The 111,425-nt window shown below is 61.0% G+C and carries 109 protein-coding genes and 2 pseudogenes (2 of these 111 running past the window's edge); 55 read left to right on the top strand and 56 right to left on the bottom strand.

Annotation, left to right across the window (positions count from 1 at the left end):
* Positions 1 to 1,099 carry the 3' portion of a catalase gene (locus tag AC4PS7_RS25465; protein ID WP_010206879.1) on the top strand. 350 nt of this gene lie to the left of the window's left edge, so 1,099 of the gene's 1,449 nt are visible here — the last part of the coding sequence; its start codon lies off the left edge, out of view; it ends in the stop codon at positions 1,097 to 1,099.
* A gap of 155 nt (positions 1,100 to 1,254) precedes the next feature.
* Positions 1,255 to 1,719: a bacterioferritin gene (gene bfr / locus AC4PS7_RS25460; RefSeq protein WP_003176400.1), complete on the top strand. Its 465-nt coding sequence runs from the start codon at positions 1,255 to 1,257 to the stop codon at positions 1,717 to 1,719.
* 66 nt (positions 1,720 to 1,785) lie between these two features.
* Here the strand turns inward: bfr and uvrA are convergent, their stop codons facing one another.
* Positions 1,786 to 4,620: an excinuclease ABC subunit UvrA gene (uvrA, locus tag AC4PS7_RS25455; RefSeq protein WP_010206877.1), complete on the bottom strand. Its 2,835-nt coding sequence runs from the start codon at positions 4,618 to 4,620 to the stop codon at positions 1,786 to 1,788.
* Between the two features lie 178 nt (positions 4,621 to 4,798).
* Between uvrA and AC4PS7_RS25450 the strand changes: the two genes are divergently transcribed.
* The 5 genes and pseudogenes from AC4PS7_RS25450 (at position 4,799) to AC4PS7_RS25430 (ending at position 10,352) form a co-directional block, all read left to right on the top strand.
* Positions 4,799 to 6,193, top strand: a complete 1,395-nt coding sequence (locus AC4PS7_RS25450; protein WP_010206876.1) for an MFS transporter — start codon at positions 4,799 to 4,801, stop codon at positions 6,191 to 6,193.
* A gap of 9 nt (positions 6,194 to 6,202) precedes the next feature.
* The gene (locus AC4PS7_RS25445; protein ID WP_003232445.1) at positions 6,203 to 6,718 is read left to right on the top strand and encodes a single-stranded DNA-binding protein; all 516 of its coding nucleotides are present in this window, start codon (positions 6,203 to 6,205) and stop codon (positions 6,716 to 6,718) included.
* Between the two features lie 63 nt (positions 6,719 to 6,781).
* Positions 6,782 to 7,069: a hypothetical protein gene (locus AC4PS7_RS25440; protein WP_010206872.1), complete on the top strand. Its 288-nt coding sequence runs from the start codon at positions 6,782 to 6,784 to the stop codon at positions 7,067 to 7,069.
* Positions 7,070 to 7,702: 633 nt separating this feature from the next.
* Positions 7,703 to 10,071: pseudogene (locus AC4PS7_RS25435) on the top strand (DUF637 domain-containing protein); the annotation flags it as partial.
* The gene (locus AC4PS7_RS25430) at positions 10,068 to 10,352 is read left to right on the top strand and encodes a hypothetical protein (protein WP_305436619.1); all 285 of its coding nucleotides are present in this window, start codon (positions 10,068 to 10,070) and stop codon (positions 10,350 to 10,352) included. The pseudogene AC4PS7_RS25435 and the gene AC4PS7_RS25430, both read left to right, overlap by 4 nt.
* Positions 10,353 to 11,019: 667 nt before the next feature.
* On the opposite strand, the gene AC4PS7_RS25425 is transcribed toward AC4PS7_RS25430, so the two are convergent.
* Complete coding sequence (locus AC4PS7_RS25425) at positions 11,020 to 11,955, bottom strand: hypothetical protein (RefSeq protein ID WP_106120205.1); 936 nt, start codon at positions 11,953 to 11,955, stop codon at positions 11,020 to 11,022.
* A 182-nt stretch (positions 11,956 to 12,137) separates the two neighbouring features.
* Here AC4PS7_RS25425 and tam point away from each other — a divergent pair, with 182 nt between their 5' ends.
* Positions 12,138 to 12,899 (top strand): trans-aconitate 2-methyltransferase, encoded by a 762-nt coding sequence (tam, locus tag AC4PS7_RS25420; RefSeq protein ID WP_154974658.1) that lies wholly within the window; start codon positions 12,138 to 12,140, stop codon positions 12,897 to 12,899.
* Positions 12,900 to 12,920: 21 nt separating this feature from the next.
* Here the strand turns inward: tam and AC4PS7_RS25415 are convergent, their stop codons facing one another.
* Entirely contained in the window at positions 12,921 to 13,484 is a 564-nt protein-coding gene (locus tag AC4PS7_RS25415) for a cysteine hydrolase family protein (protein ID WP_010206868.1), read from the bottom strand.
* A 97-nt stretch (positions 13,485 to 13,581) separates the two neighbouring features.
* Here AC4PS7_RS25415 and AC4PS7_RS25410 point away from each other — a divergent pair, with 97 nt between their 5' ends.
* The 3 genes from AC4PS7_RS25410 to AC4PS7_RS25400 all read left to right on the top strand — a co-directional run bounded on the left by AC4PS7_RS25410 (position 13,582) and on the right by AC4PS7_RS25400 (position 16,567).
* Positions 13,582 to 14,541 carry a GlxA family transcriptional regulator gene (locus tag AC4PS7_RS25410; protein ID WP_198730166.1) on the top strand — a complete coding sequence of 320 codons (960 nt, stop codon included), beginning with the start codon at positions 13,582 to 13,584 and terminating at the stop codon, positions 14,539 to 14,541.
* Between the two features lie 171 nt (positions 14,542 to 14,712).
* Positions 14,713 to 15,822 (top strand): DUF3182 family protein, encoded by a 1,110-nt coding sequence (locus tag AC4PS7_RS25405; RefSeq protein ID WP_198730165.1) that lies wholly within the window; start codon positions 14,713 to 14,715, stop codon positions 15,820 to 15,822.
* Positions 15,812 to 16,567, top strand: a complete 756-nt coding sequence (locus AC4PS7_RS25400) for an alpha/beta hydrolase family protein (protein ID WP_010206862.1) — start codon at positions 15,812 to 15,814, stop codon at positions 16,565 to 16,567. Before AC4PS7_RS25405 ends, AC4PS7_RS25400 begins: the two co-directional genes overlap by 11 nt.
* Positions 16,568 to 16,571: 4 nt before the next feature.
* On the opposite strand, the gene AC4PS7_RS25395 is transcribed toward AC4PS7_RS25400, so the two are convergent.
* From AC4PS7_RS25395 to AC4PS7_RS25385, 3 genes are read right to left on the bottom strand one after another with little or no spacing between them, the layout of a single operon-like run.
* Positions 16,572 to 17,519, bottom strand: a complete 948-nt coding sequence (locus AC4PS7_RS25395; protein WP_010206861.1) for a lysylphosphatidylglycerol synthase domain-containing protein — start codon at positions 17,517 to 17,519, stop codon at positions 16,572 to 16,574.
* The gene (gene clsB, locus AC4PS7_RS25390; protein ID WP_010206860.1) at positions 17,509 to 18,771 is read right to left on the bottom strand and encodes a cardiolipin synthase ClsB; all 1,263 of its coding nucleotides are present in this window, start codon (positions 18,769 to 18,771) and stop codon (positions 17,509 to 17,511) included. The genes AC4PS7_RS25395 and clsB overlap by 11 nt, the downstream gene beginning before the upstream one ends.
* Positions 18,768 to 19,547 (bottom strand): endonuclease/exonuclease/phosphatase family protein, encoded by a 780-nt coding sequence (locus tag AC4PS7_RS25385; protein WP_010206859.1) that lies wholly within the window; start codon positions 19,545 to 19,547, stop codon positions 18,768 to 18,770. The genes clsB and AC4PS7_RS25385 overlap by 4 nt, the downstream gene beginning before the upstream one ends.
* A gap of 171 nt (positions 19,548 to 19,718) precedes the next feature.
* Between AC4PS7_RS25385 and AC4PS7_RS25380 the strand changes: the two genes are divergently transcribed.
* Both AC4PS7_RS25380 and AC4PS7_RS25375 read left to right on the top strand, forming a co-directional pair.
* On the top strand, positions 19,719 to 21,803 hold the full coding sequence (locus AC4PS7_RS25380; protein WP_492179817.1) for a mechanosensitive ion channel family protein: 2,085 nt from the start codon (positions 19,719 to 19,721) through the stop codon (positions 21,801 to 21,803).
* An 86-nt stretch (positions 21,804 to 21,889) separates the two neighbouring features.
* Positions 21,890 to 22,774 (top strand): sugar nucleotide-binding protein, encoded by an 885-nt coding sequence (locus AC4PS7_RS25375; protein WP_010206856.1) that lies wholly within the window; start codon positions 21,890 to 21,892, stop codon positions 22,772 to 22,774.
* Between the two features lie 64 nt (positions 22,775 to 22,838).
* Here the strand turns inward: AC4PS7_RS25375 and AC4PS7_RS25370 are convergent, their stop codons facing one another.
* The 5 genes from AC4PS7_RS25370 to AC4PS7_RS25350 all read right to left on the bottom strand — a co-directional run bounded on the left by AC4PS7_RS25370 (position 22,839) and on the right by AC4PS7_RS25350 (position 26,874).
* Positions 22,839 to 23,537 carry an OmpW/AlkL family protein gene (locus AC4PS7_RS25370; RefSeq protein WP_010206855.1) on the bottom strand — a complete coding sequence of 233 codons (699 nt, stop codon included), beginning with the start codon at positions 23,535 to 23,537 and terminating at the stop codon, positions 22,839 to 22,841.
* Positions 23,538 to 23,631: 94 nt separating this feature from the next.
* Entirely contained in the window at positions 23,632 to 24,144 is a 513-nt protein-coding gene (locus tag AC4PS7_RS25365) for a DUF3299 domain-containing protein (RefSeq protein WP_010206854.1), read from the bottom strand.
* Positions 24,145 to 24,155: 11 nt separating this feature from the next.
* On the bottom strand, positions 24,156 to 25,421 hold the full coding sequence (locus AC4PS7_RS25360; RefSeq protein WP_010206853.1) for an ABC transporter permease: 1,266 nt from the start codon (positions 25,419 to 25,421) through the stop codon (positions 24,156 to 24,158).
* A gap of 1 nt (position 25,422) precedes the next feature.
* Positions 25,423 to 26,133, bottom strand: coding sequence for an ABC transporter ATP-binding protein (locus tag AC4PS7_RS25355; RefSeq protein WP_021492985.1), 711 nt, complete (start codon positions 26,131 to 26,133; stop codon positions 25,423 to 25,425).
* Positions 26,134 to 26,271: 138 nt separating this feature from the next.
* Entirely contained in the window at positions 26,272 to 26,874 is a 603-nt protein-coding gene (locus AC4PS7_RS25350) for a DUF2796 domain-containing protein (RefSeq protein ID WP_010206849.1), read from the bottom strand.
* Positions 26,875 to 27,004: 130 nt separating this feature from the next.
* Between AC4PS7_RS25350 and AC4PS7_RS25345 the strand changes: the two genes are divergently transcribed.
* The gene (locus tag AC4PS7_RS25345; protein ID WP_010206848.1) at positions 27,005 to 27,352 is read left to right on the top strand and encodes a hypothetical protein; all 348 of its coding nucleotides are present in this window, start codon (positions 27,005 to 27,007) and stop codon (positions 27,350 to 27,352) included.
* Here AC4PS7_RS25345 and trxA read toward each other — a convergent pair.
* The 3 genes from trxA to AC4PS7_RS25330 form a co-directional block, all read right to left on the bottom strand.
* Positions 27,349 to 28,221, bottom strand: a complete 873-nt coding sequence (gene trxA, locus AC4PS7_RS25340) for a thioredoxin (protein ID WP_010206846.1) — start codon at positions 28,219 to 28,221, stop codon at positions 27,349 to 27,351. The two genes, AC4PS7_RS25345 and trxA, sit on opposite strands and share 4 nt — an antisense overlap.
* Before the next feature lie 151 nt (positions 28,222 to 28,372).
* Positions 28,373 to 29,029 (bottom strand): class I SAM-dependent methyltransferase, encoded by a 657-nt coding sequence (locus tag AC4PS7_RS25335; protein WP_069673120.1) that lies wholly within the window; start codon positions 29,027 to 29,029, stop codon positions 28,373 to 28,375.
* The gene (locus tag AC4PS7_RS25330) at positions 29,026 to 29,481 is read right to left on the bottom strand and encodes a YbaY family lipoprotein (protein WP_187517165.1); all 456 of its coding nucleotides are present in this window, start codon (positions 29,479 to 29,481) and stop codon (positions 29,026 to 29,028) included. Before AC4PS7_RS25330 ends, AC4PS7_RS25335 begins: the two co-directional genes overlap by 4 nt.
* 140 nt (positions 29,482 to 29,621) lie before the next feature.
* Here AC4PS7_RS25330 and nrdR point away from each other — a divergent pair, with 140 nt between their 5' ends.
* The 11 genes from nrdR (at position 29,622) to AC4PS7_RS25275 (ending at position 37,840) form a co-directional block, all read left to right on the top strand.
* A complete protein-coding gene (nrdR, locus tag AC4PS7_RS25325) occupies positions 29,622 to 30,086 on the top strand; it encodes a transcriptional regulator NrdR (protein ID WP_010206843.1) in 465 nt (154 codons plus the stop codon).
* Positions 30,083 to 31,219, top strand: a complete 1,137-nt coding sequence (ribD, locus tag AC4PS7_RS25320; protein ID WP_010206842.1) for a bifunctional diaminohydroxyphosphoribosylaminopyrimidine deaminase/5-amino-6-(5-phosphoribosylamino)uracil reductase RibD — start codon at positions 30,083 to 30,085, stop codon at positions 31,217 to 31,219. The genes nrdR and ribD overlap by 4 nt, the downstream gene beginning before the upstream one ends.
* Positions 31,220 to 31,267: 48 nt before the next feature.
* Positions 31,268 to 31,930 carry a riboflavin synthase gene (locus AC4PS7_RS25315; protein WP_010206841.1) on the top strand — a complete coding sequence of 221 codons (663 nt, stop codon included), beginning with the start codon at positions 31,268 to 31,270 and terminating at the stop codon, positions 31,928 to 31,930.
* Positions 31,931 to 31,945: 15 nt separating this feature from the next.
* A complete protein-coding gene (gene ribBA, locus AC4PS7_RS25310; protein ID WP_010206838.1) occupies positions 31,946 to 33,037 on the top strand; it encodes a bifunctional 3,4-dihydroxy-2-butanone-4-phosphate synthase/GTP cyclohydrolase II in 1,092 nt (363 codons plus the stop codon).
* Positions 33,038 to 33,127: 90 nt separating this feature from the next.
* Positions 33,128 to 33,604 (top strand): 6,7-dimethyl-8-ribityllumazine synthase, encoded by a 477-nt coding sequence (gene ribH, locus AC4PS7_RS25305; protein ID WP_003194576.1) that lies wholly within the window; start codon positions 33,128 to 33,130, stop codon positions 33,602 to 33,604.
* Positions 33,601 to 34,101, top strand: coding sequence for a transcription antitermination factor NusB (gene nusB / locus AC4PS7_RS25300; protein ID WP_010206836.1), 501 nt, complete (start codon positions 33,601 to 33,603; stop codon positions 34,099 to 34,101). The genes ribH and nusB overlap by 4 nt, the downstream gene beginning before the upstream one ends.
* 18 nt (positions 34,102 to 34,119) lie before the next feature.
* Positions 34,120 to 35,085, top strand: a complete 966-nt coding sequence (thiL, locus tag AC4PS7_RS25295; RefSeq protein ID WP_045791584.1) for a thiamine-phosphate kinase — start codon at positions 34,120 to 34,122, stop codon at positions 35,083 to 35,085.
* A 66-nt stretch (positions 35,086 to 35,151) separates the two neighbouring features.
* A complete protein-coding gene (locus AC4PS7_RS25290) occupies positions 35,152 to 35,871 on the top strand; it encodes a substrate-binding periplasmic protein (protein WP_492179816.1) in 720 nt (239 codons plus the stop codon).
* A 150-nt stretch (positions 35,872 to 36,021) separates the two neighbouring features.
* Entirely contained in the window at positions 36,022 to 36,639 is a 618-nt protein-coding gene (ribA, locus tag AC4PS7_RS25285; protein WP_010206831.1) for a GTP cyclohydrolase II, read from the top strand.
* Complete coding sequence (locus AC4PS7_RS25280; RefSeq protein ID WP_010206829.1) at positions 36,636 to 37,055, top strand: nuclear FMR1 interacting 1 family protein; 420 nt, start codon at positions 36,636 to 36,638, stop codon at positions 37,053 to 37,055. Before ribA ends, AC4PS7_RS25280 begins: the two co-directional genes overlap by 4 nt.
* The gene (locus AC4PS7_RS25275; protein WP_044287958.1) at positions 37,052 to 37,840 is read left to right on the top strand and encodes a cobalamin-binding protein; all 789 of its coding nucleotides are present in this window, start codon (positions 37,052 to 37,054) and stop codon (positions 37,838 to 37,840) included. Before AC4PS7_RS25280 ends, AC4PS7_RS25275 begins: the two co-directional genes overlap by 4 nt.
* A gap of 93 nt (positions 37,841 to 37,933) precedes the next feature.
* Here AC4PS7_RS25275 and AC4PS7_RS25270 read toward each other — a convergent pair whose 3' ends face one another.
* From AC4PS7_RS25270 to exaC, 16 genes are all read right to left on the bottom strand, one after another.
* Positions 37,934 to 39,829, bottom strand: coding sequence for a TonB-dependent receptor domain-containing protein (locus AC4PS7_RS25270; RefSeq protein WP_492179815.1), 1,896 nt, complete (start codon positions 39,827 to 39,829; stop codon positions 37,934 to 37,936).
* A 157-nt stretch (positions 39,830 to 39,986) separates the two neighbouring features.
* Positions 39,987 to 41,885, bottom strand: coding sequence for a 1-deoxy-D-xylulose-5-phosphate synthase (gene dxs, locus AC4PS7_RS25265; protein ID WP_010206825.1), 1,899 nt, complete (start codon positions 41,883 to 41,885; stop codon positions 39,987 to 39,989).
* A gap of 110 nt (positions 41,886 to 41,995) precedes the next feature.
* Entirely contained in the window at positions 41,996 to 42,883 is an 888-nt protein-coding gene (gene ispA / locus AC4PS7_RS25260; RefSeq protein WP_010206824.1) for a (2E,6E)-farnesyl diphosphate synthase, read from the bottom strand.
* Positions 42,880 to 43,122 carry an exodeoxyribonuclease VII small subunit gene (locus AC4PS7_RS25255; RefSeq protein ID WP_003194556.1) on the bottom strand — a complete coding sequence of 81 codons (243 nt, stop codon included), beginning with the start codon at positions 43,120 to 43,122 and terminating at the stop codon, positions 42,880 to 42,882. Before AC4PS7_RS25255 ends, ispA begins: the two co-directional genes overlap by 4 nt.
* Positions 43,123 to 43,412: 290 nt before the next feature.
* The gene (locus AC4PS7_RS25250) at positions 43,413 to 43,847 is read right to left on the bottom strand and encodes a hypothetical protein (RefSeq protein ID WP_028618099.1); all 435 of its coding nucleotides are present in this window, start codon (positions 43,845 to 43,847) and stop codon (positions 43,413 to 43,415) included.
* 29 nt (positions 43,848 to 43,876) lie between these two features.
* Positions 43,877 to 44,443, bottom strand: coding sequence for a hypothetical protein (locus tag AC4PS7_RS25245; protein WP_010206821.1), 567 nt, complete (start codon positions 44,441 to 44,443; stop codon positions 43,877 to 43,879).
* Between the two features lie 153 nt (positions 44,444 to 44,596).
* Positions 44,597 to 45,229, bottom strand: coding sequence for an isochorismate family cysteine hydrolase YcaC (ycaC, locus tag AC4PS7_RS25240; protein ID WP_010206820.1), 633 nt, complete (start codon positions 45,227 to 45,229; stop codon positions 44,597 to 44,599).
* Between the two features lie 564 nt (positions 45,230 to 45,793).
* Positions 45,794 to 46,570 carry a LexA family transcriptional regulator gene (locus AC4PS7_RS25235; RefSeq protein WP_029529012.1) on the bottom strand — a complete coding sequence of 259 codons (777 nt, stop codon included), beginning with the start codon at positions 46,568 to 46,570 and terminating at the stop codon, positions 45,794 to 45,796.
* A gap of 214 nt (positions 46,571 to 46,784) precedes the next feature.
* The gene (gene ppa, locus AC4PS7_RS25230) at positions 46,785 to 47,312 is read right to left on the bottom strand and encodes an inorganic diphosphatase (RefSeq protein ID WP_003219382.1); all 528 of its coding nucleotides are present in this window, start codon (positions 47,310 to 47,312) and stop codon (positions 46,785 to 46,787) included.
* A 109-nt stretch (positions 47,313 to 47,421) separates the two neighbouring features.
* On the bottom strand, positions 47,422 to 48,237 hold the full coding sequence (locus tag AC4PS7_RS25225; RefSeq protein ID WP_021492978.1) for a M90 family metallopeptidase: 816 nt from the start codon (positions 48,235 to 48,237) through the stop codon (positions 47,422 to 47,424).
* 6 nt (positions 48,238 to 48,243) lie between these two features.
* Entirely contained in the window at positions 48,244 to 48,900 is a 657-nt protein-coding gene (locus AC4PS7_RS25220) for a DedA family protein (RefSeq protein WP_010206817.1), read from the bottom strand.
* 305 nt (positions 48,901 to 49,205) lie between these two features.
* Positions 49,206 to 49,664, bottom strand: a complete 459-nt coding sequence (locus AC4PS7_RS25215) for a GNAT family N-acetyltransferase (RefSeq protein WP_021492977.1) — start codon at positions 49,662 to 49,664, stop codon at positions 49,206 to 49,208.
* A 92-nt stretch (positions 49,665 to 49,756) separates the two neighbouring features.
* On the bottom strand, positions 49,757 to 50,590 hold the full coding sequence (gene eutC / locus AC4PS7_RS25210; RefSeq protein WP_010206815.1) for an ethanolamine ammonia-lyase subunit EutC: 834 nt from the start codon (positions 50,588 to 50,590) through the stop codon (positions 49,757 to 49,759).
* Positions 50,587 to 51,981 (bottom strand): ethanolamine ammonia-lyase subunit EutB, encoded by a 1,395-nt coding sequence (locus tag AC4PS7_RS25205; protein WP_021492976.1) that lies wholly within the window; start codon positions 51,979 to 51,981, stop codon positions 50,587 to 50,589. The genes eutC and AC4PS7_RS25205 overlap by 4 nt, the downstream gene beginning before the upstream one ends.
* A gap of 52 nt (positions 51,982 to 52,033) precedes the next feature.
* Positions 52,034 to 53,467: an ethanolamine permease gene (eat, locus tag AC4PS7_RS25200; RefSeq protein WP_010206812.1), complete on the bottom strand. Its 1,434-nt coding sequence runs from the start codon at positions 53,465 to 53,467 to the stop codon at positions 52,034 to 52,036.
* A gap of 157 nt (positions 53,468 to 53,624) precedes the next feature.
* Entirely contained in the window at positions 53,625 to 55,145 is a 1,521-nt protein-coding gene (exaC, locus tag AC4PS7_RS25195; protein ID WP_010206811.1) for an acetaldehyde dehydrogenase ExaC, read from the bottom strand.
* 273 nt (positions 55,146 to 55,418) lie between these two features.
* Between exaC and AC4PS7_RS25190 the strand changes: the two genes are divergently transcribed.
* From AC4PS7_RS25190 to AC4PS7_RS25175, 4 genes are read left to right on the top strand one after another with little or no spacing between them, the layout of a single operon-like run.
* Positions 55,419 to 57,317: a sigma-54-dependent Fis family transcriptional regulator gene (locus tag AC4PS7_RS25190; RefSeq protein ID WP_010206810.1), complete on the top strand. Its 1,899-nt coding sequence runs from the start codon at positions 55,419 to 55,421 to the stop codon at positions 57,315 to 57,317.
* Positions 57,318 to 57,374: 57 nt separating this feature from the next.
* Positions 57,375 to 58,724: a UDP-N-acetylmuramate:L-alanyl-gamma-D-glutamyl-meso-diaminopimelate ligase gene (gene mpl, locus AC4PS7_RS25185; protein ID WP_010206809.1), complete on the top strand. Its 1,350-nt coding sequence runs from the start codon at positions 57,375 to 57,377 to the stop codon at positions 58,722 to 58,724.
* Complete coding sequence (gene ubiX, locus AC4PS7_RS25180) at positions 58,721 to 59,350, top strand: flavin prenyltransferase UbiX (protein WP_010206807.1); 630 nt, start codon at positions 58,721 to 58,723, stop codon at positions 59,348 to 59,350. Before mpl ends, ubiX begins: the two co-directional genes overlap by 4 nt.
* A complete protein-coding gene (locus tag AC4PS7_RS25175; protein WP_010206806.1) occupies positions 59,343 to 59,627 on the top strand; it encodes a YceK/YidQ family lipoprotein in 285 nt (94 codons plus the stop codon). Before ubiX ends, AC4PS7_RS25175 begins: the two co-directional genes overlap by 8 nt.
* 138 nt (positions 59,628 to 59,765) lie before the next feature.
* Here AC4PS7_RS25175 and AC4PS7_RS25170 read toward each other — a convergent pair whose 3' ends face one another.
* From AC4PS7_RS25170 to AC4PS7_RS25160, 3 genes are all read right to left on the bottom strand, one after another.
* The gene (locus tag AC4PS7_RS25170) at positions 59,766 to 60,407 is read right to left on the bottom strand and encodes an oxidoreductase (protein ID WP_010206805.1); all 642 of its coding nucleotides are present in this window, start codon (positions 60,405 to 60,407) and stop codon (positions 59,766 to 59,768) included.
* A 29-nt stretch (positions 60,408 to 60,436) separates the two neighbouring features.
* Positions 60,437 to 62,155, bottom strand: a complete 1,719-nt coding sequence (locus AC4PS7_RS25165; RefSeq protein WP_137206171.1) for a C13 family peptidase — start codon at positions 62,153 to 62,155, stop codon at positions 60,437 to 60,439.
* Positions 62,156 to 62,260: 105 nt separating this feature from the next.
* The gene (locus tag AC4PS7_RS25160; RefSeq protein ID WP_010206803.1) at positions 62,261 to 62,716 is read right to left on the bottom strand and encodes a MaoC family dehydratase; all 456 of its coding nucleotides are present in this window, start codon (positions 62,714 to 62,716) and stop codon (positions 62,261 to 62,263) included.
* A gap of 177 nt (positions 62,717 to 62,893) precedes the next feature.
* Between AC4PS7_RS25160 and AC4PS7_RS25155 the strand changes: the two genes are divergently transcribed.
* Genes AC4PS7_RS25155 through AC4PS7_RS25145 form a run of 3 tightly spaced genes read left to right on the top strand, consistent with a single transcriptional unit; the run spans position 62,894 to position 64,572 of the window.
* Positions 62,894 to 63,247, top strand: a complete 354-nt coding sequence (locus tag AC4PS7_RS25155) for a CidA/LrgA family protein (RefSeq protein WP_010206802.1) — start codon at positions 62,894 to 62,896, stop codon at positions 63,245 to 63,247.
* Positions 63,244 to 63,960, top strand: a complete 717-nt coding sequence (locus AC4PS7_RS25150) for an LrgB family protein (protein ID WP_044287940.1) — start codon at positions 63,244 to 63,246, stop codon at positions 63,958 to 63,960. Before AC4PS7_RS25155 ends, AC4PS7_RS25150 begins: the two co-directional genes overlap by 4 nt.
* A 21-nt stretch (positions 63,961 to 63,981) precedes the next feature.
* On the top strand, positions 63,982 to 64,572 hold the full coding sequence (locus AC4PS7_RS25145; RefSeq protein WP_010206798.1) for an LON peptidase substrate-binding domain-containing protein: 591 nt from the start codon (positions 63,982 to 63,984) through the stop codon (positions 64,570 to 64,572).
* On the opposite strand, the gene AC4PS7_RS25140 is transcribed toward AC4PS7_RS25145, so the two are convergent.
* Complete coding sequence (locus tag AC4PS7_RS25140) at positions 64,569 to 65,885, bottom strand: bifunctional DedA family/phosphatase PAP2 family protein (RefSeq protein WP_010206797.1); 1,317 nt, start codon at positions 65,883 to 65,885, stop codon at positions 64,569 to 64,571. The genes AC4PS7_RS25145 and AC4PS7_RS25140 overlap by 4 nt on opposite strands.
* A gap of 145 nt (positions 65,886 to 66,030) precedes the next feature.
* Complete coding sequence (locus tag AC4PS7_RS25135) at positions 66,031 to 66,714, bottom strand: DNA-3-methyladenine glycosylase (protein ID WP_069673139.1); 684 nt, start codon at positions 66,712 to 66,714, stop codon at positions 66,031 to 66,033.
* A gap of 174 nt (positions 66,715 to 66,888) precedes the next feature.
* Here AC4PS7_RS25135 and AC4PS7_RS25130 point away from each other — a divergent pair, with 174 nt between their 5' ends.
* From AC4PS7_RS25130 to AC4PS7_RS25070, 13 genes are all read left to right on the top strand, one after another.
* A complete protein-coding gene (locus AC4PS7_RS25130) occupies positions 66,889 to 68,154 on the top strand; it encodes a glutamate-5-semialdehyde dehydrogenase (protein WP_069673125.1) in 1,266 nt (421 codons plus the stop codon).
* Complete coding sequence (nadD, locus tag AC4PS7_RS25125) at positions 68,154 to 68,798, top strand: nicotinate-nucleotide adenylyltransferase (RefSeq protein ID WP_010206794.1); 645 nt, start codon at positions 68,154 to 68,156, stop codon at positions 68,796 to 68,798. The genes AC4PS7_RS25130 and nadD overlap by 1 nt, the downstream gene beginning before the upstream one ends.
* 69 nt (positions 68,799 to 68,867) lie before the next feature.
* Complete coding sequence (gene rsfS, locus AC4PS7_RS25120) at positions 68,868 to 69,362, top strand: ribosome silencing factor (protein WP_010206793.1); 495 nt, start codon at positions 68,868 to 68,870, stop codon at positions 69,360 to 69,362.
* Between the two features lie 9 nt (positions 69,363 to 69,371).
* A complete protein-coding gene (gene rlmH / locus AC4PS7_RS25115; protein WP_003176297.1) occupies positions 69,372 to 69,839 on the top strand; it encodes a 23S rRNA (pseudouridine(1915)-N(3))-methyltransferase RlmH in 468 nt (155 codons plus the stop codon).
* Between the two features lie 15 nt (positions 69,840 to 69,854).
* Positions 69,855 to 71,753: a penicillin-binding protein 2 gene (gene mrdA, locus AC4PS7_RS25110; RefSeq protein WP_021492969.1), complete on the top strand. Its 1,899-nt coding sequence runs from the start codon at positions 69,855 to 69,857 to the stop codon at positions 71,751 to 71,753.
* 31 nt (positions 71,754 to 71,784) lie between these two features.
* A complete protein-coding gene (gene rodA, locus AC4PS7_RS25105; protein ID WP_042570827.1) occupies positions 71,785 to 72,888 on the top strand; it encodes a rod shape-determining protein RodA in 1,104 nt (367 codons plus the stop codon).
* A 17-nt stretch (positions 72,889 to 72,905) separates the two neighbouring features.
* Entirely contained in the window at positions 72,906 to 73,916 is a 1,011-nt protein-coding gene (mltB, locus tag AC4PS7_RS25100; RefSeq protein WP_010206788.1) for a lytic murein transglycosylase B, read from the top strand.
* Positions 73,916 to 74,920: a septal ring lytic transglycosylase RlpA family protein gene (locus AC4PS7_RS25095; RefSeq protein WP_010206787.1), complete on the top strand. Its 1,005-nt coding sequence runs from the start codon at positions 73,916 to 73,918 to the stop codon at positions 74,918 to 74,920. Before mltB ends, AC4PS7_RS25095 begins: the two co-directional genes overlap by 1 nt.
* Positions 74,921 to 75,100: 180 nt before the next feature.
* Complete coding sequence (locus AC4PS7_RS25090) at positions 75,101 to 76,258, top strand: D-alanyl-D-alanine carboxypeptidase family protein (RefSeq protein ID WP_010206786.1); 1,158 nt, start codon at positions 75,101 to 75,103, stop codon at positions 76,256 to 76,258.
* 84 nt (positions 76,259 to 76,342) lie between these two features.
* Positions 76,343 to 76,618, top strand: a complete 276-nt coding sequence (locus AC4PS7_RS25085; RefSeq protein WP_010206784.1) for a DUF493 domain-containing protein — start codon at positions 76,343 to 76,345, stop codon at positions 76,616 to 76,618.
* Positions 76,618 to 77,265: a lipoyl(octanoyl) transferase LipB gene (lipB, locus tag AC4PS7_RS25080; protein ID WP_010206783.1), complete on the top strand. Its 648-nt coding sequence runs from the start codon at positions 76,618 to 76,620 to the stop codon at positions 77,263 to 77,265. Before AC4PS7_RS25085 ends, lipB begins: the two co-directional genes overlap by 1 nt.
* Before the next feature lie 26 nt (positions 77,266 to 77,291).
* Positions 77,292 to 78,293: a lipoyl synthase gene (gene lipA, locus AC4PS7_RS25075; protein WP_162098517.1), complete on the top strand. Its 1,002-nt coding sequence runs from the start codon at positions 77,292 to 77,294 to the stop codon at positions 78,291 to 78,293.
* 155 nt (positions 78,294 to 78,448) lie between these two features.
* On the top strand, positions 78,449 to 79,369 hold the full coding sequence (locus AC4PS7_RS25070; RefSeq protein ID WP_010206780.1) for a S66 peptidase family protein: 921 nt from the start codon (positions 78,449 to 78,451) through the stop codon (positions 79,367 to 79,369).
* 130 nt (positions 79,370 to 79,499) lie between these two features.
* Here AC4PS7_RS25070 and AC4PS7_RS25065 read toward each other — a convergent pair whose 3' ends face one another.
* The 5 genes from AC4PS7_RS25065 to leuS all read right to left on the bottom strand — a co-directional run bounded on the left by AC4PS7_RS25065 (position 79,500) and on the right by leuS (position 85,657).
* On the bottom strand, positions 79,500 to 80,825 hold the full coding sequence (locus tag AC4PS7_RS25065; protein WP_010206779.1) for a lytic murein transglycosylase: 1,326 nt from the start codon (positions 80,823 to 80,825) through the stop codon (positions 79,500 to 79,502).
* 61 nt (positions 80,826 to 80,886) lie between these two features.
* Entirely contained in the window at positions 80,887 to 81,051 is a 165-nt protein-coding gene (gene arfA / locus AC4PS7_RS25060; RefSeq protein WP_003176285.1) for an alternative ribosome rescue factor ArfA, read from the bottom strand.
* Between the two features lie 228 nt (positions 81,052 to 81,279).
* Positions 81,280 to 82,317: a DNA polymerase III subunit delta gene (gene holA, locus AC4PS7_RS25055; protein WP_010206778.1), complete on the bottom strand. Its 1,038-nt coding sequence runs from the start codon at positions 82,315 to 82,317 to the stop codon at positions 81,280 to 81,282.
* Between the two features lie 39 nt (positions 82,318 to 82,356).
* On the bottom strand, positions 82,357 to 82,962 hold the full coding sequence (locus tag AC4PS7_RS25050) for an LPS-assembly lipoprotein LptE (protein ID WP_010206777.1): 606 nt from the start codon (positions 82,960 to 82,962) through the stop codon (positions 82,357 to 82,359).
* Between the two features lie 88 nt (positions 82,963 to 83,050).
* Positions 83,051 to 85,657, bottom strand: a complete 2,607-nt coding sequence (leuS, locus tag AC4PS7_RS25045) for a leucine--tRNA ligase (RefSeq protein WP_010206776.1) — start codon at positions 85,655 to 85,657, stop codon at positions 83,051 to 83,053.
* A gap of 262 nt (positions 85,658 to 85,919) precedes the next feature.
* Between leuS and AC4PS7_RS25040 the strand changes: the two genes are divergently transcribed.
* Both AC4PS7_RS25040 and AC4PS7_RS25035 read left to right on the top strand, forming a co-directional pair.
* A complete protein-coding gene (locus AC4PS7_RS25040) occupies positions 85,920 to 86,237 on the top strand; it encodes a hypothetical protein (protein ID WP_021492967.1) in 318 nt (105 codons plus the stop codon).
* Between the two features lie 99 nt (positions 86,238 to 86,336).
* Positions 86,337 to 87,098: a YdcF family protein gene (locus tag AC4PS7_RS25035; RefSeq protein ID WP_044287937.1), complete on the top strand. Its 762-nt coding sequence runs from the start codon at positions 86,337 to 86,339 to the stop codon at positions 87,096 to 87,098.
* A gap of 126 nt (positions 87,099 to 87,224) precedes the next feature.
* Here AC4PS7_RS25035 and lnt read toward each other — a convergent pair whose 3' ends face one another.
* The 5 genes from lnt to miaB all read right to left on the bottom strand — a co-directional run bounded on the left by lnt (position 87,225) and on the right by miaB (position 92,652).
* Positions 87,225 to 88,748, bottom strand: coding sequence for an apolipoprotein N-acyltransferase (lnt, locus tag AC4PS7_RS25030; RefSeq protein WP_010206773.1), 1,524 nt, complete (start codon positions 88,746 to 88,748; stop codon positions 87,225 to 87,227).
* 8 nt (positions 88,749 to 88,756) lie between these two features.
* Positions 88,757 to 89,596 carry a CorC family transporter gene (locus tag AC4PS7_RS25025; protein WP_010206772.1) on the bottom strand — a complete coding sequence of 280 codons (840 nt, stop codon included), beginning with the start codon at positions 89,594 to 89,596 and terminating at the stop codon, positions 88,757 to 88,759.
* A gap of 41 nt (positions 89,597 to 89,637) precedes the next feature.
* Complete coding sequence (gene ybeY, locus AC4PS7_RS25020; RefSeq protein WP_010206771.1) at positions 89,638 to 90,096, bottom strand: rRNA maturation RNase YbeY; 459 nt, start codon at positions 90,094 to 90,096, stop codon at positions 89,638 to 89,640.
* Positions 90,089 to 91,093: a PhoH family protein gene (locus tag AC4PS7_RS25015; protein ID WP_010206770.1), complete on the bottom strand. Its 1,005-nt coding sequence runs from the start codon at positions 91,091 to 91,093 to the stop codon at positions 90,089 to 90,091. The genes ybeY and AC4PS7_RS25015 overlap by 8 nt, the downstream gene beginning before the upstream one ends.
* 230 nt (positions 91,094 to 91,323) lie before the next feature.
* Positions 91,324 to 92,652: a tRNA (N6-isopentenyl adenosine(37)-C2)-methylthiotransferase MiaB gene (miaB, locus tag AC4PS7_RS25010; protein ID WP_021492966.1), complete on the bottom strand. Its 1,329-nt coding sequence runs from the start codon at positions 92,650 to 92,652 to the stop codon at positions 91,324 to 91,326.
* Positions 92,653 to 92,783: 131 nt separating this feature from the next.
* Here miaB and AC4PS7_RS25005 point away from each other — a divergent pair, with 131 nt between their 5' ends.
* The gene (locus AC4PS7_RS25005; protein WP_003194436.1) at positions 92,784 to 93,110 is read left to right on the top strand and encodes a DUF1820 family protein; all 327 of its coding nucleotides are present in this window, start codon (positions 92,784 to 92,786) and stop codon (positions 93,108 to 93,110) included.
* Positions 93,111 to 93,238: 128 nt separating this feature from the next.
* Here the strand turns inward: AC4PS7_RS25005 and AC4PS7_RS25000 are convergent, their stop codons facing one another.
* From AC4PS7_RS25000 to AC4PS7_RS24985, 4 genes are all read right to left on the bottom strand, one after another.
* Complete coding sequence (locus tag AC4PS7_RS25000) at positions 93,239 to 93,793, bottom strand: tetratricopeptide repeat protein (RefSeq protein WP_010206766.1); 555 nt, start codon at positions 93,791 to 93,793, stop codon at positions 93,239 to 93,241.
* A 225-nt stretch (positions 93,794 to 94,018) separates the two neighbouring features.
* A complete protein-coding gene (gene hemL, locus AC4PS7_RS24995; RefSeq protein WP_010206765.1) occupies positions 94,019 to 95,302 on the bottom strand; it encodes a glutamate-1-semialdehyde 2,1-aminomutase in 1,284 nt (427 codons plus the stop codon).
* Positions 95,303 to 95,319: 17 nt separating this feature from the next.
* Entirely contained in the window at positions 95,320 to 95,943 is a 624-nt protein-coding gene (thiE, locus tag AC4PS7_RS24990) for a thiamine phosphate synthase (RefSeq protein ID WP_010206764.1), read from the bottom strand.
* A gap of 18 nt (positions 95,944 to 95,961) precedes the next feature.
* The gene (locus AC4PS7_RS24985; protein ID WP_021492965.1) at positions 95,962 to 96,759 is read right to left on the bottom strand and encodes a hydroxymethylpyrimidine/phosphomethylpyrimidine kinase; all 798 of its coding nucleotides are present in this window, start codon (positions 96,757 to 96,759) and stop codon (positions 95,962 to 95,964) included.
* Positions 96,760 to 97,036: 277 nt separating this feature from the next.
* Between AC4PS7_RS24985 and AC4PS7_RS24980 the strand changes: the two genes are divergently transcribed.
* From AC4PS7_RS24980 to AC4PS7_RS24965, 4 genes are all read left to right on the top strand, one after another.
* Positions 97,037 to 99,427: a hybrid sensor histidine kinase/response regulator gene (locus AC4PS7_RS24980; RefSeq protein ID WP_044287936.1), complete on the top strand. Its 2,391-nt coding sequence runs from the start codon at positions 97,037 to 97,039 to the stop codon at positions 99,425 to 99,427.
* Positions 99,428 to 99,527: 100 nt separating this feature from the next.
* Positions 99,528 to 101,180, top strand: coding sequence for an acyl-CoA dehydrogenase family protein (locus AC4PS7_RS24975; RefSeq protein WP_187517160.1), 1,653 nt, complete (start codon positions 99,528 to 99,530; stop codon positions 101,178 to 101,180).
* Positions 101,181 to 101,300: 120 nt separating this feature from the next.
* Positions 101,301 to 102,773: an AMP nucleosidase gene (gene amn, locus AC4PS7_RS24970; RefSeq protein ID WP_162098509.1), complete on the top strand. Its 1,473-nt coding sequence runs from the start codon at positions 101,301 to 101,303 to the stop codon at positions 102,771 to 102,773.
* A gap of 71 nt (positions 102,774 to 102,844) precedes the next feature.
* Entirely contained in the window at positions 102,845 to 103,480 is a 636-nt protein-coding gene (locus AC4PS7_RS24965) for a pseudouridine synthase (RefSeq protein ID WP_241912289.1), read from the top strand.
* Here AC4PS7_RS24965 and AC4PS7_RS24960 read toward each other — a convergent pair.
* Entirely contained in the window at positions 103,475 to 103,684 is a 210-nt protein-coding gene (locus tag AC4PS7_RS24960) for a DUF2788 domain-containing protein (protein ID WP_025858220.1), read from the bottom strand. The genes AC4PS7_RS24965 and AC4PS7_RS24960 overlap by 6 nt on opposite strands.
* A 202-nt stretch (positions 103,685 to 103,886) precedes the next feature.
* Positions 103,887 to 104,366: an Lrp/AsnC family transcriptional regulator gene (locus tag AC4PS7_RS24955; protein ID WP_003194418.1), complete on the bottom strand. Its 480-nt coding sequence runs from the start codon at positions 104,364 to 104,366 to the stop codon at positions 103,887 to 103,889.
* 398 nt (positions 104,367 to 104,764) lie between these two features.
* Here AC4PS7_RS24955 and AC4PS7_RS24950 point away from each other — a divergent pair, with 398 nt between their 5' ends.
* A complete protein-coding gene (locus AC4PS7_RS24950; protein WP_045791594.1) occupies positions 104,765 to 105,811 on the top strand; it encodes a DUF6515 family protein in 1,047 nt (348 codons plus the stop codon).
* Here the strand turns inward: AC4PS7_RS24950 and AC4PS7_RS24945 are convergent.
* Together AC4PS7_RS24945 and AC4PS7_RS24940 are read right to left on the bottom strand one after the other, a co-directional pair.
* The gene (locus AC4PS7_RS24945) at positions 105,808 to 106,701 is read right to left on the bottom strand and encodes a cation diffusion facilitator family transporter (RefSeq protein ID WP_010206752.1); all 894 of its coding nucleotides are present in this window, start codon (positions 106,699 to 106,701) and stop codon (positions 105,808 to 105,810) included. The genes AC4PS7_RS24950 and AC4PS7_RS24945 overlap by 4 nt on opposite strands.
* Before the next feature lie 15 nt (positions 106,702 to 106,716).
* Complete coding sequence (locus tag AC4PS7_RS24940) at positions 106,717 to 107,136, bottom strand: hypothetical protein (protein WP_010206751.1); 420 nt, start codon at positions 107,134 to 107,136, stop codon at positions 106,717 to 106,719.
* Positions 107,137 to 107,385: 249 nt separating this feature from the next.
* On the opposite strand from AC4PS7_RS24940, the gene hrpB reads away from it, so the two are divergent.
* Positions 107,386 to 109,896 (top strand): ATP-dependent helicase HrpB, encoded by a 2,511-nt coding sequence (gene hrpB, locus AC4PS7_RS24935; protein ID WP_492179814.1) that lies wholly within the window; start codon positions 107,386 to 107,388, stop codon positions 109,894 to 109,896.
* Between the two features lie 85 nt (positions 109,897 to 109,981).
* On the opposite strand, the gene AC4PS7_RS24930 is transcribed toward hrpB, so the two are convergent.
* Complete coding sequence (locus tag AC4PS7_RS24930) at positions 109,982 to 110,272, bottom strand: hypothetical protein (RefSeq protein WP_233094772.1); 291 nt, start codon at positions 110,270 to 110,272, stop codon at positions 109,982 to 109,984.
* Positions 110,269 to 110,553 carry a hypothetical protein gene (locus AC4PS7_RS24925; RefSeq protein ID WP_233094773.1) on the bottom strand — a complete coding sequence of 95 codons (285 nt, stop codon included), beginning with the start codon at positions 110,551 to 110,553 and terminating at the stop codon, positions 110,269 to 110,271. Before AC4PS7_RS24925 ends, AC4PS7_RS24930 begins: the two co-directional genes overlap by 4 nt.
* Between AC4PS7_RS24925 and AC4PS7_RS24920 the strand changes: the two are divergent.
* Positions 110,509 to 111,153: pseudogene (locus AC4PS7_RS24920) on the top strand (hydroxypyruvate isomerase family protein); the annotation flags it as partial. The gene AC4PS7_RS24925 and the pseudogene AC4PS7_RS24920 sit on opposite strands and share 45 nt — an antisense overlap.
* A gap of 18 nt (positions 111,154 to 111,171) precedes the next feature.
* On the opposite strand, the gene AC4PS7_RS24915 reads toward AC4PS7_RS24920, so the two are convergent.
* Positions 111,172 to 111,425, bottom strand: the final stretch of a protein-coding gene (locus AC4PS7_RS24915) for an endonuclease/exonuclease/phosphatase family protein (RefSeq protein ID WP_021492960.1). The gene runs 835 nt beyond the window's last position; 254 of the gene's 1,089 nt are visible here — the last part of the coding sequence; its start codon lies off the right edge, out of view — the gene reads right to left on this strand; it ends in the stop codon at positions 111,172 to 111,174.

The raw sequence follows: 111,425 nt of genomic DNA, 5'->3' as shown, positions 1-111,425 counted from the left end.
CACCGAAGAAGGCAACTGGGACATCGTGGGTAACAACACCCCTGTGTTTTTCATCCGCGATCCGTTGAAGTTCCCGGACTTCATCCACACCCAAAAACGCCTGCCGCAAAGCAACCTGAAAAGCGCACAAATGATGTGGGATTTCTGGTCGCACTCCCCAGAGGCACTGCACCAGGTCACCATCCTGTTTTCGGACCGTGGTATTCCTGACGGCTACCGCCACATGCACGGCTTCGGCAGCCACACTTATAGCCTGATCAACGCCAAGGGCGAGCGTCACTGGGTTAAGTGGCACTACAAAACCAAGCAGGGCATCAAGAACCTGGCGCCCGCCGAAGCGGCTCGTCTGGCCGGTACCGACCCTGATTACGCCCAGCGCGATCTGTTCGGTGCAATCGAACGGGGTGACTTCCCGAAATGGCGTGTCTGCATCCAGATCATGACCGAGGCTCAGGCCAACGCTCATTACGAAAATCCTTTTGATGTGACCAAAACCTGGTCGCAGAAGGAATTTCCGCTGATCGAAGTCGGAGAACTGGAGCTTAATCGCAACCCACAAAACTACTTCGCTGAAGTGGAACAGGCTGCGTTCGGCCCTAGCAACATGGTTCCAGGTGTAGGCCTGTCGCCAGACCGTATGTTGCAAGGCCGTGTGTTCGCGTATGCAGATGCCCACCGCTACCGTGTTGGCACCAACCACCAGCAACTGCCGGTGAACGCCCCACGTAGCCCGGTGAACAGCTATCAGCGTGATGGCTCGATGGCATTCGGCAGCAACGGTGGCGCAGCGCCCAACTACGAGCCGAACAGCTACGCCGATGCGCCGAAACAAGCCCCTCAATACGCTGAGCCTGCTTTGGCCTTGAGCGGTGCGGCAGATCGTTACGATCACCGGGAAGACACTGACTACTACAGCCACGCTGGTGCGCTGTTCCGCCTGATGAACGATGAGCAGAAAGCCTTGCTCACCAGCAATATCGCCGGAGCAATGGGCGGCGTTTCCAGTGATGTGGTCCAGCGTCAATTGCAGCACTTCTACAAGGCAGATCCTGCTTATGGAGAAGCAATCGCAAAGGCACTGGGTGTATCGCTTAACTAACTCTAAACGATAAGCAGAACCGCCCTCATTTGGGCGGTTTTTGCGTTATTTCAGCTACTTTTCTCCGGAAATCTTCACTTTTCTGCCGTTGGTCCCGTGACCTTCAGGTCATCATGGTTCAAACTACAGACTTTCAAGCAGGGAGATGTAGGGCGATGCAAGGTCACCCCGACGTAATCGATTACCTCAACACGTTGCTGACGGGCGAACTGGCTGCTCGTGACCAATATTTCATCCACTCGCGTATGTACGAAGACTGGGGCTTTACCGAGCTCTACGAGCGTATCAACCATGAGATGGAAGAAGAGGCACAGCACGCCGACGCACTGATGCGCCGTATCCTCATGCTCGAAGGCACGCCGCGTATGCGTCCGGATGATCTGGACGTGGGCACAACCGTACCTGACATGCTCGCTGCCGACCTGCGCCTCGAGTACAAGGTCCGTGCCGCGCTCTGCAAAGGCATCGAACTCTGCGAGCAGCACAACGACTATGTCACCCGGGAAATCCTGCGGGTGCAGTTGAATGACACCGAAGAAGATCACACCTACTGGCTTGAAAAGCAGTTGGGCCTGATCAAGCTGATCGGCCTGGAGAATTACCTGCAATCGCAGTTCTGATTTCCGGCTACAAAAAAGCCCCTGTCACCGCAAGGTGACAGGGGCTTTTCATTGGGCCTGAAAAGGTCAGGCCCGGTCGCGTTCCAGCAACGGCTTCAGGTAGTAACCGGTATGCGACTGCGGCATTTCGGAGACCTGCTCCGGCGTGCCTACGGCAATGATCTGGCCACCCTTGGAACCGCCTTCCGGCCCCAGGTCCACCAGCCAATCGGCCGTCTTGATCACATCAAGGTTGTGCTCGATTACCACCACGGTGTTGCCGTGGTCGCGCAGGCGGTGCAGCACGTCCAGCAATTGCTGTATATCCGCGAAGTGCAGGCCCGTGGTCGGCTCATCGAGGATATACAGGGTCTTGCCGGTATCGCGTTTGGACAGCTCGCGAGACAACTTCACCCGCTGCGCCTCACCACCTGACAGCGTGGTCGCCGACTGACCCAGCTTGATATACGACAAACCCACGTCCATCAGCGTCTGCAGTTTGCGCGCCAACGCCGGAACTGCGTCGAAGAACACCCGCGCTTCCTCGATGGTCATCTCCAGGGTTTCGTGGATGCTCTTGCCCTTGTACTTGATCTCCAGGGTCTCGCGGTTGTAGCGCTTGCTTTTGCACACATCGCACGGCACGTAGATGTCCGGCAGGAAGTGCATTTCCACCTTGATCAAGCCGTCGCCCTGGCACGCTTCGCAGCGTCCGCCCTTGACGTTGAACGAGAACCGACCCGGCCCGTAACCCCGTGAGCGGGATTCCGGAACACCGGCAAACAGTTCACGAATGGGCGTGAACAAACCGGTGTAGGTCGCCGGGTTGGAACGTGGCGTCCGGCCAATCGGGCTTTGGTCGATGTCGACCACCTTATCCAGGTGTTCCAGGCCTTTGATGCTGTCGTGCGCCGCCGCTTCCAAGGTGGTCGCGCCGTTCAGGGCAGTGGCACTCAAGGGAAACAACGTGTTGTTTATGAGCGTCGATTTACCTGAGCCGGAAACACCGGTCACGCATGTCAGCAAACCAATTGGAATTTCCAAGTCGACATTGCGCAAGTTGTTACCGCGTGCGCCCTTGAGGTGCAGCGCCAGCTTCTTGTTACGCGGTGTGCGTTTGGCCGGCACTTCGATCTTGACGCGGCCAGACAAGTATTTGCCGGTCAGCGAGTCCGGGTGAGCCATGACTTCGGCCGGGGTGCCTTCAGCGACAATATGTCCGCCATGCACACCGGCGCCCGGGCCGATATCAACCACGTAATCCGCCAGGCGAATCGCGTCTTCATCGTGTTCGACCACAATCACCGTGTTGCCGATATCCCGCAGGTGTTTCAACGTACCCAGCAGGCGATCGTTGTCGCGCTGGTGCAGGCCAATCGACGGTTCGTCGAGGATGTACAACACACCCACAAGGCCGGCGCCGATCTGGCTGGCCAGGCGGATGCGCTGTGCTTCACCGCCGGACAAGGTATCGGCGCTGCGGTCCAGAGAGAGGTAATCCAGGCCAACGTTGACCAGGAACTGCAACCGCTCGCGAATCTCCTTGAGGATCTTGTCGGCGATTTCTCCACGGCGGCCGGTCAGCTTGAGTACGCCAAAGTATTCGCAGGCATCACCGATCGGCAGGTTGGTCACCGCCGGCAATGTTTTCTCGCCCACCCACACATGCCGCGCCTCACGACGCAGGCGAGTGCCGCGGCAATCCGGGCAAGGTTGTGTGCTGAGGAATTTCGCCAGTTCTTCGCGCACGCTGGCCGATTCTGTCTCGCGGTAGCGACGCTCCAGGTTCGGCACGATGCCTTCGAACGGGTGCGAGCGCTTGACGATATCGCCACGGTCGTTCAGGTACTTGAAGTCGACGTTCTGCGAACCACTGCCGTGCAAGATGACCTTCTGCTGGTCCGCCGGCAGTTGGTTGAACGGTACCTCCAGGCTGAATTTGTAATGCGACGCCAACGACCCCAGCATCTGGAAGTAGTAAACGTTGCGCCGATCCCAGCCGCGTATCGCCCCCTCCGCCAGCGTCATGTCACCGTTGACCAGGCGCTTGATGTCGAAGAACTGCTTCACCCCCAGGCCATCACAGGTCGGGCAGGCGCCGGCCGGGTTGTTGAAGGAGAACAGCTTGGGTTCAAGCTCGCTGATGGCGTGGCCGCAGATCGGGCAGGCAAAGCGCGCGGAGAAGATGATCTCTTCGCCCGGCTCGTCGTCCATCGGCGCCACGAGTGCAATGCCGTCGGCCAGCTTCAACGCGGTTTCGAAGGATTCCGCCAGGCGCTGCTGCAGATCGGCGCGCACTTTGAAACGGTCAACGACCACATCGATCGAGTGCTTCTTCTGCTTGTCGAGCTTCGGCGCCTCGTCCAGCTCATAGAGCTTGCCGTTGATGCGTGCACGTACAAAACCTTGCGCCCGCAGCTCTTCGAAGACGGAAAGGTGTTCACCCTTGCGCTCACGGATCACCGGTGCCAGCAGCATCAGCTTGGCGCCTTCCGGCTGGGCCAGCACCAGGTCGACCATCTGGCTGACGGTCTGGGCTTCCAGGGGAATGTCGTGGTCCGGGCAACGCGGAATACCCACACGTGCATACAGCAGGCGCAGGTAGTCGTAGATTTCGGTGATGGTGCCCACGGTGGAGCGCGGGTTATGGGAGGTCGACTTCTGTTCGATGGAGATCGCCGGCGACAGGCCTTCAATGGTGTCGACGTCGGGCTTTTCCATCATCGACAGGAACTGGCGGGCATAGGCCGACAGCGATTCCACATAGCGACGCTGGCCTTCGGCATACAGCGTGTCGAACGCCAGGGAAGATTTGCCGGACCCGGACAAACCGGTGATGACGATCAGTTTGTCCCGGGGCAGGGTCAGGTCGATGTTCTTCAGGTTGTGGGTTCTAGCCCCACGAATCAGGATCTTGTCCAAGATGGCCTCGCACGGCGGGCGTAAATAATGCCGGAGTATACGGCTAAAGACTGGATGAATATACACTGTCAAAAGGCCGCTTGCAGCCTTAGATGAAAGCTGCGCGGCAAAGCGCCGCATATACCCTCTCAATCGATGGGACTGGTAGAATCGCCGCCGGTTCACATGAGGTTTTTCCATGCACGATCCCCACAGCGAGCGCATGAGTAGCGGCGAGACCCGAGCGGCAAGCGGTCTGGCCCTGGTGTTCGCCTTCCGTATGCTGGGCATGTTTATGGTGTTGCCGGTGCTGGCGACCTATGGAATGGATCTCGCCGGCGCGACCCCCGCATTGATTGGCCTGGCCATTGGCGCGTATGGCCTGACCCAGGCCATTTTCCAGATCCCGTTCGGGATCATTTCCGACCGTATTGGCCGTCGCCCGGTGATCTACCTCGGGCTGATCGTGTTTGCCCTCGGCAGTGTGCTGGCGGCCCAGTCCGACTCCATATGGGGCGTGATTGCCGGGCGTATCCTGCAAGGCGCCGGCGCGATTTCCGCGGCCGTGATGGCCTTGCTGTCGGACCTGACCCGCGAACAACACCGCACCAAGGCCATGGCCATGATCGGCATGACCATCGGTCTGTCGTTTGCCGTGGCCATGGTCGTCGGCCCTTTGCTGACCCGCGCGTTCGGCCTGCACGGACTGTTCCTCGCCACCGGCGGCATGGCGCTGTTCGGCATCGTGATCGTGGCCTTTATGGTGCCGCGCTCCACCGGCACGTTGCAGCATCGCGAATCGGGTGTCGCGCGCAAGGCACTCTTGCCGACACTCAAGCACCCCGACCTGCTGCGCCTGGATTTAGGTATCTTCGTATTACACGCCATGCTGATGTGCAGCTTCGTTGCCTTGCCCCTGGCACTGGTGGAAAAAGCCGGTCTGCCCAAGGAACAGCACTGGTGGGTCTACCTGACAGCGCTGCTGATCTCATTCTTCGCCATGATTCCGTTCATCATTTATGGCGAGAAAAAACGCAAAATGAAACGAATCCTGCTCGGTGCCGTCACGACGCTGATGCTCACTGAGCTATTCTTCTGGCAGTTCGGCGACAGCCTGCGGGCGCTGGTAATCGGCACGGTGGTGTTCTTCACTGCGTTCAACCTGCTGGAGGCGTCACTGCCTTCGCTGATCAGTAAAGTTTCACCGGCCGGTGGCAAGGGCACGGCGATGGGGGTGTATTCCACCAGCCAGTTCCTCGGTTCTGCACTGGGCGGCATCATGGGGGGCTGGATGTTCCAGCATGGCGGTTTGTCGGTTGTCTTCCTCGGATGCGCCGGGCTGGCTGCACTTTGGCTGGCCTTTGCTGTTACCATGCGCGAACCTCCCTACGTCACAAGTTTGCGTTTGCCGCTATCGCCTGAGGCGATCCGTGAAAGCGGCCTGGTAGAGCGCCTTAAGGCCGTCGTAGGGGTAACAGATGCAGTCGTGGTCGCGGAAGAGGCGGCCATTTACATCAAATTGGACACCGAATTATTGGATCGCGCGACGCTCGAGCAACTGGTCAACCCAGTGCCGACAGCGCGCCCAGCCTAGGAGAACGTTATGGCCCGTGGGGTTAACAAAGTCATATTGGTCGGTACATGCGGCCAGGATCCCGAAGTTCGCTACTTGCCTAACGGTAACGCCGTGACCAACCTGAGTCTGGCGACCAGCGAACAGTGGACCGACAAGCAGACTGGCCAGAAGGTCGAGAAAACCGAATGGCACCGCGTGTCGATGTTCGGCAAGGTTGCCGAGATCGCTGGTGAGTACCTGCGCAAAGGTTCGCAGGTCTACATCGAAGGCAAACTGCAGACCCGCGAGTGGGAAAAAGACGGCATCAAGCGTTACACCACTGAAATCGTGGTCGACATGCAAGGCACCATGCAACTGCTGGGCGGCCGTCCGCAGGGCGACCAACAAGGCCAGGGCGGCATGTCCAACTCGGCACCGCGTCCACAGCAGTCCCGTCCGCAGCCAAGCCAGCAGCCACAGCGTGAGTCGCGCCCAGCGCCACAACAGGCTGCCCCGCAACCGGCTCCGGATTTTGACAGCTTTGATGACGATATTCCGTTCTAGGACTTACCTGAGACTTTATTGTAAAGTTTTTGTCGGAAAGCCCCTATTTAAGGGGCTTTTTTGATGGTTCACGTTGTAAAGTTTTACGTCGCGATTTGCCGATTTTCAGGATTGTGTACTACCTTGAAAAATGTAAAATTTTCATGGGTTGTAATCCCGATGACTTTATTGGCGATAAAACACATCCAATTCCGCCATGGCGAGCGGCATAAATTGTTGGTTAGTGCCCAGACGGGCATCCCTCTGTATTACCCCTCACTCTTTATCACGACCCATGTCCGTGCTGGCGGCTTCTCCGTTTCTACAGTGCAGGGGGCGCTTGCGGCAATTAAAGTGCTGTATGCCTGGTAAGCAAACCAAGGCATTAATCTTGAAGCGTTGTTTTCGACAGGACGACTGCTCCTGCGCGAGGAAGTTACTTCGTTGGTCGCGTTTAGTGCCCGGCTGTTAAGTGGGGAGCGCCGACAACTAACCGCGAAGGTGCACACCTTGAAGCTTAACGCCGGCAGAACCGTCGCTTGTAATACGCGTAGCGTCGGTGCGCAGACGCAATTCACACGGATCAGCACAATGTCAAAATACCTTGGCTTTTTGGCTGAAACATTACGTGTCGGGCGTGATAGTAGTGCGACGGAGAGTCAGGTGAGTGCAATGGTTAAGCGTCTCAACGCATGCCGACCAAAGGTAAGGAACATCTCAGCAGTCGACCGGGATGAGAGGGGCTTGGACATCCATTTGGTGGATTAGGTACTCGAGTATCTTTGGCCAGATCACCCGCAGAATCCTTTTTCTAGTAAGGGTCTCCAGCAGCGCAATTATTTAATCATAACGCTGCTTCGCTATCTGGGCATTAGGCGGGGCGAACTGCTCAATTTGCGGGTAGAGGACGTAGATTTCAGTCAGGGTGTGATCAAAATCGTTAGACGTGCGGACAGCCCGCTGGACAGTCGCCGAAATCAACCGTTGGTTAAGACCGCGCAGCGTGTGAGCGCAGGGCGTGACGTAGTGATCGCCAGCCAGACCGAACAGGACGACTACGCCTATCAGCGGCGGCGCATCAGCGGCACCGAGCAAACCATCCTGCAACATGCGTCGACGGTGGAGGTTGGCGGCCACATGGCCATTGAGGCCCGGCGCGATATTGCGGTTATTGCCAGCACCGTTAGTGCTGCCAAGAACCTGAGCGTTGAAGCGGGTGAAAACGTGTCGCTTATTTCTGCGGCCAATGAGCAACACGAGTATTCGAAAGGCAAAAAAGGCAATACTAAAACCACGACCCAACTGGACAACGTGACCCAGCAAACCGCTCAGCTAAACGCTGGCGGTAACTTGGTTGCTATTGCAGGTACCGACCTGACCCTGGTTGCCAGCAAAATCAGCGCCGGCAACGAAGCCTATATTCAGGCGGGTGAGGAGTTGAAGCTGTTGGCCGCGCAAGACAGTCATTACTCGTTGTATGACATGAATAAAAAGGGGAGTTGGGGTAGCAAGAAAACTCAGCGTGATGAGGTGACCCAGGTCACCCATGTGGGCAGCGAGATCAAAGCCGGTTCGAGCATGATGCTCGAAAGTGGCAGTAATCAGCTGTTTCAAGCGGCAAAGCTCCAGAGTGGGGGGGACATTGCGATTGTCAGCGGTGGCTCGGTGACATTTGAGGCGGTTAAAGACTCGCGGCAGGAGAGTCACGAAAAGAGTAAGAGCGATATGGCGTGGAACAGTGCCAAAGGTGAAGGCAGTACTGACGAGACATTACGTCAGACCTTGATGGTGGGGCAGGGGCAACTCGCTATTCGCGCCGCCGGTAAGATCAATATAGACCTCAAGCAGATTGACCAAAAAACTGTCAGCCAGACGATTGATGCAATGGTTCAAGCCGAGCCTCAGCTTGCCTGGATCAAAGTAGCTGAAGCCAATGGGCAAGTTGATTGGCGAATGGTCAAGGAGATCCACGACAGCTGGGACTATAAGCAATCGGGATTAGGTGCCGCACCCGCGCTGATTATTTCGATTGTCGCCAGCATCTACCTGGGGCCCCTCGCGGGGGCTATGGCTAGCAACTTTGCGGTTGGGACAATCAATGGCGGCGGTGATATTGGTGCGGGACTGAAAGCGGCCACCAGTAAAGATGCGATCAAGGGTTACGCGACGCAAATGGTCACTAGCGGAGTCCTGGCCGGAATAGACACCGCTGTCGGTGGTTGGAATACCGACGGGGCGTTGATTCTTAACGCGACGGGGTCAATAACCCTGGTTATAGCAAGAGCATGCTGGACTGGAACACGGTCAGTGACAATGTGCTGCGCAGCACTACCCACGCTTTGGTAGCCGGCAGCATCAATACGGCGATTAACGGCGGTAGCTTGAAGGACAATCTTGGCGCAGCCGCAGTTTCCGAAGGGCTGGACCTGACGGCAGCCTTTGGCAACAAGCAGGTGGGCGATTTGGCTGAGTACCTGAAAATAACCCCAGGGTCGGCACAAAAAGTCTTGATGCATGCTGTATTGGGAGGAGCGTTATCAAGCGCTAAAGGTGGAGACTTCAAGACCGGGGCTTTAGCCGGCGCCGCCTCAGAAGGATTGACAGCTTTCGCAACGGAAAAACTGGGTAACTACCTGGACTCCCGGTTTGCCACGGATACCCAGTTCCGGGTAGGCACCGCTCAACTCGTCGGCGTTTTGGCGGGTGCTCTAGTCAACGGTGATCCTGCAACCGCTAGCTGGGTAGCCGGAAACGCAAAAAAATATAATGATGAGTTTCATATTGGTGGGCCCGCCATTGCGGGGGCTGTGAGTGCAGGTGAAAAAGTGCTTAAAGAGGGTGGAACGCCAGACCAGGCTACCGCTGCAATGAGTTCGCACCTGAGGGGCGATGGTTTTGATGGGCCAATGCCTGCCAATGGACTTGTACAAGCATGGTCAATCGGTGTTGGTCTGCCCCTGGCGGCAGTTGAAGCACCTGCTGTAGGGATAGGAGGGCTGGTAGCGGGTGCCTTGATTTCCGGCGGTGCAAATTTCGGCTATCAGCTATCGACGGGTAAGGACGTTAACTATACCGATGTATCCATCGCCGCGACGGTTGGAGGATTAACGCAAGGGAAGGGGTTCTGGCTGACTCAAGGATACGGATTGAGCGGCGCTTATTTGGGCAGTGTAATCAAGGGCGAGGATGCGAAGTATTCGTTGCTGGGCTCTGTGCTAGGCACTGCAATAGGTTATAAATCCGGAAATGTGATCACAGGGCAGTTGAAACCATTAATAGGAAATACTGCGAGCGAAACCTCAGGAGCGGCGACAGGTTCTGTATTGTCTGAAATTGTCAGCGGTGGTGTATCTAATATGGGAAGTAATAAATGAAGCCAAAAACGGTAGGTTGGTACCTATTGGGTACGCTAGTTGTGTATTTTTTTCTGGTTTTTTTTATGGTGGGTATTGTCGGTAATTTACTTGTGGCGACGATTGCATATTTCAAGCTGGGTCATTGGGCGCTTGAGACTGGCGTTATCAATGCCTCTCTGAAAGTCGCTGCTTACTGCGGAGTTCCAGTAGGTGCGGGTATTTGGGTGTTGTCATGGCTGAAAAGTCGTAAAGAAAAAAAAGGCACTAGTATTTGTGCTATCGGTGGGGAAAAGGGATGAAAGGAAAAGGGGACGGATTTATGTGCGCCAGACAAAGCGTGGTCGCCTGGAATTGACGGCGCAAGCCGTCATGAAATGGCGTAAGAAACCGAGCGGGTACTAACCCCGTCCGGCAAGGACCAGCCATCCACCGGAAGCGAGTCTTGTGTGGTGCTCGGGTAACCGGCACTGCGAAGCTTAGACAGCGAGTGTATAGGCCGTGTAATACAGCCTCGAAATGTCCGCAGCGTGGAAGCCGACGCCTTATAAATAGTGGAAGGCAACATTGAAATACCGCAATGGCTTGGTATTGAAATCCCACCGGGGTCAGAGAGCAGGGCATGTACGCATGAGGGTTTTTCAGGAGCCTGGCCCGTTGTTTTCCTCCATGAGATGACCGGTGAGGAAAGGAGCGGCCGCCAACCTTCCATGGAAAAGGGGACGGATTTTATTTAGTTCCTGTTTTTTAATCTGTTAGCTAAGAAATGGCTTGGCGTATTATTGCTCTTTAATAATTGAGTTTTTTTGCTTGGCAAGCTTGGCTTAGTCAAGCGGGGGTAGTCCATTTAATGCTTTTTGGTGTTCATAAAAATTGTAACGGACGACTTCGCGTCAGTATCCATCAAACCCCTGGGTCCCATGACTCAGGGGTTTTTTATTGGGTGTGACACAGGCCTTGGCCATGAGGCTATCGAATCCAATCATCCACGGAGCGTCGTTTGGCTTTCTTGCCTGTCAGCAAGATGGGTTTTCCCCAGTCGAACAATGATGTGGATATCCGATGTTTCTTGCCTTTGAACACGGTGCTGAGCATTGCCCGGATATTCTCCAGCAAGGGAGGTTCAAGATCCGCTTGAAGGGGGTAGCCCTGCGGATAATTTCGCCGTTCGACCCAATACACGATGCGAGAAGTGATGAACAGGAAGAGCATCATCGCGCCCATCGTGAACGGCAGCGTCAAGTACGGCGGGAGGCTCTCGGGCTTGTTCCAGATGACGTCCAGGCCGTAGTCCCGTAGCAGAAGCGCGCCCGCGATGAAGAACCCCGGCAACGTATTGAAGATGAGCAGCAAGCAGGTCAACATCGATAAGCGTTCGAGGAACGGTGCCCTGACTTCCTCCGCCGTATGATCAATCGGACTGTCCTGCCCGATGATTCGCCCTATAATCTTGACTTCGGTCATGGCGTTGCCCGTCACGAAGATGGGCACAATCAGGTACTCACCGGGGTTTATGCAGTCAAAGTCGATGCGTATTGTCGTCGGGCTTGTAATCGTTGCCGCACAGTCGGTCTGGTCTTCGAAAGGGACGGTCTTGGCGCTCACCAGGGTGCAGTCATCGCCGACCTGTATCTGGAGTGGCGCCGATGGCGTCAGGTCAGATTGCACGACTGGTTGATTGCCTTTGTTCCAGATCAACATGCCGATCACGTACACGCCTCTGTGCTGATTGCCTTCTTCATCACATATGCGAAACGGCAGTTCTTTCGGTATCTCAGCCACGATGCCCCTGAGCAACAGGCGCGCCTCCAGGCGTTTATGGGGGAGGTTGGGCTTTCGGCCGAACAGCGTGGTGATCAATCGAACAAGTGCAGTAACCGGGGAGAGAAATTCTCCGAGTGTCATATAGGCCTCCCATCCCTAGGCAAAAAACGAGGTATGTCATCTTCAACGTGTCGTGACTATAAACGCTTTGTACCGGGGAGGCTGTTTTCGGCAAAGCGGACCAGGCGTGCAGCACTCGGTATTTGTCCTCGAGGCTCACACGATTTAGGCTGGCGCCAACGTCAACAAGATGGAAAGCCGCGATGACCTGGTCTGCCAAGCAATACACACTGTTCGAACAGCAGCGCACCCGTCCCGTCCGTGACTTGGTCGCGGCCATTCCGAATGCCGAGGTGCGCAACGCCGTGGATCTGGGCTGCGGCCCCGGTAACTCCACCGAAGTGCTGGCCGAGCGTTTTCCGCAAGCCCATGTCACCGGCCTGGACAGCTCCGACGACATGCTGGTGGACGCCCGCAAACGGCTGCCGGCACTGAGCTTCGAACTGGCGGATATAGGTGACTGGAAACCTGTGCAAGCCTTCGATGTGATCCTGGCCAACGCGTCCCTGCAATGGTTACCGGACCACGCCATGCTTTACCCGCACCTGGCCCGCCAACTGACGCCCGGTGGCACGCTGGCGGTGCAAACCCCGGACAACCTCGATGAGCCTGCCCACCGGCTTGCCCGCGACGTCGCGGCCGATGGTCCTTGGTCGGCCAAGATCGGCGCGGTCAAACACAACCAGCGTCATACCGCGAGCTACTACTACGAACTGCTGAGCAAGCATTGCAGTACCGTCGATGTGTGGCGCACCACGTATCAGCACCCGTTGGCGGACCACGCGGCGGTGGTGGAGTGGTTCAAAGCATCGGCGCTCAGACCGTTCCTTGCGCCTTTGACCGACGGCGAGAAAGCCGCCTTCCTGCAGGAATACCAGGCGCGGATTACCCAGGCCTATCCAGCCCTGGCGGATGGCACCGTGTTGCTGCCGTTTCCGCGCCTGTTCATCATCGCGACCCGCTGACGCTAAGACGACAAGTGGCGGTCAAGCCGCCGCCGCTTGCGCTTTCAAGTACTCATCTGCCGACACCACACCCGCATAACCAAAGGCCAGCGACGCCATGTACGCCCCATGCACCTGCGCCGCCGGAATCACCTGGCCATTGAACTCCAGGTCCCGTGTCGCGCACGCGTCATGAATCACCGTGACCTTGTAGCCCAGGTCCGCCGCCGCCCGTACCACGCCGTCGATGCACATGTGGCTCATGCTGCCAACCACCACCAGGTCCGTGATGCTGCGTTGTTCCAGCAGTGCGCGCAGGTTGGTTTCGCGAAACGCATTCACAAAGTGTTTAAGCACCACCGGCTCACTGCCTTCGTTCAGCACCTTGGAATGCAGATGCGCCCCTTCGGAGCCTGGCGTGAAGAACGGCGCGTCATCGGACGTGAACTCATGGCGCACATGAATCACCGCATCGCCTGCCTGGCGAAACGCCTGCAGTACTTGCGCGGCCTTGTCTGCCGCGGCGTCCACGCCGTCGAGTGGCCACTTGCCTTGGGGGAAGTAGTCGTTCTGGATATCGATTAGGATGAGCGCTTGCTTGGCCATGTTGTGTTGCCTCGTGATGGGTTGATGGGCCCAGTATCTTAGCTGGCGCCCGCACCGGGGATTGGCTGCGCCGACAATAACAGGGGGAAAACTGACAATGGTGGTCGTCGAGCTGGGCGTGTTGATCTATCAAGGTGCGCAGTTGGCCGCCGTGCATGGCTTGACCGACCTGTTCGGCGTGGCCAACCGCATCGCCGCCGAACATCAATCCGCGCAATTGCCCTTGCTGCGGGTCAGCCATTGGCAGGTGGATGTTACCGGTAAACCGGCGCGCGTATTCAGCAGTCCCCCTGGCCCCGAGCAACCGATGATGGCCGTGCTGGTGCCGCCGTCGATTGGTGAATTCACCGAAGACCAGGCGCCCCTCGCGCTGTTGGAGTGGATTCGCCAGCAACACGCGGCGGGTACGGTGTTGGGCGGTGTGTGCATTGGCTCGATCATGCTGGCGCGCAGTGGGTTGCTTGACGGACGTAGTGCCACCACCCATTGGTCTTCTGCCAAATCTTTCGCCGCCCGTTACCCGGCGGTGCGCCTGGAGGCGGATAAGCCCATCGTCGATGACGGCGACCTGATCACCACTGCCGGCTTGATGGCCTGGTCCGAACTCGGCCTGCGCCTGGTCGACCGCCTGATGGGCCCAAGTATCGCGGCCGATACCGCGCGGTTCCTGGTGATCGAACACAGCGACAGTGCCAGCCAATGCGGCAGTAACTTTGCGCCGATTCTCGGCCACGGCGACGCGGCCATCCTCAAGGTTCAGCACTGGTTGCAGGCCAGCGGCGCGGTGGATGTTTCCCTGGCCGCGATGGCCCGGGAAGCCGGTTTGGAAGAGCGCACCTTCCTACGGCGCTTTCGCAACGCCACGGGTTTGAAACCCACCGAATACTGTCAGCACTTGCGCGTGGGCAAGGCGCGGCAGATGCTGGAATTCACTAACGGTACCATCGACCATATCGCCTGGACTGTGGGTTACCAGGACCCGAGTGCCTTTCGCGCCACCTTCAAGAAGATCACCGGCCTGGCGCCCAGCGATTACCGCAGCCGTTTCGGCGTGTGAATCGTGCAGAACGCCGCCGCATCAGAAGGGCGTCGTGCAGAAAAGAGCAGGCCAACTGCCATCGGTTTTTCAGCAACTGGTTGATTTGAAAGTATTCCTGCCCGAGAGCGCCTTGGCCTGATCTCTGCAACGTTCTGTATACACACATGGCGGGATGGCCAAGGGGGACGCATGACCCCGATTCAACGCAAGAAGCTGGTAGTCGCTCACTCCACACGTGAGGGCGCGCCCCTGCATGAAATCGAAACCAACCGCGCCCTGGCGCGCTGGCTGGCGCAGATCCTCGGGCTCAAGTTCGGTGGCAGTTATGACGCTGATCTGCACGCGGGGCTGGCGCTGTACCTGCTGCCCACACAAACTCTGGTCGGCCCGGCCCAGGCGCGAGCGCTCAATATCACGGGGCCGCAGGATTTGTGGGGCGGGTACGTTGACCAAGATTTCATCTGCACCAAAGCCATCAGCCATGGTTTGCTCGGCCCTGAAGCCAAAGCGCCCGAAGGTTGGTCGGCACTGTTCTGCGAGCGTGTCCGTAAAGTCGTGCTGGACGGCTTGAGCGTTTTCGCACTGGAAGACGCGCGCCCAGCCGCCACGCGCTTGCTCTACAGTGGACCCATCCGTTTGAAACCCGTGCACGCCTGCGCGGGCCGAGGGCAGGAAGTTATCCACAGCCTGGATGAATTCGAAGCGGTGCTGGCGCGACCTGATGCCGCGAAACGCTTTAGCGAAGGCGTGGTGCTGGAGCAAGACCTGCACGACGTGGTCACCCACAGCGTCGGCCAGAGCTTTATCGGTGATTACGTGTTCAGCTACTGCGGCGAGCAATACCTGACGCAAGACGGGCAGGGCGAAGACGTTTACGGTGGCTCCAACCTGCTGGTGGTGCCGGGTTACTACGAAGACCTGTTACAGCTCCAACTGCCCGACGACGTACGCGAAGCCATCAAACAAGCCCAGGTCTTCGATACGGCTGCCGATGAAGCCTACCCTGGCTTCTATGCATCGCGGCGCAACTATGACATTGCCCAAGGTCTCGACAGCGACGGCCAGCGCCGCAGTGGTGTGCTCGAACAATCCTGGCGGATGGGCGGGGCCAGCAGCGCGGAAGTCGCGGCGCTACAAAGTTTTATCAACAACCCTGGCCTGCGTGCGATCCATGTGTCCTCCGTGGAAGCCTATGTGGACCAACCGTTGCCGGCCGATGCCATCGAGGTGTATCGCGGCCCGGCGGAAAACAGCGAGTTTCTTCTCAAGTACGTGACGGTTAAATCTTATGACGGCTAGAAGCGAAAGCATTGCGATCGATATTGACGACGAACAGATGAGCGGCACCTTCCTGAGCCCCAAATCCAAAGTGCCCGGCGTGTTGTTTGTGCACGGTTGGGGCGGTAGCCAGGAGCGAGACCTTGAGCGCGCCAAAGGCATCGCCGGCTTGGGCTGTGTCTGCCTGACCTTCGACTTGCGCGGGCACGCTGGCACGGGCATTCCATTGTCGCGCGTCACCCGCGAAGACAACCTGCGCGACCTGCTGGCGGCCTATGACCGGCTGTTGGCGCACCCGGCCATCGACACCTCGGCGGTCGCGGTGGTGGGCACCAGTTACGGTGGCTACCTCGCGGCGATTCTCACCTCACTGCGCCCGGTGCGCTGGCTGGCGCTGCGCGTGCCGGCGCTGTACCGCGATCATGAGTGGCTCAAGCCCAAGCGTGATCTGGACAAGGCCGACCTGATGGATTACCGCAGCACCTTGGTCCACGCCGAAACCAATCGCGCCTTGCACGCGTGTTCGGCGTTTACCGGGGATGTCTTGATCGTTGAGTCGGAAACCGATGACCACGTGCCCCATGCCACCATCATGAGTTACCGCGCGGCGTGCCAGCAGACTCACTCCCTGACCCATCGCATCATCGACGGCGCCGACCATTCCCTCAGCGATCCGGTGTCCCAGCAAGCGTACACCTCAATCCTGGTGGACTGGATCACCGAGATGGTGGTGGGCGAGCGGTTGAGCATCATCCAATCCCAGTAAGCGTTCAGGCGGGTGTTTTTTTCACCCGCAACGCCTTTGCCTTCGCCTCCACGCCCAGATACATCACCAGTGCGATCAGCAGCGGCACAATAAAGTAGATGGCCCGATACGCAATCAACCCGGCCAGTAAGCTGCCCCGCGACGCTTCATGCTGCAACAGCGCAATAAAGACCGCTTCGAGCACACCCAGCCCGGCCGGAATATGGGTCAGCACCCCGGCAATCGCGCTGATCAACAACACGCCCAGCACCAGCGGATAGTCCAGCTTGGCCGGCAACAGGGTGAAGATCACCGCGGCCATCAGCGACCAATTCAACGCGCCCAGCATCAACTGCAGGCACGCCATGCGCACCGATGGCAGGTTGATTTCCATGCCGCGAATCGTCCACGCGCGTTTCTTCGAAAACTGGCAGGCCAGTAGATAGCCGAGGCTGGCCAGTACCAACAATGCGCCAATGCCTTGCAATGCGGTGGTGCTGACTTTCCATCCCGGCGGCATGGTCACCAGGCCGCTGCTGAACACCACCCCGGCAATCGCCATGTAGCCAAACCAATTGGTGGCCAGGCTCAGACCGAGGATCTTGGCGATATTGCTGGTGCTCACCCCTAGTCGCGAATACAGCCGATAACGCATGGCAATGCCGCCGACCCACGCGCTCAGATTGAGGTTGAAGGCGTAGCTGATGATGCCCACCGGCAGGATCTGCTTCCACACCAGGTTCTGACGGATGTAGGTGCGGCCGATCAAGTCGAAGCTGGCGTACACCAGAAAACTGCACAGTGTCAGTGCACCTGCAATCACCAGTGTGCGCACCTTGAAGTCGCCCAGGGTTTGCACCACTTCGCTCCAATCGATACGCCGCGCGAGCAGGGTGAACAACACGATCAGCACCAGGAAGAAGGCGATGGTCAGCGGTTTCTTCCAGCGTTTGAACCTGGATTCAGTGGTCATTGGCCTGGCTCTCAATCGGTTTCAAACGTGGCTTGTGCGCGGGCAGCCAACCCGTCAACGCAGGGAAATGGCGCATCACATGAAACACCAGAAAACCCACCGTCAATCGCCAGAGCCACAGGCGCGGCTTGCGGTTTTCCGGCATGGTCTGGCAGTGGTCGCGGGCGAGTATCTCCAGGCGTTTGTAGAGCTGTTGATTGAATCCGCGGTCGCGAATCAATACGTTGGCTTCCAGGTTCAGCGACAGGCTCAACGGGTCCAGATTGCTCGACCCCACGGTGCTCCATTCGTCATCCACCAACGCGACTTTGCCGTGCAGCGGGCGCTGACAATATTCGTGGATCACCACGCCATCCTTGAGCAGGTAGTCGTAGAGCATCCGCGCCGCCAGTTTGGCCAGCAGGACGTCTGGCTGGCCCTGCATGATCAGTTGCACGTGCACGCCCCGGCGCGCGGCGTTGCGGATTTCGCGCAGCAGGCGATAGCCTGGGAAGAAGTAGGCGTTGGCAATCACCGCGCGTTTTTGTGCCTTGCTCAGCGCGTGGATATACGCCTCTTCGATGTCATCGCGATGCTGTACGTTGTCCCGATAAATCAAGCGCACCAGGCCATCGCCCTTGTCGGTGGACCACAACGAAGGCCGCTGCTGGCGCCGCCGCCAGCCACGTCGCGTGCGGACCTGGCGACCGCTTTGCGCCAGGGCGAAGTGATGCAGGTCAGCCACGGCGGGGCCTATTACCTGCACCGCGTAATCCTGCTTGGCTTCGGGGCCGAAATCCCCCAGGTGATCGGCGGAGAAATTGATCCCGCCGATAAACGCCACTTCAGCGTCCACCACCACAATCTTGCGGTGCAGGCGGCGAAACCAATTGGTGCGAAAACCCAGGGTCTTGGATGCGGGGTCAAACATTTGCACCGTGACCCCGGCGGCCGCCAGTTCGCCGAGAAACGTTGGGCTCAGTTCGCCACAACCAAAACCGTCCAGGCTGACCACTACCTTGACCCCACGCTCTGCGGCCTCGATCAAGATGCCCTGCAGCTCATGGCCTACCTTGTCTTCGAAGAGGATGAAGGTCTCCAGCAGAATCTCCCGTCGGGCCGCGCGCAGGGCTTCGAACACCTTGGGAAAATAGGCCTCGCCGTTCTCCAGCAACTCAATCTGGTTGCCACTCTGCCAGCCGTAATCCAGGTCGCGAGCCTTGGCTTCGTCCGGCGGCTGGTCGGTGGAGATATGTTCCACGGCCACGTTCATAGCTCGATCTCCACCGAGAGCGGTACATGGTCGGACAGGTGGGACCAAGGCCGAGTCGTCAGCACCCTAGGGTTATGCACCTTCAGATTGCGCACATAAATCCGGTCCAGCGCCAGCAACGGCAGGCGCGCCGGGAAGGTGCGCGCAGGTTTGCCCATGGATTCAATAAACACCTCCTTCAAGCCGGCCTTGCTCAGGTCGGCCTTTTGTCGCCAATCGTTGAAATCACCGGCGACCACCAGCGGCGCGTCGGCCGGGATCTCGCTGATGCGCTGTTCGATCAGGCGTAATTGCTGCTGGCGGTGTACCTCGCGCAAGCCCAGGTGGATGCAAATCGCATGTATCTCCTGGCCGGTACCTGGCATACGCAGCACGCAATGCAGCAGGCCACGGTTTTCATGGCCGCTTTGGGAGATATCGAGGTTGTCATGGCGCACGATCTGGAATTTCGACAGCAGCGCATTGCCGTGGTCGCCATGGGGATAGACGGCATTGCGCCCGTAGGCGAACTGCGGCCAGATGCTGTCGGCGAGGAACTCGTACTGCGGCATGTTCGGCCAGTCACTGAAGCGCTGGGGGTGGCGTTCGTGGGTGCCGTGGATTTCCTGGAGGAACACCATGTCGGCGCCCACGCTGCGCACCGCTTCACGCAGCTCGGGCAGGATGAAACGTCGGTTCAGGGCAGTGAAGCCCTTGTGGATATTGACCGTCAGCACCGTGAAGCGAGTGATGGCGACGCTGGGGGTGATGGGCACCCAGTCGGGGATCGCAGCCATGATTGCTCCTGTGGAAGAAGTGGGGGCCTGGCCCCCTGTTTATGGCTGACTGTGATTTTTGGCTGAAAGTTTCCAGCGTCCTACAGACGGCATAAAGATGTCGCTGAAGGGGAACGATCAACGCCCAAACCCGTCAGTTCCTTACAGACCCTTCTGAAGGAGCCCGGTGTTTTGCTGAATCTAAAGACTGCATTACTGCTCGGCGCGCTGCTGTTCTGCGGCAGTGGCGCGCTACAGGCTGCGGCCACGGCGCCTGAACCTGAAGCGCCGGCGAAGCCGGAATTGCTGGTGGAGGGCGGTTTGCTGGGGGCGATCAGTTCCAGCATTGATGACGTACAGCAAAAGCTCGATCTCAATCAGAACCTGATCGATGAGTGGCGCCTGCGGGCGGACCGAGCGGCCGATGAGGTCGGGCGGTTGGTCAATCAGACGGCTGCGCGCTCACCCTGGAGCGTGGCGGGGGATTTCCTGTTGCTGTCCGGCGTGTGGTGCGGGGCTTTTGTGGTGCTGACGCTCCTGGGGCGGTTTATCGTGCAGCGCTTGGGCCGTCGCACTTTCTTCGAGCGGCGCGAGCGCCTGCTGGCGGTGCTCGGGTACGTGATTCCCTATACGATTCCTGCGCTGATTTGCCTGCCGCTGACCTTGTATGTCAGCCACTTTTTACCCACCTCCATAGGTCGCGCGCTGGCGCTGTGTTTTGCCTACGCCACCAGCAGCGGCATTTTTTCCACCTCGATGCTGTTGTGCGTCATTGTCATGTTCAATGTCGGACACAAGCGCCCGGCGGTTCGGATTATTCGCAGCTACTGCCCCAAACCGCTGTTCCTGATCGGCTTTCTCGCGGCCCTCAGCGATGCGTTGACCAGCCCCCAGATCGCTCGCCAGCTCGGTGGCAATATCACCAGCAGTATCGCGGTGTTTACCGGTTTGTTCGCGGCGGTGATCTTCGGCGTGCTGGTGGTACGACTGCGTCGGCCGGTGGCTCATCTGATTCGTAACCGGCCGTTGGCCCAACGCCTCAAACATCCGGCGTTGCAGCAATCACTGCGGGTGTTTTCCGGGTTGTGGTATTGGCCGATTCTGCTGATGGTGCTGGTCTCGGCAATCAACCTGATCGGCGCCGGCGACGATAATCAGAAGACCCTGCGTTGCGCGCTGTTCACCACGATCCTGCTGATCGGCACGGTGTTTCTCAGCACGGTGTTGCAACACCTGTTCAAGTCGCGCAGCCAGGTGGCGATCCAGCGCAGCAGTGGCTACAAGGAACGCTTCCTCAGCCTGTTGCACGCGATCCTGCGTATTGTCATGGCCATCGCGTTTATCGAGATCCTCGGGCGGATCTGGGGGGTGTCGCTGTTCGAGTTCGCCCAACGCAATTCGGTGGGTCGGGCGATCAGTGATTCTCTCAGCAGCATCGGCCTGATCCTGCTGATGACCTGGCTGTTCTGGGTGGTGCTCGACACGGCTATCCAGGAAGCGTTGAAACCGCCGGTCAACAAACGCTCCAGTCGCCAGCCCAGCACGCGGGTGAAAACCATCCTGCCGCTGCTGCGCAATGCGGTGAAGATCATTCTGGTGGTGATCTGCGCGATCACTACCATGGCCAATCTCGGGATCAACGTCGCGCCGCTGCTGGCCGGTGCCGGGGTGGTCGGCCTGGCCATTGGTTTCGGCTCGCAACAACTGGTGCAGGACGTGATCACCGGGCTGTTCATCATCATCGAAGACACCCTGTCCATTGGCGACTGGGTGGTGCTCGACTCGGGCCACGCCGGCACCGTCGAAGGCCTGACGATTCGCACCCTGCGCCTGCGCGATGGCAAGGGCTTTGTGCACTCGGTGCCGTTCGGGCAAATCAAGGCAGTCACCAACCAGTCGCGGCAATTTGCGTATGCGTTCTTCTCGGTGCAGTTCACTTACGACACGGACGTGGACAAGGCGGTGGAGCTGATCCGCGAGGCGGGGCAGTCGATCCGTGATGACGTGTTCCTCAAGTACAACCTGCAAGGGCCGCTGGAGGTGTTTGGCGTCGACAAGATGGACCTTAATGGCGTGGTGCTCACTGCGCAGTTTCGCACGGTGTCGGGCGGGCAATATGCGGTGAGTCGCGCGTTCAACCAGCGCTTGAAAAAGCTTGTGGATAACTGTGGCGAGGTGCATTTCGCGCAGACTTATCCACAGCAGGTTCTGGTGCCTGCGCGGACGGCCCTTGAGCATGAACCTACCGAGGCTGGCGCGAAGATAGTTAATCCGTGACGGTTGCGCTACAAACCCGCAAAATGCAACGATTCTGATAAATACCTAATAACCATCGTTCCATACTGACCGGGCCTGCTCAATCTATGCGAATGCGCCTTATGTTACTGGGCGGCGGGAATGCCCTCGGGCAGGCGCTGATTCGCCTCGGTGCAGAGGAAGACATCGGTTTCCTCGCACCCAAACCGCCCCAAGACGGCTGGGATGCCGCGAGCCTCACCCAATTGCTCGACGACACCCGTCCCGATGCGTTGATCAACCTCGCCTACTATTTCGACTGGTTCCAGGCCGAAGCGGTCAGCGAAACCCGCCTGGCTGGCCAAGAGTTCGCCATCGAGCGCCTGGCCGAGCTGTGCCAGCACCACAACATCACCCTGCTGCAACCGTCCAGCTACCGCGTGTTCGATGGCTCCCGCGCTACCGCCTACAGCGAAAAGGACGAGCCGGTGCCCCTGGGCCTGCGCGGCCAGGCGTTGTGGCGCATCGAGCAAAGTGTGCGCGCCACCTGCCCGCAACATGTGTTGCTACGGTTTGGCTGGCTGCTGGATGACAGCGCTGACGGCACCCTCGGACGCTTCCTGGCCCGGGCGGAGAAACCGGATGAATTGCTGATGGCGGACGACCGTCGCGGCAATCCGACGCCGGTGGACGATGCCGCGCGGGTGATCATCTCGGTGCTCAAGCAGCTCGATTGTGCGGCGCCGCTGTGGGGCACCTATCACTATGCCGGCCAAGAGGCGACCACGCCGTTGGCGCTGGGCCAGGCGATCCTCACCGAAGCGCGCAGCTACCATCTGCTGGCGATCGAATCCCCCACCGCCCAGGCCCACGCGGCCCGGCCGGATGCGAGCGAAGAACCGCAACACGCGGTACTCGCCTGCAAGAAAATCCTCCACACCTTCGGCATCAAGCCACGGGCATGGCGGGCCGGGCTGCCGGCGTTGCTGGATCGTTTCTACCGCCACAGCTGAATACACGCAAAACCAAATGTGGGAGCGGCGGTGCGCCGCTCCCACATTGGTTATGCAGTGTTGCTTAGAACTTGTAGCCGATACCCACCATGTAAACCATCGGATCCACGTCCACATTGACCTTGGCGCGGGTGCCTTGGCCTAGGGCATTGTTGTCCACGGTCGCCTTGGTGCTGATGTCGATATAGCGCGCCTGGGCGTTGATCATCCACTTGTCGTTGATCATGTAGTCCGCGCCAATCTGCGCGGCCCAGCCCCAGGAGTTTTCAGCCTTGAAGTTGCTGAAGCCGGCGCCTTGAGCACGGCTGCCGACGTGTTCGTCGTAGATCCAGGTGTAGTTGATACCGGCGCCCACGTACGGCTGGAAGGCCGACTTGTTGTCCAGTGGGTAGTACACGATGCTCAGGGTCGGCGGCAGGTGTTTCAGGGTGCCGAGCTTGCCGTTGGCGGCGCCAAGGGCGGTGTTCTTGATCTTCACATCATGCTCGAACGGCGTCGCGGCCAGCAGTTCGATACCGACGTGGTTGGTCAGCATGTAGGCGAAGTTCAGACCCAGTTGGGTATCGCTGCTCATGGTCGCCTTGCCGCCCAGGTTGGCGCCCGCCAATGGACCCTGGTCAACTTTGACGTGACCGCTGTCCGCCTTCGGGTTCACGGTGATTGCACCGGCACGCACCAGAATGTCACCCGCTTCATGAGCGTGTACGACGGGGGCGACGAGGGCGAGCGCGAAGAGGGACGCGCCGAGCAGAGACTTGTTCATGGGAGCTCCAAAGGACGTTTAAAAGTTGTACGTCCAATGGTAAAGATCGTTCCGCCCGGTCTTTTGACTCAGCTCAATGAAAGGGCGATCAGCGCTATTCCGGCAGTTCGTACATGTAAATCTTCTCGGCTTCCATCTGGTAACCGGCATCGGCCAGCTCGCTGGTGGATGGCTTGACCTGCATCGCGCCTTCGATCCAGTACGGCTGGTACAGCTCATCGAGTTTCACGCCGATTTCGCTTTTGACATGCACGATCTGGTTCGAGGGCGGCGGCGGGACATGGATGCACGCGCCGAAATACGGCACCAGCAAGAACTCGGTGGTGCGCCCGTTTTCGCTGACCTCCAGTGGCACGATGTAGCCGGGCAAGCGAATGTGCTGGCCATTGAGCCCTGGCACCACCGGCGCGTTGGGCATTTCCTGCTTGGCAGCCGGTGCCGACTCCAGGGCATCCGCCATGCCGGAGAGATTGTGCAGCGGTTGCATGTTCGGCACTTCCGGCTCGGCATCCGGTGGGATCAGTTCCGACCAGGTCAGCTCTTTGGGCTCGGCGGCCCAGGCGGGCAGCGCGATCAGCAGAAACAATGCAAACAGGACGCGACGCATCAAGGCCTTCCTCATAAACGTATGGACAGGCCATCGGCCAGGGATTGCCGATAGGCACGCCACGCGGGCACGCTGCCCATCAACAGTGCGGCGGCCAGGATACCGGCGAGCAGCGTCCATTCATATTCGCTCGGCCAGGACATCGGCAGGTCCAGGCCGTAATTGGCCTGCAGATACCCGCGTGAGGCGGCGATGCACACGTAAAGCAAACCAACGCCGGCTACCACGCCGGACAGCGCCAGGGCGAAGGCTTCGAAGATCAGCAACGTCGCGATATGCCAAGGGCGCGCACCTACAGAGCGCAAAATCGCCATTTCGCGGCGGCGTTCGTTGAGGCTGGTGAGGATCGCTGTGAGCATGCCGATCAAGCCGGTAAGCACCACGAACAGCGAGATCACGAACAGCGCTTTTTCGGCGGTGCCCATCATGCTCCATAACTCTTGCAGCGCCACGCCGGGCAGGATCGCCAGCATCGGCTCGCCACGGAACTCGTTGATTTCCCGTTGCAGGGCGAAGGTGGAAATCTTGTTGTTCAGGCCCAGCATGAACGCGGTGATGGCCTGCGGCGTGAGGTCCATGTTGCGCGCCTGGTCGGCACTGATGCGGCCTTTGCCCTGGGCCGGCACGCCGTTGTGCCAGTCGATGTGGATCGCCTCCATGCCGCCGAGGCTGATGTGCAACGTGCGATCCACCGGTGTGCCGGTGCGCTTGAGGATGCCGACTACGGTGAAGGGCTTGTCATCGTGCTTCACCAGGCTGACCACGGCTACGCCGTGGGCCAGCACCAGTTTGTCGCCGAGTTTGTAATGCAACGCGTCGGCGACTTCTGCACCGAGCACCACTTCAAACGGGTCGGTGGCGAAGGCGCGTCCGCTGGCCAGTTCGAGGTTTTGCTTGCGGCCGTATTGGTAATGTTCGAAGTAGGATTCATTGGTGCCCATCACACGGTAGCCGCGATGGGAGTCGCCGAGGGAAATCGGGATCGCCCATTTCACCTGAGGGCTGGCGGCGAAATGCTCGAAGCTGTCCCAGCGGATGTTGTTGGTGGCATTGCCAATGCGGAACACCGAGTACAGCAGCAGGTTCACCGAACCTGAGCGCGCACCGACGATCAGGTCGGTGCCGCTGATGGTGCTGGCGAAACTGTTGCGCGCCTCAACGCGCACGCGCTCCACCGCCAGCAACAGGCACACCGACAGGGCGATGGCGAATGCGGTGAGGATCGCGGTAAAGCGGCGGTTAGCCAGGCTGGCCATGGCTAGACGGAACAGATACATCTCAAACCTCTGCGGGCGTGGCGGCGCGATTGAGTTCGGCCAGCGACAGGTTGCGGTCGAACAGCGAAGCCAGGCTCTGGTCATGGCTGACAAACAACAGGCTGGCGCCGGCTTCACGGCATTCGGCAAACAACAGCTGTAGGAAGGCTTCGCGGGCGTCGTGGTCCAGGGCCGAGGTGGGTTCGTCAGCGATCACCAGTTCCGGTTGGCCGATCAACGCACGGGCGGCGGCCACCCGCTGCTGCTGGCCGATGGAAAGTGAGTCGGCGCGGCGCTCCAGCAGGGATTTGTCTTTCAATCCCAGGTGCGCGAGTAAAGCGGCGGCGGCCTGGTCGACACTGCCGTGGCGCTGTTTCGCCCGTTGCGCACGCAGTGTGGAAAAGTGGCAGGGCAACTCGACGTTCTCGCGTACCGACAAGAACGGCAGCAGGTTGAACTGCTGGAAAATGTAGCCGGTGTGGTCGACGCGAAAACGATCGCGCGCGCCAGCCGAAAGCTCGGTCAGTTCCTGGCCGAGCAGGCGGATACTGCCCCGGCTGGGTTTCTGCACCCCGCCAAGCAGGCCCAGCAATGTGGTTTTGCCACTGCCGCTCGGGCCCTTGAGAAACAGGGTTTCTCCTGCTTCCAGGCGGAACGCAGGGATGTCCAGCAACTGTGGGTGATTGGGCCAGTTGAAGCCCAGGTCAGACAGTTCGATCAATGCGTGGGTCATGGGAAATCAGTATTGCCTGGTGGTGGAAAATGACGCCGATCCATTGTGGGAGCTGGCTTGCCTGCGATGCGGGCGACTCGGTTTTTGCAGACAGACCGAGGCGATCCCTTCGCAGGCAAGCCAGCTCCCACAGCCAAATCAGAACTTCAGGGTGGCTGCTGTGGCCGTTGCGTCAACCCCTTGCTGGCCACTCGGGCCGATCAGTTGTACCTGAATTTTCTGGGTGGCGGGGAAGGTCTTGAACACCTGGGTCAGGTCGAGGTTGCTCAAGGCCGTCGGCGTGGCGCAGGTGAATTGGTAGTGGGCGTGGATTTCGCTGTGGTCGTGATGGTGTTCGTGGGCGGCCGCGCCTTTGCCGTCGGTGGCGTGGTCATCATCGTCATCATGGTCGGCCTCGGGCTTGTCGCCGAACAGCGGGCTGTTGAGTGCCTGGCTGCTGACCACACAACCGGCGGCTTTAGGCAGGTTGAACAGGGCGACAGGGTTTTCCAGCTGTTTGCGCACGGCGGCGACCTTGGCTTTGTCTGCCGGGGTGGTGGCCAGGTGTTCGAAACCCACCAGGTTCATTGCCGGGCTATCCAGCTCCAGCTCCAGGGCCTGGCCGTCGAGCACCGCGTTGAGACGGCCCACGCCGTGTTCATGGGCACCAAGGCTAGGGTGTTCATGGTCGTGATCATCATGAGCGTGGGCAACCGCCAATGGCAGCAGGGCAAACGGCAAAGCAAGCAACAGACGGCGCATGAGAAGGCTCCAGAACATGAAAGTTTTGTTATGTGATCTTATAACAATGCGCCCAGAGTTTGACCGCCCGCTTGGCGTTGCGCAAGCCGCATGGGAGCATGCCTGTCAGAAAACTGCAGGAGTAAGGACGATGTTGCGAATTCGTGGAACCGTCGGCGACCTGCCGGTGGATTTGACCCTGGAGCTGGACGACGGCGACTGGGCGCGGCTCGGCGCACAGTTGCAGGCGACGCCCGTGGCCAGCGCGACGGCTGCGCCGGTGGCTCCGGTCAAACACAATGATGATCTATGGCAGAGTGCCCAGGACCTGTTGCGCGAGGCAGGGCAACTCAGTGGCCTGGAGCTGCTTGACCAGTTGGAAGGCTTGGCCGGCGACGCTTCGGCGGGCAAGCGCCTGTTGGTGCGCCTGCGCCATAGCGCCCAGGTGAAGGTTGCCAGCGGCGGGGATACGCCGCTGTACAGCTGGGTCGGCGATTAGTACAGCGCGGCAAATAACTTGCGGCGGTACACGGTCACCAGTGGGTGATCGTTGCCCAGCAGTTCGAACACCTGCAGCAAGGCCTTGTGCGGCAGGCCTTCGCTGTAGCTGCGGTTGCGGATGAACAGCTTGAGCAAACCTTCCAGCGCCGCGTCGTACTGCTGACGCGCCAGTTGCTGGATCGCCAGTTGATAGGCGGCTTCGTCGTCCTGCGGGTTTTGCGCCAGGCGGCTTTTCAGGTCGGCGGCGTCCGGCAGGTCGGCAGCCTGACGCAGGAAGGTGATCTGTGCCTTCGCACCGGCGAGGGCGGCTTTGTGGTCGTCGCTTTTAACCGCGTCCAGCACGGTCTGGGCTTCGCCCAATTCACCGCGTTCGGCCAGGCAGCGTGCGTACAGGATCAGCGCCGCAGCGTTGGTATTGTCCTCGCCCAACAGCGCCACCAGCACCGCTTCGGCATCGCTGATGCGACCTTCGGCAAACAACGCCTGGGCCTGCTCCAACGGATTCGCCGCCGCCGGTGGTGGCATCTGTACATGGGGCTCCAACAGCGCCCGCACCGCCGACTCCGGCTGCGCCCCGGCAAACCCGTCCACCGGCTGGCCATCCTTGAACAGCACCACCGTCGGCAGGCTTTGAATGCCAAAACGCGCGACGATGTCCTGCTCGGCCTCGCAATCGACCTTGGCCAACAGCAACTCGCCCTGATAACTCTCGGCAATCTTCGCGAGCATCGGCATCAACGCCTTGCAGGGCGCGCACCACTCGGCCCAGAAATCCACCAGCACGGGTTTCTCGAAGGAGTTCTGGATTACCGCCTGGTCGAACGTGGCAGTGGTGACATCGAAGATGTACGGCGTGGGTTCACTCATCGGGCGTCTCGAATAAAGCGGGAATGGGGCAACTATAAGGGCTGGCGCGGTTGGCTGAAAGTGCGGTGGAGTTGGCACCGCTTTCGCGAGCAAGTCCGCTCCCACAAGGGGAACGGGCCCAAGTGTGGGAGCGGGCTTGCTCGCGAAGGTCTCATGCGCGCCGCGAATGGTACAGGCTTACCTTGCGAAATTCCCAAGGCTCCGCCAAGTCCGGCAACGTCAATGCATCAAGGATCTCCAGCCGCTGATAATCCGAGTGCTGAAAATCCCTCACCCGCGAATCCGCCACCAACGCTTCACGGCCACGGGTCAAGAATTGATCCAGCAACGGCAGGTTCGCCCGGTCGTAGAGCACATCGGCGACCAGGATCAGGTCGAAACGGTCGGCTTCGGCGAAGAAGTCCGCCGAATAACCCAGTGCTACGCCGTTGAGTTCGGCATTCGCTCGACAGGACGCCAACGCCAGTGGGTCGAGGTCGCAGGCCACCACTTCCCGTGCGCCGGCCTTGGCCGCCGCAATCCCTGCAACACCTGAACCCGCGCCAAAATCCAGCACGCGCTTGCCCGCAACCCACTCAGGGTTCGCCGCCAGGTACCGCGCCAGCGCCAGGCCGCTGGCCCAGCAAAAACTCCAGTAGGGCGGTTCATGCAGGATGCGCCGGGTTTCCTCGGGGCTGAAGGCACGGTCCATGTTGTCCGCATCCAGCAGCCATAACGACAACGCGGTGCCCGGCAGCGGGCAGGGCACCAGTTGCGCGTCGCCGATCAGTCCGCTCAGCGCGGCTTGCAGGTCCAGCGGTGGCGTCATGGTGCCTTGACGAGTTGCAGGGGGCCGGTGGACTGGTTGATCGCCTGGGTCACACGCACGGCGGGCAGGTGCAGGATCAACTGGCCGGATTGGCTGGCGCGGCCACGCAGTTCAACCCGCGCGCCGGCCGGGAAGGCTTCGGGGTTGAAGCGCAGGCGAAAGGCCAGGGGCTTGCCGTTGCCGCTCAATACGCTGCTGGCCAGCAATTGTTGCGGGCGCGAACGGTCGTCGATCACCAGCAGCGCCATCTCGACTTCGGCACCCGCCGGAATGTTGGTCAGGCTGCCGCTGATTTCCCGTTGATAGGCGGGCAGGGGACCCAGGTCTTCAATGCCAGGTACTTTTTTCTCTTGCGCGGGAGTGGGTTGAGGTGCGGCCGGCTTGGGGGCTTCGCTGCTGCAGGCGACCAGGAAACTGAACACGGTGAGCAAAACAAGTGGTCGTAACTGCATGTACGGCTCCAGAAAGGACAAAATCCGTGGCTAAAAAAATATGAAACATAATAGTCAGCCTATATACCGTAAAGGCTATGGCTTGTCTTGCCACGGGGATGCGCTACCATGGCCCTCCCTTTATTTGTTGCCTGCCCACCATGCACTGTCCCTTCTGCGGTGCCAACGACACCAAGGTCATTGACTCGCGTCTGGTCGCCGAGGGCGATCAAGTGCGTCGCCGGCGCGAATGCCTGGCCTGCGGTGAACGTTTCACCACCTTTGAAACCGCCGAACTGGTATTGCCACGTCTGATCAAATCCGACGGTAGCCGCCAGCCTTTCGACGAAGAAAAACTGCGCGCCGGTATGCAGCGCGCCCTGGAAAAACGCCCGGTGAGTGTCGAGCGGCTGGAGGCGGCGCTGGTGCATATCAAGCACAAGTTGCGTGCGACCGGTGAGCGCGAGGTCAAGAGCCTGGTGGTTGGAGAACTGGTGATGGGCGAGCTGCAAAAGCTCGACGAAGTTGCCTATATCCGTTTCGCCTCGGTGTATCGACGCTTCCAGGACCTCAACGAGTTCCGCGAAGAGATCGACCGCCTGGCCCGTGAGCCTGCCAAAGAATGAACCCACTGCCTGCCGAACAAGCTGTGCTCGACGCCCATTACATGGCCCGTGCCCTGGAACTGGCGCGCAAGGGCCTGTACACCACCCATCCCAACCCGCGTGTGGGGTGCGTGATTGTACGTGACGGGCAGATTGTCGGCGAAGGCTGGCATGAGCGAACCGGCGAACCCCATGCCGAGCCCAATGCCCTGCGCGCCGCTGGTGCCAGGGCCCGTGGCGCCACGGTGTATGTGACCCTCGAACCGTGCAGCCACCACGGGCATACGCCGCCCTGCGCTGATGCGTTGGTCACTGCGGGTGTCGCTCGCGTTGTGGCTGGCATGCAGGACCCGAATCCCGAAGTGGCGGGGCGCGGCATGCAGCGCTTGGCTCAGGCCGGTATTGAGGTCCGTAGCGGGGTGCTGGAAGCTGAAGCGCGCGCGCTGAATCCAGGTTTCCTCAAGCGCATGGAACACGGCCTGCCCTTCGTGCGGGTCAAGCTGGCGATGAGCCTGGACGGCCGCACCGCGATGGCCAACGGCGAAAGCCAATGGATCACCGGCCCCGCCGCTCGCGCCGCCGTGCAGCGCCTGCGCGCCGAGGCCAGCGTGGTGCTGACCGGCGCCGATACGGTGCTGGCCGACGGGGCACGCCTGACCGTGCGCGCCGCCGAACTCGGCCTGGACGAAGCCACCACCGCCCTGGCCATGTCACGTCCGCCGTTGCGGGTGTTGATCGACGGCCGCCTGCGCGTGCCGCTCAATGCGCCGTTCTTCAAGGCCGGGCCGGCGCTGGTCATCACCTGCGTAACCCCGGAAAACCAGTTTCCCCGTGGCCCCGAGTGCCTGGTGGTACCGGGCGTCGATGGTCAGGTCGACCTGCGCTCGGCGCTGGTCGCGCTGGCAGCCCGTGGCGTCAATGAAGTGTTGGTGGAGGCCGGCCCAAGCCTGGCCGGTGCGTTTGCCCAGCAAGGCCTGGTGGATGAATACGTGATTTTCATCGCCGGCAAGTTCCTCGGCTCCGCCGCCCGGCCTTTGTTGGACTGGCCGCTTGAGAAACTGGCCAACGCCCCCCAACTCAAGATCACTGAAATGCGCGCTGTAGGCGACGACTGGCGAGTCACTGCCATCCCTGTGCCAGCAGCGAGCGTATAATTCCCGGCCTGCGCTTGCGCGTCAGCCCCTCGTTTTCAGGAGAACGAAATGTTCACCGGCATTATCGAATCCATCGGCAGCATCCGTGCAATGACCCCAAAAGGCGGCGACGTACGCCTGCTGGTTGAAACCGGCAAGCTCGACCTGGGTGACGTCAAGCTGGGCGACAGTATTGCCGTCAGCGGCGTTTGCCTGACCGTCATCGAACTGCCGGGCAATGGTTTTGCCGCTGATGTCAGCCGGGAAACCCTGGATTGCACCGCGATGAACGACCTCAAGGCCGGCAGCCCGGTCAACCTGGAAAAAGCCCTGACCCCCACCACCCGTCTCGGTGGTCACCTGGTCAGCGGCCACGTCGACGGCGTCGGCGAAGTGGTTGCCCGCAGCGAAAACGCGCGTGCCGTGGAGTTTCGCATCCGCGCGCCGAAAGAATTGGCCAAGTACATCGCCCACAAAGGCTCGATCACCGTCGACGGCACCAGCCTGACCGTGAACGCCGTGAATGGCGCCGAGTTTGAACTGACCATCATTCCCCACACCCTCAGCGAAACCATCATGGCGTCTTACCAGCCGGGTCGCCGGGTGAACCTGGAAGTGGACTTGCTTGCCCGTTACCTGGAGCGCCTGTTGCTGGGCGATAAGGCCGCAGAGCCCGCCACCGGTAACATCACCGAAAGTTTTCTGGCCGCTAACGGCTACCTGAAATCCTGACCAAGGGGGTGCCGCGTGGCGCTCAATAGCATCGAAGAACTGGTTGAAGACATCCGCCAAGGCAAGATGGTCATCCTGATGGATGACGAAGACCGCGAGAACGAAGGCGACATCATCATGGCCGCCGAGGCCTGCTTGCCTGAGCACATCAACTTCATGGCCAAGCACGCGCGCGGGTTGATCTGCATGCCCATGAGCCGTGAGCGTTGTGAATTGCTCAAGCTGCCGTTGATGGCACCTCGCAATGGCTCGGGTTTTGGCACCAAGTTCACCGTATCGATTGAGGCCACCACCGGCGTCACCACCGGTATCTCTGCTGCTGACCGTGCACGCACCGTGCAGGCCGCCGCCGCGAAAGACGCCAAGGCCGAAGACATCGTCAGCCCCGGCCACATCTTCCCACTGATGGCCCAGCCCGGCGGAACCCTGGCCCGCGCCGGCCACACCGAAGCCGCCTGCGACCTGGCGCGCATGGCCGGTTTCGAGCCGAGCGGGGTGATCTGCGAAGTGATGAACGACGACGGCACCATGGCCCGTCGCACCGAACTCGAGGCGTTTGCCGCCGAGCACAACCTCAAGATCGGCACCATCGCCGACCTGATTCACTACCGCATGATCCACGAACGTACCGTTCAGCGGATTGCCGAGCAGCCACTGGACAGCGAATTGGGCCAATTCAATCTGGTGACCTACCGTGATTCAGTGGAAGGTGACGTGCACATGGCCCTGACTCTGGGCACCATTTGCGCCGAAGAGCCGACCTTGGTGCGCGTGCACAACATGGACCCATTGCGCGACCTGTTGATGGTCAAGCAGCCCGGCCGCTGGAGCCTGCGCGCCGCCATGACTGCGGTTTCCGAGGCCGGCAGTGGTGTGGTGCTGTTGCTCGGTCACCCGTTGGATGGCGATGTCTTGCTGGCGCATATCCGCGAAACGGCTGATCACGCGCCAGTGAAAAAACCGACCACCTACAGCATCGTCGGTGCCGGTTCGCAGATCCTGCGTGACCTGGGCGTGCGCAAAATGCGCCTGATGAGTGCGCCAATGAAATTTAATGCGATATCCGGTTTCGACCTGGAAGTAGTAGAATACGTGCCCTCCGAATAAAGGCTGGCGATTTTCGCCCCTTGTTCGTGGTTCAAATATCACTAAGGGACGCGTCATACACGCGTCCCGGCTCTTTAAGAGATTTGTCGAATGACCCTGAAGACCATCGAAGGTACCTTCATCGCCCCCAAAGGCCGCTACGCCCTGGTGGTTGGCCGCTTCAACAGCTTCGTGGTTGAAAGCCTGGTAAGCGGTGCCGTGGACGCCTTGGTTCGCCACGGTGTGAGCGAGAGCGATATCACCCTCATCCGCGCCCCTGGCGCCTTCGAAATTCCACTGGTTGCGCAAAAAGTTGCTCAGCAGGGTGAATACGCGGCGATCATCGCCCTGGGCGCGGTCATTCGTGGCGGTACTCCGCATTTCGAATACGTGGCAGGTGAATGCACCAAGGGCCTGGCCCAGGTGTCCATGGAGTTCGGCGTACCCGTCGCTTTCGGCGTGCTGACGGTGGATTCCATCGAGCAAGCCATCGAGCGTTCCGGCACCAAGGCCGGCAACAAAGGCGCTGAAGCTGCCCTGTCCGCCCTGGAAATGGTCAGCCTGCTGTCGCAGTTGGAGGCCAAGTGATTTCCGACGAGAGCGACAACTTCAACCCGCGCGAGCCACGTCCAGCCGATGCTGGCAAGCCATCCAAGAACGAGAAGCGTCGCGCTGCTCGTCAGTTGGCGACCCAGGCGCTGTATCAGCGTCACCTGGCGGGCGCTTCGTTGAACGAGATCGAAGCACAGTTTCGCGTCGACAACGATTTTACCTTCGCCGACCTGCCGTACTTCCACGACATTCTGCACGGTGTACATGCCCACCTGACCGAGATCGATACAGCCCTGGCACCTTGCCTGGACCTGACCATCGAAGAGCTGGACCCGGTTGAGCTGTGCGTGATGCGGCTGTCTGCCTGGGAACTGCTGTATCGCGTCGACGTGCCGTACCGCGTGGTAATCAACGAAGGTATCGAGTTGGCGAAAGTCTACGGTTCGACCGACGGCCACAAGTTCGTCAACGGCGTGCTCGACAAGCTGGCTCCGCGCCTGCGTGAAGCCGAAGTGAAGGCGTACAAGCGCTAAACCGCGCTTGGGACCTGAATGGGCGAGTTTGAGCTGATCCGCAACTACTTCGCCGCCGCGCCTTGTGCGCAGGGCGGCGAGGGCATTGCCTTGGGGATCGGTGACGACTGCGCCTTGCTGGCGCTCCCTGCCGGGGAGCAGCTGGCAGTCTCCACCGATACATTGGTGGCCGGGGTGCATTTTGCCGACCCCTGCGACCCGTTCCTGCTGGGCCAGCGCTCGTTGGCCGTGGCAGTCAGCGACCTGGCCGCCATGGGCGCCCATCCCCTCGCGTTTACCCTTGCCCTGACCACGCCGACCGTCAATGCCGATTGGCTGCAACGCTATGCCGAGGGTTTGAACCTCATGGCGCAGCGCTGCGGCGTGGGCCTGGTGGGCGGCGATACCACCCGTGGCCCCTTGAGCCTGACCCTGACCGTGTTTGGTCGCGTACCCGCCGGGCAAGCCTTGACCCGCAGCGGTGCGCGGCCGGGTGACCTGCTGTGTGTCGGCGGTGAATTGGGCAATGCCGCCGGCGCGTTGTCGTTGGTATTGGGCCAGCGCAATGCTGACGCGGCCATTGCCGATCCGCTACTGGCCCACTACTGGTCGCCGCAGCCGCAGTTGGCCCTGGGGCTGGCACTGCGCGGCAAGGCCACGGCTGCCATGGATATTTCCGACGGTCTCTTGGCCGATTGCGGGCATATCGCCACGGCCTCGGCTGTCAGCCTGTTGATCGAACGCCAGCGCTTGCCCTTGTCCCAGGCATTGTTGGCGTTTGTCGGCGAGGATGCGGCGCGCGTCGCGGCCCTGAGCGGGGGCGACGACTACGTGCTGGTGTTCACCTTGCCATCCGACGAGCTGGCATCGTTGCTGGCCGACGGCTGGCCGGTCCATGTGATCGGCCGGGTCGAGGCGGGGCAGGGCGTGACGCTGCTCGACGGCAAGGGGCACGACATCACGCCAGCCATCCATGGTTATCAACACTTTCAGCAGACCCCCTGAGTCGGTGCGCTGCGCTACCCTTTATCGCGTAATCACGGATGCAAGGCCCTGTAGGAGGTCGCCACCATGGATGTGCGCCGTTGGCTGCTGATAGTGCTGTGTGTCTTTACGGCGGTCGTCCAGGCGCAGGACGCGCCCGGCAAGGTCGTGTTGGCCAGTGAGGAGTGGAACGACTACACCAACAAAAATGGCAGCGGCCTGGCCTGGGACGTACTGCGCCAGGTGTTTGAACCCGCCGGAATAACGCTGCAGACGCGTTCAGTGCCCTACACCCGCTCGGTCGGCCTGGCCCAGCGCGGCGAAGTGGATGGCTGGGTCGGTTCCTATCGTGAGGAAGCCACCGGGGTGCTGTACCCCCATTGGAATTTCGATTCCGACCACATCTACGCCCTCGGCCTGGCCGGCACGCCGGCGCCGACGCTGGCTACGCTGGGTAATTACCGCCTGGCCTGGGTGCGTGGCTACAAGTACGAGGAGTACTTGCCCACTGTGCAGCGCTTCAACCAAATCGAGCGCCGCGACGGCATTTTGCCGATGCTGGAACACGCGCGAGCCGACTTCTACATCGATGCGCTGACCGAGGCCCAGTACGTGCTCAATCAGGCTGATGACACGTCCAGATTCAGACTGACCCACATCGCCGAAATCCCGCTTTATATCGGGTTTGCCGATAATGAACGAGGTCGCGCCTTGATGGCTGTATTCGACCAACGCATGGCTGTTCTGGTGAAAAGCGGCGCGTTGAAGGCGATTTTTGAACGCTGGAAACAGCCATATCCGTTCTAAGTAGGCGCGAGCAAGCGCACGTCTACATAGAATCAATAAGAAGGCCAATCGAACCGATTGATCTTTATCAGCGATAATTCAGCTTAAGCGTCCGTAGGAAGCTGCTGTTACAATGGCCGCCATCGTAAAAACTGAAATCAGGAGCACACGGTGCCCGTCGTTTTCGTCGCCGCTTCCAAGCTGCCTACCCCTTTTGCCACGTTCACCATTAACGGCTTCCTCGAAGACGCCACCGGGCGCGAGCACGTTGTGCTGAGCCTGGGCGATATCGCTGATGGCGCGCCGGTGCTGGGTCGTGTGCATTCCGAATGCCTGACCGGCGACGCGTTGTTCAGCCAGCGTTGCGACTGCGGTTCGCAACTGGAAGCCGCCATGCGGGCCATCGCCCGTGAAGGTCGCGGCGTGTTGCTGTACCTGCGTCAGGAAGGTCGTGGCATTGGCCTGATGAACAAGATCCGCGCCTACGAGCTGCAAGATGGCGGCGCCGACACCGTCGAGGCTAACGAGCGCCTGGGCTTTGCCGCCGACCAGCGTGACTACGCGATCTGCCTGCCGATGCTGGAGCATCTGGGCGTGAAATCCCTGCGCCTGATGACCAACAACCCGCGCAAGGTCAAAGCGTTGACCGAGATGGGCATCACCGTGGCCGAGCGTGTGCCGCTGCATACCGGGCACAACCCGCACAACAAGCTCTACCTGGCCACCAAGGCCAGCAAGCTCGACCACATGATGGGCAACGAGCATCAGGGCGAGGTCGACCGCGCGTGACCCGTGGCCAGGTGAAACGGCGACTGTCCTTCAACTGGTGGCAGTACCTGGCCCTGGCGTTGTTCCCCCTGTTCGTGATCAACCTGGTGTTTGGTCAGGCGGAGTCCTTGCTGCCAGTATTGGCCATGCCGTTCTTCATTGCCGGCGTGGCCTCGATGTTTCTTAGCCTGCGTTACTTCAACGGCTATAAACACGCGTTGATCGCCACCTCCAAAGCCCTCGATACCCCCGAAGAGCCGGCTGCCTGGATCACCCTGGCGGCCCGTCGGCGCACGGCGTTGCTGGTGGCGGCTGTGCCGGCCTGGATCGGCGCGCTGGCCGTGTTCGTTGGCTTGGAAGCCGTGCCGCTGTTCCTGCTGGCGCTGTCGACGCTGGTGCTGTTTTACCTTTACCGCATCCCCCGTCAATTAGGATGAGGCGTCACTGGCTGGCGGTCCTGCTGCTGGCGTTCTGTGCTCAGGCTTTGGCGGCCGAGCGGGTGGTCAGCCTGGCGCCGTCCCTGTCTGAAATCGTCGTCGAACTGGGCGCCGCCGACTTGCTGGTGGGTGTGCTCGACGGCGGCGATCGTCCGGTTGCCCTGGCGCAAGTGCCGTCGGTGGGGCATTACGGCCAATTGGACATGGAGCGCCTGCTAAGCCTCAAGCCCGACCTGATCCTGCTGTGGCCCGGCAGCGTCGGCCCGGCCCAGCGTGAGCAATTGCAGCGCCTGAACATCCCGATTTATGTCGCCGAACCCCATAGCCTTGAACAGCTCACCACCCAAGTCCAGGCGATCGCCGAGCAATTGGGGCGCCCTGAGTCCGGTCGTCAATTGGCCGCGCACTTGCGCCAACGCTTGGCCGACCTGCGTCAGCGCTATCAGCGTGTCGAACCATTGCGCGTGTTTTACCAGGTATGGAACCAGCCGCTGTATACCGTGGGCGGCGGGCAAATCATCAGCGATGCGTTGAGTGTGTGCGGGGCGCGCAATGTGTTCGACGATCTCAAGCTGCCGGCGCCGCAGGTGAGCATCGAGTCGGTGTTGCAGCGTGACCCCGAATTGATTTTGGTCGGGGATCAAGCGCAGAGGGAGGCCTGGAAGGTCTGGCCAGCGATGGCGGAGCGGGTGCGGTTGGTGCCAGACAAAGGCCTGGAGCGGCCCAGCGGGCAGATGCTGGAGGCGGTGGCGCGGCTGTGTCAGGTGATTGCACCTAACAAGTGATACCGCTTTCGCGAGCAAGCCCGCTCCCACATTTGGAATGCGTTTGCCCTGTGGGAGCGGGCTTGCTCGCGAAGAGGCCTGTACAGGCGACGATCAAATTTCCGGTGTCCAAGTCACCCCAACCATCCACACCCGGCCTTCCTCTCGGTAATCCTGATTATTGGCGTATGTCGGGTCGTTATAGCTATAGCGCGCCCGTGCATAAGTCTTATCCAGCAAGTTGTCGACCTTCAACGACAACGCCACTTCCCGATTCAGCGCCCAACTGCTGCGCAATCCCAGTAAGGCATATCCGCCCAGGCGGTGGGTGTTGTCTTCATCGTCATAACTGCTGCTGATGGCCTGCCAACTGGCGCCCACCCCCAGTTTGTCGAACTGCCGATCCAGATCCAGATTCAACGTACGCCGCGCCCGGCGGGCCAAGGTGTGTCCGCTGTCGCGGTCGCGTGGGTCGATGATCGACAGCCCCAGGTTGCCTTGCCAGCCGAACAGCTCCTGCTTGAGCGCGGCTTCAAAGCCGTTGATGCGCGCTGACGCCACGTTCTGCGGCTTGCCGGAGCGGTCGAGGATGATCGCATCGCTCAAGTCGGTGCGGTACAGCGAGGCTTCCAGGCGTGTGCTGTCGCTCAACTGGCTGCGCCATTGCAGTTCGTAGCTCTTTGAGGTTTCGGGCTGCAGGTTGGGGTTGCTGTACTTCGTATCCGGGTAATACAGGTCGTTGAAGGTCGGCGCACGGAAGCCTTCGCTGTAGCTCAGCAACACATCGTTGTCCGGGTTGACCGGCAAGGTCAGGGTGCCGCTCCAGCTATTCTGTCCACCGAACTGCTGGTTCTGGTCACGTCGCAGGCCCAGTTCCGTGGAAAACCAATCACCCTTGAACCGATGCTGCACAAAGGCCGCGCGGTTCCAGCGACTGTTTTCGGTAAAGAGGGTGGAGCCGTGGAAGCGGTCTTCATACCAGTCGCCGCCGAGAATCAGGCTGTTCCGGTCGTTCAGCGTCAGGTCGTTCTGCCAGTTGACCGAGTCGCGGTAGGTGTTGAACACGCTGAAATCGTCACTGAGGGTGTCGCGCTTGGTATCGCGGTTCTCGCTGTGGCCTAACTCCAGGCGTGATTGCCAGCGCTCGTTGAGCTTGGCATCGACATAGCCGCTGGCACTGCTGACGGTGTAGTTGGTGTAGGGCTTTTGCCCCAGCGTTCGCCCGGTAGTGGCGTCGTAGCGGCCGAAACTGTTGTCGTACTCTGACTTGCCGCGGTTATCCAACAGGTTGAAACCGGCCTCCAGCTCATCGCTGAAGGAATGGCTGAGGTTCAGGCTGAGGGACTGATTGCGGTAGGCGTCATGGTCGCCATCGCTGGGGAATGATGTATGCGTCGAGTTGATACCCGCGGTGTCATCCAGGCTCGCGCCGAGGTTGAAACGGGTGTGTTCATCGCCGCCGGACAGGCCAAGGCTGCGCTCCCAGGTCTGGTTGCTGCCAAAGCCCAACTTCAGGCGTGGTTGCAGGCCTTGCTCGGTATTCCGGCGGGTAAACACCTGGATCACCCCGCCAATCGCATCGCTGCCGTAGATCACCGAGCGTGAGCCGCGCAGCACTTCCACTCGTTCAATCTGGTCGACGTTCAGGTATTGCAAGCCGCTGTCGCCGGAGGTGGTATTGGCGATACGTTGGCCGTCCACCAATACCAGGCTTTGCGCGGATTTGGTGCCGCGAATGTAGATCCCCGGCAGGCTGCCACGGCCACCGGTAGGCGCGACCTGCACGCCAGGCACGCGACTGAGCAGGTCGGTGACGCTGGTGGGTTGCAGGCGGTCGATGTCGTCACGGGTGAACACCGTGTTGGCGGCGCTGCTGTCGTTGCGTGCCTGCACCTGGCGGTTCGCGCTGATGACCACGTTGGGAAGTTTCAGGGCGTCGTCGCGGGTGTCGGCGAGCAGGTCCGGGGAGGTTAGCAGCAGCAGGGGCAGGGCGACGCAGAGGCGATTCATGAACGGTCCACGGCTGTTAAAATTGACACAAAACCAATGTGGGAGCGGGCTTGCTCACGAAAGAGGTGAGGCAGCCACATAAGTAGTGACTGATACACCGCTTTCGCGAGCAAGCCCGCTCCCACATTTTAGTCCCCGTTTCAGCCGGGAGATTGGGTTACAGGCCCAGCAGCGCCATGCGCTCGCGCACCGATGCCTCAATGCCGGCTTCATCCAACCCGCATTCCGCCAGCATCTGCGCCGGCTTGGCGTGTTCGACGTACACATCCGGCAAGCCCAGGTGCAGCACCGACTTGAGGATGTTCTCCCGCGCCAGGAACTCGCTGACTGCCGCACCGGCGCCGCCCATGATGGCGTTTTCTTCGACGGTCACCAGCAATTCGTGGCTGCCGGCAATCTCACGTACCAAGGCTTCATCCAGGGGTTTGACGAAGCGCATGTCGACCACGGTGGCGTCGATCTTCTCGGCGACTTTCAAGGCTTCGGCCAGTTGCACGCCAAACACCAGGAATGCGGTCTTGCTGCCTTGGCGACGCACGATGCCCTTGCCGATCTCGATAGGCTCAAGATCCTTCTCGATCACCGCATTCGGGCCATTACCGCGCGGGTAACGCACGGCCGCCGGGCCGTTGTACAGGTGGCCGGTGCTGAGCATCTTGCGCAGTTCGTTCTCGTCGCTTGGCGTCATTACCAGCATGCCGGGGATGCAGCGAAGGTAGGACAGGTCGAAGCTGCCGGCGTGAGTCGGGCCGTCTTCGCCCACTAAGCCTGCGCGGTCGATGGCAAACAGCACGTCGAGGTTCTGCACCGCCACATCGTGAACAAGCTGGTCATAACCGCGTTGCAGGAAAGTGGAATAGATCGCTACCACCGGCTTGGCACCTTCACAGGCCATGCCGGCGGCGAACGTCACCGCGTGCTGCTCGGCAATCGCCACGTCGAAATAACGCAGTGGGAAGCGCTCGCTGAACGCGACCAGGTCGGAGCCTTCCTTCATCGCCGGGGTAATGCCCACCAAGCGCGGATCGGCGGCGGCCATGTCACACAGCCATTCGCCGAACACACCGGAATACTTCGGCCCGCTGGCCTTTTTCGGCGCAGCGGCAGGCGCGTCCACCGGCTCCAGCTTGGTGATGGCGTGGTAGCCGATCGGGTCGACTTCCGCCGGGGCGAAGCCTTTGCCTTTCTTGGTGACGATGTGCAGGAACTGCGGCCCCTTGAGGTCACGCATGTTACGCAGCGTGGCGATCAGGGTCGGCAGGTCGTGGCCGTCGATCGGGCCGATGTAGTTCCAGCCCAGCTCTTCGAACAGGGTGCCGGGCACCAGCATGCCCTTGGCGTATTCTTCGGTACGACGGGCAATTTCCCACGCGCCAGGCAGACGCGAGAGGACCTTCTTGCTGCCTTCGCGCATGCTGGCATAGGTGCGGCTGGAGAGGATCTTGGCCAGGTAGTTGGACAGGCCGCCGACATTGCGCGAGATCGACATGTCGTTGTCGTTGAGGATCACCAGCATGTTGGCGTCCACTTCCGGCGCATGGTTGAGCGCTTCGAAGGCCATGCCGGCGGTCAGCGCGCCATCACCAATCACCGCAATCGCCTTGCGATCACTGCCTTGCAGGCGGGCGGCAATCGCCATGCCCAGCGCGGCGCTGATCGAGGTACTGGAGTGGCCGACGCCAAAGGTGTCGTACTCGCTCTCGGCGCGGCGCGGGAAGGCGGCAATGCCGTCCTTCTGGCGCAGGCTGCCCATGCGCTCGCGGCGACCCGTGAGGATCTTGTGCGGATACGCCTGATGGCCCACGTCCCACACCAGCCGGTCATCCGGGGTGTCGAACACGTAATGCAGGGCGATGGTCAGCTCGATGACGCCCAGGCCGGCGCCAAAATGCCCACCGGTCTGGCCGACCGTGTAGAGCAATTCCAGGCGCAACTCATCGGCCAGGGTTTCCAGCTCGGCTTCACCCAATCGACGCAGGCCGGCCGGCGTGACAGCACGGTCAAGCAGGGGCGTGGACGGGCGCTTGCGGGGAATCTCTTGAAACGTCGTGGGCATCAGGCGAATCGTTATAGGTATAGAAGAGGCGGCAGTTTACCTCAAGCATCGCGAACTGCCCACGCAGAGCGCCCAACTTGGCCGATATGCGGCCGCAAAGGCCGCCGTTATCAGTGCCGGCGTTCGACGATATACCGCGCCAAGTCACGAAGTGGCTCGGCCGCCGCGTCGAAAGGTCGCAGGGCGTCCAGGGCCTGGTCACGCAGCTCCAGGGCATAGGCCTTGGCGGCTTCCAGCCCGAGCAGTGCAGGATATGTCGGTTTATCCCGTGCGATATCGGCACCTTGGCGTTTGCCCAGAGTGGCAGTGTCACTTTCTACGTCGAGAATATCGTCCTGCACCTGGAACGCCAGGCCGATGGCCAGCGCGTAGGTCTTCAGCGCCGCCAATTGAGCGGCTTGCGCACGCCCACTGGCCAGGGCGCCCAGGTGTACGGCGGCTTCGATCAAGGCACCGGTCTTGTGGCGGTGCATGTATTCCAGCGCCTGTTGATCAAGCTTCCGGCCCACCGACCCCAAGTCGATGGCCTGGCCGCCGACCATCCCGGCCGGGCCCGCTGCCACGGCCAGCGCCGTGACCATGCGTAAACGGATCTCGGCATTGACGCTGCTCAGCGCCGGGTCCAGCAGTGCGCTGAACGCCAGGCTTTGCAGGCCATCGCCGGCGAGGATCGCGCAGGCTTCATCAAAGGCTTTGTGAGTGGTCGGCTGGCCGCGACGCAAATCGTCGTCGTCCATCGCCGGCAAGTCGTCATGCACCAGGGAATAGGCGTGGATCAACTCCACCGCACAGGCCGCGCCATTGGCCTGCTCAGCGGCTGCGCCCAAGGCTTCACACGCCGCATACGCCAGCAACGGACGCACGCGCTTGCCGCCATTCATCACGCTGTAGCGCATGGCTTCGTAAAGACGCTTGAGTTCAGGGCTTGGCGCAACAAACAAGGGCTCCAGCGCCGCATTGACCCGGGCTTGGCTACTGGCCTGATACGCGTCGATCATTCCGGCTGTTCCGCATCGAAAGGTTCTTCGGCCAACTCCCCGTCACGCTCCAGCAGCACTTGCACCTTCTGCTCCGCCTGCGCGAGCGCGCTCTGGCAGTCGCGGGTCAGGCCGATGCCTTGCTCAAACGCCGTCAACGAGTCTTCCAGCGACAACTCGCCGTTCTCCAGACGCTCGACCAGGGCTTGCAGGTCGGCGAGGGATTGTTCGAAATCGAGTGCAACTTTTTTGCGGGCCATGGCGGCTATTCCGGTAGACGGTAAACCGGCGCGACACTAGCAGACATGGGGGATTGGGGCAAATGAGCGGGGGTGTCACTTGCCCGCTGTCTTGGCCTGATACCGGGTGCTGCGACCGCCACCGGGCAGCCGGACCAGGCAGTCAGCCCTGTCTGCATCTTTTCCAGCGCAGTGAGCTGCACGTCCAGTTCGCTGGGGTTTCAGGGGAGGGGATGCTGTAGCGGCGAGAGTCAAGCATCTAGCCTCGGTTCTCGTTCGTGCAACACGCTGTTGCACAAACGATCCCAGCCTCAAAACCCCGGCGGAATATACCCCGGCACAAATGGCACGTTCAGGCACTTGCCATGCAGGATCCGGCCATCCTCAATCCTGAACAGCACGATCTTCTTCGCCTTATCCACCGTGGCTTCCAGCTTGCAATCCGAACTGTGCCCGACTTGCTGGTAATACTCCGTATACACCATCCCGTTCCCGGTGTGGTTCATTGAAGTCCCAGCGGCTTCGGTGGTCGTCCAGGATGAGGACTTGTGCCAGGTCATCACCACCTGGGTGTCGCCATTGGGTGCATTCTGCTTCTTCATCGAGTCGGGCTTGCCGAATAAATCCAGCGCCTCTTGCACGTCACGGCCTTCCCAACGCGATTGTGCAATCAGGTGGCACCCGTTGATAAACAGCACGGCCGGCAACAAAAGTCCTGCCAGCAACAGCCTTGTCCATGTAGGCATCGTGAATCCTTCTTGTCGGTAAGGGTTGCTCAGCGCTTGTTGCCCAGCATGTCGTCGAGGTCATCAATCATCTGGCTCTTCTCCTGAGTCGGGCCCAACTGCTCGAACATGGCCTTGGTGGTCTGGATCATCTGCAGATGGGTCATCTTGCCCATGGCGATGGTGTCCTTGCTCTTGCCCGGTTCGCAGACATACGCGAGCGTGCGGTCGAGCCAGAACTCCTTTGGCGTCTGCCACGTGTTGGAGACCTTCAAGTGCGTGAGGGTGTAGGAAAATGGCGCGACCGACTGGCCGTTGAGAAAGCGCACCTTGCGCGTGGAGCACTGCACTTCGATGTTGTACACATCGATCATTGGTTTGCCCGGTTCTTCATACACCACCGTGACGGCCACCAATTTGGCGCCCTTGTTGTGGTTCGAGGGCACCACCGAGGTACGGTCGGCCACATACATCACATTTTGATGGGCCCGGCCGCTGCCGTAGATGATCGACCAGTCGCCAATCGGTGTTTGTTCATCGGCCAATACCGATGTTGCGCTGGTCAACAATAGGGGCAGAAGTGCCAGGCAGCGACCGACCTTGGTTAAAGTATTCAATAGCGTCCTTCCTTGAGGCTCGAAATAAGCGAAGGACTTTAGTGGTGAGGCGGTGCAGCCACAATTAGGGCGAGTGTACTAATGGCGAATGGCTAGGTAACGACGCAAAAAGCCTGCGTTTCAAGGCAGGCTTATGGTGTGTGGCGATTTGACTTAGTCTTTGCGAGCCGTCAGCGCCGCATAACCATTCATCAAGTTGCGATAGTTGGGAATACGCTGGGACAACAGATTCCCCAGGCCTTCGATATCGTTGCGCCAGTCGCGGTGCAGCTCACACGCCACCGAGAACCAGTTCATCAACTGCGCACCGGCTTGCGTCATCCGGCTCCACGCCGCCTGCTGCACCGTGGTATTGAACGTGCCCGACGCATCGGTCACCACAAACACCTCAAACCCTTCCGCCAGCGCCGACAAAGTCGGGAACGCTACGCACACATCCGTCACTACACCGGCAATGATGATCTGCTTACGGCCGGTCGCCTTGATCGCCTTGACGAAGTCTTCGTTGTCCCACGCGTTGATCTGGCCAGGGCGGGCGATGTACGGCGCGTCCGGGAACATCTCTTTCAACTCCGGCACCAGCGGGCCATTCGGGCCTTGCTCGAAACTGGTGGTAAGGATGGTCGGTAGGTTGAAGAACTTGGCCAGGTCGGCCAGGGCCAACACGTTGTTCTTGAACTCGTTGGGCGAGAAGTCCTGCACCAGAGAGATCAGGCCGGTCTGGTGATCGACCAACAGAACAATGGCGTCGTCTTTGTTGAGGCGGTTGTAGGTTGGAGCGCTCATGGTTGAATCCTTTTTTGTTTAGGTTGGTTGGGCGTTGCGTTCAACATGGGCACAGATTAATGGGTGGCTATTGGGGGATAAAGCAGGTGAAAACGGTAATACCGTCAACTCAGGCGTGACAATGCTTGTCTTTGCGTACGCCAAGCCTTTTGTCGTGAACGAAGAACTGAGCTTTTAGGATGCCTGGGGGGGTGTGGCTGGGTTGCAGCAGTGACTTGGTGGGGATGGCGAAGACAGTGGCGGAGCGGGCTATGGCGTGTATTCAGCTTTAGAGGCAGGGCGGGCTATAAGCTGCCCGCTTTTGCTCATTCAAATGTCCAACGGCTTGTCGGACAATTGACTTGGGTTTTATGCGGGCATTAAAAAGCCGGCTTGTGGCCGGCTTCTCGGGGACTGCTTCAGCTTGTTTTTGACAAGCCTCACCAGCCTTCAAATCGCTCAGCCCACGTTGCGTCGGGCTGAATAGTAGGGGCATCAGCGGGAACTCCTCCGCATCGCCAAGCAGGGTGAATAGCCTTAAGCCACCCCCTGCCAAATGTGCGGCGCATGATACCCACATTCCCCTCAGTTGCCCACCTCCGGATCCGATTTAGAGCCTTCCCATCCCAATAGGTGCTCATCCAGCGGCACCGGTGGACGGCGGTTGTTGAGGGTGGACCACCAGAACACCCACCCCACAATCTGGACGTTCTGCTCAAACCGTTGCTCGTACGTCAGGTATTCGTCCGGATGTTCACCGGCGTTGTGGCTGCGCATCCGCAACCCACCGCCAGGTCGGTTGTAGAGGTATTTGATGCGCAGCATCCCGTCGTGCTCTACCGCATAAATTTCGCCGTCGATGATTTGCGTGCGGCCTCGGTCGATGGCGAGGGTGGCGCCTTGCTGGATGATGTCGATCATGCTGTTGTCGACCATGTAGGCGCCCAGGGCACGGTCGGGGTGCACGTTAAGGGCTTGGAGGGTGTGCAGGGTGACGCGGATGCGTTCGATAGAGGTAAATGAGGGGTGGAGGTCGATCTCCACGTCGATTTTTTCCGGGAGACAGGCGGGGCCTGTGAGGTATTGGCCGCTTCCTTCGCGGGTGGTGGGCAGACCTTTTCGGGTGTTCGGGCCTTCCAGCAGGAAGTTGGCCGGTGGGTGTTTGGGGCCTTCGCCGGTGCGCAGCCAACGGCTGGAGATGCACAGCAGTTCTGCGATTTCGTTGAGTCGGCCCATGGGGACGCCGCGCTTGAACCAGTTGTTCACGTGTTGGGGCGTGACGCCGCGGTTCTTGGCGAAGTCGGAGGCGGAAAGGTGGACTTCCCGTAATAGCGCTTTTAAACGATCACCTGATGTATTCATGAACGCAGAGTTTACTGGCCGGAATTACAGATCAAATAAACCATGCGTTGAGTTGCGTGTGTAGGTCGTTGCTTAGTTGTAGCCTGATACTTCGGATTCAGGTGCTGGTTAAACCTTTTATATAAGTTAATGAACTTGTCGTTTAATTTTTCCCACAAAAAAAGCCCCGAATGATCGGGGCTTTTTCAGTTGCCGGGGCAATGAGGAGCGGGTATCAGCCTTTGTAGGCAGCGACCGACTTCAGGATCTCGGCGCGGGCGGCATCTGCGTTGCCCCAACCGTCGATCTTCACCCATTTGCCTTTTTCGAGGTCTTTGTAGTTCTCGAAGAAGTGTTTGATCTGCTCCAGCAACAGGGGCGGCAGGTCGGTGTATTCCTTCACGTCCACGTACAGCTGGGACAGCTTGTCGTGTGGAACCGCGATCACTTTGGCATCGCCGCCGCCGTCGTCGGTCATGTTCAGGATGCCGACTGGACGCGCGCGGATAACCGAACCTGGGGTAACCGGGTAAGGGGTTACGACCAGCACGTCGAGGGGGTCACCGTCGTCAGCCAGGGTGTTAGGGATGAAACCGTAGTTGGCCGGGTAGAACATCGGGGTGGCCATGAAACGGTCAACGAACAGGCAGTCGCTGTCTTTGTCGATTTCGTATTTGATCGGCGCGTGGTTGGCCGGAATCTCGATGGCGACGTAGATGTCGTTCGGCAGGTCTTTGCCAGCCGGAATCTTGCTGTAGCTCATTGGGCGTTGCCCCCGTTAATTGGCCAAGAAACTTGGCCGGATTGGCCTAAAAGTGGCGGCGATTATAGGCACATTCTGACGCCGATGCCATGCGCCAGACGTCGTACGGTCATTCGTCCTGTGGCTGATAACGCGGGTCGCTGGCTTGCAGCTGGGTCAGGCGGGCCAAGGGATCCTGGCGATAAAAGCGGCTGAGTTGGGCGTACACCTGTGGATAACGGTTGACCAGCAAATCCGGAGCGCTGAAAAAATATTCGCTGGTGACGGCGAAGAATTCAGCCGGGTTTTCGGCGGCGTAGGGGTCGATCTCGGTGTCGGCGTCCGGGTTGGCGTCCAGTTGGCGATTGAGGTCGTCGTAGGCGCTCTGCATCACGCTGGCCCATTCCTGCACGCGCATGTCGTTGTGCAGTGGCGGCAGGCCGTTGGCGTCGCCGTTGAGCATGTCGAGTTTGTGCGCCAGTTCGTGGATGACCAGGTTGTAGCCTTCCCAGTTGCCACTGGCCAGCACCCCGGGCCAGGCGAGGATCACCGGGCCCTGTTGCCAGGCTTCGCCGCTGTGTTCGCCGTCCCATTCGTGTTCGATGCCACTGCTGTCGCGATGGCGCTGGGGGCTGACGAAGTCGTCGGGGTACAGCACGATTTCATGGAAGCCCTGGTACCAGTCGAGGTCGCCCAGGTTCATCAACGGCAATTGCGCCTGAGCGGCGAGCAGCAGGCGTTGTTCCTGGTGCAGCTCGACGCCGGGCAGGGCGGTCAGGTGCTTTTCGGCGAGGAACACCACGCAGGCTTCGCGCAGCCATTGGTCCTGCTCGGCGCTGATACCGTCGAGGAAGGTCAAATGGTGGCGCACCCGCTGCCAGGTGTCATCGGCAATCGGGTGCTTGGCCAGCAAGCGCTGGCGACGCCAGGCGCTGAGCGACCACATCGGCGCTTACTGCGACTTGACTTCGGAGGACGCGCGGCCAAAACGGCTGCGGAACACGCCAATGATCATCGGCACCAGCGACAGCAGAATGATGAACACCACCAGCAGCGACAGGTTTTTCTTGATGAACGGCACGTTGCCGAAGAAGTAACCCAAGGTCACCAGGCCGCCGACCCACAGGATGGTGCCGAATACGCTGAAGCCGAAGAAGCGCGGATAAGGCATTTTGGCGATACCGGCCACGAACGGCGCGAAGGTGCGCAGGATCGGCAGGAAGCGCGCCAGGGTCACGGTCTTGCCGCCGTGCTTGTCGTAGAAGTCGTGGGTCTTCTGCAGGTAGTCGCGGCGGAAGATTTTCGAGTTCGGGTTGCTGAACAGGCGTTCTCCGGCTGTTCGCCCGATCACATAGTTGGTGCTGTCGCCCAGGATTGCCGCCAGCATCAACAGGCCGGCGAGTAACACCGGGTCCATGCCGCCGCCAGCCGCCACGGCGCCTGCGATGAACAGCAACGAATCACCCGGCAGGAATGGCATCACCACCAGGCCGGTTTCGCAAAAAATGACCAGAAACAGAATGGCGTAGATCCACGGACCGTAATTGGTTACCAGCAGGTCGAGGTAGACGTCGAGATGCAGGATAAGGTCGAGCGGGTTGAAATCCATGGATGGCACCTGTGTGGATGGCCCGGCTCAGCAGGCCTGTGCGGAAGCTCGGGTAATAAGGCTACAAGTGTATGCCGCAATTCTTACAACCCTGAAAGGTCCGCATTATACGGATTGAGGCGTGAAAAGCGTGTTGGTTTTGTAGCGGGGGATGTCGTGGGTGTTCCAGGCATACATCGATCAAAATGTGGGAGCGGGCTTGCTCGCGAATGCGGCGTATCAGTCGACTAATCCGGTGACTGCCCCGCCGCTTTCGCGAGCAAGCCCGCTCCCACAGGGGATTTGTGGCGTTTTGGCTATTGGGGTCAGTCTTCGTTGATTGGCAAGGTGTAGTTCTTGAACTCGGTGTCCTCGCGAAACCCGATCGACTCATAGGTCTTCTGCGCCACTTCATTGTCACTGCTGGTCGAGACCCGCAACCGTACCGCGTGGGTCTCCTTGGCCATTTTCTTCGCCGTGCGCATCAGGTTGTCCGCCACCAGTTGTCGGCGCGCGTCTTCAGCCACGTAGATGTCGTTGAGGATCCACACGCGCTTGAGTGATAGCGACGAAAAGCTCGGGTACAGCTGGCAAAAGCCCAGCAGTTTCTTGTCGTCATCATCCGCCAGGGCCAGGTAAATCACCGATTCCTTGCGGCGCAGGCGTTTTTCCAGAAAGGCCCGCGATGAATCCGGGAAGGGCAAGGCCCCGTAGAACTCGCGGTATTTGACGAACAACGGGGTCAGCAGGTCCAGGTGTTCCGGGGTCGCTTGAGTAATCCGCATGCCAGGCCTCAACTTCCAAATGGGGTATGACCACACAAGCGGCCGTGACTCGATGCTGCCTAATGGCGCGAAAAAGCGCAATCGTACCGCGATCAGTCATCCGGTGAACTGAGCAGGAAATTGCCTTTCATCAGGTCCGGATCATCGGATTCAATGGTCTGAACCTGCGCTTCGTCCTTGAGGTTGACCCCCGACAGCTGCCGACGACACGCTTCTCGCATCAAATACAGCAAGCGATGAGCCGCCATGCCATAGCTCAGGCCCTCCAGGCGTACATTGGAGATGCAATTGCGATAGGCGTCGGTGAGGCCGACCTTGGGGTTGTAGGTGAAATACAGCCCCAGACTGTCCGGTGAACTGAGCCCCGGCCGTTCGCCGATCAGGATCACCACCATCTTGGCGCCGAGCAATTGCCCGATTTCATCCGCCACCGCCACGCGGCCTTGTTCCACCAGGATGACTGGCGACAACGACCAGCCTTCGGCGTGGGTTTGTTCTTCCATGCGCGTCAGAAACGGCAAGGTGTGTTTATGCACGGCCAGCGCGGATAAACCATCGGCCACTACAACGGCCAAATCCACGCCGCCGGGGTTGGCCGACGCGTGGTCGCGCAGCGCTTGGGCGGATTCATCGCTCAAGCGCCGCCCCAAATCCGGGCGTTGCAGGTAGCTGTGGCGGTCTGCAGCGGCGCTGTGCAGCAGCAGGCTGTCACGCCCGCGTTCGGCCAGCTGGCTGCTGAGGCCCGCATGGTCAAAGGGCAAATGCACCGCGTCCCGCGCCTGGGCGTGGGCAAACTGAAAATCCAGCTGCGCGTGGGTGGGAATGCTGGTGCCGGTTCGGCCCAGGGCAATGCGCGCCGGGGTCAGGCGGCGCAGTTCCAGCCAGGGGTTGTCAGGCAGGTCGAGTTGCACAGGCGGCTCCTTCATCCCAGTTGCGCCAGGGCTTGGCGAAACGCCGGTGGCAGGCTGTTGCCAAAGTGCACCTTGCCGTCGGCTTGCGTGAAGATGCCCATTTTTGCCAGCCACTGCTCAAACTCCGGCGCCGGTTTTAAACCCAATGTTTGCCGGGCGTAGAGCGCGTCGTGGAACGAAGTGGTCTGGTAGTTGAGCATAATGTCGTCGGAACCGGGGATGCCCATGATGAAATTGATCCCGGCCACGCCCAGCAGGGTCAGCAGGGTGTCCATGTCGTCCTGGTCGGCTTCGGCGTGGTTGGTGTAACAGATGTCGCACCCCATGGGCACGCCGAGTAGCTTGCCGCAGAAGTGGTCTTCCAGGCCGGCGCGGATGATCTGCTTGCCGTTGTACAGGTACTCCGGGCCGATAAATCCTACGACTGTATTTACCAGAAACGGTTTGAAATGTCGGGCTACCGCGTAGGCGCGCGTCTCGCAGGTTTGTTGGTCGACGCCAAAGTGCGCGTTGGCCGATAAGGCGCTGCCTTGGCCTGTCTCGAAGTACATCAAGTTCTGGCCCAAGGTGCCGCGATTGAGGCTCAACCCTGCTTCGTACCCTTCCTGCAGCACGCTCAGGCTGATGCCGAAACTGGCATTGGCCGCCTCGGTGCCGGCGATCGACTGGAACACCAGGTCCAGCGGTACGCCACGGTTGATCGCCTCGATGGAGGTGGTGACATGAGTGAGCACGCAGGCCTGGGTTGGGATCTCGTAGCGCTGGATGATCGCGTCGAGCATTTCCAGCATGGCGCAGATCGAGGCGATGCTATCGGTGGCCGGGTTGATGCCGATCATGGCGTCGCCGTTGCCGTACAGCAGACCATCCAGAATGCTCGCGGCGATGCCCGCCGGTTCGTCTGTAGGATGGTTGGGTTGCAGGCGGGTGGATAAACGCCCGCGCAGGCCCATGGTGCCGCGAAATTGCGTGACCACGCGGATCTTCTGCGCCACCAGTACCAGGTCCTGCACGCGCATGATCTTGGACACGGCGGCGGCCATCTCTGGCGTCAGACCTGGCGCCAAGGCGCGTAGGGAATGTTCGTCGGCCGCGTCGCTGAGCAGCCAGTCGCGCAGGCCGCCCACGGTCAGGTGGCTGACCGGTGCAAACGCCTGGGTGTCGTGGGTGTCGATGATCAGCCGGGTGACTTCATCACTTTCATAGGGGATCAACACTTCCTGCAGAAAGTGTTTCAGCGGGATATTCGCCAGCGCCATCTGCGCCGCCACCCGCTCACCGTCATTCTGTGCGGCGACGCCGGCCAGGAAGTCTCCGGAACGCGCGGGGCTGGCCTTGGCCATCACGTCCTTGAGGCTGTCGAAGCGGTAGGTTTGTGCACCCACCGCGTGGGAAAAGCTTGCCATACAGTGTCTCCTTGGCGGCGCGGGCAATTGCTCGCGCCGAGGTTTACGGCAGTTAGTGCAAGGCGGCCTCTGCGGCCTGGATCGCCGCGAATTCCTCTTCGGGCGTGCCTGCTACCAAGTGATGCCGGCTGTAGAAAGCAAAGTAAGCAATTAATACTCCATAGATGATCGCGGCGCCAATCACCACCCGTGGATCCACCAGAAAGCCCGCCACCACGGCCACGCAGGCCAGTACCAGCGCAACGCCTGAAGTGAAGATGCCACCCGGCGTGCGGTACGGACGGTCCATTTTGGGGCGACGGATGCGCAGGGTGATGTGCGCGGCCATCATCAGCACGTAGGAAATCGTCGCGCCGAACACCGCCACCAGAATCAGCAGGTCACCCTGGCCGGTCAGCGACAGGCCAAAACCGATGATGCCGGGGATCACCAGCGCCAGGACCGGCGCCTTGCTTTTGTTGGTCTGGGACAGTTTGCGCGGCAGGTAGCCGGCGCGTGACAGTGCGAAGATCTGCCGCGAATAGGCATAGATGATCGAGAAAAAGCTCGCGATCAGACCCGCCAGGCCGACCAGGTTGACGAAGCTGCCCATCCAGGTGGAACCGCCGTAGGACAACGCCAACGCTTCAACCAGCGGGTTGCCGGATTTGACCAGCGCGTAAGTGCCAGCGCCGCCCGGTGCAATAACGAGGATAAGCAGGGCAAAGCTGGTCAGCACCACGATGGCGCCAATCAAGCCGCGCGGCAGGTCGCGTTTCGGGTTTTTGGTTTCTTCGGCCGCCAGGGGCACACCTTCTACCGCGAGGAAAAACCAGATGGCATAGGGAATCGCCGCCCACACACCCACGTAGCCGAATGGCAGGAAGGTGCTGGCGCCCTTTGCCTCGGTCACTGGAATGTCCAGCAGGTTGGCGACATTGAAGTGCGGCACCATCGCCACCAGGAACACTCCCAGGGCAATCGCGGCCACGGCGGTGATCACAAACATCAACTTCAGTGCTTCACCGACACCAAAGATGTGGATGCCGATAAAGATGATGTAGAACGCCAGGTAGATCATCCAGCCGCCGATGCCGAACAGCGACTCGCAATACGCGCCGATAAACACCGCGATGGCGGCGGGGGCGATGGCGTATTCGATCAGGATCGCGGTGCCCGTTAGGAACCCGCCCCAAGGCCCGAATGCACTGCGGGCAAAGCCGTAGCCGCCACCGGCGGTAGGAATCATGGAAGACAGTTCGGCCAGGGAAAAGCACATGCACAGGTACATGGTGGCCATCAGCAATGTCGCGAGGAACATCCCGCCCCAGCCACCCTGGGCCAGGCCGAAGTTCCAGCCAGCGTAGTCGCCGGAGATGACGTAGGCAACGCCGAGGCCAACCAGCAGCACCCAGCCGGCGGCGCCTTTTTTCAGTTCGCGTTGCTGGAAGTAGTCGGTGTCGACTTTTTCGAAGTCGACGGAGGATCCAGTAGGTTCGCTAGGCATTGGAAAGTACCTTCCATTCTTATTGTTTTTAACTCGGCCTCTGTGTGCCGAATGAGGTAGCAGCTACTTGCGAAGTTCAAATGTGGGAGCAGGCAAGCCAGCTCCCACACTTGATCTCATTTCAAGTTGAGAGCGGGTCGCCTGCTAGGAGGCAACGTTAGAAGAAGCCAAGTGGATTAATGTCGTAACTCACCAGCAAGTTCTTGGTCTGCTGGTAGTGATCCAACATCATCTTGTGCGTCTCACGCCCCACGCCGGACTTCTTGTAACCGCCGAATGCCGCATGCGCCGGGTACAGGTGGTAGCAGTTGGTCCACACGCGGCCCGCTTTGATCGCGCGGCCCATGCGGTAGGCGCGGTTGATGTCGCGAGTCCACACGCCGGCGCCCAGGCCGAACTCGGTGTCGTTGGCAATTGCCAGGGCTTCGGCTTCGTCCTTGAAGGTGGTGATGCTCACCACCGGGCCGAAGATTTCTTCCTGGAACACACGCATTTCGTTGGTGCCCTTGAGCAGGGTCGGCTGGATGTAATAACCCCCAGCCATATCACCGCTGAGCTGCTCTACTTTGCCGCCCGTCAGCAGTTGTGCGCCTTCGCCCTTGGCGATTTCCAGGTAGGACAGGATCTTGTCGAACTGTTGCTCGGACGCCTGGGCGCCGACCATGGTGTCGGTGTCCAGCGGGTCGCCGCGTTTGATCTGCTCGACTTTCTTCATGACCACTTTCATGAAGTCGTCATAGATCGACTCTTCCACCAGCGCGCGGGAAGGGCAGGTGCACACTTCGCCCTGGTTGAAGAACGCCAGTACCAGGCCTTCAGCGGCCTTTTCAATAAAGGAAGGCTCGGCTTTCATAATGTCGGCAAAGAAGATGTTCGGCGACTTGCCGCCCAGTTCAACCGTCGACGGAATGATGTTTTCCGCAGCACATTTCATGATGTGCGAGCCCACTGGCGTGGAGCCGGTGAAGGCGATTTTAGCGATACGCTTGCTGGTGGCCAGCGCTTCGCCGGCCTCTTTGCCGTAGCCGTGCACCACGTTCAGGACGCCCGGCGGCAGCAGGTCGCCGATCAGTTCCATCAGCACGTTGATGCCCAGCGGGGTTTGCTCGGCGGGTTTGAGCACCACGCAGTTACCAGCGGCCAGGGCTGGGGCGAGTTTCCACGCGGCCATCAGCAGCGGGAAGTTCCACGGAATGATTTGGCCAACCACGCCCAGTGGCTCATGGAAGTGGTACGACGCGGTGTGCTCGTTGATCTCGGCGCTGGTGCCTTCCTGGGCGCGGATGCAGCCGGCGAAGTAACGGAAGTGGTCGGCGGCCAGCGGGATGTCAGCGTTGAGGGTTTCACGCACGGCTTTGCCGTTGTCCCAGGTTTCGGTGATGGCCAGCAGTTCGAGGTTCTGTTCAATGCGGTCGGCGATTTTCAGCAGGACCAGCGCGCGGTCCTGGGCCGAGGTCTTGCCCCAGGCGTCGGCGGCGGCATGGGCGGCGTCCAGAGCCTTGTCGATGTCTTTGGCCGTGGAGCGCGGGAATTCGGCGATTGCCTTGCCGTTGACCGGCGAGGTATTGGTGAAATAGTTGCCATCGACCGGCGCAACGAACTCGCCACCGATGTAGTTGCCGTACTTGGCCTTGAACGAAACGATGGCGCCTTCAGTACCGGGGTGTGCGTAACGCATGGTGGGTATCTCCTGGCTTTTATGTTTATTGGGAGCGCAGCGCGACATGCGCTTGATAAAGCGTAGAGCAAAGGTTGGGCCACCGTTTCGTGGACCAGCGAAATCAAGGGGTTGGACATTGTTGCAAGGCGTGGCTGTGGCAGGGTCGATACGGGCGATGTGACAGTTTGTGCCACAAACGGTACAGCCTGTGACCAGTGGGTCGGCCTGGGATTGCATTGCCCGGTTCGCTGGGGGATGCTGGGGGTTCTCACGCAGGGAGAATAATAAGAAATGCACAACGATCATTTCAGCCGCCATGCCCAGCAAGTCCTCACCGTGGCGCATGGCCGCGACCCGTCCAGCGATCCGTCCATCGCCCGCTCCTGGCTGCGTTGCCTGGAGGACTATCACCTCGACCCTGCGCAAACCATTGCACCCACTGTGCTCGAACATGGTCGCTTGCTGGAAAGCCGCGAGCGCCTGCAGCAAGTGCTGCACATTGCCGGCAGCGAGATGAACAGCCTGCATCAGCAGCTCTCCGGTGCGGGGCATGCTGTGTTGCTGACCGATGCGCGCGGCGTGATCCTCAACTGTGTCACCGCGCCGTCCGAGCGCAAGATCTTCGAGCGCGCCGGGTTGTGGCTGGGTGCCGATTGGAGCGAGGCCTGCGAAGGCACCAACGGCATCGGCACCTGCCTGGTGGAGCGCCAATCCCTGACCATTCATCGTGACGAACACTTCCGGGGCCGGCACACCGGGCTGACCTGCTCGGCGAGCCCGGTGTTCGATCCGCAGGGTGATCTGCTGGCCGTGCTGGATGTGTCCTCCGCACGGGAGGCCGTGTCGCGCCAGAGCCAGTTCCACACCATGGCGTTGGTGAACCTGTCGGCGAAGATGATCGAGAGTTGCTACTTCCTGCGTCACTTTGAACACCACTGGTTGCTGCGTTTTCACTTGCAGGCGGAGTCGGTGGGGTTGTTCAGTGAAGGGTTGCTGGCATTCGACGGAGACGGGCGCATCTGTGCGGTCAACCAGAGCGCGCTGAACCTGTTGGGCCAGGTGCGTGGCGGTTTGTTGGGGCACCCGGTGGAAGCGTTTTTTGATTGCTCACTGGATCAACTGCTTGGCCGCGCCAGCGCCAATGCCACGGCCAGTTGGCCGCTGCGGACCCGTGATGGGCGACAGTTATTTGCCGCGCTGCGTGGCCAAGTGCGCAGCGCATCGACCCCTTTCGTCAAGCCTGAGCCCGCTCCGTTGCCCGGTATTTGCCTGGGCGATCCGACGCTGCAACAGGACTTTCGCAAGGCGCTGCGGGTATTCGAGCGTGATGTGCCGCTGTTGATCAATGGCGAAACCGGCTCCGGCAAAGAGGCCTTCGCCAAGGCGGTGCACCTGGCGAGCCAGCGTGCCGACAAGGCGTTCGTCGCACTCAATTGCGCCGCCATCCCGGAAAGCCTGATCGAAAGCGAACTGTTCGGCTATCGCGGCGGCAGCTTCACCGGTGCGCGCAAAGAGGGCATGCAAGGCAAATTGCAGCAAGCCGATGGCGGCACCCTGTTCCTCGATGAAATCGGTGATATGCCCCTGGCGCTGCAAACCCGCCTGTTAAGGGTTCTGGAAGATCGGCTGGTGGTGCCGCTCGGCGGTGAGCCCCAGGCGGTGAACGTACGAATTATCAGCGCGACTCACCGGAATTTGCTGGAGCGTGTGCAGGACGGTAGCTTTCGCGAGGACCTGTATTACCGGCTCAATGGCCTGGAAGTCGGTTTGCCGCCTTTGCGCGAGCGCAGTGATAAAGCCCAGTTGCTGGATTTCCTGCTGACCCAGGAGGCCAATGGTGAGCCGGTTGCCCTCGACCCGTCGGCGCGGGGAGCGTTGTTGGCGTTTGCCTGGCCGGGGAACGTCCGCCAGCTGCGCACGGTGCTGCGCACCTTGGTGGCGCTGTGTGATGAGGGGCGTGTTGGCCTGGAAGATTTGCCTGCGCAGATTCGTCAGGCCAGGCCCGTGGCAGTCGCGCAGACCAAACCGCTGGAGTCGCCGCTGGAAGACGCCGAGCGCCTGGCGTTGCTCACGGCGTTGCAGCAGCAGCGCTGGCACATGACGCACACGGCGGAGCAACTGGGCGTCAGCCGCAACACGCTGTATAGAAAGCTGCGCCGGCATGGCATCGCGCGTCACGCCCTCAGCTAAAGGGTGCGATTTTCGCCCCCCTGCGCTAACCTGCCTCGATGTTTTACGAGGTCGACTATGCACATTCATATTCTCGGTATTTGCGGCACATTCATGGGCTCGATGGCAGTACTGGCCAAAGAGCTGGGCCATCACGTGACAGGCTCCGACGCCAACGTCTATCCGCCCATGAGCACGCAACTCGAGGCCCAGGGTATCGAGTTGACCCAAGGTTACGACCCGTCGCAATTCGACCCGGTCCCGGACTTGGTGGTGATCGGCAATGCCATGTCCCGTGGCAACCCGGCGGTCGAATACGTACTCAATAAAGGTTTGCCTTATGTGTCCGGCCCGCAATGGCTGGCCGACCATGTGTTGCAAGGCCGTTGGGTACTCGCGGTCGCTGGCACCCACGGCAAAACCACCACCAGCAGCATGCTCGCCTGGGTGCTGGAGCATGCAGGCATGAGCCCGGGCTTCCTGATCGGTGGTGTGCCGCAGAATTTCTCGGTGTCGGCGCGCCTGGGCGATACGCCGTTCTTCGTGATCGAGGCGGATGAATATGACAGCGCCTTCTTCGACAAGCGCTCCAAATTCGTCCACTACCGCCCGCGCACGGCAATCCTGAACAACCTGGAGTTCGACCACGCCGACATCTTCCCCGATCTGGCGGCCATCGAGCGTCAGTTCCATCACCTGGTGCGCACCATTCCGAGCGAAGGCCTGGTGATCCACCCGACCACCGAGCCGGCCTTGCAGCGTGTGATCGAGATGGGCTGCTGGACCCCGGTGCAAACCACCGGCGCGGGCGGGCAGTGGCAGGTCAAGCTGCTCAGCGACGACGGTTCCACATTTGAAGTGCTGTTCGAAGGCCAGACCCAAGGCATCGTCGAGTGGGACATGACCGGCCAGCACAACGTCGCCAATGCCTTGGTCACCCTGGCGGCTGCGCGGCACGTGGGCGTGGTGCCTTCCATGGGCATTGCCGCGTTGAGCGCGTTCAAAAGCGTGAAGCGCCGTATGGAAAAAGTCGCCGACGTGAATGGGGTTACCATCTACGACGACTTTGCCCACCACCCGACGGCAATTGCTACTACGTTGGATGGCCTGCGCAAACGTGTCGGCGATGCGCCGATCATTGCGATTGTCGAGCCGCGCTCCAATTCCATGAAGCTCGGTGCCCACCGGGATGGCCTGCCGGAAAGCGTCAACGACGCCGACCAGGTGGTCTGGTACGCACCGGCCAACCTCGGCTGGGATCTGCCGGCGATTGCAGCCCTGTGCACCGTGCCTTCCCTCGTCTGCGACTCCATCGAAGGCATCATCGAACACGTCAAGCGCCTGGCCAAACCGGGCACCCATGTCGTGGTCATGAGCAACGGCGGCTTTGGCGGCCTGCACGGCAAATTGGCTGAGGCGCTGAAATGAGTGGCCCGGAACGCGTTACCCTGGCGATGACCGGCGCTTCTGGTGCGCCTTATGGTTTGCGCCTGCTGGATTGCCTGGTACGTGAAGAGCGCGAGGTGCACTTCCTGATCTCCAAGGCCGCGCAGTTGGTGATGGCCACCGAGACCGACGTGGCGCTGCCGCCCAAGGTGCAGATGATGCAGGCCTTCCTCACCGAATACACCGGTGCGGCGGCGGGGCAGATCAAGGTCTACGGTAAAGAGGATTGGATGTCGCCCGTGGCTTCCGGCTCCGGCGCGCCGGCGGCGATGGTGGTGGTGCCATGTTCCACCGGGACCTTGTCGGCGATTGCTACCGGTGCCTGCAACAACCTGATCGAGCGCGCGGCGGATGTGACCTTGAAGGAGCGTCGCCAGTTGATCCTGGTGCCCCGTGAAGCGCCGTATTCGAGCATTCACCTGGAACACATGCTCAAGCTGTCGAACATGGGCGTCACCATTTTGCCGGCCTCGCCGGGCTTCTATCACCAGCCGCAGACCATCGATGACCTGGTGGACTTTGTGGTGGCGCGCATCCTCAACCTGCTGAACATCCCTCAGGACATGCTGCCGCGTTGGGGTGAGCACCATTTGAGCAGTGATGAGTAAGGCGCTGCTGATCCTACTGGCGCTGCAACTGGCCGGCTGCGCCACCGCGCGCGCACTGGATGCGGCAAAACCTGGCGCGCCGGTGGTGTATGCCGGTACGCGCCTGGACCTGTATGCGATGAAGGGTGGTTGCTGCGCCAAGGACAGGTTTGGTGCCGAGGCGCCGAGCTACCCTGGGGTGGATCTGCCGGCCAGTGCGTTGCTCGATACGCTGTTGTTGCCGCTGTCGGTGTTGACGGTTCTTGGGGTTGGCTTCAACGCTACCGGTGGTCTCTAACCCTGTCTGGAAGGCGGCACAAAACCCATGTGGGAGCGCGAATGCGGTGGATCAGTCATATTACTCGTCGACTGACACACTGCCTTCGCGAGCAAGCCCGCTCCCACATTTGAATCTCTGCCGGATAGTTAAATCGGATTACTTGCCCAGCTTGCGCAACTCATCCGACTCCACCACCCGCACCCCATCCTGTTCTTCCAGCGCCAGGCGCCACATGGCCCGGGCCAGTTCACACACTTCGATACCACGGTATTTGCCTGGAATCAGTCGTGATAACGGGCCGGCCAACTGTTCGGTCAGGCGCGGCTCCAGCCGTTCCCCCAACAGCAACGACGGCCGCACGATGGTCAGTTGAGGCCAGTCCTGGGCTTTCAGCGCCTCTTCCATTTCCCCTTTGACGCGGTTGTAGAAGACCGACGATTTCGGGTCGGCGCCAATGGCGCTGATCACGACCAAGTGCCGTGCGCCCATTTCCCGCGCGCGTTTGGCGAAGGCCACCACCATGTCCAGATCGACGGCGCGAAAAGCCGCTTCGGAGCCCGCCTGTTTGAGGGTGGTGCCCAGGCAGCAGAAGGCCAGATCCACCCGGCCACTCAGCTGCGGCAGGAACACCGCCGGGTCGCCCACCGGGTTTTCCAGGTGCGGGTGTTCCGCCAATGGCTTGCGGCTGGGTGCGAGCACGCGGGTCACGGTGGGTTCGTTGAGCAGGCGATCGAGCAGGTGTTCGCCGGTAAGGCCGGAGGCTCCGGCGAGCAAGATATGCTGAGGCGTCAGGTACATGGTGTTTCCCCCTTGTTACACGTTACAGCTTAGTTGCCTTTGGCTTCCTTGCTATTCATTGAGACGCTTTCGAGCGCCTTTCGTGCCTGCTGTTTGCGTAATAATTGCCAATGGGCGATCACACCCTTGGGGGCCCAGATCTGCGGCTCGGAGGCTTCGAAGTTGTCCGCCTGTTCGCGTTCGGCCACATGCAGTTGTGCCAGCTTGAAGGCTTGCTGCAAGTCGTCGGTCTGGTTGAAGGCTTGGGCGAAGAGGGCGTCGCCGAAGTAGGTGAAGTCGGCTTCCTCGGAGCAACCGAAAGACACGCGATCGGCGCGGGACGCGGTCATGATCAGGGTGCGATCGTCCTTTAGCGCCGGTATGAAGCCACCGGAGTAGCAGGCGGAAATCACCACGATCTTGTCGCGGCTCTTCAGCGGTGCCAGCACGGCGGCGAGCTCATCGGCGGGCAGGTCGGCCAGCTCCATACGCGGTTGGTCCAGCACCAGTTCGTGTTCGTGGGTACCGTGGCTGGTCATGTAGATAAACACCAGGTCTTCCGGCCCGGTGCGGTCGGCCAGGGTCTGCACGGCGCGGCGCAGGTTTTCGCGCGTGGCCAGCGGGCGGTCGGCGATGTGGTCGCGGTGGTTGACCAGGCGAATCTGCCCGCGTGCACCAAAACGGGTGGCGAGCATGTTGCTGACGTAATCGGCTTCGCGCAGGAACACGCTTTGTTTACCGTCGCCGGCCACGGCCAGGGTGTACAGCTCGACGGCCGGGGTCGAGGCGGGCACGGCGGCGAGGGCTGCGTTGAGCAAACCACCTTGGGCCAGTACGCCGATCTCCAACGGGTCGGGCAGCAGTTTGCCATCGGCGTCACGCACGCGCATGCCATTGACCCACGTGCCGGCCTGCACGGTGCCGTCGGTGAGGACCAGGGTGCCTTTGCCTTGATAGCTGTCGCTGTCGAACCCGCCGATATAGAAGCTGCCGTCGGTGAGGTTCAGGCGGCCTTCACCGCTGAAGCGCCAATCGCTGAACTGGCCGACATAGTGGCTGCCGTCGACACCGATCAACTCGCCCTTGCCGCTGAGCGCGCCTTCCTTGAACTGGCCGATCCACACGTCGCCGTCGGCGTTCTCGTAGCGGCCCTTGCCATTGAGCTGGTTCTGCTTGAATTGGCCGACATAAATGTCGCCATCGGCGCTGTTGAAAGTGCCGTTGCCTTCCAGTTGACCATCGACGAAATGGCCGCTGAACTGGTTGCCGCTGTCGTCGTTGCGCTGGCCTTCGCCATTCGGTTTGCCGTGGGCGAACTGGCCCTGGTATTGGCTGCCGTCCGCCAGCTCCAGGCGACCGAGGCCGGAATACTGGTCGTCCTTGAATTCGCCGCGATAGGTCATCTGCCCCTCTTTGAGGGTGCCTTCGCCGTTGCGTCGACCGTTCTTGAAGCCGCCCACATAGTGGCTGCCCGCCGTGGTCAGGCTGCCCTGGCCGTCGAACAGCCCCTGCTGGAACTGGCCTTTATAGACTTCGCCATTGCTGCCATGCCACTCGCCCTGGCCGTGCCACTGGCCTTTGTCGAACTGGCCGGCATACCAGCTGCCGTTGGGGTAGTCCACGCGGCCCTGACCTTGCAGCAAACCATCGACCACATCGCCCCGGTAGCGGCCGCCGTCGGGCAGGCGCGCATCGGGCGGCAACAGCGATTCGCCGTCTCCGCAAGCGGTGAGCAACAGGGCAAGGGCGAGGGGAGCGAGTGGGCGCATAGCGGGATCCGGATAATTGAGCGCCGAGTATGCCGCAGCTGCGAGTTTCATACATAAATTTACATACGCTGTGGTGAGGTTTATGTCCCCACCACAGGCACGGACTTACACGAAGTAGAGGGACAGCGACTCAGCAATGTAAGCTGGTTTTTCCTGACCTTCGATTTCCAGGGTGGCGGTGGCCTTGAGCAGCCATTGGCCGGGTTTTTTCTCGGTGACGTCATTGAGCGTCACGTTCAGGCGCACCTTGGAGTTGACCTTCACCGGCTGGATGAAGCGCACGCTGTCCAAGCCATAGTTGACGGCCATCTTCAGGCCCTCGGGCACGATCAGCAGGTCCTCCATCAGTTTGGGCATCAGCGATAGCGACAGGAAACCGTGGGCGATGGTGCTGCCGAACGGGGTTTGCGCGGCCTTGACCGGGTCGACGTGGATGAACTGATGATCGCCAGTGGCCTCGGCGAACAGGTTGATACGCGCCTGGTCGATGGTGAGCCATTCGGAACGTCCCAGTTCCTTGCCGACATAATCTTTGAGCTGCGCTACGGGTACATAGGGCATTGCGTCTCTCCTTGGTTCATCACGCTGTGTACAACGTCTGGTTTTTTATGGATTACAGAGAACCAATGTAGATCATCATGGCCGATAGGCTCGGTCAACCCACCATGCTTTTGGCGAATGCCGGTGCATAGGGCGGGCGTGCTTATAATGCGGGCGAGTATTGAGGGGGAAGAACGGATGCTGTTACGTGGCCTGACCTGGCTGGTGCTGTTTCAACTGATCGGCACGGCGATTAATCATTTGCTGTTGCCGGTACTGCCGGGCCCGATCATCGGGCTGCTGTTGATGCTGGGTTTTCTGATCTGGAAGGGCGATGTCGGCGAGCCCTTGAGCCTGGCGGCCAGCAGCCTGTTGCGTTACTTGCCGTTGCTGCTGGTGCCACCGGCGGTGGGGGTGATGGTGTATGCCAAGGATATTGCCGCTGATTTCTGGGCCATTGTCGGTGCGCTGGTGCTGTCGCTGGTGATCGCCATGGGCTTCGTGGGCGTGCTGATGCAGCAGATGGTCAAGCGCAAGGAGAAGGATCAATGATCTTCGACTGGCATGGCGCGTGGACAGCGGTGATTCATCACCCGTTGTTCGGCATCGGCATCACCCTCGGCGCTTATCAGTTGGTACTGGCAGGGTTCGAGAAAACCCGTTGGATCTTCCTGCAGCCGGTGCTGGTGTCCATGTTGCTGGTGATCGGCGTGCTGATCAGTTGTGGCCTGAGCTACGCCGAGTACCGCAAGAGCACCGAGATCATGGGCATCCTGCTGGGTCCGGCGACCGTGGCCCTGGCGGTGCCGCTTTACTTGAACCTGCGGCGCATTCGCCAATTGTTCTGGCCGATTTTTACTACGCTGGTGATAGGCGGTGTGCTCGCCACCGGCCTGTGTGTGCTGCTGGGCTGGTGGTTTGGCGCCGAGCACAGGATGTTGATGACCATGGCGCCCAAGTCGGTGACTTCACCGATCGCCATGCTGGTGGCCGAGCAGATCGGCGGCGTGGCGGCTTTGGCGGCGGTATTTGTGCTGATCACCGGGGTGATCGGTGCGATGATCGGCCCGGCGTATTTGTCTCGCCTGGGGGTGCACAGCCCCGAGGCGCGCGGCATGGCGCTGGGCATGACTGCTCATGCCGTCGGCACCTCGGTGGCCCTGCAGGAAAGCGAAGAATGCGGCGCTTTTGCAGCGCTGGCGATGAGTCTGATGGGCGTGGCCACGGCGGTGTTCCTGCCGCTGGCTGTGTCGGTGATCGTTTAAACCGGGTTTAAGGAAACCTTTATGAGTCTGGCGCTGTTCCCGCTCAATACCGTGCTGTTCCCTGGCTGCACCCTCGACCTGCAACTGTTCGAGGCGCGCTACCTGGATATGGTCGCCCGCTGCATGAAAAAGGGCGAAAGCTTCGGTGTGGTGTGCATTCTCGACGGCCAGGAGGTGGGCACGGCGCCGGACGGCTACGCGCTGATCGGCTGTGAAGCGCTGATCCGCGACTTCAAGCAACAGGACAACGGCCTGCTGGGGATTCGCGTCGAAGGCGGGCGCAGGTTTCGCGTACGGGATGCCGGTGTGCAGAAAGACCAACTGCTGGTGGCCGACGTGCAGTGGCTCGAAGAACTGCCGGACCAGCCGTTGGAAGAAGAAGATGCCGACCTGCTGGCGCTGCTCCAGGCATTGGCCGAGCACCCCATGGTGGCGTCGTTGGACATGGACGCTCACGCCGACGGCCAGCAAGCCTTGGGCAATCAGTTGGCGTATCTGCTGCCGTTCACCGAGGCCGACAAGATCGACCTGCTGCAACTCGATGACCCGCAGCAGCGCCTGGATGCGATCCAGATGCTGCTCGACGAATTGCAGGGCGAACTGTTCACTTAATAGGCATAGCGCAGCAGGGCGTGGGGCGTGCCAGTGAGTGCGATGAAGCTGAGCACCGCGACCAACGCCGGCAGCAACAGCCACCAGGTTTTTTGCGACATGGCCGGCAGCGGGCTTCGATACTGGCTGATGCCCAGGCTGAACGCACACACCGTCATCGCCAGCAGCGTGCCGGCCAGGATGTCCGTGGGCCAGTGGGCGCCGAGGTAGACGCGCGATAGCGCAATGAAAGCGGCGGGAATGCAGCCCAGCAGCATCCAGGTCAGGCGCAACCGCACGGGTTGTCCGCGACCGGCCAGGATCGCCAGCGCCAGGAAAAATGCGAACGCGCCCGACGCGTGGCCGCTGGGCATGCTGAAGCTGGTCAGCGGGTCGGTGAGGATTTCCGGGCGGCCACGGGCGAAAAACAGCTTGGTCCCGGTGTTGATCACCGCAGCCCCGGCCAGCGTTGCGCCAACGAACACTGCGTGGCGCCATTGCCGCGCCAATAGCAGCAGGCCGGTGAACACCGCGCTGGCAACGAACATCTTCTTGAACTCACCCAGTTGGGTGATGCGCACCATCACTTCGTCCAGCCAGGGGCTGCGGTGTTCCTGCACCAGGGCGCTCAGGCCGTGGTCGAAGTTGTCCAGCGAGTGGTAGCCAATAAACAGCGCGATCAATAGCACCAGGCTGGCACACCCAATCCATAACGTGGCGCGCCGATGGCCGCGCAGACTGCTGTTCAGGCTCAGTCCAATCAACGCCGCCAGGCAACCCGCAACCACTGCCGCCTCGGGCCAGAACCCTTCGGGCAAGGGCAGGCGGAACGCAGCGCCGGTCGCCCAGCCGGGCAGCAGGTAAGCCACCGTCCAACCCGCTGCTGCCACAATGCTCACCATGGCGAAACGCGGGAATGGCATGTCGCACATACCGGCCACCATCGGCAGCATAGGACGCAATGGGCCGATGAAGCGTCCGACCAGCAGGCTGGCAATGCCGTACTTGTGGAAGTAGGTTTCGGCGCCGTTCATCCATTCGGGATGATGGCGCAGGCCGGGCAGACGCCGGATGTTCTGATGGAAATGTCGTCCGAGGAAGTAGGACACCCCGTCACCCAGCAAGCCGCCGAGGAAACCCAGCAGCAGGGTTTCGCTCAAGGACAGCGCGCCGCTACCGGCCAGCGCCGCAATGGCAAACAACAATACCGTGCCCGGCACGATAAGCCCGGCGATGGCCAGGCATTCCACGCAGGCGACGATAAACACCGCGACCGCCAGCCATTCGGGGTTCAGTGTTAACCAGCCGGTAATGCTATCGAGCCATTGGCTCATACAGTCCTCTCCATTTGTGCGGCCATTTCCTCTCGAACTCATAGCCGGCCACACCGCCGGCCAACTGTGGGAGTGGGCTTGCTCCCACATTGGATCTGCGGTGTGGCAGGTATCGATTTCCAGCAGGGACAGCGGTCATTACTTATCAAATCAAAAAATAATCGCGGTCTTCGACCTGGCCCCGGCGCAGCGGGTTCCGCGTGCAATAAGGCGCGTAGCCCGCATCGACGAAGCGGTACATCAGGTGTTCATCACGCCCGCTGGGGATGCCCAGGCGCGTGGTCTGGATGATCTGGATCGGGGTCTGGCACACGTCTTCAACATAGAGCTGTTCCTGATCGAAACGCTTGGCGTCCCACATCGGCACCTTCAACCCCAGGGCTTTGCACAGCAGGGTCTGACCGGCGCAGAGTTTTTGCAAGGTGCGTGGGCTGCCATCGGCATTCGGGTTGTTCAGCAGCATCTGCGCCAGGCTCGCCGGGCCGGATAATTCATCGACCCATGGATAGGCTGATTTGATCAATACGGCATTGCCCGGCCCATGGGCGCTGAAGTTCAGGGAGTCGCCGCCACGGGCGTAGTACATGTAGATATGGCCACCATCCAGAAACAAAGCCTTACGCTTTTCTGTGTAGCCCAATGAGGCGTGGCTGCCTTTTTCGGCCACGTAATAGGCTTCGGTTTCAATAATTCGCGCGGAAAGCCAGGTTTCGCCGACGCGATGGCGGATGACTTTTCCGAGCAATGCTTGCGCAAGAATTTGCGCGTCACGGTCGAAGAAGCTGTCGGGCAGGGCGCTGGCGGGGAGTTGGGGCGATGAACTGGGCATGGCGGTCAGGGTAAATACGGCTAAATGTGACGGAATCATAACAACTCCCACCTTAATTACCGCTGAACCCCAGGTTTTTACAGTTCATTTCGACCATCCGCCCCTCACCGCTGTCAGTCGGGCGGCGTCACAGCTATAATCTGCCGCTTTCCTCCCTGCCAAGACTCCCTGACTATGACTGAGTCCGTTCTTGACTACATGACCCGCCTGGGTCGCGCTGCCCGTCAGGCCTCGCGGCTGATCGCCCGTGCGAGCACTGCGCAGAAGAACCGTGCCCTGCTGGCCGCCGCCGCCGCTCTGGATGCCTCGCGCTCCGAGCTGACCGCCGCCAACGAGCAAGACCTGGCCAACGGCCGCGCCAATGGCTTGGAACCGGCCCTGCTGGACCGCCTGGCGCTGACCCCGGCACGTATCGACGACATGATCGAAGGCCTGCGTCAGGTGGCCAAGCTGCCTGACCCCATCGGTGAAATCCGCGACATGCGTTACCTGCCATCCGGCATTCAGGTCGGCAAGATGCGCGTGCCGCTGGGCGTGATCGGCATCATTTATGAGTCGCGTCCAAACGTGACCATCGACGCCGCGAGCCTGTGCCTCAAATCCGGCAACGCCACTATCCTGCGTGGCGGTTCCGAGGCGATCAATTCCAACCGTGCCATCGCCGCGTGCATCCAGCAGGGCCTGGCCGTGGCCGAGTTGCCTGCCGAAGTGGTGCAAGTGGTGGAAACCACCGACCGCGCCGCCGTAGGCGCGCTGATCACCATGCCCGAATTCGTCGACGTGATCGTGCCGCGTGGTGGCAAGAGCCTGATCGAACGTGTCAGCCGTGATGCCAAAGTGCCCGTCATCAAGCACCTGGACGGCGTGTGCCATGTGTACATCGACATCGCCGCCGACATCGACAAGGCGATCCGCATCGCCGACAACGCCAAGACCCACCGCTACGCCCCTTGCAACACCATGGAGACGCTGCTGGTGCACGTCGGCATTGCCGATCGCGTGCTGCCGCCGCTGGCTGCCATCTACCGCGACAAGGGCGTGGAACTGCGGGGCTGCGGGCGTACCCGTGCGCTGCTGGGCGCGGACGTGATCGACGCGACCGAGCTTGACTGGTACACCGAATACACCGCGCCGATCCTGTCGATCAAGATTGTCGACGACCTCGACGAGGCCATCGAACACATCAACACCTACGGCTCCAAGCACACCGACGCGATTGTTTCCGAGCATTTCAGCGATGCCCGGCGTTTCCTCACCGAAGTGGACTCCGCTTCGGTGATGATCAACGCCTCGACGCGTTTTGCCGACGGCTTCGAGTACGGCCTGGGGGCGGAGATCGGTATTTCCACCGACAAACTCCACGCCCGCGGCCCGGTTGGCCTGGAAGGCCTGACCAGTGAGAAGTACGTGGTGTTCGGCGATGGTCATGTGCGCACTTGATGGGTAAACGCATCGGGCTGCTCGGCGGTACCTTCGACCCCGTGCACATCGGCCATTTGCGCAGTGCCCTGGAAGTCGCGGATGCCCTCGCGCTGGACGAGCTGCGCATGATGCCCAACGCTCGGCCGCCCCATCGCGATACGCCGCAAGTGTCGCCACAGCAGCGCCTGGAAATGGTGCGCCTGGCGGTGGACGGCATAACGCCGCTGGTGGTGGACGACCGCGAGCTCAAGCGCGATAAACCGTCCTACACTGTGGACACCCTGGAACTGATACGCGCCGAGTTGGCCGTGGATGACCAGTTGTTTCTGCTTTTGGGCTGGGACGCATTTTGCGGCCTGCCCTCTTGGCATCGCTGGGAGGAACTCCTCCAGCATTGCCACATCCTGGTTTTGCAACGCCCGGATGCCGACAGCGAACCGCCGGATGCCTTGCGCAACCTGCTGGCCGCGCGGTCGGTAAGTGACCCCTTGGCCCTGACCGGGCCGAACGGGAATATTGCATTCGTCTGGCAGACCCCGCTTGCGGTGTCCGCCACCCAGATCCGTCAACTGCTGGCCAGCGGGAAGTCGGTACGTTTCCTGGTGCCTGACGCGGTCCTGGCCTACATCGATGCGCACGGGCTTTACCGTGCGTCGAACTGAAAAGGCGCGCTCGAACCTACGCACAGTCGTAGAGCGGGCGCCCGAACATACGAGCAAAACGAGTTTTATATGACGAACAAAGACGTAAGCAAAGTTAAGCGCAAAGGCACCTTCAAAAGCGCTCCGCTGCCAGTAGAAGCCCACACCGGCCCTGAGCTGGCTGGCGAAGAACTGGTAAAAGTCGCCGTGGCGGCCCTTGAAGACGTCAAGGCCCAGGACATCCAGGTACTGGACGTGCGCGACAAGCAGAGCATCACCGACTACATGATCATCGCCACCGGTACCTCGAACCGCCAGATCGGCGCGATGCTCGACAAGGTCCGCGAAGCCGTCAAAGCCCAAGGCGTGAAGCCGCTGGGTGAAGAAGGCAAGGGCGACAGTGACTGGGTGCTGCTGGACATGGACGACGTGATCGTTCACATGATGACCTCCAACGCCCGTCAGTTCTACGACCTGGAGCGTCTGTGGAAAGGCGCCGAGCAGAGCCGTGCCGCCGATGGCAAGCACCACAGCCCGGAAGTGGGCCACGCGCACTTCGACAAGCTGAACAAAGACCAGGAATAAGGAACGGCTGTGCGCCTGCGTCTGATTGCTGTCGGTTCACGCATGCCCAAGTGGGTGGAAGAAGGCTGGCACGAGTATGCCAAGCGTCTGCCCGCTGAGCTGTCGCTGGAATTGGTCGAGATACCGCTCAATACCCGGGGCAAGAATGCCGACGTGGCGCGCTTCATCCGTCAGGAAGGCGAAGCCATGTTGGCCAAGGTCGGCCCCAATGAGCGCATCGTCACCCTCGAAGTCCACGGCAAACCCTGGAGCACCGAGCAGTTGGCGGTGGAACTGGATCGCTGGCGCCTGGATTCGCGTACGGTCAACTTCATGGTCGGCGGCCCCGAAGGGCTGGCGCCGGAAGTCTGTGCGCGGGCGGATCAGCGTTGGTCGCTGTCGGCGCTGACGCTGCCGCACCCGTTGGTACGGATTCTGATCGGTGAACAGCTGTATCGCGCCTGGACAGTTCTGTCCGGGCACCCTTACCACAAATAATCTGCGCCCCTCCCGATGACCCAGCCGATCCGCATCAAGGACCACGAGAAAGACGCACGTCTTGTACGCTCGCGTGTGGTGTTTGGCGCAATCATGGTGGTGGCGTTGTTGGGTGTGCTGATCGCACGCCTGTATTTCCTGCAGGTGATCCAGTACGACTATCACTCCACCTTGTCGGAAAACAACCGGGTGCATGTGCAGCCGATCCCGCCGACCCGCGGGCTGATCTTCGACCGCAATGGCGTGGTAGTGGCGGATAACCGGCCCAGCTTCAGTCTGAGCATGACCCGTGAGCGCTCCGGTGACTGGCAGCAGATCCTCGATGTGATCGTCGAGGTGCTGCAGCTGACGCCGGAAGACCGGGCGATCTTCGAGAAACGCATGAAACAGGGGCGCCGGCCTTTCGAGCCGGTACCGATCCTGTTTGAGCTGACCGAAGAGCAGATCGCACGGATCGCGGTGAACCAGTTCCGTTTGCCGGGTGTGGAAGTGGTGGCGCAGTTGGTGCGGCATTACCCGCAAGGGCCGCACTTTGCTCACTCTGTCGGTTACATGGGGCGAATCAACGAAAAAGAGCTGAAAACCCTCGATCCGGTCAATTACAGCGGCACCCACCATATCGGCAAGACCGGCATCGAGCGTTTCTACGAGCCCGAGCTGCACGGCCAGGTGGGTTACGAAGAAGTCGAGACCAACGCTCGTGGCCGCGTGCTGCGGGTGCTCAAACGCACCGATCCGGTGCCCGGCAAGGACATCGTGCTGAGCCTGGACATCAAATTGCAGGAAGCGGCGGAGATGGCCTTGGGCGGTCGTCGCGGCGCGGTGGTTGCCCTGGATCCGAAGACCGGCGAAGTGCTGGCGATGGTCAGCCAGCCAAGCTTTGACCCCAACCTGTTCGTGACCGGCATCAGCTTCAAGGCTTACGCCGAGTTGCGTGACTCCATTGACCGGCCACTGTTCAACCGCGTACTGCGCGGTCTGTACCCGCCGGGGTCGACGATCAAGCCGGCGGTGGCGATTGCCGGTCTGGACGCGGGGGTGGTCACGGCCTCCAGCCGGGTGTTCGACCCGGGCTACTACATGCTGCCCAACTACGATCATAAATACCGTAACTGGAACCGCACCGGTGACGGCTATGTCGACTTGGACACCGCGATCATGCGCTCCAACGACACCTATTTTTACGACCTGGCGCATAAGCTGGGCATCGACCGCTTGTCCGCCTACATGGGCAAGTTCGGCCTCGGCCAGAAGGTCTCCCTGGACATGTTCGAGGAATCCCCCGGCTTGATGCCGTCGCGGGAGTGGAAACGAGCGACCCGTCGCCAGGCGTGGTTCCCGGGTGAAACCCTGATTCTTGGCATTGGCCAGGGCTATATGCAGGCCACGCCGCTGCAACTGGCCCAGGCCACGGCACTGGTGGCGAACAAAGGTATCTGGAACCGTCCGCACCTGGCCAAGACCATCGAAGGCGAAAAGCCGGTGGATGACAACCCGATCCCGGACATTGTGCTGCGCGATGCGTCGGACTGGACCAAGGTCAACCACGGCATGCAGCAAGTCATGCACGGCGCCCGTGGCACCGCACGCAAGGCGGCGGTTGGCGCGCAATACCGCATCGCCGGCAAGAGCGGTACCGCTCAGGTGGTGGCGATCAAGCAGGGTGAAAAATACGACCGCACCAAGGTCCAGGAGCGCCACCGTGACCACGCCTTGTTTGTCGGCTTTGCCCCGGCGGACGACCCGAAAATCGTGGTGGCGGTGATGGTCGAGAACGGCGAGTCCGGTTCCGGCGTCGCTGCGCCCGTGGTGCGCCAAGTGATGGACGCCTGGCTGTTGGCCGACGACGGCAGGCTCAAGCCCGAATATGGCGGCCCCCCTTCAAGCACCGAGGTTACGGCCCGTGAAGAGTAATTTTGACCGCATCCTCTCCAGTGAGGATGTGATGCGTCGCCGTGCGACGTTGCTGCAGCGCATGCACATTGATGGCCCGTTGCTGATCCTGCTGCTGACCCTGGCGGCCGGCAGTCTGTTCGTGCTGTATTCGGCCAGTGGCAAGAACTGGGACCTGCTGATCAAACAGGCGTCGTCGTTCGGCCTGGGGTTGTTGTCGATGGTGGTGATCGCCCAGCTTGAGCCGCGCTTCATGGCGCGATGGGTGCCACTCGGTTATGTCGCTGGCGTGCTGCTGCTGGTGGTGGTGGACGTGATGGGCCACAACGCCATGGGGGCGACCCGCTGGATCAACATCCCGGGGGTGATTCGCTTCCAGCCGTCGGAATTCATGAAGATTCTGATGCCGGCGACCATCGCCTGGTACCTGTCCAAGCGCACCTTGCCGCCGCAGCTCAAGCACGTGGGGATCAGCCTGATTCTGATCGGGGTGCCGTTCATCCTGATCGTGCGCCAGCCCGACCTTGGCACCTCGCTGCTGATCCTGGCGGGCGGTGCGTTCGTGCTGTTCATGGGCGGATTGCGCTGGCGCTGGATCCTCAGCGTGCTGGCCGCCGCCGTGCCCGTGGCCGTGGCCATGTGGTTCTTTTTTATGCACGACTACCAGAAGCAGCGGATCCTGACGTTCCTCGACCCCGAAAGCGACCCGTTGGGCACGGGCTGGAACATTATTCAGTCGAAGGCCGCCATCGGTTCCGGCGGAGTATTTGGCAAGGGTTGGTTACTGGGCACCCAGTCGCACCTGGACTTTTTGCCCGAGAGCCATACCGACTTCATCATTGCGGTGATGGGCGAAGAGTTCGGCCTGGTGGGCATATGCGCGCTGTTGCTGATCTATTTGCTGTTGATTGGTCGCGGCCTGGTGATCACCGCGCAGGCGCAGACGCTGTTCGGCAAATTGCTGGCCGGTGCCTTGACCATGACTTTTTTTGTTTACGTTTTCGTCAACATCGGTATGGTCAGTGGCCTGTTGCCGGTGGTTGGGGTGCCGTTGCCGTTCATTAGCTACGGCGGAACTTCGCTGGTGACATTGCTGTCAGCGTTTGGGGTTTTGATGTCGATTCATACGCATCGTAAATGGATCGCGCAGGTTTGAATAAGGTGAAGATGTCAATGCAAGTAATGCGCGGCTGGGCGACTCGGCACGCGTCCTGGATGGGCCTGATTGGGCTGCTGGGCGCAACGCAAGAGGCGCAGGCCGGTGACTACGATGGTTCACCCCAGGTCGCCGAGTTTGTCGGTGAAATGACCCGCGACTATGGTTTCGCCGGTGAACAACTGATGGGCGTGTTCCGCGAAGCCCAGAAGAAGCAGGCGATCCTCGACGCCATCTCTCGCCCAGCCGAACGCGTGAAACAGTGGAAGGAATACCGCCCGATGTTCCTCACCGACGCCCGCGTGGCGCGGGGTGTGGACTTCTGGCGCCAGCACGAGGCGGTACTGGCCCGCGCCGAGCAGGAATACGGCGTGCCGGCCCAGGTGATTGTCTCGATCATTGGTATCGAAACCTTTTACGGGCGCAATACCGGCAGTTACCGGGTGATCGACGCCTTGTCGACCCTGGGCTTTGATTACCCGCCGCGCGCTGACTTCTTCCGCAAGGAGCTGCGTGAATTCCTGCTGCTGGCGCGCGAAGAACAGGTCGACCCGCTGACCCTCAAGGGTTCCTACGCCGGGGCGATGGGCTTGCCGCAGTTCATGCCGAGCAGTTTCCGCGCCTATGCGGTGGATTTTGACGGCGACGGGCATATCAATATCTGGAGCAACCCCGACGACGCCATCGGCAGCGTGGCCAGCTACTTCAAGCGCCATGGCTGGGTCGCTGGCGAGCCGGTGGTGATCCGCGCCGACGTCACCGGGGACCGTGCCGATGAAGGCCTGACCCAGGGCATCGAGCCCGCCAAGACGGTCGGGGAGTTGCGGGCGCTGGGCTGGTCGAGTCAGAATGCGCTGCCTGATGATATGCCGGTCACCGCGTTCCGCCTCGAAGGCGAAAACGGTCCGGAATACTGGATGGGCCTGAAGAATTTCTACGCAATCACGCGTTATAACCGCAGTGTGATGTACGCCATGGCCGTGCATCAGCTGTCAGACATGCTGGTCCAAGCACGGGGCAACAAGTAATGCGGGCATCGCCGTTCTATCAACCGCTCAAGCTGGTGGCGTTCGCCGCGTTGTCCTTGCTGGTCGTCAGTTGTTCCACCACCAACAGCCGCGCGCCGGCGCAGAAGTCCGGCGGCGCAGTCGTCCGTGCCCAGCCAGGCCTGGACATCAACCGCGCGCACAAAGACGGCGCGCCGTGGTGGGACGTCGACGTGTCAAAGATCCCGGATGCCACGCCAACCCTGCACACTGGCCCGTACAAGGCCAACCCCTATACCGTGCTGGGCAAGAGCTACTTCCCGCTGCAGGAGTCCAAGACCTACGTGCAATCGGGCACGGCGTCCTGGTATGGCACCAAATTCCACGGCCAGAACACCGCCAACGGCGAAGTGTATGACCTGTATGGCATGAGCGCGGCCCACAAGACGTTGCCGCTGCCCAGCTATGTGCGGGTGACCAACCTGGACAACAACCGCACGGTGATCCTGCGGGTCAACGACCGTGGGCCGTTCTACTCGGACCGCATCATCGACTTGTCCTACGCCGCCGCGAAGAAACTCGGTTACGCCGAAACCGGCACCGCGCGCGTCAAGGTCGAAGGCATTGACCCGGCCCAGTACTGGGCCCAGCGTGGCAAGCCGGCGCCGTTGATGCTCAACGAGCCGCAAACCCAACAGCCGCAAGTGACGGCCTCCACGGGCAAGATCGAGCAGTGGACGCCGCCGCCGGCACAGCACGCGCCTGATACGGTGGTCGTGCCCCATGCGGCGCCTGGCGCATCCATGGCCGGCGGGCAATACCTGCAGGTGGGTGCTTTCGCCAACCCGGATGCGGCAGAACTGTTAAGGTCCAAGCTCAGTGGTATGGTCAACGCGCCGGTGTTTATCAGCTCCATCGTGCGTAACCAGCAGACATTGCACCGTGTACGCATGGGCCCGATCGGCTCGCCGAGCGAAGTCGCACACGTACAGAACAGCGTACGCATGGCCAACCTGGGGCAACCCAGCGTGGTCACTTCAGAATAAGTAAGCATTGATGGTTCAGGCTCGTGCGCGGGCTCGAACCCTGGTTGTTGGCTCGTTGAACAATAAAAACCCAGGGGCAAGGGGTGAGCGGGCAACCGAACACGCGACAGTCTGGCAACGGGCTGTCTGAATAAGTTTTGCCCGCGAGGGCAAGTTTCCATAAGCAATTTCGAGAGACGGATGAACATCACCACCTTAGCCAAACGCACGTGCCTGCTTCTTTCGCTGATCATCACCCCGGCCGCCTGGGCCGTTGAAATGGTGCCGGCTTCCCCGCAACTGGCCGCCAAGTCCTGGGTCCTCATGGATGCCGCCAGTGGCAACGTGCTGGTCGAGAGCAACGGTGACCAGCGCCTGCCGCCGGCCAGCCTGACCAAACTGATGACCGCCTACATCGCGACCCTGGAAATCCGTCGCGGCCAGATCGGCGAGAACGACCCGGTCACCGTCAGCGAAAACGCCTGGCGTACCGGCGGTTCGCGGATGTTCATCAAGGTTGGCTCGCAGGTCACCGTGAGCGACCTGCTGCACGGCATCATCATCCAGTCCGGTAACGACGCCAGCGTCGCCCTGGCCGAGCACATCGCCGGCAGCGAAGACGCGTTCGCCGACATGATGAACAAAACCGTGGCCGACCTGGGCATGACCAACAGCCACTTCATGAACCCGACCGGCCTGCCGAACCCAGAGCACTACTCGTCGGCTCACGACATGGCGATCCTGGCGCGCGCGATCATCCGCGTCGACCCGGTGCACTACGCTATCTACTCCCAGAAGGAATTCTTCTGGAACAACATCAAGCAGCCTAACCGCAACCTGTTGCTGTGGCGCGACAAGACCGTCGATGGCCTGAAAACCGGCCACACCGACGAAGCCGGCTACTGCATGGTGTCGTCTGCTGTCCGTGACGGCCAACGCTTGATCGCCGTGGTCTTCGGTACCAACAGCGAGCAGGCCCGTGCGGCCGAGACGCAAAAGCTGCTGACCTACGGTTTCCGTTTCTTCGAAACCCAGACCTTCTACCAGAAGGGTGCTGAGCTGGCGACCGCGCCAGTGTGGAAAGGCGCGACCTCCCAGGTCAAAGCCGGCCTGGCCGACGACCTGACCCTGACCATGCCTAAAGGCCAGCTGAAAAAGCTCGCGGCCAGCATGACCATGAACCCGCAATTGGTTGCCCCAATCGCCAAGGGTGATGTGATCGGCAAGGTCGAAGTCAAGCTGGACGACAAAGTGGTGCACAGCGCCGACCTGATCGCCCTGGACGCCGTCGACGAAGGTGGTATCTTCCGCCGCGTCTGGGATAGCATCCGTCTATTCTTCTACAGCTTGTTCAACTGATAGTGTGCACCTGCAAAGCCCCGCGTTGATCCGACGCGGGGCTTTGCCCGTCGCCACGGCTTACGCTTACGAGGCCGTTACGCCATGACCGATAAAGAAGTAAAGGCGCCAAAGATCGAATTCCCGGTGGTGGACTATCCCATCAAGGTGATCAGCGATACCGGTGTCGGCCGTAAAGACCTGATCCTTGAGATCGTGCGTAAACACGCAACGATCAACGATCAGCGCGTGGACGAACGATCCAGTTCAACCGGCAAATACACCACGATCCAGTTGCACATCGTTGCGATCGATCAAGACCAGCTCTACAACATCAACAGCGAACTGCGGGCCACGGGCTTCGTGCACATGGTGTTGTGATGTCTCACGTCCTGGGCTTTCGCGAGCTCGGCCGGATGGACTACGAGCCCGTCTGGCACGCCATGCAGCGGTTCACCAACGAGCGCGGCACGTCGGCACCCGATGAAATCTGGTTGGTGGAACACCCGCCGGTCTTCACCCAGGGGCAGGCCGGCAAGGCCGAGCATCTGTTGCTGCCGGGTGATATTCCGGTGGTGCAGGTCGACCGAGGGGGTCAAGTGACTTACCATGGTCCGGGTCAACTGGTGGCGTATCTGCTGCTGGACGTTCGCAAGCTTGGGTTCGGCGTACGTGACTTGGTAAGCCGCATGGAGGCTTGCCTGATCGAGCTGTTGGCCAGTTACGGCGTGAGCGCCGCGGCCAAGCCCGATGCACCCGGTGTGTACGTGGACGGCGCGAAAATCGCCTCCCTCGGTTTACGCATTCGCCACGGTTGTTCCTTTCATGGCCTGGCCCTGAATGTGGACATGGACCTGGCACCGTTCCGGCGCATCAACCCGTGTGGCTATGCCGGGTTGGCGATGACGCAACTGAGCGACCATGCCACACCGATTAAATTTGCCGAGGTAAGTGCCCGGCTGCGTGCGCAGCTCGTCAAACACCTCGACTATGCTGAGCAGACGACCCTTACGGGCGGAATCGACTGATTATGACTACTGATGCAGTGCAAACCATGATCCCGACGGTGGACGTTACCGAACGTCCGGCCCCGGCCCCGCGTGCCAAGGTGGAAGCCGGCGTCAAGCTGCGCGGCGCCGAGAAGGTTGCACGCATCCCGGTGAAGATCATTCCGACCACCGAACTGCCGAAGAAGCCTGACTGGATCCGCGTGCGCATCCCGGTTTCGCCGGAAGTCGACCGTATCAAGGCCTTGCTGCGCAAACACAAGCTGCACAGCGTGTGCGAAGAAGCGTCCTGCCCGAACCTGGGCGAGTGCTTCTCCGGCGGCACCGCCACCTTCATGATCATGGGTGACATCTGCACCCGTCGTTGCCCGTTCTGCGACGTGGGCCACGGCCGTCCGAAGCCATTGGACGTCAACGAGCCGGAAAGCCTGGCCATCGCCATCGCCGACCTGAAACTCAAGTACGTGGTAATCACCTCGGTTGACCGCGACGACCTGCGTGACGGCGGTGCCCAGCACTTTGCCGACTGCATCCGCGAGATTCGCAAGCTGTCGCCGAACGTGATGCTCGAAACCCTGGTGCCGGACTACCGTGGTCGCATGGAGGTAGCGTTGGAAATCACCGCCGCCGAGCCACCGGATGTGTTCAACCACAACCTGGAAACCGTGCCACGCCTTTACAAGGCGGCGCGTCCGGGGTCGGACTACCAGTGGTCGCTGACCCTGCTGCAGAAATTCAAGCAGATGATGCCGCACATCCCAACCAAATCCGGCCTGATGCTGGGCCTGGGCGAGACCGACGAAGAAGTCATCGAAGTCATGAAGCGCATGCGCGAACACGACATCGACATGCTGACCCTGGGCCAGTACCTGCAACCGTCCCGCAGCCACTTGCCGGTGCAGCGTTTCGTGCACCCGGACACCTTCGCCTGGTTCGCCGAGGAAGGTTACAAGATGGGCTTCAAGAACGTGGCGTCGGGGCCGTTGGTACGTTCCTCGTATCACGCTGATGAACAGGCCAAGCTGGTCAAGGCTAGCCTGGTTTCCTGATCGGGGTTCAGGCCCAGTGTGGGAGGGGGCTTATGTGGGAGGGGGCTTGCCCCCGATTGCGGTATGTCAGTCGCTACATGTGCTGGCTGATCCACCGCTATCGGGGGCAAGCCCCCTCCCACATTTCGCTCCGCGTTAGTTAGGGAGAGTTGTGTATGACCGCCGCCGTTCCTGCCCTTCGTAGCGAAGGCACCATCGCCCTGATCGCCCCCGCCGGCCCCGCCATCCTGGACGTCGAAAAAGCCGGCCAATGGATGCGTACTCGCGGCTACGACCTGCGGATCTTCCCCGGCGTCTATGAACGCGATGGCTACCTCGCCGGCAGCGATAAAACCCGCCTCAACGACCTTCACAACGCCTTCGCCAACCCCGATATCGACGCCATCTTCTGCCTGCGTGGCGGTTACGGCACGCCACGCCTGCTCGACAGCCTGGACTTCGACCTGTTGCGCGCCAACCCCAAGCCATTCGTAGGCTACAGCGATATAACCGCTCTGCACCTGGCAATCAGCCGCTACGCCGGTTTTGTGACCTTCCACGGGCCGATGCTCAACGCCGACCTGTTGGGTGACAAGCAGCAACCTACCGAGTCTTCATTGTTCAGCATGCTGCGCGGCCAATTGGGCGCTGGCAGCGTGCTGGCGCACCCGGCAGCTTACCCGCTGACCACCCTCGAACCTGGCATTGCCTGTGGGCGCTTGCTGGGTGGCAACCTGTCGATGATCGCGGCGGTCATGGGCACGCCCTTCGAGATCGACGCAGAAGGCATTATCCTGCTGATCGAGGACGTCAACGAGCCGATCTACCGCATTGACCGCCTGCTGACGCACCTGCGTTTGGCGGGCAAGCTGGCGCAGGTTGCCGGTGTGCTGGTCGGGGATGTGGCGGGGGTGGACAGTGCCGCGCTGGAGCGCCTGCTCAAGCAGACCTTCGAACCCTTGCGCATTCCGGTGCTGTCAGGCTGGCGCAGCGGGCATTGTGATCCGAACCTGACGCTGCCGATGGGCGCGTTGGTCAGGCTGGATGCGGGGGAGAAGAGGGTGGTGTTGGAGCAGGATGTGGTGTTCAAGGCCTGAGTTTGTGGTCGCCTAACAAACCGCCTTCGCGAGCAAGCCCGCTCCCACATTTGTCAGCATTCCAAAGTTGGAACTCGGTCAAATGTGGGAGCGGGCTTGCTCGCGAAAGCGGTGGCAGCCATAAGCCGATCTACCGATTCTGCAACGATTCCAGCAGTTTCACCGTCGGATAGCCATCCGCCGGCCAGCCCAGCGCTTGCTGCGCTGCACGGATCGCCTTGCGCGTATTGGCGCCGATAATGCCGTCCGGGTTGCCCGCGTCATAGCCATTGGCACTCAAGGCCGTCTGCAGGTCGATACGCTGCGAGCGGCTCAATGGCAGCTCATCCTTCGGCCAATCGCCACGAATCACGCCACCGCCCGCGAAGCGTTCCGACAGCAGGCCAACCGCCAATGCGTAGGACGACGAGTTGTTGTACTTGAGGATTGCACGGAAGTTATCCAGCACCAGGAAGGCCGGACCACGGTAACCGGCCGGCAATAGCAAGGCAGCGGACAGTTGGTCAACGTTCGGCGGCAGGGTTGCGCCCGGCGGCAGTTGGATGCCCAGTTTCAGCCATTCAGCAACTGTCTTGCGGATGCCGCCATCGGCCAGCGCGTAATCGAAATTCGCCGGCAGTTGTTTCACCTCGAAGCCCCACGGCTGGCCCTTCTGCCAGCCGGAGCTTTGCAGGTAGTGTGCGGTGGAGGCGAGGGCGTCGGCCGGGCTGTTCCAGATATCGCGGCGACCGTCGCCATCGAAGTCCACGGCGTGGGTGTTGTAGGTGGTCGGGATGAATTGGGTCTGGCCCATGGCGCCGGCCCAGGAGCCTTTCATCTGGTCGGCCTGGATATCGCCATGCTGGATGATCTGCAACGCGGCCAGCAATTGCGCCTGGGCGAATGCTGGGCGACGGCCTTCATAGGCCAGGGTCGCGAGTGAGCGGATCACTGAGTTATTGCCCTGGAACTGGCCGAAGTTGCTCTCCATCCCCCATACCGACACCAATGCCTGGCGGTCGACGCCATAGCGTTGTTCGATGCTTTGCAGGATGTCGGCGTACTTGATCAACAGCGACTGGCCGTTACGTACGCGCAGTGGCGAGAGGGCGCCATCGAGGTACTCCCACACCGGGCGGGAAAATTCAGGCTGGCTGCGATCGGCACGGATCACCGCCATGTCCGGGGTGACATTGGCGAAGGCGTTGTCGAACACGGCAGCGGTGATGCCGGCCTGCAGGGCTTGCACACGAAAGCCCGCCTGCCATTCGGCGAAGGTCTGGGTCGGTTGGATGTCCAGATTGTCCACGGCCAGCGGGGCCACGACAGCGGGCGCTACCACGGGGGCGGTCTGGAGTTTGGGCAGGGGTTGAGCGTCGGCGGCGGTCGGTTTTTCCGCGCAGGCGACGAGCAGAATGAGGCTGGAGGCAGCGATCAATTGGCGAAGGTGCCAACGATGGGAAAGGCTAGAGGGCATGCACAGGTCCAGGGATTACAAATCAGATGCAGACCTTATCATGTCAGAGGGGCGCTTGCCTTCAGGCAGCCAGAAAGTAAGAAGCCTCCCAGCTATTAGACTGGAAGGCTTCGCGGCGGTAGCTGCCTTTGCCCTTGCCGGCGCGTTCCTGACGGCTGCGGAACAGTGGCTGGGCGATGATGGATTTGGCCTTGTTGGGGCCATGCTTGGATGGCTTTTTGCTCATGGTCGGTACTCTCGTCAGGTGGGATGAAGCGGTGCAAATCATCTGCCGAAGTCGGGCCGCTGTAAAGCCCGGCGATGTGTAGGTGTTTTCGTAAGCTGAAGTAAGCGCGGTGAATGTGGGAGCTGGCTTGCCTGCGATAGCATCAGCTCGATGCCTCTGAAAAACCGAGGTGCCTGCATCGCGGGCAAGCTCGGCTCCCACAGGGGAACGTGGTGTTTCAAGAGGGTGTTATTCGGCGGGGAGGGTCAAGCGCTGGCCGGCCATCAACAGCGACAAACGGCTCAGGCTCATCCATGGCGAACCGGCCGCCTGGCCCTTGATCTGTGCGTCGATGCGCTGCGCTTCCAGCAAGAGTTGCGCCCAGCGTTGCGCCGAGTGCCGCTGCAGCGCTTTGCTCATCAGCGGTTTGCGCTTGTCCCATACCGGCGGCCGGGCTTGGCTGAAGGCCTTGTCCAGCGGCGTGCCCTGGCTGTATTGCAGGGCAATATTGGCCAGTACGCGCAGTTCACGGGCCAGGGCCCAGAGAATCACCGGTGGTTCCACCCCTTCGCCACGCAGGCCTTCGAGCATGCGCAGGGCGTGGGCGGGTTCGCCATTAAGGATCGCGTCCACCAGCCCGAACACATCAAAGCGTGCGCTATCCGCCACGGCGCCCTGGACGGTCTCGACGGTAATCTGCCCGTCTTCGGCCATCAGCTTGAGCTTTTCGATCTCCTGGGCGGCGGCAAGCAAGTTGCCTTCGACCCGGGCGGCGATCAGCTCCACCGCGTCCTGGGTCGCCGACAGCCCTGATTGGGACAGGCGCTGGCGAATCCACTGCGGCAGCTGGTTGCTGTCCACTGGCCAGATCTGGATGAACTGGGTGTGCGCCCCTTCCACCAGGGCCTTGCCCCATTTGGTTTTCTGCGCACTGCCGTCGAGCTTGGGCAGGCTGATCAGCAGCACCGTGTCTTCGGCCGGGCGTGAGCAGTATTCCATCAAGGCGGCAGCGCCTTTGTCGCCAGGCTTGCCCGAAGGCAGGCGCAGTTCCAGCAGGCGTTTTTCGGCAAACAGCGACATGCTTGCGCCAGCTTGCAGCAGCGTGCCCCAGTCGAAACTGGCGTCGGCGCTGAAGACCTGGCGTTCGTCGAAGCCTTGCTGGCGTGCCGCGGTGCGGATGGCGTCGGCGGCTTCCTGGCACAGCAGCGGGTCATCGCCGCTGACGATATAGACAGGCGCAAGGCCACCTTGCAGGTGTTTGGCGAGTTGGGCGGGAGCGAGTTTCATAGGCAGGGCGAACGGGGCGTTTGGGGCGCCCCGTCTGGCTTACTCGACAGGTACTTCAACAGGCGATTGTTTCGGCGTGTTGTCTTCGTACTCTTTGGCGGCTTTCAGCGCATCAGCGTCGGCCTTGGCCTTGTTGTCAGCGGCCTGCTGCAGGGCTTCCAATTGCACTGGCGTCAGCAGTTGCAGGCGCAGGATCATGCGCTGGACCAGCTCACGACGCATTTCCTTGCGCACTTGGACGATTTCCGAGTCCGAGCCCACCAGGTTGTTGCCATCGTGGCTCACGACCTTCTGGACCTGGATCTTGTCACCCATCAATGGCAGATGGTCGCGGCCCTGGATTTGGAAGCTCAGTTCGGTGCTCAACTCGATGTCCGACGCACGGCCGGCGCTGGCGTAGCTCAGGTTGCGCTGGGTTTCTCTCTCATCAGCCAGGAACAGCTTGTAGGTCGCGCCGGTGTAAACGTGCACGCCGCTGTTTTCTAGAACCTGGCGCAACTGAATCACGGTGTCGCCGTAGGCATTGCGGGCGCTGACGTCCAGTTCCTTGATCGCCAGGTCGTTGGTGCCGGTGCCGCGCAGCTGGAAGCCGCAAGCGCTCAGCAGCACGGCAAGGCCCATTACCAGCAAATTGCGTTTGATCATTTTGTTGCTCCCCTTGAAACCATGTGGGCCTTATCGAGGCCCTGAAGGCTTTGTTCGACGCAGGGCTCAAGCCCTGCGCCCGATCCGATTAGCTAGCGACGATATTGACCAGTTTGCCAGGCACCACGATCACTTTGCGGATCGTCAGGCCTTCGGTAAAGCGCAGCACGTTTTCGTTGACGCGGGCAGCCGCTTCAACGTCTTCGCGGCTGGCGGTAGCCGGCATGTCGATCTGGCCACGCAGTTTGCCGTTGACCTGGATCACCAGTTGCAGCGTGTCCTGTACCAGGGCGCTGTCATCCTGCACCGGCCAGCGTGCATCGATGACGGCTTCGCTGTGGCCCAGGCGGTTCCACAGGTCGTGGCTGATGTGCGGCGTGATCGGTGCCAGCAGCAGGGTGACCGTTTCCAGGCCTTCCTGTACCAGTGCACGATCCTGTTCGGTCGCTTGTGGTGCTTTTTCCAGCACGTTCATCAGTGTCATCACCTGGGCGATGGCGGTGTTGAACTTGTGGTTCTGGCCCACGTCCTGGCTGGCTTGCTTGATGGCCAGGTGGGTGCTGCGGCGAATCAGTTTCTGCTCGTCGCTCAAGGCGTTCACGTCCAGTTTGCCCGGCAGGCCCTGGCTGATGTGGGCGTGCGCCAGGCGCCAAACGCGCTTGAGGAAGCGGTGCGAACCTTCGACGCCGGAGTCGGACCATTCGGCGCTCATGTCGGGCGGCGAGGCGAACATCATGAACAGGCGGCAGGTGTCGGCGCCGAACTGATCGATCATCGACTGTGGGTCAACGCCGTTGTTCTTTGACTTGGCCATCTTCTCGGTGCCGCCGATTTCCACCGGCAGGCCATCGGCGATCAGCTTGGCGCTGATGACCTTGGCTTTGCTGTCGCGCTCAAGCTCAACGTCGGCCGGGTTGAACCAGGTATAGGCGCCATTGGCTTCTCGGCGATAGTAAGTCTCGGCGACCACCATGCCCTGGGTCAGCAGGTTCTTGAACGGCTCATCGGAGCTCACCAGGCCTTCATCGCGCATCAGCTTGTGGAAGAAGCGCGCATACAGCAGGTGAAGGATGGCGTGTTCGATACCGCCGATGTACTGGTCAACCGGCAGCCAGTGATCGGCCGCGGATTTTTCCACCAGGCCACCCTCGTAGTGCGGCGAGGCGTAACGGGCGTAGTACCACGAGGACTCGACGAAGGTGTCCATGGTGTCGGTTTCACGCTTGGCAGGCTGGCCGCATTTCGGGCAGCTGCATTCGTAGAACTCGGGCATGCGCGCCAATGGCGAACCGGCGCCATCCGGTACCACATCTTCCGGCAGGACAACCGGCAGTTGGTCTTCCGGTACTGGCACGTCGCCACAGCTTTCGCAGTGAATGATCGGGATCGGGCAGCCCCAGTAGCGCTGGCGGCTGATGCCCCAGTCACGCAGACGGAACTGGGTGCGCGAGGCACCGAGGTTTTTCTTGATCAGTGCAACTTCGATTGCATCGAAAGCGCCTTGGAAGTCCAGGCCGTCGAACTCGCCGGAATTGATCAGTTCACCGTGCTCGCCGTAGGCGTCTTGCCACGGGGCCGGGTTGGTATCGCCCGAGCTGGTGCGCACCACGGATTTGATCGGCAGGTTGTATTTGGTGGCGAATTCGAAATCGCGCTCGTCGTGAGCCGGCACAGCCATTACTGCGCCATCGCCGTAGTGCATCAGCACGTAGTTGGCGACCCAGACCGGCAGCTTCTCGCCCGTCAGCGGGTGCTCGACGAACAGACCGGTGGGCAGGCCTTTTTTCTCCTGGGTGGCAACGTCGGCTTCGGCCACACTGCCGCCTTTGCATTCGGCGATGAACGCCTGCAGCTCAGGGTTGTTCTGTGCGGCCTGGGTGGCCAGCGGGTGTTCGGCGGCCACGGCGACGTAAGTCGCGCCCATCAGGGTATCCGGACGGGTGGTGAAGACTTTGAGTGCGCCCGCTTCGCCGATCGAGTCGACGTTGTACGGGAACTGCACTTCCATGCCTTTCGACTTGCCGATCCAGTTGCGCTGCATGGTCTTGACCTGCTCAGGCCAGCCCGGCAGGTCGTCGAGGCTCGACAAGAGCTCATCCGCATAGGCGGTGATCTTGAAGTAGTACATCGGGATTTCGCGCTTTTCGATCAGCGCGCCGGAGCGCCAGCCGCGGCCGTCGATCACCTGTTCGTTGGCCAGGACGGTCTGGTCGATCGGGTCCCAGTTCACGGTGCCGCTTTTTTTGTAGATCACGCCTTTTTCGAACAGGCGAGTGAACAGCCATTGTTCCCAGCGGTAGTAATCCGGCTTGCAGGTGGTCACCTCGCGGGACCAATCCACCGCCAGGCCCAGGCTGCGCAGCTGGGTTTTCATGTAGGCGATGTTTTCGTAGGTCCACTTGGCGGGCGCCACGTTGTTTTTCATCGCGGCGTTTTCCGCCGGCATGCCGAAGGCGTCCCAACCCATGGGTTGCAGGACGTTCTTGCCTTGCATGCGCTGGTAACGGGAAATCACGTCGCCGATGGTGTAGTTACGCACGTGCCCCATGTGTAGCTTGCCGCTGGGGTAAGGGAACATCGATAGGCAGTAGTAAGTCTCCTTGCCTGGCTGTTCACTGACTTCAAAGGACTTTTGCTCGTCCCAGAAGGTTTGGGCGGCATTTTCTATTTCACGGGGCTGATATTGTTCGTGCATGGCTACTTTTGAACTGAATAGGGGTGGCCTAATCCTCTTCGGTGCAACATTCAGGTTGATCGACACCAAAAAGCGGCGCGTCCGTGCCCAAACCCTGCGGGAAGTGGAGTTACAGGAAGCGCCGTAGCATACATGACCCCACTCTATCGAGGGAAACCCTGATTGCGCAGGCAGGGCCGTCTGTCGCGGCGCCAGGCAGGTGCAGCCATGGGGGCTACGCTGTTTATTGGGGAATGAGTCATATCTTCAATGAGGTGAGGGGATGGTTGAATCGCAGCGAATCGTAACGACACCGGATATCTACGAAGGACTGATCGACCGATTGGGTCGTGCATTGGATGCAGCGAGGACAGCGGGCCGATTGCGTGATGAACGGCCTGTTGAGTTGGAACTGCGTGGGCTTAGCCGCGCGGAGCTGGAACTGATCAATGCTTATCTGGACCGCAATGGGCGCAGTGCGCCTCCTTGGGTGGCAACCCCGCCAATCAAGGAGCCTACGCATTCAGCCAAGGTGGTGTGGCTCAAGGACTTGTCGGCCGGTCGTGGCGCGGAAAAACTCCGGTCCGCCCGCCACAAGTAGTTCACTCCCCCCTGAACTGCATCATCGCTCTATGTCACCGTAAAGATTGTCGCTAAACCCCGTTACACCTTAGGCTTCGGGCATCTATGGAGATGCCCGATGCCTATTCGTTACTTCATCAAACAACTGCTCCTGCCGCCCGGCATTCTTTTGCTGTTGCTGGCCCTTGCCTGGTGGTTTCGTCGCAGCCGTCCGCGCTTGGCGGCGTGCTGCTTCGCCCTGGGGCTGGGTGGCCTGTGGCTGATCAGCTTGCCGGTGATGGTGGAGTGGGGTGCCCGGGCCCTGGAAAGCGAGCCACCGTTGGCCCGTGAGGACTGGAGCACCCTGGCCCAGCGCGCCGACGCCATTGTGGTGTTGGGTTCGGGGCGTGAACGCGGTGACCCGGCCTGGGGCGCCGACCAGCCCACCGGTATCGGCCTGGGGCGCCAGCGCTACGCCGCACGCTTGGCCGAGGCTTCCGGTTTGCCGGTGCTGACCTCCGGTGGCCTGCATTACGGCACACCGCCCAGCGAGGCGGAGTTGATGGCCGTGTCGATGCAGGATGATTTCGGTGTAACCGTACGCTGGAAGGAAGAGCGCAGCCGTACGACCTGGGAAAATGCGCAGATGAGTGCCGAGATTCTATTGCCGGAGGGTATCAAGCGCGTGGTGGTGGTGACCCAGGCCTGGCACATGTCGCGTTCGGTCTGGAGCTTTGAAAAGGCCGGTTTCACCGTGGTGCCGGCGCCCGTGGGTTTCCTGGGCGTGGACAACGCCCGGCCGCTGGGTGGTTGGATGCCGGAGTTCAAGTCGGTGTGGCAGAGCGGGCAGTTGATCAATGAAGCGGTGGGGCAGGTGGGGTATCGGGTGTTCTACCAATAACACCGCAAATCAAAATGTGGGAGCGGGCTTGCTCGCGAATGCGGTGTGTCAGTCACCAAATGTATTGACTGATCCACCGCATTCGCGAGCAAGCCCGCTCCCACATTGGGTGTCTGCGTTTGTCTGTCAGACGGTTTTGGCCATGCGACCGGCCAGCAGCGCCCAGCCAAACAGCCCCAGGCACACAATGATCAACGGCCATGAGCGCCATTGCAGGTACGGCGTAAGGTTGTGCATCGGCACGACTTCACCGTAGAGGATGCCGCGTTCGAATTGCGGGATCTGCGCGGTGATCTGACCGAACGGGTTGATCAGGCCGGTCACGCCATTGTTGGTGGCGCGGATCATCCAGCGACCGGCTTCGAGCGCACGCATCTGCGCCATTTGCAGGTGCTGCAACGGACCGATGGAGCGGCCGAACCACGTATCGTTGCTGATGGTGAGCAGCAGATCACTCTGGGCCGACAGGCCGGCAGCGAACTCCGGGTACACCACTTCGTAGCAAATGAACGGCGCAATCTGATAGCCCTTGGCCTGCAGCATTGCCTGGTCTGACGGGCCGCGAGCGAAGTCGGACATTGGCAAATCGAAGAAGGCAATCAGGCCGCGCAGCATGTCCTGCAGCGGCACGTACTCGCCAAACGGCACCAGCTTCTGTTTGAGGTAGGTGCCGTCGCCTTCGCCAACCACGGTGATACCGTTGAAGTAGCGCTTCTGGTGATGCACTTCCTGGCGGATCGGTACGCCGGTGATCAGCGCGGTGTGCCGGTCGGCAGCGAACTTGCCCATCATGCCCAGGTAGCCTTCGACAGACTCCTTGAGCACCGGCACGGCGGTTTCCGGCCACACCAGCAGGTCGACGGGCTTGGAGGTGAAGCTCATGTCGCGGTACAGCGCGAGCTGTGCGTTGAGCTGCTCCGGGTCCCACTTCATGCTTTGTTCGACGTTGCCCTGGATGGCGGCCACGCTCAGCGGCGCGCCAGACGGGCTGGTCCAGGCGTGATGCTTGAGCGCCAGGCCGATCGCCCAGGGCGCGACCAGTAATACAAGGCCTGCACCAATGAATGCGTTGCGCTTGCCAGCCAGCAGGCGCGGCAAGTTGCACAGCAGCGCCGCCGTGAGTGCCAGGGCAAAGGAAATCAGCCACATACCGCCCACGGGCGCCAAACCCGTCAGCGGGCCGTCAAGCTGGCTGTAGCCGGAGTACAGCCACGGAAACCCCGTCAGGAACCAGCCGCGAAACGCTTCCTGGCCCACCCACAACGCAGCAAACGTCAATGCATCCGCCAATGGGGCCTCGTTACGACGCAACCAGCGCGCCCACAACCACGCGGGCAGCGCGAAGAACCAGGCGATGGCGGCGGTAAACAGCAGCATCAAGAAACCCGCCAGCAGCACCGAAGCGCCGCCGAAGTGGTGGATGCTGTAGTAGATCCAGCTGGTGCCGGCGCCGAACAAGCCGAAACCGAAGCACCAGCCACGGCCCAGGGCCTGGCGCGGGCTCAGGTCCCGCAGCCCGATATAGAACAGTCCGACCGCCAGCAGCGCAAATGGCCACACGTCGAACGGCGCCAACGCCAGGGTGGTGATGGCACCGGCCACCACGGCCAGCAGATTACCGGGCCAGCCGGGGCGGGTTAGGCGCTGCATGTCATTCCTTAGCGGGCAATAGGGGTCAGGCGGATCAAGTGGATTCGACGACTATCGGCATTCAGGATGCGGAAGCGATACGCGCCGATCTCGGTGGTTTCGTTACGCTTGGGCAGATGCCCGAACGCACTCATCACCAACCCGCCCACGGTATCGAACTCGTCATCGGAGAATTCGCTGTCGAAGAACTCATTGAAGTTCTCGATCGGCGTCAGCGCCTTGATCAGGAAGTCACCGCTGGGCAGTGGCTTGATGTAGCTGTCTTCTTCAACGTCGTGCTCGTCCTCGATGTCGCCGACGATCTGTTCCAGCACGTCTTCAATCGTCACCAGGCCGGCTACGCCGCCGTATTCGTCGATCACGATTGCCATGTGATTGTGGTTGGCGCGGAATTCGCGCAGCAACACATTCAGGCGCTTGGATTCGGGCACGAAGGTGGCCGGACGCAGCAGGTCCTTGATGTTGAAGCTGTCGCCGTTCTCCTTGAGGATCAGCGGCAGCAGGTCCTTGGCCAACAGGACGCCCATGACGTCGTCATGGCTTTCACCGATCACCGGGTAGCGCGAGTGCGCCGAGTCGATCACGGCCGGGAGGAATTCCCGAGGGGTCTGGGTCGCCTTGATGCTGATCATCTGCGAGCGCGGGACCATGATGTCGCGTACTTGCAGGTCAGCCACCTGGATGGCGCCTTCGACGATGGCCAGCGCTTCGCTGTCCAGCAACTTGTTCTGATGGGCCTCGCGCAGCAGCTCAAGCAGCTCCTGGCGGTTTTTCGGCTCGTGGGCAAAAGCCTGGGTCAGTTTACCCAGCCATGACTTCTGCCCGTTGCTCGATCGGTCTTCGCTCATAGCGATTACTCTGAATCCTTTATTGTTACAGTTGAGTGTTTTTAAACTTCGTCGTCGGCATACGGGTCCGGATGACCCAATTCTGCAAGCAACGTTTGTTCCAGTGTTTCCATTTCCTCGGCTTCGTCATCGTCTATATGGTCGTAACCCAAGAGATGCAAGCAGCCGTGGATGACTAGATGGGCCCAATGGGCTTCTAGTTCCTTGCCTTGTTCTTTTGCCTCGCGCTCCACCACGGCGACACAGATGACCAGATCGCCCAGCAACGGGATATCCAGCAGTTCATCCGGCACGTCGGCGGGGAAGGACAGCACGTTGGTCGCGTAATCCTTCTGGCGCCAGGTGTGATTCAGTTCACGGCCCTCGGGCTCGTCCACCAGGCGAATGGTCAGTTCCGAGTCGGCGGTGCGCTGGCGCAGGGCCAGGGCGCACCATTGGCGGAACTGTGCTTCGCTGGGGGCGGGCGCGTCGGTGGCCAGCTGCAGGTCAAGCTCAAGCATCGCGGCGAACATCCTTGGACAAACCATCGTCGCGGTGTTCGAAGCGCTCGTAGGCCTCGACAATGCGCTGCACCAGCGGGTGGCGCACCACATCCTTGGGCATGAAGTGCGTGAAGCTGATGCCCGGCACGTCCTTGAGCACCTCGATCACCTGGCCCAGGCCCGACTTGGTGCCCTTGGGCAGGTCGACCTGGGTGATGTCGCCGGTGATCACCGCAGTGGAGCCGAAGCCGATCCGGGTGAGGAACATCTTCATTTGCTCGACAGTGGTGTTCTGGCTTTCGTCGAGGATGATGAAACTGTTGTTCAAGGTACGACCGCGCATGTAGGCCAGCGGGGCGATCTCGATCACCTGGCGTTCGATCAGCTTGGCCACGTATTCGAAGCCGAGCATCTCGTACAGCGCGTCATAGAGCGGGCGCAGGTACGGGTCGATCTTCTGGGCCAGGTCGCCGGGCAGGAAACCGAGCTTTTCGCCGGCCTCGACCGCTGGGCGCACCAGCAGGATGCGGCGCACTTGCTCACGCTCCAACGCGTCGACCGCGCAGGCCACGGCCAGGTAGGTCTTGCCGGTACCGGCAGGGCCGATGCCGAAATTGATGTCGTTGCCGAGGATTTCCTTGACGTACTTCTGCTGATTCAAGCCGCGGGGGCGAATCATGCCTTTTTTGGTACGCAGGGCCACGCTGGCTTCGGCCACAGGGTTGTTGGCCAGGTCTTCAACCGCCGATTCCTGCAGGTACAGGTGCACCGTTTCCGGCGACAGCTCACTGCCCTTGGTTTCGCGGTAGAGACGGCGCAGCAGGTTTTCTGCAGACGTGGTGTGTTGGGGTTCACCAATGAGCTCGAACTGATTGCCGCGGTTGCGGATCTCGATGCTCAGGCGTTGTTCGATCAGGCGCAGGTGCTCGTCGAACTGTCCGCACAGATTGGCGAAACGGCGAGCCTCAAATGGCTCGAGGATAAAACGATGGGGTTCTGCTATGGGTGCGTTCAAGGTCGCTTTTAGCCGCCCTTTGGCTGTTGAGGTGAAAGAGAGAATAACGCCAGGCGCCGGTGTGCGAAAGCACTTAAATAGCCTGGCCCCACTCTCGATAACCATGAAGAACTCCTGTGGGAGCTGGCTTGCCTGCGATAGCGGTGGGTCAGTTGGCACATAGGGCACTGATACATCGCTATCGCAGGCAAGCCAGCTCCCACATTTTGATCTTCATCCGGTCCGCGAGATCAGTTGATCAGCGAGCCGCGCAACGAGTGTGGCTGCGCCGCATCGATGTGCACATCGGCAAATTGGCCGATCAGGGTCGGGTTGTCGCAGCGGAAGTTGACGATGCGGTTGTTCTCGGTGCGCCCCTGCAACTCACCCGGGTCTTTCTTCGAGTAATCGGTGACCAGGATGCGCTGGGTCGAGCCGACCATTTGTCGGCTAATCTCGAAACCCTGTTGGTTGAGGCGATGTTGCAGTGCGTTCAACCGCTCCTTTTTCAACGCCTCCGGGGTTTCGTCCAGCAGGTCCGCCGCCGGGGTGCCCGGGCGCTGGCTGTACACAAACGAGTAGGAAAAGTCGAAACCGACGTCTTCAATCAGCTTCATGGTCTGCTGGAAATCTTTCTCGGTTTCGCCCGGGAAGCCGACGATAAAGTCCGAACTGATGCAGATGCCCGGTACGGCGGCGCGCAATTTGCGCAGCTTGGATTTGTATTCCAGGGCCGTGTGGTTGCGCTTCATGGCCGAGAGGATGCGGTCCGAGCCCGATTGCACCGGCAGATGCAGGTGCTTGACCAGTTCCGGCACTTCGGCGTGGGCCTGGATCAGGCTGTCGGAGAACTCCAGCGGGTGCGAGGTGGTGTAGCGGATGCGTTCGATACCGTCCACGGCGGCGACCACGCGGATCAATTCCGCCAGGTCGGCCAGGCGACCGTCGTGGGTCAAACCGCGGTAGCCATTGACGTTCTGGCCCAGCAAGGTCACTTCACGCACGCCGTTTTCGGCCAGGTGGATGATTTCCGACAGCACGTCGTCAAATGGCCGACTGACTTCTTCGCCACGGGTGTAGGGCACCACACAGAAGGTGCAGTACTTGCTGCAACCTTCCATGACCGATACGTAGGCGCTTGGCCCATCGATGCGCGGCTCGGGCAAGTGGTCGAATTTTTCGATTTCAGGGAATGACACGTCGACCTGCGGCAGCTTGGTGAAGCGTGCGGCGTCGATCATTTCCGGCAGGCGGTGCAGGGTCTGCGGGCCGAAGACCACATCGACATAGGGCGCGCGGTCGCGGATCGCCGCGCCTTCCTGGCTGGCCACGCAACCGCCGACGGCGATCACCATGTCCGGGTTGGCGAGTTTCAATTCACGCCAGCGGCCCAGCTGCGAGTAAACACGGTCCTGGGCCCGCTCGCGGATCGAGCAGGTATTGAGCAGGATCACGTCGGCATCTTCGGCGCGGGCGGTGACTTCCAGGGCCTGGTGTTCGCCCAGCAGATCGACCATGCGCGAGCTGTCGTACTCGTTCATCTGGCAACCGTGGGTTTCGATATAAAGCTTCTTGGCCATGGGAATCGTCAACTGGTGGTAAAGAACCGCGCATTATAGGGGGCATGCCCATTGGTTCCTAGCGTTGTGCATCGGGTGCCATGCTATAGTTCGCGCCCTCTTTTATATCCCCGATGTGTTGTTCGCCCACCATGACCAAACGTGAAGCTCCAATCTATAAGGTGATTTTCCTCAACCAGGGCCAGGTGTTCGAAATGTACGCCAAGCAGATCTATCAAAGTGATCTGTGGGGCTTCCTGGAAGTGGAAGAGTTCGTCTTTGGCGAGCGCACCCAGTTGGTCGTCGATCCGGGCGAAGAGAAGCTCAAGGCTCAATTCGAAGGCGTGGTGCGCAGTTTTGTGCCGATGCATTCGATCGTGCGCATCGATGAAGTCGAGCGCCTGGGTACGCCGAAGATCAGCGAGGCGCGGGGCACCAGCAATGTCATGCCGTTTCCGATGCCGATGCCTGAGAAGTAGGGCTTTAGACCGCGTCGACCCTATTCGCGAGCAAGCCCGCTCCCACACGTGATGAGTTCCAGCTTTGGAATGCAGTCAAATGTGGGAGCGGGCTTGCTCGCGAATAGGCCCTAAAAAGCACCAAAGACTCAGGGCAGGGGTGAAAACGGCGAGCGCCCATCGGCACTCTGCAATTCCTGCAGGTAATTGCGGAAAATCTGGCCCAACACCTGGGTGGCGACTTCCAGTTCATCGCGCTGCATGTGCTCGGCGACTTCGTCGGCCGTGTCCAGCGCGTCTTCGGCGCCGTTGACCGCGGCCATTTTCAGCACGATGTACGCCTGCACGTTATTGGCCGGCACGCCTTCGCCTTTGAAGAACATGTTGCCCAGCTCGAATTGCGCCTGGGCGTGACCTTGCAACGAGGCTTTCTCGAAGTAGCTCAACGCCTTGTTGAGGTCGCGGGCCGGGTTTTTACTGTCGTGGAAGTACTCGCCCAACTCGTATTGCGCCTGCGCATCCCCGCCGTCGGCCTGTTTCTGGCACGCGCTCAAGGCTTCGGCCTGGCTGTCTGGCTGGGTATTGAGGGTGCAACGACCCATCGCTGGGATTAACAACGAGTTGCCGCCTGCTTGTGCATGCGCCAGCAGCGGCTGAAGGAGCAACAGGCAGCCCAGAACCAGGGTGCGGCCGGTGCGTTTCATGGGAATCGACTTACCTCTGACGGGGCGCGCGGATCCTCGGGGGATCCAATAAGCGCGCATTATGAAATAAGCAGGCCTCTGCTTACAAAGTCTTTACTCGTTTTTCTGCTGCTTGGGCAAGTTATCTGCCGGATTGCAGGTGATTTCTCTAAAAAACGCGGAAATCTCTGTAAGCAAAGTAGCAAATCAGACACCGTTTGCGCGGTGCCTGATTTTTTCGGCCAATTATTTCAGTGCAGCAAAGGCGCGCTCGGCGGCATCGAGGGTCAACTTCAGCTCGGCTTCGCCATGGGCGATCGAGGTGAAGCCGGCTTCGAAAGCGCTTGGCGCCAGGTACACACCGCCTTCCAGCATCAAGTGGAAGAAACGCTTGAACAAATCGGCGTCGCTGCCCATTACGTCATCAAACGTCACGATGTCGTCGGCACCGCTGAAATACAGGCCGAACATCCCGCCCGCCTGGGTGGTAACAAAGGGGATGCCGGCGGCATCGGCGCGCTGTTGCAGGCCGTCCAGCAGGCGCGTGGTGTAGTCGGTCAGCTCGGCGTGGAAGCCCGGGCGGCTGATCAGGCGCAGGGTGGTCAGGCCGGCGGCCATGGCCAGCGGGTTACCCGACAAAGTGCCCGCCTGGTACACCGGGCCCAACGGCGCGATGTGTTGCATGATTTCGCGCTTGCCGCCGAAGCAGCCCACCGGCATGCCGCCGCCGATGATCTTGCCAAAAGTGCTCAGGTCCGGCGTGACACCATAGTGAGCCTGGGCCCCGCCGAGCGCGACGCGGAAACCGGTCATCACTTCGTCGAAAATCAGCACCACGCCGTGTTTGTCGCACTGCGCGCGCAGGCCTTCGAGAAAGCCTGGTGCCGGTGGTACGCAGTTCATGTTGCCGGCCACCGGCTCGACGATGATGCACGCCACGTCCTTGCCCACTTCATTGAGCATCTGCTCGACGGCGGCGATGTCGTTGAACGGCAGGGTCAGCGTGTGTTTGGCGAATGCCGCCGGCACACCGGCGGAGCTTGGCACGCCTTGGGTCAGCAGGCCGGAACCGGCTTTCACCAGCAGGCTGTCGGAGTGACCGTGGTAACAGCCTTCAAACTTGATGATGCTGTCGCGGCCGGTGAAACCACGGGCCAGGCGGATCGCGCTCATGGTGGCTTCGGTGCCGGAACTGACCATACGCACCATTTCCATCGACGGTACGATCGAGCAGACCAGGTCGGCCATCTCGGTTTCCATGGCGGTCGGCGCGCCGTAGGACAGGCCGTGTTCCAGCTGCTTGCGCACCGCGTCCAGCACGTCCGGGTGGCTGTGGCCGAGGATCATCGGGCCCCAGGAACCGACATAGTCCACATAGCGTTTGTCATCTTCGTCGGTGACGTAGGCGCCTTCGGCGTGCTTGAAGAACAGCGGCGTGCCGCCCACGCTCTTGAACGCACGCACGGGGGAGTTCACACCGCCGGGGATGTGTTTCTGGGCATTGGCAAACAGCGTTTCGGAACGGGACATGATCGGGCTCTCTGAAATCAAATCTTAAGAAGGGCGTTGAACGCACGGGCGCGGCGCGTGACTTCCTGGGTGCTGTCGGCGCCAAACAGGCCGTGCACCACCGCCAGCAGGTCGGCGCCATGGGCCACCAAGGGCTCGGCGTTCTCCAGGGTGATGCCACCGATCACGCAGATTGGCAGCTGCAAACGTGTGCGGGCCTGGGCCAGCATCTCCACGGTCGCGGCAGGCGCGCCAGGCTTGGTGTTGGAATTGAAGAAGCGGCCGAAGGCGACATAACTGGCGCCTTCCTTGGCCGCCTGCTCGGCCAGTTCGATCTGGCTGTGGCAGGTGGAACCGATGATCGCCTTGGAGCCGAGCAGGGCCCGGGCCGGGGTCAGCGGGCCGTCGGTCTGGCCCAGGTGCACGCCGACGCCGAGGCGCGCGGCCAGTTCAGCGTCGTCGTTGATGATCAGTTGGGTCTTATAGCGCGAGCACAGCTCCCGCAGCTTTTCCGCTTCACGCAGGCGCCGGGCTTCGTCGCTGCTTTTGTCGCGGTACTGCAGCAGGGTCACGCCACCGTCCAACGCGGCTTCGACGTAGGCGAGGAATTTCCCGGCCAGCAGTTGGCTGTCGGTAATGGCGTAAAGGCCACGTAGTTTCATCGGGCAGGCCTCTTAGTCTTACGAGCAGAAATCCAGCGGCAACCGGCGTGGTACAAACTGGCCCTGGCCAAGTTGTTCGGCATCACGCAGGGTGCGCCAAGTGTAGTTGAGGGCCGATTGCACGGCGCTGACCAAGCCTTCGCCCTGGGCAATCCGACCGGACAACGCGCTGGCCAACGTACAGCCCGAACCGTGATAGCTGCCGGGCAGGCGCTGGCAGGTAAAGGTCTGGCGCGTGCCATCGCGGCTGTAGAGGCGGTTGTGCACTTCGTGCTCGTCGCCATGGCCGCCGGTGATCAGCAGGTGCTTGATGTACGGCAGCAGCTTCTCGGCGCATTCGTCCGCCGTGCCTTCAGGCAGCTCCGCAAGGATGCGCGCTTCCGGCAGGTTGGGCGTGGCGATCAGCGACAGCGGCAGCAACCGCTCGCGCATCGCATAACCGACGTCGTCCTTGCCCAGGCTGCCGCCGCCGCCGGCGCGCAGCACCGGGTCGCACACCACGGGCAGGTGCGGATGCGCCTGCAGCAGTTCGACCACGGTGTCGACCATCGCGGTGGAACCGAGCATGCCCAGTTTGACCGCCGCCACCTCGGAGTCGCCGAGTACAGCATTCGCCTGGGCCAGTACCCACTCGCGGTCGAGCACGCGGAAATCACTGACGTTGACGGTGTTTTGCACGGTCAAGGCGGTAACGGTCGGAGCCGCATGGCAACCCTGGGCGAGCAGGGCTTCGATATCTGCCTGCAAGCCGGCGCCACCACTGGGGTCATGGCCGGAGAGACAGAGGACAACGGGACGAGAGCTGTAGATATTCATGGTGCGCGAGCTTACCACCAAACGCTTTTGGCGGGGCCGTCTGGCGATGGCTGAATTTTGTCACTGCAGTGACGCTTTTTTGGCGGTTTTTTAGACGACAAAAATCGCTGAAAGCATCGATCTAGAGCCTTTCAAAAAATTATTTCAATGGTGTCTAGTGGCCTTTGGCAGCTATGCTAGAGTGGATCCAAACTACTGACTGTATTGCCGGTGTACGTCTTCTCAAAAGGAATGGGGGGCTTTTTTGACATGACCGGACAGGCCACGCTGGGGCTCTATGCGCTATTTGCTGATTTTTTTGTTGAGCGGGCTGCCGCTGTTCGCCAACGCCATCGAGTTCAACCAGAACACGCGAAGCCTGCCGTTGGGCCGAGCCATTCAAGTGCTCGAAGACCCGACCGATGCCCTCACCATCGCGGACGTCAGTGCGCCTTCCGCCACCCCGCAGTTCAAACCCCACGATAAAGACACCCTGAATGCCGGCTACTCGCGCTCGGTGTTCTGGCTCAAGGTCAATTTGCACTACCTGCCGACTCAGGCCGAAGCGCAGCGTACCTGGTTGCTGGAGCTGGCCTACCCGCCGCTCGACCATCTTGACCTGTACTTGCCGGACAGCAGCGGCACCTATCGCCTGGCGGGGCGCACGGGCGATGCGCTGCCGTTTTCCGCGCGTGAGATCCGCCAGAACAACTACCTGTTCAAGGTCGACTTCGCGCCGGGCGAGGCCAAGACCGTCTACCTGCGCCTGCAAAGCGAAGGCTCGATCCAGGCGCCGTTGACGCTCTGGTCCAGCACCGCCTACCTGGAGCAACAGCCGCTGCGCCTGTATGTGCTGGGCCTGATCTATGGCGTGCTGCTGGGGATGCTGGTCTACAACTTGTTCATCTACCTCAGCGTGCGCGACACCAGCTACCTCTATTACATCTTCTATATCGCCTCGTTTGGCATGTATCAGCTGTCGGTCAACGGCGCGGCGGTGGAGTATTTCTGGCCGAACAACCCCTGGTGGGCGAATGCCGCGACGCCGTTTCTGATTGGCTCGGCGGCGTTGTTTGGCAGCCTGTTTGCGCGCAGCTTTTTGCACACGGCCCAGCACAGTCGCTGGATCAACCGGCTGCTGCTGGCGCTGGTGGCCTGTGGCGGTGTGGTGATGCTGTTGTCATTGATGACCAGCTACGCCCTGGCGCTGCGCCTGGCTACCGGCTTGGCGCTGGTGTTTACCGTGACCATCTTCGTCGCCGCCATTAAGGCCTGGTACTGCGGGCAGCGGGTGGCGCGCTATTTCATCATCGCCTGGTCGGCGTTCCTGTTGGGCGGGGTGGTGAATACGTTGATGGTGCTGGGTTACTTGCCCAACGTATTCCTGACCATGTACGCCAGCCAGATCGGCTCGGCGATTGAAGTGGCGTTGCTGTCCCTGGCTCTGGCCGACCGCATCAATTCCATGCGCGAGCAACAGGCGCAGATCCTCTTCGATGCCAGCCAGAAACTCGAAGTGCTCAACCAGCAGTTGGCCCGCAGTAATCGGCTCAAGGATGAATTCCTCGCCACCCTGACCCACGAACTGCGAACGCCCATGAACGGCGTGATCGGCTCCCTCGAACTGATGCAGACCGTGCCCCTGGATGCGGACCTGGCGCAATACCATCAAACCGCCGCCGGTTCGGCGCGGGACATGATGCGCATGGTCAACGGCATCCTCACCCTCACCGAGCTGCAGGCTGGTCGCCTGAGTGCCCAGCCCCAGGTATTCAGCCTGCGCGGTACGCTCGACACCTTGCGCCAGCAATTCACCGCCAACGCCCAGAGTAAAGGCCTGGCGTTTTCCATCGACGTGGCGGACGAGTTGCCGGACCGCGTACTGGGTGACGCCGACAAACTGCTGCAGAGCCTGGATTGCCTGCTGGACAACGCCTTCAAATTTACCCACGAAGGCTCGGTGCGCCTGCGTGTGGTGGGTGTGCCCCAGAGTGACGGCGGTCTGCGTTTGAGCTTTATCGTCACCGACACCGGTATCGGCTTTGCTTTCCTCGACGAGGCGACCCTGTACCAGCGTTTCTTCCAGCTGGATGGCTCCACCACCCGCGAGTATGGCGGCCTGGGTATCGGCTTGGCGATCTGTCGGCAACTGATCGAGTTGCTGGGCGGGCGTCTCACCCATCATTCCGAACCGCGCAAAGGCAGTCGCTTCCAGCTGGAACTGGAAGTCAGCCCGGTAGCGTCAGACTCCAAGCCAGCGCCGGATCGGCAACGCGCGCCGCAGGAGTGTTCGGTGTTGTTGGTGGATGACAACAGCGTCGGCCAATTGGTCGTGCGCGGCATGCTGCTCAAGCTCGGTTACCGGGTAAAAACCGTGGACACGGGCCCGAACGCGTTGGCGGCTTTGCAAGCGGGGGATTTCGACGCCGTACTGTTGGATATTCCCGAAGGTGGTTTTTCGTTGTGCTGTCAGATCCGTGCACTGCCGGGCTGCGGCGAGTTGCCGGTAATCGCCCTGAGTACGTCGCTGAATGTGTCGGAGCGAGAGCGCTGTCATGGCATCGGCGTCTCTGAGCATCTGGTCAAACCTGTGCGTTTCGAGGCCTTGCAGGCGGTGTTGGAGCGTCGGTTGTTGTGTCCGGCAGAGGGTGAAAGCGCCGCGTATTCGGCGGGTATGCCACTTTTTTAAGCGTCGTAGCAGTGCTTAACTGAAAAAACCGGCCTCAATCGACGGGCACCGTGCAGGAGCGAGCTTCGATCGAAATGGGCCTTTTTCCAGGAGGCCCGTCATGAACCTGCATCAGTTTGCCGAAACCCACGACGTCACCAACCAGCCACCGTCCCTGGACGGCACCAACCTGTACCGTATCGATGTGCCCCTGCAGGAATGGTCGCGCCGCTTTGGTGCCGGCTGGGCGCAAGCGCGCATCAATGCCTATGGTGCGCTGGCCGGCGGGCCGCTGATGGAAGCCGGGTTCCTGGCGAATCAAAACAAACCGGTGTTCAGCAGCCATGATCGTTATGGTCATCGCATCGACCTGGTGGAGTTTCACCCGGCTTACCACGAATTGATGCGCACGGCCGTCGAACACGGTTTGCCTTCGCTGCCTTGGGCGCATCCGCAGTCCGGCGCCCATGTGGCCCGCGCCGCCATGACCTACCTGCACAGCCAGGCCGAAGCCGGCACCGGCTGCCCGCTGACCATGACGTTCGCCTGCGTACCGGCCCTGCGCCTGCAACCTGACCTGGCCGAGACCTGGCTGCCGAAAATCCTCAATACCCAATACGACCCGCGCAATGTCGGCATCGCCCACAAGGCTGGCGCCACGCTCGGCATGGCCATGACCGAGAAGCAGGGCGGCACCGACGTGCGCGCCAACACCACCCGCGCTTACCCCGTGGGCGCCGGTGGGCCGGGGCAAGCCTATGAACTGGTGGGCCACAAGTGGTTCTGCTCGGCACCGATGTGCGATGCCTTCCTGACGCTGGCGCAAACCGACAAGGGCCTGAGCTGTTTCCTGCTGCCCCGGCACCGCCCAGATGACACGCGCAACGAGTTCTACATCCAGCGCCTGAAAAACAAGCTCGGCAACTGCTCCAACGCCTCCAGCGAGGTGGAGTTCCGTGGTGCCCTGGCCTGGATGATTGGCGAAGAAGGTCGTGGCGTGCCGACCATCATCGAGATGGTCGCCATGACCCGCTTCGATTGCATGGTCGGCTCCAGCGCGTTGATGCGCCAGGCGCTGACCCAGGCCAGCCATCATTGTGCCCATCGTTCGGTGGGCGGCCGTGTACTCAGCGAACAGCCCTTGATGCAAAATGTGTTGGCGGACCTGGCGCTGGAAAGCGAGTCCGCTCTGGCCTTGAGCCTGCGCATGGGCCGGGCGCTGGACCATTTGGGGGATGAGCAGGAAGCCAAGTTCGCCCGGCTGGTGACGGCGGTGGGCAAGTATTGGATCTGCAAGCGTGCCCCGGCCATGATCAACGAAGCCGCCGAGTGCATGGGCGGTGCCGGGTATGTCGAGGACAGCATCCTGCCGCGCCTGTACCGTGAGGCACCGGTGAATTCGACGTGGGAAGGTTCCGGCAACGTGCAATGCCTGGACGTGCTGCGCGCATTGTCGAAAGAACCCGGCGTACTGGAAGCGCTGTTTGTCGAGTTGGGTGATGGGCATGGCGACCGGTTGCTGGCGCGGCATATCGAGCAGCTGAAAACGGCGTTCATGGACACCCAGGATATCCAGTACCGCGCTCGGCAACTCACCGAAGATATCGCAGTGGCGTTGCAGGCCAAGCTGTTACTGGAAGCCGGCAATGCGGCGGTCAGCGATGGGTTTATCGCCAGTCGATTGTGCGAAGCGTCCGGTCGGGTGTATGGCACCTTGCCGCGCGGTGTGGCGGTGGAGGCCATTGTGGCTCGCTCAACCCCGCAATCCCTCTGACTGAGCACGGTCCAAATGTGGGAGCTGACCCACCGCCCTCGCGGGCAAGCCCGGCTCCCACATTGATCGCATTCCAGCTGAGATAAGGGCAAGATAAAGGCCTGCACGTCAGAACACAGGATGCTTACCGTGACCGAAGCTTTTGTTGTCGTTCAAACCGCCGAAGAAGCCGTGGATCGGCTGGCGGCCCTGCATGAGCGTGCCACCGGTGCGCTCAATCAGGCCCTCAAGCAATACCTCAAGGACCGCGTCGAGCCCGACGCCGAACAACGTGCGCTGTTTCGCTATCCGGAACTGCGCCTGACCTACCACTGCCACGGCGAAGTCCCACAGACCACCCGGGCGTATGCCAAGGTTCAGCTGCCGGGGACCTACAGCGTTACCGTCACCCATCCTGCGGCGTTCCGTAAATACCTGCTGGAGCAACTGGTGCCGCTGATGCATGACTTCACCGTGACGGTGGAAGTCGGTGTCAGCCAGCAGAATATCCCGTATCCCTACGTGGTGGAGCAGGGCGATGAACTGGCTGGCTCCGGCGTGACCGCGGCGACCCTGGCTCGCGTATTCCCGAGCACCGACCTGTCGGCCGCCACCGACGGCATCGCCGATGGCCTGTATGACTGGGAAAACACCGATCCGCTCCCTCTGGCGCTGTTCGATGCGGCACGCGTGGACTTTTCCCTGCGCCGCCTGGTGCACTACACCGGCAGCGACTGGCGCCATGTGCAGCCGTGGATCCTGCTGACCAACTACCACCGTTATGTCGACCAGTTCATCCTGCATGGTCTGGAGCAACTGCGCAGCGATCCGCGTTTTATCCGCATGGTGTTGCCGGGCAACGTGGTGATCGACAAGAGCATGGACCACGGCGAAGCCTCCGCCATTGCCGCAGGCGTGGTGTGGCACCGCTACCAGATGCCGGCCTACCACCTGCAGGCGGCCGACGGCCACGGCGTGACCCTGGTGAACATTGGCGTTGGCCCTTCCAACGCGAAGAACATCACCGACCACCTGGCTGTGCTGCGCCCACATTGCTGGCTGATGATCGGCCACTGCGGCGGCTTGCGCCAATCCCAGACCATTGGCGATTACGTGCTGGCCCACGCTTACATGCGCCGCGACGGGATTCTCGACCGCGTAGTGCCGCCGAACATCCCGATCCCGGCCCTGGCCGAAGTACAGATGGCCTTGCAGCAAGCGGCGGCCAACGTCACCGGCGAAAAGGGTGAAGAGCTGAAAAAACGCCTGCGCACGGGCACCGTGCTGACCTACGACGACCGCAACTGGGAACTGCGCTGGGCTCAGGAACGGCCGCTGATCAACCTGTCCCGCGCCGTGGCCGTGGACATGGAAAGTGGCACCATCGCCGCCCAGGGTTATCGCCTGCGGGTGCCATACGGCACTTTGCTGTGCGTATCGGACAAGCCGCTGCACAGCGAAATCAAGCTGCCAGGTTCAGCCAACGCCTTCTATGAGCGCGCGGTGAGCCAGCACTTGAAGATCGGCATCGAGGCGGTGGATTTGCTGCGCACCGAACTCAACTCGCTGCACTCGCGCAAACTGCGCAGCTTCGACGAGCCGCCATTCCGCTAAGCGGTTGGGATGGTCATTTAACGGTCAGGCCACTAGCATTGTCGGTCCTGACCGTTAGATGTTCCTTTGCCATGTCGCGTCCCACCCGTCCCGATTCTCGCCGCCCCGGCGTGAAACCTCCGTATTCCGCAGCGCGGCGTGTCGCCAAGGCGCTACCGGCCGAGCCGAAATTGATCCTGTTCAATAAACCCTTTGACGTACTGACCCAGTTCAGCGACGAAGGCGGGCGTGCGACCCTCAAGGATTTCATCGCCATCCCCGGCATCTATCCGGCGGGCCGCCTGGACCGTGACAGCGAAGGCCTGTTGCTGCTGACCAACGATGGCCAGTTGCAGGCGCGCATTGCCGACCCCAAGCACAAGCTGGCGAAAACCTACTGGGTGCAGGTGGAAGGCGAACCGACGGAAGAGCAACTGCAACGCCTGCGCGATGGTGTCGAGTTGAATGACGGCAAGACGTTGCCTGCCCAAGCGCGGCAGTTGGATGAGCCCCAGTTATGGCCGCGCAACCCGCCTGTGCGCTTTCGCAAAAACATACCGACTTACTGGCTTGAATTGGTGATTCGCGAGGGACGTAACCGCCAGGTACGGCGCATGACCGCCGCCGTGGGGTTGCCCACCTTGCGCCTAGTGCGCGTGCGCATTGGCGATTGGACGATCGACGGCCTGGATCAAGGCCAGTGGAAGGAAGTGCCGGCGCGCTTATAAGGCGCCGGACTCGATCAGGCCGATCACCACGCTCTTGATGATGAACGCGGCCACGCCCAGGCCCAAGACGAAGAACAGGATGAAAGAGCCAAAGCGCCCGGCCTTGGACTTCTTCGCCAGGTCCCAGACGATAAAGCCCATGAAAATGATCAGCAGGGTGACCAGACCGGTCATCATCCATTCTTCAAACAGGGCGGGGTCGATGTTGTTCATTAGGGCGTTCCAGCAGGGCAGGCGGGCAGTATACGGCAGCGTTACAGACGCAACATTGACCTGGATCGAAGTGCGTCCAACTGTGAGAGCGGGTTTGCTCGCGAATGCGGTGGGTCAGTCACCTATTCATCAACTGACAGACCGCATTCGCGAGCAAGCCCGCTCCCACAGGGGATCTACAGTGTTCTTGAAATCAGGTGCGCAGGTGCGTCAGCGGCAATTCGGTGCTGTTAAGCACCTGGTTCAGCACAAAGCTTGACCGCACACTGGTCACACCTTCAATGCGGGTCAGATGCCCCAGCAGCAACTTCTGGTAGTGATCCATGTCCGGCACCACCACTTTCAACTGATAGTCCGCATCCATCCCGGTGACCAAACTGCATTCCAGCACTTGGGGCAGGGTGCGGATCGCCGCTTCAAAGTTCTCGAAACGCTCCGGGGTGTGGCGGTCCATGCCGATCAGCACATAGGCGGTGAGGCTCAGGCCGAGCATCTTGCGGTCGAGTAACGCGACCTGGCGAGCGATGTAGCCATCGTCTTCCAACTGCTTGACCCGGCGCGAGCACGGCGACGGCGACAAGCCGATGCGTTCGGCCAACTCCTGGTTGGAGATCCTCGCATCACGTTGCAATTCCGCCAAAATACTCAGGTCGTATCGGTCAAGCTTGCTCATTGGGTTAGCCTTTGTCGTAACTATTGCGGCGAATTATCCATGAAGGGTTAAAAATTGCGCAAGCACTGTTTATTGACGCAATCTTCGCAATCATCTGCCGGGCGTTGACGGGTATCTTTATCAACAGAATCACCGCCTGGACAACAGTCCACTTGCAGCGAGCCCAATCAGGCCCGCTGCGGCCGCCACCCCAGCAGGGTTGAGCCGGCCTCCAGGCTGCACACTGTCCACAAGACGGCGTGAGGTGAGCCAACGCCAAAAGCGTTGAGCCAGGACGAAATTCTCAAGGGGTGGCCGACGGGTCACCCCTTTTCTTTTGCCTGCTGATAACCTGTCCGCGAACCGGGCCTGGCTTTTCCAGTCTCATGGACAGGCCCTAATCCGCAGTGAGGAATAGCATGAAGCGCATCTGGCGTATGGCAGGTGTAGGTTTGCTGATGGTCACCGTTGGCGCCCAGGCAGTGGCCGAGGAGCGTGACAACGGGCCGCGCGGTGACGGCGGTGGACAGCACGAAAGAGGGCCGGAGGGCGGACGGCCAGGGGGGAATGAACAGCCGCGCCCGCAGAATAACCCCTCGCGTCCACAGAACAACCAGCCTCGGCCGGAAAACAATCAGCCACGCCCGCAGAATCAGCATTTTGATCGAGGTGGCCAGAACAGTGGCGGCCAATGGCAGGGGCACCCCCAAGGTAACGAGCAGGGGCGGCCGCAGCCACAACCACAACCCTCGAATAACCTGCCGATCCAGAGTCGCCCCGACACCGTGCGCCAGACCCAGGAACCGCGCCAGGGCTACTACCGCGACATCCCTCGACGCAATGACGGCAACCCGCACTGGGAAGCCGGCGGCCCGGGCTCGCGTCCCGGCGACAACCGCTGGCCCGGTCGTCCCGACGGCCATGGCAACGGCTGGGGCCCAGGCCCGCAACATCGCCCCGGCTACGTGATCGACCGCTTCCCCGACCGCAATTACCGCGTGCCTTACCGTGGCCAGGATTACTTCTACTCCGGTGGCTATTGGTACCGTCCACAAGGCCCGCGCTATGTGGTGGTGACGCCGCCTTACGGCATCCGCGTGCATTACCTGCCGGACTACGCCCGTGAAGTGTGGGTGGGCGGCGCGCTGTTCTTCCTCGCCGCTGGCGCCTATTACACCTACGAAAGCAGCTCCCAGCAGTATGTGGTGGTGCAACCGCCAGCCGCCGTGCCTGCACCGCAGCCCGCGCCGCAAGGCAATGGCTATGACGTGGTGGCGTATCCGGCCAACGGCCAGTCACCGGCGCAGGTACAACAGGACGGTTATGACTGTTATCGCTGGGCCGTTCAGCAGAGCGGCTTCGACCCGCAGCAAGTCACCTACGCCCCCGACCCTGCGGTGGTGCAAACCTACCGCCAGGCCCAGGGCAACTGCCTGAGCAGCCGTGGTTATCAGGTGCAGTACTAGGTTTTATTGCCCGTGACCACTTCCCGCGGGTCGGCGTGCACCAGTACTTCGGCACGCGGGTAAGCCTTGTGAATGGCATCGGCGGCCTGGTCGCTGATGCCATGGGCCACTGACAGCGTCAATTCCCCCGGCAATTCCAGGTGCAGCTGCACAAACCAATGGCTGCCGGAAATCCGCGTGCGCAAATCATGTGCACCCAATACGCCCGGTACGCCGCGGGCCAGTTCCAGCATGTGCTGGCTGACGTCCGGCGGCAGTTCCTCATCCATCAACACCGCGAAGCTTTCCCGGGCGATCTGGATCGCGCTCCACAAGATGTAGGCGGCAATCCCCAGGCCGAACCAAGCGTCCACCTGATGGTAGCCAAAACCTGCCACCACCAGCGCCACCAGGATGCTGCCGTTGAGCATCAGGTCCGAGCGGTAGTGCAGTGAGTCCGCGCGCACGGCGTTGGAGCCGGTTTCACGGATCACCCGGTGCTGCAGCATCAATAAGGCTACTGTCAGCACCAGGGAAAACACGATCACACCAATGCTCAACCACGGCGCGCCCACAGGTTCCGGGTGTTGCAAGCGCTCGTAGGCCTGGAGCGCGATCAACACCGCACTGCCGCCGATAAACAGCGCCTGTGCCATGCCTGCCAGCGACTCGGCCTTGCCATGCCCATAACGGTGATCGTCATCGGCCGGGCGCAGCGCGTAATGCACCGCGAGCAGGTTCAGCAGTGAGGTCACGCCGTCCAGCAGCGAGTCGGTCAACCCGGCGAGCATGCTCACCGAGCCGCTGAACCACCAGGCGATGGACTTGGTGATAATCAACGCACAGGCCACACCCACCGAAGCGCGAGTGGCCAGGCGCAAGAGCCTGGCGTGTTCGGGACTGCTGGTCATAGGCGGGTCGAATCCTTAGGCAGCGGGTTGCAGGCCCAGGCTGGCGAGCTGTTGTACGCTGCCCTTGAACTGGATCATTCGCGGGTCGTCCAGCGGCAGGCTGCGGCCGGTTTCTTTCTGGATGATGCTTTGCAGCTTGGCGTTGTCGACCTTGCCGTCGGCGCCAATGGCTTCGTGGAGTTTTTGCGGATCGACCTGGGCGGTCTTGCCCGGTTCGAAGTAGATAGCGCCAGTGGCGAAGTCCACGCCGAACGCGATCAGGCCGGGGATCACATAGAACAGCAGGCCCACTGCATCGAGCACGGCAATGGTCGGGTCGATCTTGCCGTCGATCTGGCCACGGCGGTCCGGGTAGAAGATCGAACCGCAGGCCGTCAATTGGCTCAGCAGGGTGACGGCGAGAACACCGCCAATGACACGGGAAGCGATACGCATAACATTCTCCTGAACACGATTGATACGGGACTATATGACAATACTGCCGAGCAACACCGCTCTAATGTGGGGGCTGACTTGCCTGCGATGGCACCCCCTCGGCTTATTTGAAAGACCGAGTTGTCAGTATCGCAGGCGAGCCAGCTCCCACCTTTGATTCGTAGCCAGGCGCAGCTGGTGGTGTTTTTCAGACCAGCGTCGGCATCCGGCAGTTCGCCGTTATACTCGCCGCTCTGCTTTGGAGCCAGTATGAATTCGTTGCCGATTGATGAAGTTTTACCCGCACTGCGTGACGCCTTGGCGAATCGCCATGAAGCCGTGCTGGAAGCGCCCCCCGGCGCCGGTAAAACTACCCGCGTGCCCTTGGCCTTGTTGAACGAGCCCTGGCTGGCCGGGCAGACCATCCTGATGCTCGAACCCCGTCGTCTCGCAGCCCGCGCGGCGGCCGAGCGTCTGGCCAGCGAGTTGGGTGAAAAAGTCGGTGAAACCGTCGGCTATCGCATTCGTCTGGACAGCAAGGTCGGCCCGAATACGCGCATCGAAGTGGTCACCGAAGGCATCCTCACCCGCCGCCTGCAGGACGATCCGGCGCTGGACGGCGTGGGCCTGCTGATCTTCGATGAGTTTCACGAGCGCAGCCTCGACGCCGACCTGGCGCTGGCCTTGAGCCTGAACGGCCGCGAACTCTTTCGCGATGATCAACCGCTGAAAATCCTGTTGATGTCTGCCACCCTCGAAGGCGAACGCCTGGCCGGGCTGCTGGACAACGCGCCAATACTGCGCAGCGAAGGGCGCATGTTCCCGGTGCAGATGCGCTGGGGCCGCCCCTACCAACCCGGTGAATTCATCGAACCGCGTGTGGTGCAGACTGTCCTCGACGCCCTGCAAGACGAAACCGGCAGCGTGCTGGTGTTCCTGCCGGGGCAGGCGGAGATTCGCCGGGTCAACCAGCAACTGGCTGACGCCCTCGGCGAGCGCGCGGATGTGGTGTTGTGCCCGCTGCATGGCGAACTGGACCTCAACGCTCAACGCGCCGCCATCGACCCGGCGCCCGTCGGCAAACGCAAGGTCGTGCTGGCGACCAACATTGCCGAGACCAGCCTCACCATCAACGGCGTGCGCGTCGTGATCGACGCCGGGTTGGCGCGGGTGCCGCGTTTCGACCCCGGAAGCGGCATGACCCGCCTCGATACCCAGCGCATTTCCCGCGCCAGCGCCACCCAGCGCGCCGGTCGAGCAGGGCGCCTGGAGCCGGGCGTGTGTTATCGCCTGTGGTCCGAAGACCAACACGAAGGCCTGGCCGCCTACGGCAGTGCGGAAATCCTCGCCGCCGACCTGGCCGGCCTGGCTTTGCAACTGGCGCGCTGGGGCGTCACGCCCACTCAGTTGGTCTGGCTGGATGTGCCGCCGACGGCGGCGTATGCCCAGGCCCAGGATCTGCTGGGGCGCCTCGGTGCGTTGGATGAAGAAAAACTCACCGCTTACGGGCAGAAGATGGCCGAGTTGCCGGCCCATCCGCGTATCGCCCATCTGCTGCTGCGCGGGCAGGCTCTTGGGTTGGCGGCGACGGCATGCGATGTGGCGGCCCTGCTGGGAGAGCGCGACATCTTGCGCGGTGGCGGTGCGGATTTGCACAGTCGATTGGCGCTGTTGTCCGGCGAAGAGCGTGCACGCGGCACTCAAGGCGGTATACAGCGGGCCAAGCAACTGGCGCGACAATACCGTGGCTACCTAAGAGGCCAGGCCACACAACCCGTTGCCGACCCCGATCACCCACGCTGGCTCGGTGCCTTGCTGGCACTGGCCTACCCGGATCGCGTCGCCCAGCAGCGTCGCCCCGGCGGTGCCGAGTACCGCCTGGCCAACGGCCGCGCCGCGCTGTTCGCGGAGGCTGACAGCCTGATGAAACAGGCTTGGCTGGTGATCGCCGACCTGGGTAGCCGCCAGGGCCAGCGTGAAGAACGTATCTACTTGGCGGCGGATTTCGACCCGGCGCTGTTCGACACGGTGCTGGCCGAGCAAGTGCGCAACGTCGACCAACTCGATTGGGACGAACGCGAAGGCGTACTGCGCGCCGAACGCCAACGCAAAGTCGGCGAACTGGTGCTCAGCCGCGAACCGCTGACTGGCCTCGACGAATCCGCCCGCAGCCAGGCGCTGGTCAACCTGGTACGCCGCAAAGGCCTGGAACTGCTGCCGTGGACGCCAGAACTGCGGCAATGGCAGGCTCGGGTCATGTTGTTGCGCCAACTCGACGCCGGCAAAACCAGCGAATGGCCCGACCTCAGTGACAAGGCGTTGCTCGCCAGCCTTGAACACTGGCTGATGCCCTACCTGGGCAAAGTCTCGCGTCTGAGCCATTTCGCCAACCTGGATATCTCCAGCTTCCTGCACAACCTGCTGCCCTGGCCACTGCCCCAACGTTTGGACGAACTGGCGCCACAGCATGTGAAAGTGCCGTCGGGCTCATCGGTGCGTTTGGACTACAGCGAACAGCCGCCGATCCTGGCGGTGCGCTTGCAGGAATTGTTCGGGCTGGCCGACACCCCGCGCATTGCCAGCGGGCGCCTGGCCGTGAAGTTGCACCTGTTGTCCCCGGCGCGGCGGCCGGTGCAGGTCACGCAAGACCTGGCGAACTTCTGGCGCAGTACCTATGCCGAGGTGAAGAAGGATTTGAAAGGGCGCTACCCCAAGCACTACTGGCCGGATGACCCGTTGGTGGCCGAAGCGACGGCCCGAATCAAACCCAGAAAGCCTTGAATGTAAGTAACTCCCCCAGTCGTTTTGATGACTGGGGGGTTACCTGAACGCGTTGAATCAGAGCAAGGAGGTTGTCTTGAAGGGCTTAAAGCGCTTCAAGCGCCCTGTCAAATTGCTTATGCGCGTTTGGCAACGATGTGCTCGATTGGGCGCGGATGCCGCAGGTGTACTCGATGAACGAATGCCCGGCGGTTTCAGACTGGGCAATATTGTAGTTCTGAAAGGGCAGCATGGCCCTGCGCACCGGGGATTGATCCAGGATGTTCTTGAATGTGGTGCTCGCGTCATCAGCGATCCACAGCCTTCTTACTTTACCCTGTTGGTTGCCATCGATGAATTTATGCCGGGCATGCAGGACCCGCAGGTTATCCATCACCAGAATGTCCCTGGCTCAAGGCTGACAGGGGCAATGTAACGCTCGTTGGTGGAGTAGTGGGTCTGGATGTATTTAAACGCCGCGTTGGCCCATTCAGGAATAAACGCAGTGCTGTCATACCGGTAGCGAATTCTTAAATTTTCGCCAAGCAGGGCAACCACTGTGTTGTACACCCCGAACAGGAGGTTTGAGACTCCCGCTGCACTACCCAACGTCCTTTCGTTCATGGCAACCATCCCTATGAATTTGACGCCAGCCTGCTCGCCGATCACCTGGCTCAATACAACCTGCCGTTGATTCAGTTCGCAGCGCCGGCAGGTGTTACCAAAGGCATCGCTGCCTTGCAGGGCAAGGAGCAGGAATTTCGCGATGGGCTGCGCGAGGCGGCCCGCTATGCGAAGGCGCTGAACTGCTCGGATGTGCACATCATGTCTGGCGTGACCACACCCCAGGATGAGAGCGCGCCTGCCTACGTAAGTAACCTGGAATACGCGGTCAAGTACCTCGAAGATCAGGGTTTGCGCGCGCTTATTGAAGTGATCTGCCCGCAGGCGATGCCAGGCTATTACATGTCTGACTTCAGCAAGGCGCAACAGGTGCTGGAAACCTTTACGAGTGTCGGGCTGATTCTGGATCTTTACCATGCCCAGCTTTTGACCGGCGACGCAGCCGGGGTGTTGGCGCAGTTTTACGACAGGACCGTCCATGTACAAATCGCCGACAACCCGGGGCGTCATGAGCCGGGCACCGGAACCATGGACTTTGCCGCGTTGTTCGCGGCGCTTGAGCAGCGTGGCTACCGAGGATGGATCGGCTGTGAATACCGCCCATCCGGCACCACGGTTGAAAGCCTTGAGTGGCTTAAGCCGCTGCGGGCCTAGGTGTTGAAACCCTAGGGGCTATTGTGCGGCAGGCAGCAGGAAGCGGGCGATCACCGGCAGGTGGTTGGAAATACGTAACGTATCCTCCTGGCGCACCTTGGCCTCCACCCGTTTGATCCGCGGGCTGTAGAACAGGTAATCCAGCGTACGGTCCGGCCCGTCCACGCTCGGGTCGTTGGGGAAATTCGTCAGCCATTTCTCACGATCAATCCCGCTGGATTGGCTGTTGCTCGGGATCATCGGGTATTTGTCCCACAGCAGATGCAGCTCGC

The organism is Pseudomonas sp. DW-iso3, assembly GCF_058725305.1.
Note: the sequence above shows the minus strand (reverse complement) of the source record. Positions and strands in the feature narration are given on the sequence as shown.

What these genes read in the sequence shown, in the direction of transcription:
- bfr (WP_003176400.1), top strand. Translation starts at nt 1,255, where the DNA reads ATGCAAGGTCACCCCGACGTAATCGATTACCTCAACACGTTGCTGACG.
- AC4PS7_RS25450 (WP_010206876.1), top strand. Translation starts at nt 4,799, where the DNA reads ATGCACGATCCCCACAGCGAGCGCATGAGTAGCGGCGAGACCCGAGCG.
- AC4PS7_RS25445 (WP_003232445.1), top strand. Translation starts at nt 6,203, where the DNA reads ATGGCCCGTGGGGTTAACAAAGTCATATTGGTCGGTACATGCGGCCAG.
- AC4PS7_RS25440 (WP_010206872.1), top strand. Translation starts at nt 6,782, where the DNA reads ATGGTTCACGTTGTAAAGTTTTACGTCGCGATTTGCCGATTTTCAGGA.
- AC4PS7_RS25430 (WP_305436619.1), top strand. Translation starts at nt 10,068, where the DNA reads ATGAAGCCAAAAACGGTAGGTTGGTACCTATTGGGTACGCTAGTTGTG.
- AC4PS7_RS25425 (WP_106120205.1), bottom strand. Translation starts at nt 11,955, where the DNA reads ATGACACTCGGAGAATTTCTCTCCCCGGTTACTGCACTTGTTCGATTG.
- tam (WP_154974658.1), top strand. Translation starts at nt 12,138, where the DNA reads ATGACCTGGTCTGCCAAGCAATACACACTGTTCGAACAGCAGCGCACC.
- AC4PS7_RS25415 (WP_010206868.1), bottom strand. Translation starts at nt 13,484, where the DNA reads ATGGCCAAGCAAGCGCTCATCCTAATCGATATCCAGAACGACTACTTC.
- AC4PS7_RS25410 (WP_198730166.1), top strand. Translation starts at nt 13,582, where the DNA reads ATGGTGGTCGTCGAGCTGGGCGTGTTGATCTATCAAGGTGCGCAGTTG.
- AC4PS7_RS25405 (WP_198730165.1), top strand. Translation starts at nt 14,713, where the DNA reads ATGACCCCGATTCAACGCAAGAAGCTGGTAGTCGCTCACTCCACACGT.
- AC4PS7_RS25400 (WP_010206862.1), top strand. Translation starts at nt 15,812, where the DNA reads ATGACGGCTAGAAGCGAAAGCATTGCGATCGATATTGACGACGAACAG.
- AC4PS7_RS25395 (WP_010206861.1), bottom strand. Translation starts at nt 17,519, where the DNA reads ATGACCACTGAATCCAGGTTCAAACGCTGGAAGAAACCGCTGACCATC.
- clsB (WP_010206860.1), bottom strand. Translation starts at nt 18,771, where the DNA reads ATGAACGTGGCCGTGGAACATATCTCCACCGACCAGCCGCCGGACGAA.
- AC4PS7_RS25385 (WP_010206859.1), bottom strand. Translation starts at nt 19,547, where the DNA reads ATGGCTGCGATCCCCGACTGGGTGCCCATCACCCCCAGCGTCGCCATC.
- AC4PS7_RS25375 (WP_010206856.1), top strand. Translation starts at nt 21,890, where the DNA reads ATGCGAATGCGCCTTATGTTACTGGGCGGCGGGAATGCCCTCGGGCAG.
- AC4PS7_RS25370 (WP_010206855.1), bottom strand. Translation starts at nt 23,537, where the DNA reads ATGAACAAGTCTCTGCTCGGCGCGTCCCTCTTCGCGCTCGCCCTCGTC.
- AC4PS7_RS25365 (WP_010206854.1), bottom strand. Translation starts at nt 24,144, where the DNA reads ATGCGTCGCGTCCTGTTTGCATTGTTTCTGCTGATCGCGCTGCCCGCC.
- AC4PS7_RS25360 (WP_010206853.1), bottom strand. Translation starts at nt 25,421, where the DNA reads ATGTATCTGTTCCGTCTAGCCATGGCCAGCCTGGCTAACCGCCGCTTT.
- AC4PS7_RS25355 (WP_021492985.1), bottom strand. Translation starts at nt 26,133, where the DNA reads ATGACCCACGCATTGATCGAACTGTCTGACCTGGGCTTCAACTGGCCC.
- AC4PS7_RS25350 (WP_010206849.1), bottom strand. Translation starts at nt 26,874, where the DNA reads ATGCGCCGTCTGTTGCTTGCTTTGCCGTTTGCCCTGCTGCCATTGGCG.
- AC4PS7_RS25345 (WP_010206848.1), top strand. Translation starts at nt 27,005, where the DNA reads ATGTTGCGAATTCGTGGAACCGTCGGCGACCTGCCGGTGGATTTGACC.
- trxA (WP_010206846.1), bottom strand. Translation starts at nt 28,221, where the DNA reads ATGAGTGAACCCACGCCGTACATCTTCGATGTCACCACTGCCACGTTC.
- AC4PS7_RS25335 (WP_069673120.1), bottom strand. Translation starts at nt 29,029, where the DNA reads ATGACGCCACCGCTGGACCTGCAAGCCGCGCTGAGCGGACTGATCGGC.
- AC4PS7_RS25330 (WP_187517165.1), bottom strand. Translation starts at nt 29,481, where the DNA reads ATGCAGTTACGACCACTTGTTTTGCTCACCGTGTTCAGTTTCCTGGTC.
- nrdR (WP_010206843.1), top strand. Translation starts at nt 29,622, where the DNA reads ATGCACTGTCCCTTCTGCGGTGCCAACGACACCAAGGTCATTGACTCG.
- ribD (WP_010206842.1), top strand. Translation starts at nt 30,083, where the DNA reads ATGAACCCACTGCCTGCCGAACAAGCTGTGCTCGACGCCCATTACATG.
- AC4PS7_RS25315 (WP_010206841.1), top strand. Translation starts at nt 31,268, where the DNA reads ATGTTCACCGGCATTATCGAATCCATCGGCAGCATCCGTGCAATGACC.
- ribH (WP_003194576.1), top strand. Translation starts at nt 33,128, where the DNA reads ATGACCCTGAAGACCATCGAAGGTACCTTCATCGCCCCCAAAGGCCGC.
- thiL (WP_045791584.1), top strand. Translation starts at nt 34,120, where the DNA reads ATGGGCGAGTTTGAGCTGATCCGCAACTACTTCGCCGCCGCGCCTTGT.
- AC4PS7_RS25290 (WP_492179816.1), top strand. Translation starts at nt 35,152, where the DNA reads ATGGATGTGCGCCGTTGGCTGCTGATAGTGCTGTGTGTCTTTACGGCG.
- AC4PS7_RS25275 (WP_044287958.1), top strand. Translation starts at nt 37,052, where the DNA reads ATGAGGCGTCACTGGCTGGCGGTCCTGCTGCTGGCGTTCTGTGCTCAG.
- AC4PS7_RS25270 (WP_492179815.1), bottom strand. Translation starts at nt 39,829, where the DNA reads ATGAATCGCCTCTGCGTCGCCCTGCCCCTGCTGCTGCTAACCTCCCCG.
- dxs (WP_010206825.1), bottom strand. Translation starts at nt 41,885, where the DNA reads ATGCCCACGACGTTTCAAGAGATTCCCCGCAAGCGCCCGTCCACGCCC.
- ispA (WP_010206824.1), bottom strand. Translation starts at nt 42,883, where the DNA reads ATGATCGACGCGTATCAGGCCAGTAGCCAAGCCCGGGTCAATGCGGCG.
- AC4PS7_RS25255 (WP_003194556.1), bottom strand. Translation starts at nt 43,122, where the DNA reads ATGGCCCGCAAAAAAGTTGCACTCGATTTCGAACAATCCCTCGCCGAC.
- AC4PS7_RS25250 (WP_028618099.1), bottom strand. Translation starts at nt 43,847, where the DNA reads ATGCCTACATGGACAAGGCTGTTGCTGGCAGGACTTTTGTTGCCGGCC.
- ycaC (WP_010206820.1), bottom strand. Translation starts at nt 45,229, where the DNA reads ATGAGCGCTCCAACCTACAACCGCCTCAACAAAGACGACGCCATTGTT.
- AC4PS7_RS25235 (WP_029529012.1), bottom strand. Translation starts at nt 46,570, where the DNA reads ATGAATACATCAGGTGATCGTTTAAAAGCGCTATTACGGGAAGTCCAC.
- ppa (WP_003219382.1), bottom strand. Translation starts at nt 47,312, where the DNA reads ATGAGCTACAGCAAGATTCCGGCTGGCAAAGACCTGCCGAACGACATC.
- AC4PS7_RS25225 (WP_021492978.1), bottom strand. Translation starts at nt 48,237, where the DNA reads ATGTGGTCGCTCAGCGCCTGGCGTCGCCAGCGCTTGCTGGCCAAGCAC.
- AC4PS7_RS25220 (WP_010206817.1), bottom strand. Translation starts at nt 48,900, where the DNA reads ATGGATTTCAACCCGCTCGACCTTATCCTGCATCTCGACGTCTACCTC.
- AC4PS7_RS25215 (WP_021492977.1), bottom strand. Translation starts at nt 49,664, where the DNA reads ATGCGGATTACTCAAGCGACCCCGGAACACCTGGACCTGCTGACCCCG.
- eutC (WP_010206815.1), bottom strand. Translation starts at nt 50,590, where the DNA reads ATGAAGGAGCCGCCTGTGCAACTCGACCTGCCTGACAACCCCTGGCTG.
- AC4PS7_RS25205 (WP_021492976.1), bottom strand. Translation starts at nt 51,981, where the DNA reads ATGGCAAGCTTTTCCCACGCGGTGGGTGCACAAACCTACCGCTTCGAC.
- eat (WP_010206812.1), bottom strand. Translation starts at nt 53,467, where the DNA reads ATGCCTAGCGAACCTACTGGATCCTCCGTCGACTTCGAAAAAGTCGAC.
- exaC (WP_010206811.1), bottom strand. Translation starts at nt 55,145, where the DNA reads ATGCGTTACGCACACCCCGGTACTGAAGGCGCCATCGTTTCGTTCAAG.
- AC4PS7_RS25190 (WP_010206810.1), top strand. Translation starts at nt 55,419, where the DNA reads ATGCACAACGATCATTTCAGCCGCCATGCCCAGCAAGTCCTCACCGTG.
- mpl (WP_010206809.1), top strand. Translation starts at nt 57,375, where the DNA reads ATGCACATTCATATTCTCGGTATTTGCGGCACATTCATGGGCTCGATG.
- ubiX (WP_010206807.1), top strand. Translation starts at nt 58,721, where the DNA reads ATGAGTGGCCCGGAACGCGTTACCCTGGCGATGACCGGCGCTTCTGGT.
- AC4PS7_RS25175 (WP_010206806.1), top strand. Translation starts at nt 59,343, where the DNA reads ATGAGTAAGGCGCTGCTGATCCTACTGGCGCTGCAACTGGCCGGCTGC.
- AC4PS7_RS25170 (WP_010206805.1), bottom strand. Translation starts at nt 60,407, where the DNA reads ATGTACCTGACGCCTCAGCATATCTTGCTCGCCGGAGCCTCCGGCCTT.
- AC4PS7_RS25165 (WP_137206171.1), bottom strand. Translation starts at nt 62,155, where the DNA reads ATGCGCCCACTCGCTCCCCTCGCCCTTGCCCTGTTGCTCACCGCTTGC.
- AC4PS7_RS25160 (WP_010206803.1), bottom strand. Translation starts at nt 62,716, where the DNA reads ATGCCCTATGTACCCGTAGCGCAGCTCAAAGATTATGTCGGCAAGGAA.
- AC4PS7_RS25155 (WP_010206802.1), top strand. Translation starts at nt 62,894, where the DNA reads ATGCTGTTACGTGGCCTGACCTGGCTGGTGCTGTTTCAACTGATCGGC.
- AC4PS7_RS25150 (WP_044287940.1), top strand. Translation starts at nt 63,244, where the DNA reads ATGATCTTCGACTGGCATGGCGCGTGGACAGCGGTGATTCATCACCCG.
- AC4PS7_RS25145 (WP_010206798.1), top strand. Translation starts at nt 63,982, where the DNA reads ATGAGTCTGGCGCTGTTCCCGCTCAATACCGTGCTGTTCCCTGGCTGC.
- AC4PS7_RS25140 (WP_010206797.1), bottom strand. Translation starts at nt 65,885, where the DNA reads ATGAGCCAATGGCTCGATAGCATTACCGGCTGGTTAACACTGAACCCC.
- AC4PS7_RS25135 (WP_069673139.1), bottom strand. Translation starts at nt 66,714, where the DNA reads ATGCCCAGTTCATCGCCCCAACTCCCCGCCAGCGCCCTGCCCGACAGC.
- AC4PS7_RS25130 (WP_069673125.1), top strand. Translation starts at nt 66,889, where the DNA reads ATGACTGAGTCCGTTCTTGACTACATGACCCGCCTGGGTCGCGCTGCC.
- nadD (WP_010206794.1), top strand. Translation starts at nt 68,154, where the DNA reads ATGGGTAAACGCATCGGGCTGCTCGGCGGTACCTTCGACCCCGTGCAC.
- rsfS (WP_010206793.1), top strand. Translation starts at nt 68,868, where the DNA reads ATGACGAACAAAGACGTAAGCAAAGTTAAGCGCAAAGGCACCTTCAAA.
- mrdA (WP_021492969.1), top strand. Translation starts at nt 69,855, where the DNA reads ATGACCCAGCCGATCCGCATCAAGGACCACGAGAAAGACGCACGTCTT.
- rodA (WP_042570827.1), top strand. Translation starts at nt 71,785, where the DNA reads ATGCGTCGCCGTGCGACGTTGCTGCAGCGCATGCACATTGATGGCCCG.
- mltB (WP_010206788.1), top strand. Translation starts at nt 72,906, where the DNA reads ATGCAAGTAATGCGCGGCTGGGCGACTCGGCACGCGTCCTGGATGGGC.
- AC4PS7_RS25095 (WP_010206787.1), top strand. Translation starts at nt 73,916, where the DNA reads ATGCGGGCATCGCCGTTCTATCAACCGCTCAAGCTGGTGGCGTTCGCC.
- AC4PS7_RS25090 (WP_010206786.1), top strand. Translation starts at nt 75,101, where the DNA reads ATGAACATCACCACCTTAGCCAAACGCACGTGCCTGCTTCTTTCGCTG.
- AC4PS7_RS25085 (WP_010206784.1), top strand. Translation starts at nt 76,343, where the DNA reads ATGACCGATAAAGAAGTAAAGGCGCCAAAGATCGAATTCCCGGTGGTG.
- lipB (WP_010206783.1), top strand. Translation starts at nt 76,618, where the DNA reads ATGTCTCACGTCCTGGGCTTTCGCGAGCTCGGCCGGATGGACTACGAG.
- lipA (WP_162098517.1), top strand. Translation starts at nt 77,292, where the DNA reads ATGATCCCGACGGTGGACGTTACCGAACGTCCGGCCCCGGCCCCGCGT.
- AC4PS7_RS25070 (WP_010206780.1), top strand. Translation starts at nt 78,449, where the DNA reads ATGACCGCCGCCGTTCCTGCCCTTCGTAGCGAAGGCACCATCGCCCTG.
- AC4PS7_RS25065 (WP_010206779.1), bottom strand. Translation starts at nt 80,825, where the DNA reads ATGCCCTCTAGCCTTTCCCATCGTTGGCACCTTCGCCAATTGATCGCT.
- arfA (WP_003176285.1), bottom strand. Translation starts at nt 81,051, where the DNA reads ATGAGCAAAAAGCCATCCAAGCATGGCCCCAACAAGGCCAAATCCATC.
- holA (WP_010206778.1), bottom strand. Translation starts at nt 82,317, where the DNA reads ATGAAACTCGCTCCCGCCCAACTCGCCAAACACCTGCAAGGTGGCCTT.
- AC4PS7_RS25050 (WP_010206777.1), bottom strand. Translation starts at nt 82,962, where the DNA reads ATGATCAAACGCAATTTGCTGGTAATGGGCCTTGCCGTGCTGCTGAGC.
- leuS (WP_010206776.1), bottom strand. Translation starts at nt 85,657, where the DNA reads ATGCACGAACAATATCAGCCCCGTGAAATAGAAAATGCCGCCCAAACC.
- AC4PS7_RS25040 (WP_021492967.1), top strand. Translation starts at nt 85,920, where the DNA reads ATGGTTGAATCGCAGCGAATCGTAACGACACCGGATATCTACGAAGGA.
- AC4PS7_RS25035 (WP_044287937.1), top strand. Translation starts at nt 86,337, where the DNA reads ATGCCTATTCGTTACTTCATCAAACAACTGCTCCTGCCGCCCGGCATT.
- lnt (WP_010206773.1), bottom strand. Translation starts at nt 88,748, where the DNA reads ATGCAGCGCCTAACCCGCCCCGGCTGGCCCGGTAATCTGCTGGCCGTG.
- AC4PS7_RS25025 (WP_010206772.1), bottom strand. Translation starts at nt 89,596, where the DNA reads ATGAGCGAAGACCGATCGAGCAACGGGCAGAAGTCATGGCTGGGTAAA.
- ybeY (WP_010206771.1), bottom strand. Translation starts at nt 90,096, where the DNA reads ATGCTTGAGCTTGACCTGCAGCTGGCCACCGACGCGCCCGCCCCCAGC.
- miaB (WP_021492966.1), bottom strand. Translation starts at nt 92,652, where the DNA reads ATGGCCAAGAAGCTTTATATCGAAACCCACGGTTGCCAGATGAACGAG.
- AC4PS7_RS25005 (WP_003194436.1), top strand. Translation starts at nt 92,784, where the DNA reads ATGACCAAACGTGAAGCTCCAATCTATAAGGTGATTTTCCTCAACCAG.
- AC4PS7_RS25000 (WP_010206766.1), bottom strand. Translation starts at nt 93,793, where the DNA reads ATGAAACGCACCGGCCGCACCCTGGTTCTGGGCTGCCTGTTGCTCCTT.
- hemL (WP_010206765.1), bottom strand. Translation starts at nt 95,302, where the DNA reads ATGTCCCGTTCCGAAACGCTGTTTGCCAATGCCCAGAAACACATCCCC.
- thiE (WP_010206764.1), bottom strand. Translation starts at nt 95,943, where the DNA reads ATGAAACTACGTGGCCTTTACGCCATTACCGACAGCCAACTGCTGGCC.
- AC4PS7_RS24985 (WP_021492965.1), bottom strand. Translation starts at nt 96,759, where the DNA reads ATGAATATCTACAGCTCTCGTCCCGTTGTCCTCTGTCTCTCCGGCCAT.
- AC4PS7_RS24980 (WP_044287936.1), top strand. Translation starts at nt 97,037, where the DNA reads ATGCGCTATTTGCTGATTTTTTTGTTGAGCGGGCTGCCGCTGTTCGCC.
- AC4PS7_RS24975 (WP_187517160.1), top strand. Translation starts at nt 99,528, where the DNA reads ATGAACCTGCATCAGTTTGCCGAAACCCACGACGTCACCAACCAGCCA.
- amn (WP_162098509.1), top strand. Translation starts at nt 101,301, where the DNA reads ATGCTTACCGTGACCGAAGCTTTTGTTGTCGTTCAAACCGCCGAAGAA.
- AC4PS7_RS24965 (WP_241912289.1), top strand. Translation starts at nt 102,845, where the DNA reads ATGTCGCGTCCCACCCGTCCCGATTCTCGCCGCCCCGGCGTGAAACCT.
- AC4PS7_RS24955 (WP_003194418.1), bottom strand. Translation starts at nt 104,366, where the DNA reads ATGAGCAAGCTTGACCGATACGACCTGAGTATTTTGGCGGAATTGCAA.
- AC4PS7_RS24950 (WP_045791594.1), top strand. Translation starts at nt 104,765, where the DNA reads ATGAAGCGCATCTGGCGTATGGCAGGTGTAGGTTTGCTGATGGTCACC.
- AC4PS7_RS24945 (WP_010206752.1), bottom strand. Translation starts at nt 106,701, where the DNA reads ATGACCAGCAGTCCCGAACACGCCAGGCTCTTGCGCCTGGCCACTCGC.
- AC4PS7_RS24940 (WP_010206751.1), bottom strand. Translation starts at nt 107,136, where the DNA reads ATGCGTATCGCTTCCCGTGTCATTGGCGGTGTTCTCGCCGTCACCCTG.
- hrpB (WP_492179814.1), top strand. Translation starts at nt 107,386, where the DNA reads ATGAATTCGTTGCCGATTGATGAAGTTTTACCCGCACTGCGTGACGCC.